This window comes from Myxococcus sp. CA056 (genome assembly GCF_013336715.1).
In the GTDB taxonomy this organism is placed as follows: domain Bacteria; phylum Myxococcota; class Myxococcia; order Myxococcales; family Myxococcaceae; genus Myxococcus; species Myxococcus llanfairpwllgwyngyllgogerychwyrndrobwllllantysiliogogogochensis.
This window is the reverse complement of record NZ_JABUMT010000002.1, coordinates 1,611,771-1,727,113: the sequence shown is the minus strand read 5'-3', so window position 1 is coordinate 1,727,113 and position 115,343 is coordinate 1,611,771. Positions and strand designations below refer to the sequence as shown.

The window sequence follows — 115,343 nt, the reverse complement described above, 5'->3', positions numbered from 1 at the left end:
TCTATGCCCTCACGGGGGTGTGGAGCGTGTTCTTCTTCGCCGCGATGGTGAAGCTGGGGGACCGGTTTCCCACGCGGGGACCTCGCGTGGCCGTGGCGTTGCTGGGCGGGTTCGTCGCGGTGAGCGCCCTGCTCGCGCATCAGCAGTCCGTGGAACTGTTCGCGGTGCCGCAGGAGCGGGAGCTGGCGCTGATGCGGCAGGGGGCCTCCGCCATCGTCCCCGCGCGCAAGCCGCGCGTCTTCGTCCTCACCGCGCGGCAGGGAGACTCCGCCGCGTCCCAGCGCTATCTGGACGAGTTCGGCTCCGTGTCCGTCGACACCGAGTGGGTGGCCAAGGAGCTGCTCGCCACCGCCGTCCGGGAGCGCTTCCCCCAGGAGAAGGACACGCGGAGCCTCTACCGCTTCGCCGCGGGTCCCGTCCTGCCCGAGTCCCGCGCGTACGACATCCTCGTCGACATGCGCCAGCTGAGGGCTTCGCCGCCCAGGCTCATCCAGCTCGCCCGCTGAGGCGTGTCCACCGCGAACCGGAAATGACACGTCCCCGTTGACGCGGGGGCGCAGGGGCGGCATGCACCGGGACCGTGCCCTCCTACGAAAAGATTTTCGAGAACAACCGCCGCTGGTCCGCCGACAAGACGAAGGACGACCCGCAGTACTTCGAGCGTCTGTCCGCGGAACACAACCCGGAGTACCTCTACATCGGCTGCTCCGACAGCCGGGTGCCCGCCAACGAAATCATGGGCGTGGAGCCCGGGGACGTCTTCGTCCACCGCAACGTCGCGAACCTGGTCAACAACGTCGACCTGAACGTGATGTCGGTCATCAACTACGCGGTCCGCCACCTGTCGGTGAAGCGCATCATCGTCTGCGGCCACTACGGCTGTCAGGGCGTGAAGGCGGCCATGCAGCCCAAGGATTTGGGCATCCTCAACCCGTGGCTGCGCAACGTGCGCGACGTCTACCGGCTCCACAAGGCGGAGCTGAACACGTTCACGGACCCCGAGGCCCGCTACGCGCGGCTCGTGGAGCTGAACGTCACCGAGCAGTGCATCAGCATCGTCAAGACGGCCGCCGTGCAGCGCAGCTACGTGGAGAAGGGCTTCCCCACCGTGCACGGCTGGGTGTTCGACATGCGCACCGGCCTGTTGAGGGACCTGGAGCTGGACTTCCCCAAGCTGCTGCGCGACGTGCAGGAGGTCTACAACCTCACCGACAAGGACTCGATTTTCTAGCTGGGACAAGACAGAGCGTTGCTTGTTATCAATGGATTGGAAGTCTTCCGGTTTTTACACACCCCCTGGAAGACGACACCTCCATGCTCTCCACACCCCCTCGTCGAGCGGTCTGCCTTGCGTTGTTCCTTCCCTTCCTCGGAGCCTGCGGCCCCGCCTCCCGGCCCGAGGAAGCCCCACCGCCTTCCACGACAACGGAGGCGGGCCTCCAGGTCAGCACGCTCGTCGCACCGGGCAGCGTGTGGAGATATCGCGACACGGGCGTGGACCCGGGCGCGGGCTGGACGGCGGTGGGCTACACGGACACGGCGTGGAAGCAGGGCTCCGCGCAGCTCGGCTACGGCGACGGTGATGAGGCGACGGTCGTCTCCTACGGACCCAGCACGTCGTCGCGCTACGTGACGACCTGGCTGCGCGGGACGTTCACCGTCGCGGACCCTTCCCGGGTGAGCAACATGGTGCTGCGGCTGCTGCGCGATGACGGCGCCATCGTCTACCTGAACGGGCAGGAGGTCCTTCGCAGCAACCTGCCCGCGGGCACGGTGACGGCGTCGACGCTGGCGAGCACCGTCATCGCCGACAGCGCCGAGCTGACCTGGCACAGCGCCTCCGTGTCCGCCGCGCTCCTCACCTCGGGCACCAACGTGCTCGCGGTGGAGGTGCACCAGTCCACGCTCAACTCGTCGGACCTGAGCTTTGACCTGGAGCTGACCGCGGACGTCGCCGCCGCGCCCGCCACGCCGTGCTGGCCATTGGACCTGCCGGCCCTGAGCACGCTGCGCGCATCACCGAAGAAGGTCTTCGCGCACTACTTCTCGCCCTACCCGCTCTCCCTCGACAACCGGGAGCCGTCGGTTGACTACTACGCGCGCCACTACCTGGTGCCCACCGGGGAGAACTCCAAGTTCGCGTACTGCGGCGGGCTGCTCAAGCAGCGGCCCCTGCCCCAGGCACCTCGCGCTGCGGGCGTGGACTACGAGCTGGCGAACTTCGAACTGGAGGTGCGTCGCGCCTCGGCGCTGGGCCTGGACGGCTTCACCTACGACATCCTCAACCACACCGGCACGCACTGGAACCGCCTGCTGAAGCTGCTGCAGGCCGCGAGCAACGTCGACAGCGGGTTCCGCATCGTCCTCATGCCGGACCTGACCTCCACCTACTCGGGCACCGACGCGGAGGCGCTCACGGCGTTCGTGAACTCCATCGCATCGGTGGCCTCGCACCCGGCGGTGTATCACCTGGACGATGGGCGGCTGCTGCTCGCGCCGTACTACGCCGACAAGCGCACGCCGCAGTGGTGGGCCTCCGTCGTCCAGGCCCTCCAGGCACGCGGAATCCCCTCGGCGCTGTGGCCCGTGTACGTCAACCCGTGGGTGGCGCAGACGAACGCACTCAAGGCGGTGGTGCCGTTGCATGGCACGTCCACCTGGGGCAGCCGGACGCTCTCCGGCGCCTCGGGGCAGTTGGCCAACCCCGGCACGGCGCACGGCATGGGGCTCCAGTGGATGGCACCGGTGGCCTTGCAGGACTCCCGCCCCAAGGACCTCGTCTACACGGAGGCGAACAACTCGCAGGCGCTCCGGGCCCTGTGGAGCGCGGCCATCCAGGGCGGCGCGGACTGGGTGCAGCTCATCACGTGGAATGACTATTCGGAGGCGACGGAGTTCTCCCCGTCCTCCGGCACGCAGTGGGCCGCCTTCGACCTGACGGCGTATTATACCGCGTGGTTCAAGACAGGCGTGCAGCCGCCCATCGTCCGGGATGGGTTGTATTATTTCCACCGGCGGCACTCGACGAGCGCGGCGCCGGACCTGACGAAGCAGAGCGCCGTCTACCGGCTGGTGAATGGCGCGCCCGCGGTGAACGAAATCGAGCTGCTCGCGTTCCTGACGGCGCCGGCGACGCTGGAAATCGAGCTGGCGGGCAGCGTTCAGCGCACGAACGTGGCGGCGGGAATCCAGTCGTTCCGAGTCCCGCTCCAGCAGGGGACGCCGAGCTTCCGGTTGGTGCGCAATGGCGCCACGGTGGCCTCCGTGACGAGCGCCTTCCCCATCAACAACACCATCGTCTACCAGGACATGCTGTACCGCGCGGGAGGAAGCCTCTCCTGTGACCGCTCGCCCTTCCTCCCCTGAGGTCACTCGCGGGTGACGTGAGTCACGGCGTCACCTGGGTCGGCCGTGGATGTTCGACGGCCGGCCCGGCCTGTTGCGCTCGCATGACAACCCACGAGAGTGGCCCGATGCGAAACAGACCGCACTGGAGAATCCCATGACGCGGAACACGCACAGGGTCCAGTCGGGAGTCGACCCGGCCACGTGTCAGTTGCAGCTCGACGGCTTCATGTTCTGAGCCGCGCTACTTCCCCGTGGCGCGGAGCTTCGCCAGTCGCGACTTGTCCAGCTTCGCGACGACGCCGACGCTTCGCCCCGCGAGGTTTGCGACGACGTACTGCACGCTGGTGCCCAGCACCTGCGCGCTCTCCGACAACGACAGCCCGTAGTCCTGCTCCAGCCACTGCGTCATGCCGCTGGTCGCCGAGCGCAGCGCATCATCCAGCGAGCCCGCCTGCCCGAGCACCATGAGATGCGTGGGAGACTCCACCCGGGGCATCGACGGCGCCTTGCCGTGCACGACATCCACCGTCAACTCCACCTCCATCGACGTCTCCAACGCGTACTGTGACGTCTCACCATCGCCCTGCGCGGCATGGGCATCACCCAGATAGAGCAGCGCCCCCGGCTGGAAGACAGGCAGGTAGACGGTGTTGCCCTCCACCACCTCGTTGAAGTCCATGTTCCCACCGAAGCGCCCCGTGTCTCCGGTGGAGAAGGCAGGCAGACCGAAGCCCGGCGCCACCGCCAGTCCTCCCAGCATGGGCCGCAGCGGCACCGTGTAGTCCTTCAGTCGCTCCGTCGGCGTCTCAGGGCTCGCGACGCCCTTCTCCCAGTCCAGCGTCCAGCGCACGGGCTTGCCCAACTCCGTCGCCTTCGCCGCCAGCGCGGGCGTCATCGCCCTTCCGACGATGCTGTCGAGACTGTCCGCGTGACGCCGATTCAAGCGCACGCGCTTCAGGTGGATGACCAGCGTGTCCCCAGGCCGCGCATCCCCGATGAAGAACGGCCCCGTCTGGGGATTTCCGAAGAGCGCCTTCGTGACGCCGTGCTCATCCACCCCACCAGAGTCGAGCGTGGTCGTCTTCAGCGTGTCACCCGCCCAGAGCGTCAGCACCGGCTCGCGGGTCGCGGAGAACTCGTTGGACCAGGTGGTGGGCTTGAACTCGTGGCGACGCGGAGGCCCCGAGGGACGCTCGGCGATGCGCCGGGCGGTGAAGGCATGCTTCACCCGCGCCTGGGCGTTGTTCGTGTCGGGCATGTCCGCGGTGCCCCGCATCGTGTCCCCGCTCACCTTGCCCGTGAAGATGTAGCGCGCCTTGTTTGAGTCCGTGACGGTGAAGCGGACCTCCTGGCCCGTCCGCTCACCCTCCAACGTGTCCCCGTCGAACTCGCCCCCCAGCCGCTTGCCCGTCCGCTCCAGCGACAGGGCCTGATAGAGCGGATTGCCCCACAGGTCCGTCGTGACGACCCACTGCTCCTTCACGGGGGCCTGCGCGAACACCAACCAGGGAACACAGCAGAGGAGCAACGTCACGGCGAGGCGGGTCATGTCGAAGGTCACCATGCCATCGGAGTGCACCCCGCGCATCGTCCAAGCGAGCCTGACGCCAGGCGTGAAGGTCCCGCATCCACGCCATTCGCGGGAATACCTCACGGCAGGCGAGCCAGGCGTCACTGGACAAGGCAGGTCGTCACGCTAGCGTCGCACCCACCCCGCGCCTCCACGCGGTGCGAGGTGACGAGACATGACGGCCCTGAGCCACACCTATCAGTACAGCGGCCCTTCGGAGCTCGTGGCCGAGGAGCGCGGACAGGCGCTGCGCCTCATGACCTCCGGCGGCGGCGCGCCCCGGCCGTACTTCTTCGAGGGGCGCCTGCTCCAACCCCGGCTGACGGCGCTGTCGCTGCGCGCCCTGTCCCGCGTGGTGGGGACGCGCTTCCATGTCCCTCCCGCCATGCTGCACCGCATCCTGCTCGAAGCCGACCCGGTGGTGACATGCGGACGCGGCATGCTGCGTTTCGAGGGGTTCTCCGGCTGCGCCAGCACCTATGCCCGCGTGGACCTCACGCCGGGGGCCTACGAAGGTGACGTCGCCTCGTTCGGCACCACCAACGTGGACTTCAACGCGCCGATGCGAGCCGCGCTGGCCACCGTGCGCGCGGAGGAGCCGCTCGCGCTGTCCGTGGGCCACGCGGAGGTGGCGCTCCAGCGCGGCGAAGCACGGGTGGTGGAGCGCAAGGTGCCGCTGCCGCTGCGCTGGCTCAAGGGCTTCGCCGAGGTGCAGGCGTACCTGTCCCGCCTCACGCCCTTCGCGGAGCTGCCCGCGACGGAGGCCCTGCGCTTCCTGCGCGGCCTTCCTCGAACACGCACCGACAAGCGCCCGCACTACCTGGTGCCCCAGGGACGCTCGGTGCGACTGAGCTCGACGGCGGCGACGGGCGCGATGCGCCTCACCGGCCTGGAGCGCTTGCGCGTGCTGGAGGACCTGGTCCCCTTCGCGAAGCGACTCATCCTGCACGCGGACCCTCGGGGTCAGGCCAGTGCCTTCGTGCTCGACATGGGCGTCCTGCGCTTCACGCTCGCGCTCTCCGGCGAGGTGTGGCGTGGCTTCTCCGGCGAGGGGCAGACGCTGTCGGCCCTGGCACAGCGCCCCGCCGTGGAGCAGGTGCTGTCCACGCTGCGCGCGGAGCTGCGCTGGGAGGCCGTGCTGGAGCCCCGCGCGCTGGCGAGCAAGCTGTCCGCGCCCGAGGACCTCGTGTGGCACGGTCTCCAGGTGCTCGGCGTCAGGGGACTGGTGGGCTTCGATTCGCAGACGGCCGCCTTCTTCCACCGGGAGCTGCCCTTCGACCTCGAGCAGGTGGAGGCTCTCGCACCCCGCCTCTCCGACGCACGCGCGCTGCTGGAGGCGGGTGCACTGGAACCGGACGCCTCCACCCCGAACGCCTGGTGGGTGCGCGGCGCGGACGTCACCTACCACGCCCTGCTGGACGCGGATGGAGAGCCGCTGCGCTGTGGCTGCCCCTGGTTCTCCCGCCACGCCCTGGAGCGAGGCCCCTGCAAACACCTTCTCGCGGCGCAGCTACACGCCCAGCGCGCCGAGGACCCCGACGCCTCATGACGACCTCGCCCCTCGATGCGCTGCTCGCCGCTCCCAGCCCCGCCGCCTGCGCCGCTCTGCTGGAGGGGCTGACTCCGGCGCAGCGAAGACAGCTCGGCCCCGAGGCACTCAAGCGGGACAAGGCGCTCCGGGACGAGCACTGGTCGGACTCCCGCGAGGAACAGGCGCTCCGGCGCGAACGCTCCCGGGTGCTGGCCATGTTGTGTTTCTTCACCGTCCCGCCTTCGGACTGGACGCCCCGCCTCCTCGGTGCCCTTCCCGAGGAGGCCGCCGACCTGGCCGCGAAGCTGCGACCGGACTGGCTGGAAGACGCGGCCGAGCGGCTCGTCGCGCTCGCCCCGTCCTACTTCTGGGTGGCGCGCATGCTCATGCGCAAGGGGGTGTCCCGTCGCCCCACCCATGACAACTACACCACGGGCATGCTCTTCCTGGACACGCGCTTCCATCCGAACCCCTTCGACACGGACCCGCGACTGCTGGAGCACGAGGCGTGGCGCCTGTTCGAGGTCGAGGGCAGCGGAGAGCTGAGCCTCGCGGCGAAGGACAAGTACACCTTCGAGGACAAGACCTGGGCCTCCGTCTTCCTGCGGCACATGCGTCAGGGCACGCTGGAGCGAGGGCGCCTGCTGGACGCCACGCTGGGAGCACTGGAGCGCGACTTCGCGGCGTTTCGCGCGGGCTGGTTCTCCCGCTTCCACGAGGCCCTGGAGCCAACCCCCGAGGAGCTGGCGCGACACAGGGACCGCTATCTGCGCCTCCTGGGCAGCTCCATCCCCGCGACGGTCAGCCTCGCGCTCGACGTCGTCACCGCGCTGGAGGCCCGCGAGCCCTTGCCCGTGGACTCCGCCCTGCCCGCGCTGGAGCCCGTGCTGCTGGCCCGGCACAAGGGGACCGCGCAGCAGGCGGTGAAGCTCCTCAAGGCACTCGGCGAGCGCGAGTCCGGCGCTTCCCGTGAGCGAATCACGGGGGCCCTGGCCTCCGGCCTCGCGCACGAGGCCGTGGACGTGCAGAAGGCCGTGCTGAAGGCGCTGGAGTCCCTGGCGAAGACGCCCGACGCGGCCCTTCGCACCGCCGTCGAGGAGCGGGTGGACGGAGTGGCCGCCTCGCTGAAGAAGCACGTCCAGGCATGGCTGGGTGAGAGCACGCGCCCCATGGCTTCGGAACCTCCCAGGACAGCGGACAAGAAGAAGCCCTCCGGGGAGCCTCGCGCGCCGGCCTCACCCACGGACGCGCGCTTCGCGGTGACGCCCATCGCGAGCCTCGACGAGCTGCTCTCCGCGCTCTCCACCTGCATCGAGGACGCGGGCAATCCGATGGAGGTCGAGCGCGTGCTGGATGGCGTGGCCCGACTGGGCCGACAGCGCCCCGACGACTTCGCGCGGCGGACCTCCGCCCTGGCGAAGCGCGCCAGGAAGCTGAGCGCGAAGACATATGGAGAATCCTTGGCGGTTCGCCTCGCGGGCCTCGCGCTCGCATGGCTCGCGTCCCCGGGCGAGGCCCACTCCACGCTGCGCGAGGTTCCCGAGCCGGCGCTCACGCCCGGACACGAGGTGTTCCTGCCACTGCTGAGCGAGCGCATCTCCGACCTCGCGAGGGCCCTGGACGCGGGACGTGAAGAGGGCCTGTTGTCCATGCCCACCCATGAGGGCGGGTGGCTTGCTCCGGAGACGCTGGTGGCGCGCCTGCTGGCGCGCGCACCCGAGGCGGAAGAGCCCCCGCTCTCGGACCTGTGTCTCGCCCTGTGTCGGCTCGCTCCCGTTCGAGACTCGAAGGCCCTGGAGTCGCTGAAGCAGTCGAGCCGCTCGCGAAGTGACGCATTCAAGCTCGTCGCCTGGGCCCTGGGGCTGGGCAAGAGCGCACCTGACACAGTGGACGTGAGTGTGTCGGTGGCGCGGAGGCATCGGGGTGAAACGCCGGAGTCGGAGCACACCTTCACCGTCAAGGCGCGACGCTCCGGCAAGTTCACCTTCCACGACCTGTTCATCTCGACGTCGCCCAAGCCCATCGCGCCAGGGAAGCTCAAACGCCAGGACATTCCGGGCCTGATGCTCATCAAGGAGAACGGCGGCGGCGGCAAGCCCTACCCGCGCTGGGCGGCGACGCTCTGGCCCTCGGGACTGGAGGCGTTCTTCGCCAGCCACGCGGAGGAGCTGGCCATGAACATCGACTGGAGCGAGGCCAACTGGAGCAACGTCGTCGCCTACGAGCAGTTGCTTCACCCCTGGCTGCGCCTGGGCCCCATGGCCCGGCTGGTGCTCGCCATGGGTCTGGCGACGAAGGAGCCTGGTGAGCATGGCGTGAGCGTGGACGCCGCCATCTCCGCGCTCGCCACGGGGAGACTCACCGCCGAGGAGCTCGGGGAGATGCTGCGCGAGTTGCGCCCCACGGGGCTCATCAACCTCAAGCGCCTGTCCATGACGCTGGCGCGGGTGGCCAGTGCCTCGGAGGAACATGCCGCGCAGGTGGCCCTCGCCATCCAGCGCGCCCTGAGGAAGACCTCGGAGGACACCGCCCCTCGCGACGAGGGCACGCTGGTGAAGCTGCTGCTGGAGTTGCTGGCCCAGTCGGAAGGCCGGCTCACGGACGCCGAGGCGTGGGACTACCTCCAGGGCACATCCCACCGGAAGACCTTCGAGCCGCTGGCGCCTACTGCTTCTTCAGCTGCTCCCCCACCGCCCCCAGCAGCGCGTCGAACGACTCCTCGAAGAGCCTCACGCCCTCCACGGACAGCCGCTCGGTGATGGACTTCATCGACACGCCGCTCGCCTCCAACTGACGCATCGTCTCCCTGGCGCCCGCGACATCTTCCACCAGGCTGGTGCGCACCTTGCCGTGGTCCCGGAAGGCGTCGATGGTCGCCGGGGGCATGGTGTTGACGGTGTCGGGGCCGATGAGCTCTTCCACATAGAGCACATCCCGCAGCTTCGGGTTCTTCGTGCTGGTGCTCGCCCACAGCACGCGCTGCGCGCGCGCGCCCTTCGCGGCGAGGGCCTTCCAACGCGCGCTGCTGAAGAGCTCCTGGTAGATGCGATAGGCGAGCCTCGCGTTGGCGATGGCCACCTTGCCGCTCAGGGCCTCCAGCGTCTTGCGCTGCTCGGCGGAGGCGCCCGACTTGAGCCGCTGCTCGATTTCCTTGTCGGCCGCCACGTCGATGCGGCTGACGAAGAACGAGGCCACGCTGGCCACCGTGCTCAAGTCTCCACCCGCCTTGGCGAACTTCTCCAGCCCGGACAGGTACGCCTCGGCGATCTGCCGGTAGCGCTGCTGACTGAAGAGGAGCGTCACGTTGATGTTGAGCCCTTCCGTGATGAGCTGCTGGAAGGCGGGCACCCCGGCCTCCGTGCCGGGGACCTTGATCATCACGTTCGGTCGCGCCAGCGTCTTCCAGAGCCGCCGGGCCTCCTCGAGCGTGGCCTGCGTCTGGTTCGCGAGCCGGGGAGAGACCTCCAGCGAGGCGAAGCCATCCTTCCCCTTCAGCGCGTCATAGACGGGCCGGAGGATGTCGGCGGCGCCCTGGACGTCGCGCACCGCGAGCTGCTCATAGACGTCATTGGCGGAGAGCCCCTTGGCGCGCGCCGCCACGAACAGGTCCGCGTAGTCCTCGCTGCCCGACACCGCCTTCTGGAAGATGGTGGGGTTGGAGGTGAGGCCCTTGAGCCCATCCTCGTCGATGAGCTTCTTGAGCGTGCCCTGGGTGATGTAGCTCCGCTGGAGGTTGTCCACCCAGACGGCCTGGCCGAACTCCGCGAGCTGACGCAGTGGATTCATTGGGACGTTCCTCCCCTGGTCCTCAATCTGCCCATGCCACGTTCGCCCGTGAGCGGGCCTGCGCCCAGGAGCCCCCCCGCCGGGCTGCTCTCCGAAGAGAGGACCCTCGGACCCTCCCTCCCCTTCATGGCCGCGCCGCTTCACCAGGGACTCCACCGTCAACACCCTACGGGGGTCCCCAGCCCGGAGAGAGACGATGGCAGACACACTGGCAGAGCTCGCGGCGCAGCTTCGAGTCGACAGCATCCGAGCGACGACGGCGGCGGGCTCGGGACACCCCAGCTCCTCCATGTCCGCGGCGGACATCGTCGCGGTGCTGTTCCAGAAGTACCTGCGCTTCGACTTCCAGCACCCGAAGGCCCCCGACAACGACCGCTTCGTGCTCTCCAAGGGCCACGCCTGCCCGGTCCTCTATGCGGCGTTCAAGGCGGTGGGCGCCATCGACGACGCGGAGTTGCTGTCGCTGCGCAAGCTCGGCAGCCGGCTGGAGGGGCATCCCAACCCGCATGTGCTGCCGCTCGTGGACGTGGCCACCGGCTCGCTCGGCCAGGGGCTCGCCGTGGGCGTGGGCATGGCGCTGATGGCGCGGCTGGACCAGCGGAGCTTCCGCACCTACGTGATGATGGGCGACAGCGAGACGGCGGAAGGCTCGGTCTGGGAGGCGTTCGACAAGGCCTCTCACTACCGGCTCGACAGCCTCTGCGCCCTCATCGACATGAACCGCCTGGGCCAGAGCGGGCCGACGGAGCTGGGCTGGAACGACGAGGCCTATGTCGCGCGAGCCCGCGCCTTCGGCTGGCATGCGCTGGCCGTGGACGGACATGACCTGGGCGCCATCGACCGCGCCCTCGCCGAGGCCCAGTCCACGAAGGGCAAGCCCACCTGCCTCATCTTCAAGACGGAGAAGGGCCACGGCTACTCGCTCATCGCGAACAAGGAAGGCTGGCACGGCAAGCCCCTGCCCGAGGACAAGGCGCGCGAGGCCATCCAGGAGCTCGGCGGTGAGCGTCACCTGCGCATCGAGGTGAAGAAGCCGGAAGCGACGCGCCCCGCCCCCCAGGAGTCGGCCGCGCCGTTGAAGCTGCCGGGCTACGCCACCGACGAGAAGGTCGCCACCCGCAAGGTCTACGGCGATGCCCTGAAGGCGCTCGGTGACGCGCACCCGGACCTCGTCGCGCTGGACGCGGAGGTGTCCAACTCCACGTACTCGGAGGAGCTGCGCAAGGCCCATCCCCAGCGCTACTTCGAGATGTACATCGCCGAGCAGAACATGGTGTCCAGCGGCGTGGGCATGGCGGTGCTGGGCAAGCGCGTCTTCATCAGCACCTTCGCGGCCTTCCTGTCGCGCGCGTATGACCAGATTCGCATGGCGGCCGTCTCCAACGCGACGCTGCACCTGTGCGGCAGTCACGCGGGCTGCTCCATCGGCGAGGATGGCCCCTCGCAAATGGGACTCGAGGACCTGGCGATGATGCGCGCCGTCGCGGGCAGCACCGTGCTGTACCCGAGCGACGCCAACCAGACGGCCGCGTTGATGGCCCACCTGGTGGACCTGCCCGGCATCAGCTACCTGCGGACCACCCGCGCGAAGACGCCCGTCCTGTACTCGGCCACCGAGAAGTTCCCCATCGGCGGGTGCAAGGTGCTCCGACGCTCGGACAAGGACGTGGCCACGATTGTCGCCGCGGGCATCACCCTGCACGAAGCGCTGGACGCGAATGCGCGGCTCCAGGAAGCCGGTGTCTCCGTGCGCGTCATCGACCTCTACTCCGTGAAGCCCGTGGACGTGAAGACGCTGCGGCAGGCCGCGCGGGAGACCCAGGGGCGGCTCATCGTCGTCGAGGACCACTGGGCCGAGGGAGGACTCGCGGACGCGGTGCTCGAGGCCTTCTCCGACGAGCCCCAGCCGCTGCCTGTCGTGAAGCGCCTGGCGGTGCGCACCCTGCCCGGCTCCGGCAAGCCCGAGGAATTGTTGAGCGCGGCCGGCATCGACGCGGAGCACATCGTCCAGGCCGTCATGGCCCTGAAGGACGCTCCGGGCCCCACCGACGCTCCCGAGGCGAAGGCGTCGCGTCCTCGTGGACGAAAGAACGCATAGCCGGGGGCTCCAACAGGGGCCGTCGGACGTGCGAGAGTCTCACCCTCGATGACCTACGACCTTCAGTCCCTCACCGAGCTTTCCACCCTTGAAAACCTCGTGAGCACCCAGGGCGTGGCGGCGCTGCTCGCCACCCTGGACGAGGTACTCGCGCGCACGCCGCCCGACGCGCTCGTGTTGAAGGAAGACGGCCCCGCCGTCGGCCCCAGGACGCTGCGAGTCCTCCGCAAGGCCGTCGAGTTCGACGCCACCTTCCTTCAAGCGCACCCCGAGGCCATCTTCCAGAGCCTCTACAACCGCCTGCGCTGGCACGACGCGCCCGACGCCGCCGCGCACTTCGCGCCCGAGAGCCAGGGCCCGTGGAGCCATCCCGACGCGCATCTGTTCGCGCTCGCGAACCACTGGCGGAAGCAACGGGACGCGGCGGGCGCGGCGCCCTGGGTGGAGTCCCTGCTGCCGCTGCGCGGCGCCCTGGAGAGCGCGGACTCGCTCTTCTGGCACGACGCCCAGGTGCTGTGCGCGGCCTACAGCCCGTCGGGGACAAAGCTCGCCACCGGCTCGTGGTCCGACGACGGCAACGTGCGCGTCTGGGACGTGGCCACCGGCGAGTGCCTCCAGGTGATGGCGGGCCACGAAGGCGAGGTGCGGGGCCTGGCCTGGAGCGCGGACGGAACGCGACTGGCATCAGGCTCCAGGGACCATGACGCCCGCATCTGGGATGTGGAGACCGGAGCACTCCTGAAGGAGTTTCCGGGTCAGGAGGGACAGGTGACCTCGGTCGCCTTCAGCCCGGATGGACGCCTGCTCGCCACCGGCAACCTGGGGTGGCGCGTGCACGTGTTCGACGTGGACTCCGGCCGCGCGGTGAAGACGCTGAAGGGACATGAGCAGTCCGTGCTGAGCCTGTCCTTCCACCCGTCGGGGCGCTGGCTCGCGAGCGGCGGCTCCGACTCCACGCTGAGAATCTGGGACACCGCGACGTGGACGCAGGTGGAGCGCATCGCCTCCGACGGATACGTCGACACGGTGGAGTTCAGTCCGGATGGCGAGTGGATTGCCTGGGCGGTGTTCGAGGGCATCGCCGTGGCGGACACCCGGACGTGGACCCGGCTGCCGGGCACGCGCGGCGAGGGGCGCTACTCCCAGGTCGCCTGGCTCGGAACGAGCCGGCTGGGTCTGCTGTCCTACAACCGGGTGGAGGTCGTGGACGTCCGCGAAGGCACGGCCTTGTGGTCCAGGCCCTACCCCTCCGATGGCCATCAGCGCGGCGCGGCCTTCTCTCCCAACGGCAAGCACTTCGCGTTGACGGCGGCCGATGGCGGCCTGCTCGTGAGCGACCTCTACGCTTCGCCGCCGCCCGTCCTCCTGGCGGAGCCGCATCGCATGAAACAGCTCTGGGGCCAGCCAGAGGGGGGGCTCGCCATCGCCCAGCGGTTCGACGCGTGGCTCGCCATCGACGCCCAGGGGTGCGTTCGCAACTGTCCTCCCGACCTCGACGAAACACCCATGCAGCCGTGGTGCTTCAGTCCCGATGGGACCCTGGCCGCCTATGGCATCCATCTCATGATGGAGACGCCCGCCCGGCGCGGGGTCCGGTTGCTCGACGCGAAGAGCCTGACTCCGGTGCGGACCCTGTTCGCCAGGCCACTGGACCCGAACGACACGAAGAAGCGCCTCAGCATGAAACAACCGCTGGCCTTCTCTCCGGACGGCCAGTGGGTGGCGGCGGCGCTCGAGTATGGGTGCGTGCGAATCTGGCGCGTCTCCGATGGAGCCCTGCTGCACACCCTGCGCGGCGCGAAGGGACCCGTCACCCTGGTGACCTTCACCCCGGACGGCGCCCACGTCGTGTGTGGCTATTCCGAGGACGCTCGCGTGTGGGTGTACGAGGTGACGAGCGGCAGGAACGTCCTGACCACCCGGACCCTGCTGGAGCCCGAGCCCGCGTACGCGGCGGCGACTCGCGCGCCTCGCATCGCCGTGGGACGCGCCTCCGGAGAGCTGGAGGTCTACGATTTGACGACGGGCTCACTGCGGCTCATCCAGGTCAGCAACGACGACATCGTGGCCGTGGGGCTCTCCGCGGATGGCTCGCTCGTGGCGGCCTGTGGGTTGGACAGGCGAGTGCGCCTCTTCGATGTCCAGACGGGCGCGCTCAAGTACGAGCTGCCGCATCCGTCCCTGCCCTTCTCCGTGTCCGTGGGAGAGGACCTGCTCGTCACCCAGTCCAATGACCAGGTGACGCGCCTCTTCGACCTGGCCACGGGCGCGCCTCGCGAGGAGTTGCCTGGCAGCGCCACTCCGGAAGACGTCACGCGTCGCCGGTTCTGGGAAGTCCTGGGCGAGGGGCCCGTCTCCTTCCATCGCCAGGAGGACCCCACGCCCCTGACGCACTTCCAGGATGGGCTGGAGGAGACCGTCATCCTGCGGGAGGGACTGGTCGTGGCCCGGGGTCGGAGCATCAAGGACTTCCTCTATGTGCTGAGGATTCACGCCCCCACCGGAGGGAATTGATTCCGGGCGGCGGACGGGAAATGCGCCAGTTCAGGCCAGGGGGGCTCCACGGAGTGAAGTCCTCATCCTCTACCCCTGGAGCACCCCATGGCCTCTTGGCTTGATCTCGCATTCCGCCGCCCCCCCGTTGCGACAACTCCCGTGGAGGTCCAGCCGCCTCCGCCGCCCCCTCCGTCGCCGCCCGAACCCCCTCCGGAAATCGGAATGCCCACGAAGGACGAGTTCGTGGCCAGCCCGAACCTGCCCACGGGACCGGACCTGACGGGAGCCCCCCAGTACGCGCCTGTTCTCCTTGCCTCCCGCCCCCCTTCCGCGCCGGAAGCCGCGCCGGGTCTTGGTGTCCCCTCACCCCCTCCCACGCCGGGACCCACGCCCGGTCTCCTTGGCCCCCACCCCCCTCCCACGCCGGAAGCCGCGCCGGGTCTGCCTTCCCCAACGCCTTCTCCCACGCCAGGACCCGCGCCGAGTGCTCCGCCCCCTCCCGCGCCCCCTCCCGCGCAGGAGCCTCGCTGGAAGCCGGACATGAAGCTGGCTGACGCCCACAACGCCCACTCCACCAACACCCGCGGCGACTTCAACAAAGCCGCCAAGGGGGACTACAACTGGATGGAGGGCGACGTCAGCATGGAAATCAATGACAAGGGTCGCATCGAAATGCGGCACGACCCCATCCATGAGAAGGGCGACAACCTCACCCTCACGGAATGGCTGAACAAGGGGAAGGAGCTGGGGGTCGGCCTCAAGCTGGACGTGAAGGATGCCGAGGCCTTCAACAATGGGTTCCTGAACGAAGTCCGCGCGTCGGGCGTTCCAGACCATCAGCTCATGTTCAACTACGGCTTCCAAAAGGCAGCCGACCATGGGGTTGAGACGCGGGCGATGTTCCCCGGAGCCACCATCGCCATCAACCCTCCCTCCCCCGACAAGGTCCCAGCGGGGTCCGACCCGATCTCCGAAATGGTGAAGATGGTCGAGACTGGCGGCGTCACACAGCCTGTCACCTTCGTCTTCGAGTACGGCAAGCACCCCACGAATCCAGACGACATCAAACGCTTGCAGGACCTGGGGCCCATCTCTGTCTGGAGAGGCGCGACGCTCACCGGCATGAGCACCGAGGATGCCACCAAACACCTGAAGGAAAAGCTGGGCTACACCGGCATGATCGACCTCAAGGAGACCGCCATGAACGACCCCGGGGGCGCCATCACGGATACCGTCGACAAGGGGTTGAACTACGCGGTGGATTTCGCCAAGGAGCCGGGCAAGTACCTGAAGAAGCTCTTCTGAGACGTGCGCGAGCCCCGCTTCATCCAGGGCCCACCCTCAACGCGGGGAGCACCCCACCCGCTGCCCACCGACGGCCAGGTCGTCGAGCCACCAGTCGGTGGGCACGGAGAGCCCCTGGTAGAGGAAGACGCCCGTCTCCAGCACCGTGAAGCTCCGGGCCTTCTCCCGCTTCGGAGGCGTGTCCGTGGGCGGGTCGGAGAAGACGAACTTCCGGGGCCAGGCCAGCTCCACGCCGTCGAGCCAGACACGCGGCTCGGCGGCCTCCGGGGCCTCCCCGTTCGCCGCGTCGAAGAGCCACTCCAGACACACCCACCGGTCCAGCACGAGCGGCGTGTCGGAGACCTGCACCCACTCCGGAAAGCCGGGCGGCTCCGGCGGATGCCAGAGGGCCATGTATTTCTCCTGGTACGTCGCCACCTCGTACCAGTCGAGCGCCTGGAACGCGCCGTCATCACTCCCGGGCCGGGGATAGCGCGCGTTGAAGAGTCCCGCGTGTGAGGCTGGACGCGCGGGCGTCGTGTAGACGAAGACGCGCCCCCAGAGCACGGGGCCGAAGTCCCCGGGCAGCTCGAAGCGCACCGTCTTCTTCGGTCCCCCCTGCTCGCCCTCCCGGCCTCCCACCAACTGGCTGGCATGCAGCGCATACCTGCCGCCATGGGCCCGGGTGTCATCCACGACGAGCCGCCCGCTGAACTCGTCACGGTGCGGTGTCCAACCCGCGGGCAGCCGCCCCTCCTCGAAGTCCCAGCACAGCGTCTCCCCCGCCGAGCACCTCGGGGACGACTGCCGGTGGGCACACGCGAGGCAAAGGACAACCAAGGCCAGTCCGACACTCCAAGGGGCGGCGATTCGGGCGCGCAAGCGGGAGTCCTCGTCAAAGGCTCCAATCTCGCACGCCCGAGCAGGGCTGTCCCGCCGACCTCCCTCAGACCCAGATTTGACTGTTGCCGATCTCCGCCTTCTGGAGCGCCTCGAAGGAGGGATAGGCCTTCGCCGCGTCATGGTTGTAGCTGTCGTAGCTGGACCAGACGCCGTTCTCCTGGCGCACGGTGAAGAAGTGGCCGCGGGTGGTGTCCGCAATCACACCCACGCCCCGCTTCTTGAGCGTGTCCGCGTCACTCTGGGCCAGGCCATACAACCCCAGGACGGAGGGGTCATTGCCATCCATCACCATCTCCTGGGCCTCCTTGTTCGGCAGGCCGAGCGCCGTCTCGTAGTGCTGCGTCGCCTTCTGGATGAACTCGTCCCGCGTCAGCCCGCCATTGGTGAAGTGGTACAGCGCATAGAAACCACAGAGCTTGGAGTCGGGAGGCGTCTTCGGCTGCTTCAGGAACTTGTAGGGCACGGTGCACCAGGGTGGTTGGAGAGCGTGAGACCGGAAGCCCCGGCCGCACATCCCCGAGACGACACGCCCCCGGGGCTTGTGACACGTCCGCCACGTGCGAGGTGTAGCGGGAAACTTCACAAAACCACCCCGTGAGTAACCCATCCCGCCACGCCGTGTCCCCGCAACCGCCTGAATGACTTGCAAGCCCGCAATGGCTTGCTTCCTGCTCACAAACCGCCCGCCACGTCGACGCCCCGCCAATCCCTCTCCGACATGACGTGGAAACCCCGTAGGAGAAAACCACTACATGTCAAAGTCAAACACGCTCCGCCCACGAGCCATGTCCTGGCTCGGCGCGGCAATGCTCTGTCTCTTCATGTCTTCCCAGGTCGCCTCGGCCGCCAGGGTTCCCGCCCCGGTTCCTCCGAAAGAGCCGCCCCAGGTCGACCCGTGCGAGTGCGGCCCCCTGGACGTGGTCTTCGCCATCGACGACACGGGCAGCATGGGCGGCTCGTTGACCGCCCTCCAGGCGAACTTCTCCAACCTGTTGACGCAAATCCAGACGTCGTCCAACGGCGACTACCGGCTGGGCCTGGTCACCTTCCAGGACGACGTCACCGTGCGCGTGGACCTGGGCGCGGGCAACGACACCCAGATGCAGGCGCAGATCGCCAGCCTGACCGCGAACGGCGGGTGGAACCTGCCGGAGGCGTCCGACGAGGCGCTCAACACCGTCATCCACAACATCGCCTTCCGCCCGAACCAGAACGGCGCCTTCACGGGCTACTGGCGCACGGGGGCCCGCCGGGTCGTCGTCCTCATCACCGACAACCTGCCCGGCGGCTTCAATGACTCGTACACGAGCAACGCCCTGGCCAGCCTCCAGGCGCAGGAGGCCTACAACGAGGGCATCCGGATTCACGCCGTCTACGTCCCCACGGGCGGCACGCCCGACCCGACGGTGGTGGGCATCATGCAGAACTACGCCACCGTCTCCCAGGGGGCCTACCGGCTGACGGCGCCCAGCGGCGCGGACGTGCCCCAGGCCGTGCAGGACTTCCTGAGCGACTGCCGCACCCCGTCCGACGTCTTCATCCGCGACACGCCGGCCGACAACGGCTGGGAGCCCAGCTCCGGCGCCATCTGGACGAGCCCCGACATCAAGGTGTGCAACAACGTCAACGGCTGCGCCAGCTCCACCAACCCCGTGTTCGGCACGCCCAACAACTACGTCTTCGTCACCCTGCGCAACTACGGCCCGCTGCGCCCCACCGGCCCCATTGGTGGCTCGCTGCACCTGTACTACCTGGCGTCGGGCGGCAACTCCTCCTGGGGCTCCACGAGCTGGAGGCGCATCCAGACCCAACACAACATCTTCCTGGACGCGGGCGAGACGCGTGACATCCGCATCCAGTGGGCCAACGTCCCCCTGCCCGGCCACTACTGCCTGCTGGCGCGGTGGGTGTCCGACGGCGACCCGATGAGCTACCCGGAAATCATCGGCTCCGACACCGTCACCAACACCCAGCTCAACAACAACATCGCCTGGCGCAACGTGGACGTGGTCCGGATGCTGCCCGGCGGCACGGGCACCACCACGTATGACGTGCGCCCCACGGTGGGCCATGCGACGACGCTCTTCATCCGTCCCGAGGCAGAGCCGTTCCCGGGCCGCGTGACGCTGACGCTGACGGACCGGCTGTTCGCGGCCTGGGAGGCCGCGGGCGGCGAGGCCGAGGGCCTGGAGGGTGTCGAAGGCACGACGCTGTTCTTCGGCGGCCACGGCGGCGCGCTGGGCCTCCACACCGATAAGGAGATGGATGAGCGCATCCACGTGAACTTCCTGTCGGACGGGCCCGAGGGCTTCTTCCCGATGAACATCTTCGAGAGGGATGACCGGAAGGACCCCATCGGTGGCGTGAGGTACGAGGTCAACGTCCTCTCGCCGGACGCCGAGCCGGTCGCCGTGGAGCTCGCGGTGCGCGGCGTCGACGGCAAGTACACGGAGCTGACGTGGCCGCACACCGTGCACCACAAGCACTACGTCGTCTACCGGAGCGAGAACCCCGAGGCGGGCGACATGGAGGCCATTGGTGAGGTCGCCGCCAGCGAGGACCTCTCCGAAACGACCGCGGTGCGCTTCGTCGACGCCTCCGACGCGACTCGCCACTTCTTCTACGCGGTGGAGAGCCACACCGACGGCAACAAGACGCTCAGTGGCTGGGTGACGCTGGGGGCGCCTCCCAACCGGTAACACGCGCGGCACCCCTCCTTCCCGGGCGAAACGTGCCCGGGAAGGAGGACGTCGTCGTCAGATGGTCGGCTGGGCGATCTTCACGTCGCTCTTGTCGAAGTGGTCGAACGCCTTCGTCATGCCCCACGCGCCCAGGCCAATCGCCAGTCCCACGGCGGCTCCCGCGGGCCCGCCCCAGGCTCCCGCCGCGGCGCCGGCCGCCAGGTAGCCACCCACCGCCGCGGTCGCCGTCGTCACGCCGCTGGCGACCGCCCAGCCATTGCCCTTCTGGATGCCGTCGTAGGCCTGCATGCCGCCACTCAGGACGCCCAGCCCCGCGGTGAGCTTCGCGAGCCCGTTCAGGCTCTTGGCTGCCTGCATGGGCGTCAGGCGCTGTCCCGCGGTGATGACGCCTCCGTCCAGCGTCAGGCCACTGCCCGCGCCACGAAGCGCGGTGGTGACGGCGCTGCCACCCGACACGACGCCGATGGTGCCCGTCACGAGCGCCACCCCGTCCTTCGCCGCGCCAAGGTAGTTGCCCTGGCTGAAGTCCCGCATGAACAGGGGCCCCGCCTTGGCCAGAATCTCAGCGCTGCCGGCCAGGCCGGCAATCCCGCTCGCTCCGCCCACCAGGCGTGCCTTGGGGTCCAGGCTGAGCGACGGCTGGCCATTGAGCGCGGGCGTGAGCGCCTCCTTCAGGCGGAGCATGCCCACGGAGTTGGCTGAGACCGCCGCCTTCACCTCCTTCAAGTCGTTGCGCTCCACCTTGTCCGGGTTCAACGCCCGGTTGGGAGACATCGCGAGCGCCAGCTCATTGAAGTCCCTGACCTGTTGCGACAGGCCATCCACCGCCGCCCCGCCCAGCGACGCCTGCCCCTTGGGCAGCGCCTTGAGCGCGTCGACCGAGTCGACCTTCTCGCCATTGACGGTCAGCGTCTGTCCTTCGGGGGTGATGGAGTGCTGGGCCGTCCCGTCGGCGTTGGTGATTTTGTTGGAGGCGCGGATGAGCTCCGGTCCCGTCTTCGTGTCGACGGACACCTGCTCCTGCTCCTGGGTGCTCTTGGGGCCGTCCTTGGGCTTCAGGCTGGACGTGGTGCGCTCGTGGATCTCCACCTCGCCCTGGGCGTTGCGCTTCTCCTCGCGCGAGTAGTCCTGCACCGCGCGCGCGCCCGTCTCGTCCGTCTGGTCCAGGTGCGACGCGACGACCTTGTTCCTGTCGTCGAACGTCCGCGTCAGCTCGCTGCGAGCCTCGACGGCGGGGCCGTCCTTGGGCTGCGTGGAGGTGGTGCTCGATTCGGTGGTCTGGAGCCGGCCCTTGTCGTCCCGCTTCTCGGTGAGCGCGTAGTCGCGCACCGTGCGCGTCCCGTCCGCCTCCGTCTGGTCCGAGTGCGCCGAGGCCAGCCGCCCCTTCCCGTCAAACGTGCGCTTCGTGTCGCCCTTCACGCTGACCGGGTCCCCGTCCGGGTTCTTCGGGTCAGGCACCCGGCCCTCGGTGGTCTCCGTGACGGTGTTGCCGTCCAGCTTCTTGCGGGTGGTGACGGAGAGGTCTTCCTTGCCCTCGATGAACGTCTGGGTGTTCAGCTCGCCGGGATTGCTCGTCTGGAGCGTCCAGCTCTTGGGCGAGCCGTTCTCCTTCTCCGCCCGGTACTCCACGTCCCCCGCGGCGTCGTAGAAGCCGCTGTCGTACGAGCTCTCGCTGGGCTTCTTCTCCGGCCGGTCCAAGACCTTGCTCTCGCTCGCGGTGACGCGGGCGTTGTCCTGGGAGTACGACGTGCCGAAGGTGTAGCTGGCCTTGGCGGGCTTGCCGTCGGGGTCCTTGGCCCCCTCGGGCGGGATGTGGACCGTCTTGGTGTCCACCTTGTCCAGGGGGCGGTCGTCGTCGAACTTGCCCTTGAGCTGGTCGTTCAGCCCCTTCTCATCATCCTGGGTGCCGAAGGTCCGGGTCGTCTGGGTGGTGCCGTTCTTCGCATCCTCCGTGACGGTCTTCTCGACCAGGCGCTTGTCCCCGTCGACCGACAGCTCGCGGGACTCGAAGGATGCCTTGGGGTCGGCGCTCCTGCGCTTCTCCACGTCACGCAAGCTGGAGACCTTCGACGCCGCGTCGACGTCCTTGTCCGTCCAGGCGGCGCGGGTGTTCGTCAGCGTGCCCATCTTGTGGTGGTCCTCCAGCGTCTCCGCCTCCACCGTGCCCTTCGCCCGGTCGAACTTCTGCGACGTGACGTACGTCATGTCGTCGCGGTCGCCAAACCGCGTCCGCTCGGTGACCTGCCCCTTGTCATCCTTCGTCACGAGCGTGGTGCCATACCCGTCCCGGCTCTCGATGGAGACTCCGGGCGGCAGCTTCTCCGGCTGCTGGGCCAGCTTCTCCAGCGCCTGGGTCCGAGCCTTCAGGTCCTTCTGGGTCTGCGACATCCCCTTCTGAAGACCGGCCTTCTCCTCGGCCACCGTCTGGAGGTCCACCTCCTTGCGCAGCGCCGTATCGAGGGGTGACTCCGCCGCCGCCTTCTTCAGCTCGGGGCTGGCCTGGGTGATGGCGTCGGCCTTGTCGAATTGGGCGGAGGCCCGAAGCTCGCGGGCCATCGTCGCGCCCAGCGCCAGGGTGTTGGCATCCTTGCCCTGGGACTTGAGGCCTTCGATGACGGTCGCCTGGTCCTTCTGCGCGTTGAGCTTGTCGACAATCGGCTTGCGGCCCTCGGGCCCCGCCAGCGCCGCGCTGTCGGCCAGGCTCTTCACCATGGCATTGCGGTCCTCTGCGGGCGTCTTCTTGTCACCCACCGCGTCCGCGGCCTTCTGCACCTGCGGCGCGGACTCGCTCACCAGGGCCTTGCGGTACGCGGGGTCCTGACCGAGCGCGAGCTGACGCTTGAGTTCCTCGGCGCCAGCGCGAGGGCTCTTGGAAGAGGCGTCCGCGACGCGTCTGGCATCGGAGGTCGCGGCTTCCTTCGAGGAGACGACGGACTTCGTCCCGAACAACTTCTCCTGGTCCTTGGCGGACAGGCTGCCCGCGTCGAAGACATCCTTCTGCCGGTCCGCGAGGGCGTACGGCTTGGGCAGCTTCTCCTTCTCCGCGGCGTCGTTCGCCTCCTTCTCCGCGGCAAGCGCCTTGTTGGCCGCGGCGAGGGCCTCGCGCTTGTCCTTGGCGGCGATTTCGTTCGCCGTCTTCGAGGCCTTGTCCGCCTTGTCGAGGTCCTTGGACGCCGTCTCAACCTTCTTCTGGGCCGTGTCCTTCGCGCCGGGAGAGAGCGCGACGGCGCGCTCCTTGTCCGCCTTGTCCAGCCGGGAGCCGGCGTCGCCGCGCGTCTTGCGCGCCTCCGTCGCCTTCTTCTCCGACGCGTGCGCCTTCTGCAGCGTGCGTTTGGCCTCCGTGCGCGCCTTCTCCGCCTTCTTCTTCGCCTGCGCGGCCGTGACCTTGGGAGCCTTCGGCTTCGGCTTGGGCTGCTCTACGGGCTTGCGGACCTTCGTGGGCAGCTCTCTTGGAATGGCCATGACAACCTCCTGGGGGATGGGGGAGGCGCGGGAGAACGGCGAGGAGCCCGGCACATTGCCAGCCCGCGCTTCAACATTGTCGGAATGTGAGACAGCGAGTTTCGCGACAGGATTTAATGCCTGTTTTCACCGAAAACCCTTGCGTCACATGAAACATGAAACACATACAGCGACCGTCACGCGCCGCGAGGGTCGGCGCATGGGTCGCGTGACAGGTCATTCAGGTCGCGGGTGTCGCCCGACAGCAGACGTTTCGGACAGGGTGCGGCTCGCACTCCGGCTTCATCAGGGAGACACACCTACCGCCCAGGTGGCGCACCGCATTCGACGCTTCGCGTTCGCGACCTGGAAATGAAGAAAGAATGCGCCACCGCGCCTGGGCGCGTGTCGCCCGGCGCGATGCCTTCAGTGCCACGACCTCAGGGGAGAGGCCCCCGCCCCGGGCACGGGGCTGGGGACCGAGCCTCAACCGACCGCGGGCTTCTCCAGCACGAGGCCGAAGTGGGTGTAACAGGTCGGGTGCAGCTCGAGGATGTTCTCGAAGTGGATGACGCGGGACGTGAGCCCCGCGGCGTGAGCGGGGTCCAGGACGCGCTCCTTCAGCGTGTCCACGCCATAGAAGCGCCCGTGCCGCTCTCCCCAGCCCGGGAAGAGGTGGATGACGGGCTCGGCCTCGCGGCGGATGTCATAACCCCACGCGGGGTCACACATCGTGAAGGCATACTCGCCCAGATACAGCGGGACGATGCAGACCCGGCCCCCGGGCCGCAGCACCCGCGCCGCCTCCCGGATGAAGCCCGTGTCCGCGTTCCCCTCGAAGTGCTCGAAGGAGCAGTGCAGCGTCATCGCATCCACGGAGGCATTGCCCAGCGGCAGCTCCGCGGCCGAGCCACCAATCTCATGACCGTTGATGCCGGGCGGAAACACCAGGTCCTGGACGAACACGTTGCGCGTCTTCGCCAGGGCGCGGATGACCTCCAGGTAGGGGCTGTTCAGCGTGGAGGCGATGTCGAGGTAGACGGCGTCCTCGCGCGACAGCAGCGGCGCCAGTTGCGTCCAGGAGTAGTGGTACTGCGAACGCTTCTCCCAGTAGGGCTGGAGCGAGCAGTAGTGCCGGAGCACGGGGCTGCCCGCCTGCAGCTCGTTCCAGAAGCGGTCCAGCCCTGCCACGTCGAAGCGGAACGTCTCGTAGGGGATGCCCGCCTGCCGCAGCGGCTCCGGGCTCTTGAGCTGGGGGCCCGGCCCATAGCGGCCGAAGCCGGTGAGGCTGAGCAGCTTCGAGAGGGGCTGGGAGGCCTGATGGGCGGCCCGGTGTCGGAGGCTCTTCTTCACGCGGGTCAGCAGGTTCAAGCGGGGCTCCACGGGGCCTGGGGAGCGCGCATTCTCGGAGCCCCCTCCAGGCGAGTCAACGCGCCCCACGCCCGCCTCCCCGCCCGCTCGACAGCTGACGGGGCGTGGAGGCGGATGGGGACGGACTCAATAGGGCCAGAAGCGCGCCACGAACGGGGTCTCCACGGACTGTCCCGGCGCGGTGTGCAGGCCCGCCACCCGGAAGAAGCCCTCCGCGTCGAGCCGCGCGACGAGAGGCCGCTCGCTTCCGGGCGGGTCCGAGTGGTGCGAGCGCAGCACCGTCAGCCCGTTCGCGGAGACATGGATGAGGCCCAGGCCCGGCGCGCCCGACTCGTCCCGGTACACCGTGGACAGCGCGATGTCGCCGCCCGGCAGCAGCCCCGTGCCCACGAGCACGTCCCTCGCCTGATTCTCCACCGTCACGAAGTAGCGGTAGCCCTGCGTGCCGAAGGAGGCGTCCACCGCGCCCGTGCCGCTGTCGATGCGCAGCAGCCCCGCGCCGGTGCCGGCCCCTTCCCCGCTGAACACGGCGCGAGTCCCCACCAGCACCTTGCCACCCTCCAGGAGGTGCAGCGTCCGGGGCGTGAGCCTGGGGGTGACATAGGCGGGAGGGCTGTAGCTGAAGGCGCGGTCCCGCTCACCGTTGACCTGATAGCGCCGCAGCGACAGGCCATGGTTGTGAGACGCCGTCGTGCCCGCCAGCAGGAGCGAGTCGTCCGCGAGCGCGATGACCCCCAGCCCCTCGTCGTCCCCGCCGACGTCCTCCCAGGCGAGTCCGTCCGCGCTGAACGAGGTGTCGAGCTGGCCCGTCGGCAGCAGTCGCACGAGGACCTGGTCCCGGTCCGTGTTCTGCACGGTCCCCGCGCCCACCACGCGGCCCCGGGAGTCCACGGTGAGGGCATGCAGCGTGGCGTTGCCCGCGGAGAGCTGGAAGGTCCTCACCCCCGTCGTCCCGAAGGTGGTGTCCAGCGCGCCCGTGTCGGTGAGCCGCACGAGCAGCAGGCTCTGGTAGTTGCGCGCCGTGCAGCTGTTGGTGTCCGCGATGGCGCCACCGGCGAGCACGACCCGCCCGTCCGAGAGCACGGTGACGGCGTCGACGTAGTCATCACCGTCACAGACGTCGATGACGCGTGTGCCCTGGGTGCCAAACGAGACATCGGGCGTTCCGTCCGGCAGCAGCCGCGCCACCAGCACGTCCCTCAGGCCCGCCGAGCCGGTGGAGCCCGCGAGAATCCACTTCCCGTCCGGCGTCACGGCCATGGCGTTGATGCTCACCGCGGACAGCCCCAGCGCGGGGAGCCCGAGCCCCTGTGAGCCAAACGAGACATCCAGCGCGGCCTGCCCCGGCTGGACCTCCAGCGTCACCGACACCTCGACACGCTCCCCCCGGCCCTCTCCCACCACCCGGATGGGGCAGCGCCCATAGGCCGCGGCCTCCTCCACGTGGAGCTCGAAACTGGCCAGGTTCTCCGCCCCCGGCACGGACAGCGTCAGCGCGTCCGCCAGGACGTGGGCGGGCAGCCCCTCCAGCGTGAGGGTGACGTCGCCGGTGAACGAGTCATCACGTCGCACCTGGACGCTGAAGCGCGTCGTGTTCCGCGGCGCGAAGCGCAGCGTCGGCTCGGAAGGCGGGAGCACGGTGAAGGCAGGCGCCGGCTCTCCACCGGCATCCGGAGCGGGCTCCTCGGTACCGGCGTCCGACGGTGGACCTCCCGCATCCGGGCGGGGCGTGCCCGCGTCTCCACCCGAGGAAGGGGGCGGCGGGCTTTCGTCCGATGAGCACCCCATGCCCGTGGCCCCCAGCGCCACCAGGGCGACCAGCAACGAGAGCCGGAGGCGGGAGGGTGCGCGCTGACACGGGACGGTGGTTCGTACGGACCCGGGGACCGAGACGGCGGAAGAGCGACATGCGGGGAGGTTCATGTCGGCGGCACACTAAAGAGCGGGGCTCCCCGTCGAAAGTGGCTTGTCGCATGAAACCACCCGGGGTGAAGACAGCCCGGGGTGGAGGGAGCCGGGAGACTCCCTCCACCCCGGTGTCCTCAACTGGAGTAAGACAAATCATTCTCTCCAGGTGAGGACTGATTGCTTTGGTAGCTGTTGGCACGCACCTGCCAGACCCCTCCCTGATTCGTGCCGAGCCACTGGGCAATCGTGGTGATGAGTGAAGCGTCGTGGACGTGCTTGTCCTGTTGCCAGCACACCCAGACTTCCTTCCCCGTGGTGGAGTTCTCGAACTTCTCTCGACAGTATTTCGGCATCGACTTCCTCCCGCGCGAATCGCATCCAGACCGCGCCTCCCATAACGGTCCGTAAGCAGGGCTCGTGACAGCCCTCGAGTGCTGGCGATTGACGTCCGCGGGACGTGTCACGCCACGCGTCCTCCGTTCGTTCTCAAGGCGCACCACCCACCGCGCTTTCGCGGTGCTCCCGAAGCGCCCCAGGAGGCGAAGCACGCCATGAGTCCTTCTACCCCGAGCGGCACGGACGCCACCCCCAAGCCCCCCGCGAGTCCGCCCCCCCCTCCCAAGGAAACACCGACCAAGCGCACCTCCTCGGAGCTGCGCGCGCCGAACCAGATTCGCAACCGCAAGGCCGTCGTCGCGGGCATCAACAACTACCGTCCCCAAATCAATCAACTGTCGAGCTGTATCAACGACGCCAACCTGATGGTGAGCCTGCTGGGGACGCAGTATGGGTTCGCGCCGAAGGACATCCAGGTCCGGCTGGACGAGGCCGCCACGCTGAGCAACCTGAAGGAGTCGCTGGCCTGGCTGTTCGACGGTGCCACGCAGGATGACGCGCTGGTCTTCTTCTTCTCCGGCCATGGCTACCGCGTGCAGATAGACGAGGTCTGGCGAGAGAGCCTGGTGCTCTACGACGACTTCTTCTTCGACCAGGACTTCTCCAAGCTGACCCAGCCGCTCCCCGAGGGCGTGCTGACCACCGTCCTGGACGCGTGCCACTCCGGAGGGATGGAGAAGGACCTCTTCATCGCGTCGGACTTCGCCCGGAAGCTCCATCAACTGGGAGCCACCCGCCGCGTCGAGCTGGCCAAGGTGAAGGCATACATCGACCCTCGCGACTTCGGCGCCACCACGGGAGAGAAGGCCTTCCTGCCCGCCACGCAGGCGCACCAGCGCTCCTGGCTGCACCGGAGCTCCGACGAGCGCGCCGGGGAGATTCCCTTCCGGGGCTTCGGCCGGCCCGTCCAGATTCTCCCGGGAGTGGCTGTCACCAAGGCGTATGACCCGCAGGTGGCGGCCGAGCCACCCCAGGCCAACTGCACGCTGCTGACGGCCTGCACCGCCGAGCAGACGGCGGCCGCGGGCACGCAGCTCACCAAGAACCTGTCTGTGTTCACCTTCACGCTGGGACAGGTGCTCGGTGGGACGCCGAATGTCTCCTACGCGCAGTGCCTCCAGCAGGCCGCGGCCCAGATTTCCAGCCTGGGCTTCCAGCAGACGCCTGAGTTGCTGGTGACGCCCGACACCAACTGGGTGCGCAACCGCTCCGTCTTCCTCAACACCGATTTCGGCGCAGCGCCGAAAACCGTGGTCCCGGTCAGCCTGCCGTTCGGGCTGGGCGCTCCCACGGCTCCCGCAGTCACCCAGTCGAACGAAGGAGTCAAAACCATGACGTATCCGCAGATGCCGAATCTCCCTGGCCTCTCGCAACTCGTTGGCCTGCCCATCGGCCTCACACATCCCCTGATGGCCACGGGTCCGCAGGGCGCGGACAAGGGCTGGACGGATGTGCTCCAGCACCTGGTCAGCACCGCGCCCGCGCTCATCGGGCCCCTGGTGAACACCATCGGCGGCGCGGTCTCCGCCGCCAGCAAGGGCTACCAGCCGGCCGGCGCGGACAAGGGTTGGACGGACGTGCTCTCGTCCCTCGCCTCCTCGGCGCCCGCGCTCCTCGGGCCCCTGGTGAACACCATCGGCGGCGCCGTCTCCGCCGCCAGCAAGGGCTACCAGCCCGCGGTGATGGGCACCGCCGCCGACAAGGGTTGGACGGACGTGCTCCAGCACCTGGTCAGCACCGCGCCCGCCCTCATCGGGCCCCTGGTGAACACCATCGGTGGCGCCGTCTCCGCCGCCAGCAAGGGCTACCAGCCCGCCGCCGACAAGGGCTGGTCGGACGTGTTCCAGCACCTGGTCAACACCGCGCCCGCCCTCATCGGGCCGCTGGTGAACACCATCGGTGGCGCCGTCTCCGCCGCCAGCAAGGGCTACCAGCCGGCCGGCGCGGACAAGGGCTGGACGGACGTGCTCTCATCCCTCGTCTCCTCCGCGCCCCACCTCATCGGGCCGCTGGTGAACACCATCGGTGGCGCCGTCTCCGCCGCCAGTAAGGGCTACCAGCCCGCGGTGATGGGCACCGCCGCCGACAAGGGTTGGACGGACGTGCTCCAGCACCTGGTCAGCACCGCGCCCGCGCTCATCGGGCCCCTGGTCAGCACCGTCACCGGTGCCGTCGCCGCCGCGCGCCAGTGAGCCTTCGTCGCGGCTGAAACCGGGCCGGCTCCCATCCCTCCTTCATGGATGGGAGCCGGCTCGGCGCGCATCAGCCGTCCGTCCGCTTGCGCCGCCCCGACAGCCAGCGATGGAAGCTGGCCTCGTCGCGAATCACCCCCGCCTGGGCCAGCGGCTGGACGAGCCGCTTGCGGGAGCGCTCCACGATTTTGCGCACGTTGGCGGGCGTCAGCCGGAGCGTCGCCGCGATGTCCGCATAGCCCTGCTGTTCGACGAAGGCCAGACGCGCACAGGCCCTCAACTGCGGCGGCAACGACTCCAGCAGCTCCAGCAACAGCGCTTGCAACTGCTGCTCCTCCTGCTCCCCACACGGCCGCGCCGCCTCCAGCTCCGCGCCATCCCCCAGCTCCTCGTCGAGCGACGTCCACCGCCACGACTGGCGGCGCCGCTCACGCTGGAGGTCGATGCAGACGTTGATGGCCACCCGACGCAGCAGCGCCCAGGGCCACTCCTCCTGGGAGGAGGAGCGCGACATCTGAAGCCAGACACGAACTCCCGTGCGGCTCATCGCCTCTCTGGCCGCGTCCAGGTCCCCCAGCGTCCGCTCGCAGATTCGCAGCAGGGCGCGTTGGTGCTGACTCCAGAGCGCCTCGAAGCGCGTGGACCCGGACGCGCTCGACTCCTCTTGCTCGGGGCGCATTCAGACCTTCCCGAGCGTCAGGTCCACCAGGTCCGTGAAGGGCGAGGGCGACTGCCCCACCGCCTCGACGAGCGCGTCCACCTTCCGCAGCTCGCGCTCGAGCGCCTTGTAGTGATTGCGATTCTTCAAGAGCCGCTTGCGGCCCAACAGGAGGAAGGCCTCCTCCCGCCCCACCTGCCGCACGGCGGTGCCGAGCACGAAGCCGCGAAACGCATCCGCCAGGTCCAGGTCCCACGGCACCGCGGCGCGCTGGGCCTCCATGACGAAACACGCGGACGCCACGCGCAGCGCCTCGATGAGCGAGCGCGACGTGGGCGACTCCTCGTAGCCCAGCGCCTGCATCACATGACTGTCCCTCAGCAGGACCTCGTGCTCGACCTGGGACATCACCGCCAGCGAGTACGCACGGCGGACGATGTTGTCGAGCTGCCGGAGATTGCCCGGCCAGCTGCGGCTCAGCAGTTGCGCCTGTGCATCCGGGGCCAACTGCGCCCCACCTTCGCGCTCGCGCTCCTGGTGTCGCCGACTCAACATGTACTGCGCCCACGGGATGATTTCGTCCCGGCGCGCATCCAGGGGCGGAATCTGGATGGGGAGGACATTGACGCGGTAGTAGAGGTCCTCGCGGAACCTCCCGGCCGTCACCGCCTCGTGGAGGTCCACGTTCGTCCCCACGATGAAGCGCACGTCGGCGCGGTGCAGCGTGCCCTCCCCCAGCACCCGGTACGTCCGCTCCTCCAGCACGTGCAGCAGCCCCGCCTGCGCGCGCAGGGACAGCTTGTCGATTTCGTCGATGAACAGCGTGCCGCCCTTCGCGAGCGCCAGGCAGCCCGGGCTGTTCTGCACCGCCCCCGTGAAGGCGCCCTTCCTCCAGCCGAACAGCGCCCCCATCTGCAGCTCCTCCGGCACCGTCATCAAATCCAGCACCTCGAAGGTCCCCTCCTTGCGCCCCGAGTGCTCGTGGCTCCAGCGCGCCAGCCTCGACTTTCCCGAGCCCGTGGGCCCGCTGATGAGGATGGTGTCCTCCTGCTGCGTGAAGACCCGCAGGACCTGAATCAGTCCGGACATGGATTCACCAATGACCGGAAGAAACGCGTCGGTTCGACTCGTCGGCATTCGTCCGCTCCAAACTCAAACATGGGTGGGGGAAGCGGGGCGCACCGGCCTGCAAAACCTCAACCAGTCAAAAATCTCGACAACCCTCTCCTTTCGCGCGCGTCTGGGATGAAAACGCGTGTGCCGGCGTCCCCGTGACAAGCAAATGCTTGTGGCAAGCAAGCAGCGCGGCGACTTTCGAGACGCGGGATGTGTCGCATCCCAGCGACAGGACTCGCGAGCGAGGCGGTGCCCGCGTCTGGCGTGCGTCATGCACAACGCGGCGGCGGCCCTGTCGAGCGTGTCTTCGCGTACTGGTTTTTCATCCGGGGCCGCTCACCACTCGCAGCGAGGCATGAACATGGCGGACTTCCGCACGGCGTACTCCAAGCTCATCCAGGATGTCTGGGCGAACCCTGGCAAGAAGGGCCAGATTGAGCAGGACCCGGACCTGTTGAAGGTCTACGGCTTCGACACCATCCCCAAGTCGGTGGCCTTCACCGAGGCGTACAGCGGAGCGACGACGACGGGCTACGACGAGCAGCTCAAGAGCTGGGACCGCAACAAGGACGGGAACATCACCCTGTTCATCCCGCCGCAGCCCACCGTGACGCCGGGCGGGACGGCGGGCGCCGCGGCCAAGGATGTCTCGGTCTGCTGCTGCTGCTGTCCCTGTTGCACCTGCACCTGAGCCCCGCGCATCGCTCCGGACCCGGCGGCCGCGCGCCACCGGGCTCCGGTGTCGCCCCTGTCGTTCCAGCGGTGCCCACGCTTCATGCCCCCGGGAGTCACGAATGCTGTCGAGACCTGTCTGGAAGAGCCACTGCCGCGTGGAGCGCGTCGACGAGTCGACGGTGCTGCTCCTGCACGAGAAGGACTACCTGCTCCTGCGAGGTCGCGCCTTCCCCCTGCTCGTGCCACTGCTGGACGGACACCACTCGCTGCCGGAGGTCTTCGAGGCGCTCTCCTCGCGACTGTCCCTGGTGGAGGTCTCCCACGCGCTGGAGATCGCCGCGGAGCAGGGCTGCATCCTCGAGGGAAGCACTGACGCGCCGGAGCAGGCGCCCTTCTGGCACGCGCTCGGCGTGGACATGGCCACCGTGGCCGAGCGCCTCCAGACGCCCGTGTCCATCGTCTCGCTCGGGGGCGAGTGGGAGGAGTCCCAGCGAGAGGCCTTGCGCGCCCAGGGCCTGCGCTCGGAGGGTGAGGCGGGCTTCCAGCTGGTGCTCTGCGACGACTACCTGCACCCCGCGCTCGATGCGCTCAACCGCCGGGCGCTCGCGGCGCGGAGGCCCTGGATGCTGGCCAGGCCCGTGGGCGGCACGCTGTGGCTGGGTCCCGTCTTCCGTCCCGCGTTGACGGCGTGCTGGGCCTGCCTCGCGCAGCGCCTGCGCTCCAACCGGCAGCTTGAGTCCTTCCTGGAGCGGGAGCAGGGCCACGTCCATCCCCTGGTGCTGCCGGCCGCGAGCCTGTCGGCCACCACCGGGACGGCCTTCCAGCTCGCGGCGCTGGAGGTGGCCAAGGCGCTGGTGCTCGGCCCCGAGCACCCGCTCAGCGAACAGCTGGTCACCCTGGACCTGACGACGCTGGAATTGGAGCGACACGCGCTCGTGCGCAGGCCCCAGTGTCCGGTGTGTTCGGACGCGGAGGCCACGTCGCGCGCGCCGCTGCCCGTCATCCCCAGGCCCTGTCCCAAGCGGTTCGACGGTGACGGGGGCCATCGCACCCAATCCCCCGAGCAGACCTTCGCGCGACTGGAGAAGCACATCAGCCCCATCACCGGCGTGGTGCGCAACCTGGAGCCGCTGAGCGCGGACGACGGCGCGGGGCTGGTCCACAGCTACGCGGCCGGACACAACTTCGCGCTGATGCAGCAGGACCTGCGCTTCGTCCTGCTCAACCTCCGGGGCCGCAGCGGAGGCAAGGGGACAACGGATGCCCAGGCGCGGGTGAGCGCGCTGTGCGAAGCCATCGAGCGCTACTCCGGCGTCTACCGGGGTGAGGAGTGGAGCCACGTGGCCAGCCTCCACGAGCTCCGGGACGAGGCCGTCCACCCCAACGCGCTGATGAACTTCAGCCCCGCGCAATACGCCCAGCGCGCGGAGTGGAACGCCAGCCACCCGTCCGGCTTCCACCATGTGCCGGAGGTCTTCGACCCCGACCGGCGCATCCATTGGACCCACGCGTGGTCCCTCACGCACGAGCGCTTCCGCCACGTCCCCAGCGCCTATTGCTCCTTCGGGCACCCGGACCTGCGCAAGTGGTTCTTCTGCTCCAGCGACTCCAACGGCTGCGCGGCGGGAAACACGCTGGAGGAGGCCATCCTCCAGGGCTTCCTGGAGCTGGTGGAGCGCGACTCGGTGGCGCTCTGGTGGTACTCGCGGACGCGGCGGCCCGCCGTGGACCTGGACAGCGTGGACCTGCCGTACGTCCACGCGCTGCGGGAGCACTACGGCCGACTCCAGCGAGAGCTGTGGGTATTGGACGTCACCGCGGACCTGGGCATTCCCACGCTCGCGGCGGTGTCACGGCGATGGGACTCGCCGGTGGAGGACATCGTCGTGGGCTTCGGCGCGCACCTGGACGCGCGCGTCGCGCTGCTGCGGGCGCTCACGGAGGTCAACCAGTTCCTCCCCGCCGTGCAGCACCGGGACGCGGACGGCAAGACGCTCTACTGGTTCCCCGAGCGGGAGGCCGTCCGGTGGTGGCAGACGGCGACGGCGGCGAACCAGCCCTATCTGCTCCCTGACCCGAACGCCGCCGCGCGCCCCCTGGGCCTGCTCCCCGACCTGTCCTCCGGCGACTTGCGCGTGGACGTGGAGCGCTGTGTCGCGCACGCGCGGCGCGCGGGCATGGAGACGCTGGTGCTGGACCAGACGCAGCCCGACGTGGGGCTGCCCGTCGTCAAGGTGATGGTCCCCGGCATGCGTCACTTCTGGAAGCGCTTCGGGCCGGGCCGGCTCTACGACGTGCCCGCGCGGCTGGGCTGGGTCCAGCGGCCGCTGCGCGAGGAGCAGCTCAACCCCACCGGCATCTTCTTCTGAGGAACGGACGCGATGCGGCTCCATGAATCCTTCGGGCTCACGCCCGGCATCAAGGTCCACACGCTGGAGGATGGGCGGCGCGTCGTCGCCAGTCCCCGCTTCGGTCTGGAGTTCGGCGGCCTGTCCGCCGGCGCCCGGGCCGCGCTCCAGCAATTGGAGACAGGCGGCACGGAACACGAGCTGCTCGACACCGCGGAGCCGCACGATGGCCCCACCGCGAGCCTCCTGCTGGACCACCTGCTCCAATCCCTCGCACGGAACGACTTCCTGTACCGGACGCTGCTGCTGGAGGACGCACCGCTGGCGACGCTGCTGCCGAGCACGGCCCCCGGCCACTCGGAGCCCCGGAGGCCCGAGGCGAAGTATGTCCTCTCACGGCTCGCGTGCGTGCGTCGCGAGGACCACCAGCTCGTGGTGGAAGTCCCCGCGTCCCACGCCCGCGTGCTGCTGCGGGACACACGGGCGGCGGCGCTCCTCCCGGAGCTGTCTAGCCCGCGCTCCCTGGCCGAGCTGACGGAGCGCGCCGCCACGCTGCCCATCAAGGCCGTGGACCTCCTCCTGGGGATGCTCCTGGACGCGAAGGCGGTGCACGTCCCCGAGGAGGAGGACGCCGCGCTGGCGCTGTGGGAGCCGGAGGACCTGCTGTTCCATGGGCACAGCCGACTGGGGCGACTGCCGAGCCCCTATGGCGCCACGTATCGCTTCGAGCACCGGATGGAGCCCCTGCCCGCGCTGAAGCCCCGGATGACGGAGGCGGTGGTGCCGCTGCCCCGGCCCGACCTCAAGCGGCTCTCGCAGGAGGACGCGCCCTTCACCCAGGTGCTGGAGCGACGCCGCTCGCTTCGCACGTATGGCGAGCCGCCCATCAGCCTCGAACAGCTTGGTGAGCTGCTGTACCGCGCGGCGCGCACGCGCCGGGTCCTCTCCACGGAACATGGCGAGCTGGGTGAGCGCCCCTACCCCGGTGGAGGCGCGCTGTATGAGCTGGAGCTGTACCTCGTCGTGGACCGCTGCGAGGGCCTGGAGTCCGGCCTGTATCAGTACCGCTCCGGGCAGCACGAGCTGTGCAAGCTGACGCCGCGAACGCAGCAGGTGGAGCAGCTGCTGGAAGGCGCCTGGCACACGCTCGCCCGGGAGGGACGGCCGCAGGTCTTGCTCGTCATCACGGCCCGCTTCCCGCGCGTCTTCTGGAAGTACCAGGCCATGGGCTACGCGCTCATCCTCAAGAACGTCGGGGTGCTGTTCCAGACGTTGTATCTGGCGGCGACCGCCATGGACCTGGCGCCGTGCGCGCTGGGCGGCGGCGACTCGGAGCTGTTCGCGCGCGCCAGTGGAATCCCCCCGCTGGCCGAGGGCGCGGTGGGTGAGTTCGCGCTCGGCACCCGAGCGAAGGAGGACGGCACATGAAGGTCCTGTTGCTCTATCCCAACGCGAAGAGGGAGCTCATCGGCTGGGGAGATTTGGGCGCCATCGCGGAGCCGCTCGCCCTGGAGTACCTGGCCGCGGGGGCCCGTCAGGATGGCCATGAGGTGCGGCTGCTCGATTTGCGCCTGCATCCCCATGACTTGACGCTGACGCTGTGGAGCTTCGAGCCCGACGTGGTGGGCGTCACGGGCTACTCCATGCACGTGCCCCGGATGCTGGAGCTGTGTCGGCAGGCCAAGGCGTTGCTGCCCCGGGTGCGCACGGTGGTGGGGGGACACCATGCGACGCTGATGCCCGAGGACTTCTTCGAGCCCCAGATTGACTGTGTCGTGAGTGGCGAGGGAGTCCGCCCGTTCCGGCGCATCCTCCAGGCGCTGGAGGCGGGAGACGGGCTCACGGGAATCCCAGGCGCGTGGGCACGCGCCCCGGACACGTTCCGCTTCGGAGGCGAGGCGCCCAAGCTGGACATCGACGCGCTGCCCTTTCCGGACCGGAGCCTCGTGCCGGCGGACCGGGCGCGCTACTTCATCGACTGGATGAAGCCCATCGCGCTGCTGCGGACCACGGTGGGCTGTCCCTTCCGGTGCAACTTCTGCTCGCTGTGGAAGATCATGGACGGCCGCTACTACAAGCGCGACGTCGAGCGCGTCGTCGAGGAGCTGGCCACCATCCCCGAGCGCTATGTCTTCCTCGTGGACGACGAGCCCTTCGTCAACCCGCGTCGCATGTGGGCGCTGGCCGAGCAGATTGAAGCCGCTCGACTGGAGAAGGAGTACTTCGCGTACTGCCGCATCGACTCCTTCCTGAGGGATTTGGACCTGATGCGGCGGTGGCGGGACATCGGCCTGCGGCGCGTCTTCTTCGGGCTGGAGGCGGTGCTCGACCACGAGCTGAAGGACTACAACAAGCGGCAGGCGCGCGAGCAGATACTCCAGGGGCTCCAGGCGGCGAAAGAGTTGGGCATCCACGTCTTCGCCAGCTTCATCGTCAAGCCGGAGTACACGCCTCGGGAGTTCGACCAGCTCGCGACATTCATCCGAGAGCAGGGCGTCGACTATCCGTCCTTCACCCTGCTCACGCCACTGCCGGGCACGCCCGCGTGCGAGTCGTTCGAGCACATCCTGGAGCGGCAGCCGAATGGCCGGCCCCACTGGGAGCACTTCGACTTGCAGCACGCGGTGACGCGGACGCGGATGCCTCGGGAGGATTTCATGCGGGAGTACCGCAAGCTCCAGGGGGTGTTCTCCGCGTCGTACCGCGCGGCGAAACATCCCCTCTTCCAGGACCGAGAGCCTGTGCTCAGGGTGATGCCATGAGCCTGGCGGACCTCAACCTGCCCCTGCCTCCGCTGGTGACGGATGCTCCTGACTTGGGAGCCCTGCGCGCCCAGCCGCTGCGCTTCCTCACGGAGAGCGCCAGCAGGTACGGGAGCCTCTTCCGCTATACGGCGGGAGGCTGGTCCACCGTGGTGGTGAACCATCCCCTCCACGCGCAGCACGTGCTCCAGAGTCACGCGCGCAACTACGTCAAGCAGGGCACGCCCGACTTGATGATGCTCCTGCCCATGCTGGGCCAGGGCCTGATGACGACCGAGGGTGAGCCCTGGGCCGAGCAGCGCCGCGTGGCCCGTCCCGCCTTCGAGCACAGTCGCATCGAGCCCTGGGTCCAGGTCATGGCGGAGTGCACCGAGGACATGTTGCGTCGCTGGGAGGACCCGGCGCGCACGGGCATCCCCTTCGACGTGGAGCGCGAGCTGGGGCACCTCACGCTGCGCATCGTCACCCGCTGTCTGTTCGGCTGTGATTTGGAGGACGCCACGACGGACTTCGCCGGGGCGGTGCAGCGGCTCAACAGCTTCATGTCCCGCTTCGACGCCGAGGACGCGGTGGGCCTGCGACAGTTCCGCGAGGCGAGCCAGCTCATCGACACGCTCGTCCAGCGAATCCTCTCGCGGCGGCGCGAGACGGGTGGAGGCACGGACCTGCTGGCCCTGCTCCTGGAAGGGCATCCTCCCGCGCTCGACGGACCCGCCGGTGAGCGCGTCCTGCGCGAGCAGATCTTCACCTTCCTGATGGCGGGCCACGAGACGACGGCCAAGGCGCTCACCTGGAGCCTGCACCTGCTCGGCCTGCATCCGGAGGCTCGGCTTCGCGTGCGCGAGGAGGCGCGGGCGCTGCTGGGCACGAAGCCACTGGTGGCGGAGCGGGTGCGGGCGCTCGACTTCGGAGGACGGGTGCTCCAGGAGGCGATGCGCCTGTATCCCCCGGTGTGGTTGATGTCGCGCATCTGCCGGGAGGACGACTGCGTGGGCGGCTATCACCTCCCCGCCGGCACCCTGGTCATCGTCAGCCCGTACCTGCTCCATCGCCACCCCGACTACTGGAGCGAGCCGGAGACCTTCGACCCGGAGCGCTTCCGGGACAGCCGCGCCTCGGCTCGACATCCCTATGCGTACCTGCCCTTCAGCGGAGGCCCGCGCGTCTGCATCGGTCGCAACTTCGCGATGATGGAGGCGCGACTCGTCCTGGCCATGGTCGTCCAGCGCTTCCAGCTTCAGCACGTGGAAGGACACCACGTGGAGCCGGAGGCGCTGGTGACACTGCGTCCCTCGGGCGGGCTGCCGATGCGTGCTCGCCGCTGGGATGCGGAATGAGTGGCTCATATCGTCCGGAGGAACACTCAGGAGGGCTCGGCGAGGAGCTCGCGAGGCTGAAGGCCCAGGTGGAGCTGAGCTGGCCGGAGGAGCGTCGGCTCCTTCGTGCCCTGGGGCTGACGGAGAGCATGTTCGTGGTGGAGCTGGGAGGCGGGCCTGGGTTCGTCGCGGAGAAGCTGCTGGAGCTGGTGCCCTCCGGCGCGTTGCATGTCGTGGAGCTGAACCCTGGGATGTGTGTGCTCGCGGAGGCCCGACTGGGCGCACGCGCGCGGGTGCACCGCTGCTCCGTCCTGGAGACAGGGCTGCCCGACGCGCGCTTCGACCTGGCGCTGGCGCGCTTCGTGTTTCAACACCTGGAGGAGCCCCTGCTCGCGGCGCGCGAGGCCCTCAGGTTGCTTCGTCCTGGAGGGCGACTGGTGGTCAGCGAGCTGGACGCGGGACTGTGGGGCGTGGCGGAGCCGTCCCTGCCGGAGCTGGAGTCCATCCACCGCAAGGCGGAGCGGCTTCAGCTCCAGCGCGGCGGCAATCGCTTCATCGGTCGCCAGCTCGTGCGCCTGCTCACAGCCGCGGGGTTCACGGACGTCCGTCTGGACGTCATCGCGTACCACAGCGACGCGCTGGGCCTGGAGGCGTTCCGACGCCAGTTGGACCCGGAGCGGCTACGACCGGCGATGGATGCCGGGCTCATCTCCCAGGAGGAGCTGGAACAGGTGCGCGCGGGATACCGCCGTTTCTACAGCACCCCATCCGCCTCCATCCTGATGCTGGGCTTCGTGGTCCACGGCCTCCGGGCGCTTCCCGTGGAAACCTTGTAACGACGCCGCTACTGGAGACCTAGGGGGGCTGAGACCCTCTTCAGGAGCAGGAACGTGACGGCCAAGGACATCTCCCAACTCCCCGCCTCGCCGCCCATCTCCCCCGGCTTCTTGTCGTGGGTGGCGGAGCTGGTGCATGAGCACCGGGAGCGTTTGCTCACCCATGCCCGCCGTCGGGGCCTGGATGCGGAGGATGCGCTCGACGCGGTCCAGGAGAGCTTCTTTTCGTTCTTCCGCCTCCCGGAGGCGCGGGAAATCGCGCGGGACTCCGACGACTCGGTGAAGCTGCTGACGGTCATCCTCCGCCACAACCTCATGAACCGCCGACGCAAACACTCCCGCCAGTCCAAGGCGCGACTGCTGCTCGAAGCGGGGGAGGCCGCACAGGACACCGTGACGAGCGAGGAGCTCATCTCCCGCACCGAGCAACTGGCCTGGATGCACGGGTGCATCTCCCGCATGGCCCAGCTTCAGCGTCGCGTGGTCATGCTCAGTCTGTTGGATGAACAGCCCAGCGGCGAGGTGGGAAAGCTGCTCGGTATCTCCGACGGCTATGTCCGAGTCCTCCTCCACCGCGCCCGCGAGCAACTGCGCCACTGCTCCTTCGAATACGACGACGCAAGGTGACTGCCGGGAGTGGGGCGATGCTCGCGGAGAGCACGTGACAGCTTCATCTGGGGCGCTTCGCCTCGGGGTCCGCGACACGGTGGCGGGAGTACCTGTCCCTGTACGAATAGCGATGCCTGGCTCGCTCCACTCCGTTGAAGTTGCCCGTGACGATGTCGACCAGGTTGTTCAACGACTGCGTGCCCGGGTCGTAGTACTGCGAATGATCGCGCAGCGGATTGAAGATCGAGTCGGGGTTGCCTGCCTCCGCGATGAACCGCTGCGCCCCGAACTTGTCCTCGGTCGGGTCCTGCCCCAGCGGGTCGCCAGGGATGTTGCTCCCATTGGCCCAGGTCACCCGGTCCGTGCTCGCGGAGCCTGACCAGACGTGTCCGTTGGACAGCTTCGGGTCGTAATCCTTCACGGTCTTCGCCGTGCCCGCGCCGGGGCTGCCAATGAGCACCAGGTCATCCGCCTGCAGGCCGTGCTTGTCGGCGGCGATAGATGCCGTCGTGCTGCCATAGCTATGGCCAATGACCGTCAGGTGCGGCGGGTTGTCACTCCGGCTGGCTTGGATACCCGCCACGTCCGAGGCCAGGAGCCTGGCTCCGTTATGGGCGGCATTATCGACCGCGACGTTCGACGGCGTAGGTGCGTCGTAGCCCATCCAGGCAATGGACGCGACGTCGTCCTTCTTGTCGGCCGCGGCTCTGCGCAGGCGGAGCGCGTCGGTGGTGAGGTTGTCGATATCGTCGCGCACGTCCGAACTCAGTCCCGGAACGCTCAAGGCCACGTGCCTGGCGGTGTCCAGGTTGCCGGCGACGATGGCCGCGCGCCCCTCGCCCTTGACGAAGGATGAGTCATAGACAAGCAACTGCGACGGCACCTTTTCGCTCGTCAACCGGTTGAGCTGTCCCTCGACCGCCCGGGCGTTCTTGAGCTGGTTCCGCTTCTGCTCGGAGAGGAAGTTCTCGACGGGCTGATTCGTCGCAAGTGTCCGGTCCAAGGGTCTCAAGGACGGAGACTTCAGGAAATCGGCCTTCGCCTTCTCACCCTCGGTGTTGAGCTGGGTGAGTTCATTCCTCAACTGCGTCCGATTCGCGGCGTCGCGCGCCACGGCGGGCAGTCCATCCAGGGAGCCAATCTTCTTCGGGTCGGAGGCGATGGCCTGATTCCTCTGGGCTGGCGAAAGGCCCTTCCACCATCCCGCGCGGGCCTTCGGGTCCGAGGGAGCCTCCGGGACGGGTGTGCCGGGCGCCTTCGAGGTCTCCCCCGTGAGCTTCTCCGCCCCTGTCTTCTTGGGCCCCTCGTACGCCGAGGTGAACTCCATCGGCTTCGTCTTGGGCCTGGCCTTCTCGGTCCTCGCCCCCTGGTCCGCCTGGGCCTTGCGGGCAACCTCCATGCGCTTGCGAGTGGACTCCGCCGTATTGCCGCCAACAGAAGGAACACCAGCCATGACGTCACCTCGTACAAAGTGGGATACCTACAACTACGCAGGCTGCGGAACCCGGTTACAGGGACGCGGGTACAGGTGCGGCGTTCAGGAGTCGTGGCCTCCTCTTCCTGGAGCGACGGCCTGTAACAGTCCGGCGCATGACGACCTAGGCCCGTCGAGACGGGCTCTTCGCCCGTTCACGGAGCGAAGCCATGGGTTCACAGGTCGCGGTCGTCACGGGTGCGTCGAGTGGAATTGGTCTGGGCCTCACCCGGGCCCTGCTGGAGCGAGGGTTCTCGGTGGTGGGGACGGCGAGGCAGACGTCGCGCGAGCCCTCGCTCGTGCCGACGGAGCAACTGGCGCTCGTGGACGGCGATGTCGGGGACAAGGCGACGGCGAGGAAGGTCTTCGAGGTCGCGGAGTCGCGCTTCGGGCAGGTGGACCTGCTCATCAACAACGCGGGCCTCTTCATCGCAAAACCCTTCACGGATTATGACGAGAGCGATTTCGCCCAGCTGGTGTCGACGAACATCGCGGGCTTCTTCCACATGAGCCAGCAGGCCCTCCGGTGGATGGTGCCCCGGAAGGCAGGGCACATCGTGAACATCGGCACGTCCCTGGTGGGGCAGCCCATCTCGGGCGTCTCCGGAGCGCTCGCCATCCTGACCAAGGGCGGACTCGAGACCGCCACCCGCGCGCTCTCCATCGAATACGCGGGCCAGGGCATCCGCGTGAACACCGTGGCCGCGGGCGCCATCGACACGCCCATGCACTCCCAGGACAAACATCCCTTTCTCAGGACCATGTCCCCCATGCACCGGGTCGGCACGGTGGCGGAGATGGTGGACGCGGTGCTCTACCTTCACGGCGCGACCTATGTCTCGGGCGAAGTCCTCCACGTGGACGGAGGCGCACACGCCGGCAAGTGGTGACATGACATTACATGCGAATTACACGAATAACAACTTTTGCGGATTTGAAACCCTGTGACTGATGCAAGATGTCCTCTTCCCCATCCCGAGGAGGACACCTTGCGACGGCTTCAATCCCTCATCAGCATGTTGGTGGCGAGTGCGCTCGTGAGCTGCGGAGCACCGGAGGGCGACGAGCGCGCCCTCCAGCCCGCGCAGCAGCGCGCCAGAATCGACGAGATCATCAACGTCACCCTGAACAAGCCGGCCACGGCCAGCTCCACGCAGGACCCGTTCCGTCCGGAGTATGCGGTGGATGGGGACATCAATACCGATACGTCGCGCTGGTGCCCTGGCATCTACAACCAGACGCGCCTGCTCGACATCGACCTGCAGGGGACGTTCGACCTGGTCCGGATGGAGCTCTACACCGGCTTCCGGGACACCCGCGTCATCCAGAGCTACGAGCTGTTCTACGACGACGGGACGGGCTGGAAGCCCATCCCCGGCGCCAGCCAGACGGCCAACACGAGCATCGCGGTCTCCACCACCTTCACGCAGCCGGTGACGGCGAACAAGGTGCGCTTCTCGTGCAGGGACCCGCTCGCGGACAACTGCCGGGTGAAGGAGCTGTGGGTCTTCGGCACGCCCCACTCGACGCAGGTGAACATCCCGCCCGTGGCCGACGCGGGCGCGGACAGGTCGCTGACGCTGCCCACCACCAGCGTGACGCTGGTCGGCGGAGCCACCGACGCGGACGGCACGGTGACGTCGCTGGCTTGGACGCAGGTGAGCGGCCCTTCGGCCACGCTGAGCGGAACCACCACCGCCTCCTTGAGCGTCGCGGGCCTGTCCGCCGGCGTCTTCGTCTTCCGGCTCACCGCCACGGACGACGACGGAGCCACGGCCTCCGACGAGGTGAGCGTGACGGTGACGGCGCCGCCAGCCGTGCTCACCGACGTGGCGTTCAAGAAACCCGCCACCGCGGGCTCCTTCAACACATCCTTCCCGCCGGCGAACGCGGTGGACGGAGACCTCGCCACCCGGTGGGAGTCCGGTTTCCACTTCCAGACGCACAACTACCTCGACGTGGACCTCCAGGGCGCCTACGAGGTGAGCAGCGCGGAGCTGCACCTGGGCACCTCGGCGACCGCGACCAACGCGATGCCCGCCTTCGAGTTGCAGGCTTGGAATGGCGGCTGCTGGAAGACCATTCCTGGCACCGCGGTGGACGGCAACCCGCTCAGCACCACGCAGAAGACGCTCACCTTCACCATGCCCGTCATCACCACGCAGGTCCGGGTGGTGTGCAAGGACAAGCCCCATTGCCGGCTGCGCGAGCTGAAGCTCATGGGCACACCGGCCGCCACTCCCACCGGCCCCACCACGTGCGCGGCCGGACAGCAGACGCTGGTCCGCAACGTCCGCTACGACTACGCCCTCTTCCTGCCCGAGCAGTACAACAATGACCGCACCACCCGCTGGCCGCTCATCATCGGGATGCACGGCATCGCTGGCAGCACCCTCACCGTCGACCGCACCGCGGTGCTGAGCAATCCGGAGGGCCTGGCCCGGCAATTCTCCTCCGCCAGCTTCCGCGCCGCGATGAAGGCCATCGTCATCTCGCCCAATCAGCGCCTCCCCTTCGACAACGCGGGCACCGGCTGGTTCGCCGCGCCCTCGCTGCTCGCGCTCATCGAGGACGCCAAGAAGGACTACCGCGTGGACTCGGACCGCGTCTACGTCACCGGCCTGAGCGGCGGCGGCAACATCAGCATCGAGCTGGGCATGAACCACACCAGCCAACTGGCGGCCATCGTCCCCATCTCCATCACCTCCACGCCCACCAATAACGCGAACATCTGCAACCTGAAGCCGCTGCCCATCTGGGCCTTCCACGGCGCCCTGGACACGCCATCCCGCGCCACGAGCGTCAAGACGTGGCTCGACACGAAATGCGGCCCGGGTGAGAGCAAGATGCGCGTCACCATCATCCCCAACGCAGGCCACAACGAGGCGACGTGGGACACCGCCTACGCCACCCTGGAGCTCTACGACTGGCTGTTGCAGCAGCGAATCAGCGACCGGTTGTAATCGCCTGTCGGTCCCACCTCCGGGCGTGGTGTGCTAGGCACCAGCACGAGCACCCTGTCGCCCGGGGTGGGGAGCGCGAATGCGAGCAGTCCGCTGGTTGGCGCTGGTGGCATGCATCCTGGGGGTGACGTGGGCCGAGCCTGCCCTGGCCGGCCGCCGCCCCTTCATCTGGACGTTCGACACCGACATCGTGCCCAAGGGCGACGTCGAGCTGGAGCAGTGGCTGTGGGCCCGCAGCCGCGCGCCCGCGTTCCCGGACCGTCCTTCCGTCTACTGGATTTGGTGGGGGCCCGTCATCGGCTTGAGCCAGCACCTGGAGCTCGCCATCCCCTTCCAGGTGCGCGCCAACCGGGACATCACGGAGCTGGACTCCTTCGAGGCCGACTTCCGCTACCGCCTCTTTCCCCGAGGCGATGACCGCGCGTTCCAACCGCTCATCCGCGCCGTCTGGCACCAGTCCATCCGCGAGGCGAGCCCGTCGCGCGTGGACGCCGACCTCGTCGGCTCCTACCAGTGGGACAGCGGGCTGCGCGTGGCGCTGGACCTGGGCGCACAGGTGGGCATCCCCGGGCTGCGCGGCGGCGACGCCCCGGTCCAAATCCTCGGGACGTACTCCGCGGGCGTCTCCTATCCCGTCATCCCGGACGAGCTGCGGCTGTCGTTCGAGTCCTTCGGTGAGTTCGGGCTGAAGGACGTGAAAGGCGACCCGCACCTCTTCGTCGGTCCGAGCGTGGCCTGGACGTTCGGGCGCATGTGGATTACCGCCGGCACCTTCGTCGGGTTGACGGGCATCACCGACGAAACCCCTCGCTTCATGCCGAGGCTCATCTGGGCGGTGGCGCTGTGAAGTCGCTCCTCCTGTCGCTCCTGCTGACCGCGTCCCTCGCGAGCGCCGAGCCGGGCGCGGTGCGAGGAGAGGTGCGCATCCTCGTCATCGGTCCGGACGGCAAGCCGACGCCCAAGGCGGACCGCTCCGGCGTGGTCGTCTACCTCACCGGCTACACCGAGGAGCCCCCCGCCGAGGTGGCGAAGATGAGCCAGCGGGACAAGACCTTCTTCCCCTCGGTGCTGCCCATCGTCGCGGGACAGAAGGTGGAGTTCTCCAACCGGGACGTGGTGCTGCACAACGTCTTCTCGCGCTCGGTGGCGCGCAGGTTCGACGCGGGCAAGAACCGGCCGGGCGAGGCCTACGTCGAGACCTTCAAGAAGACGGGCATCATCGACGTGTACTGCGACATCCACGAGCAGATGGTGGCGACGGTGGTGGTGGTGCCCAACCGCGCCTTCGCGGTGACGGACAAGGACGGGCGCTTCGAGCTGCGAGGCGTGCCTCCCGGACGCCATCCCCTCTTCGCCGTGCATCGGCGGGACGAGAAGAGCAACATCGCCCGCGTGGAGGTCGTCGTTGAGTCGGGAGGCACCGCCACCGCCACGCTCGAGCTGACCGAGACGCGCGCCGACGACACCCACCTGGACAAACACGGCAAGAAGTACGGCCCCCGGCCCGATTACTCCGGCAAGGGCCCCTAGACTCGCGGGGAGCGCCCGGGCGCGGCTATCCTTCGCGCGGTGACGCTGACCCGGAAGCTCGTTCTCGCCTTCATGGCGCTCGCAGGCGCGGCGCTCGTCGCGGCGCTCGTGCTCACCACGCTCGCGGTGGAGGCGGCGGCCAAGCAGAAGATCGCCAGCGACCTGGAGCGCACGCTGGTGGCCTTCCAGCAGCTCGCCCGCGCCAGTCAGGAGCGCATCCGCGACGTGGCCGAGGCGCGGACGATGGACCACTCCTTCAGGGGGATGTCCCTCTCGGTCAACTCCCTCGACGCCGAGGCCGGGCTCGGAGACGAGACGGCGGAGACCGACGGCATCCGCTATGCCCGCGAGGTCATCTCCTCCGCCGACACCGACGCGTTCGGGGGTGAACCTCCCTGGGCCTTCTTCAACGCCAGCGGGCGGCTCGTCTACACCCGCGCGGAGCCGGAACAACTGGGGGACCAGCCACTGGCGCTGCCGCTGCTCGACACCGCGCTGAGGCGCGGTCCCACGTCGGCGCTCTGGTCTCCCGCGCAGCTGCGCTCCCTGCCCTTCACGTTCATCCCCTTGGAGCAGGTGCGCGAGGGGGACCTGCTGCTCGTCCATGCGCAGCCCGCCTATGGGGCCTCGCGCGAACCGGTGGGGGTGGTGCTGTCGGGCCAGTGGGTGAAGGACGTGCTGCTGGAGGACCCGATGGCCCCCAGGGCACCGGGGCCGCAGATGGCGGACACCCGCGCCAGCTTCGCTGTCCGCGCGGAGGACGGAGCCACGGCGTCCCAGCTCCCGCTGGAGACGCGGTTGGACGGTCCGAAGCTGGAGGCCGGGCAGGCGCGTGATGTGTACCTCGGCGACACGCACTACCTGGTGCGCGAGGGGACGCTCCTCGGCGTGGACGGGGCCCGGATGGGACAGGTGTTCGTCCTCCGGGACTTCGACGCTGAAATCAAGCCCATCCTCCGACGCTTCCGACTGTGGTTGGTGCCCACGGCCGTGGGCATCGCGCTGTTCGCGCTGGCGGCCGCCTTCTTCCTCGCGCGCGGGCTGGCCTCGCCGCTGGTGCGGTTGGAGGAGGCAGCGGGGCGCGTGCGGCTGGGAGACCTCACCGTCGAGGTGCCCGTGCGCGGCACCGACGAGGTGGGCCGGGTGGCGCAGGCGTTCAACGAGATGGTCAGCGGCCTGCGACAGAGAGATCAGATCAAAGGCCTCTTCAAGCGCTACCTCGCGCCGCAGGTGGTGGACGAGCTGCTCAAGAATCCGGAGAAGGCCGCGCCGGGAGGCGAGCGGAAGCTGCTCACGGTGCTGTTCAGCGACCTGGTGGGCTTCACCTCGATGAGCGAGCAGCTCAGCCCGGAGGAGCTGGTCGCGCTGCTCAACACCTACTTCGAGCAGGCGACGGGCGTGCTGACCCAGCACGGGGCCACGCTCGACAAGTTCATCGGCGACGCCATCATGTGCTTCTGGAACGCGCCGCTCCCGCTGGAGGACCATGCGGCGCGAGCGTGCCTCACCGCGTTGGACCTGCTCGCGGTGGTGGACCGGCTGTCTCCGGTGTTCGAGGCGCGAGGGCTGCCCAGGCTCGACTGCCGCATCGGCATCAACACCGGCCACGCCGTGGCGGGCAACCTGGGCTCCAGCGCGGCCCAGGACTACACCGTCATCGGCGACACGGTGAACCTCGCCTCGCGCCTGGAGGGTGCCGCCAAGGTCTACGGCACCCGCACGCTCGTCGCCGAGGACACGCTGCTCGCCGCCCGCGGTGTGGTGCTGGCCCGCGAGTTGGATTTGCTGCGCGTCAAAGGCAAGCAGCAGCCCGTCCGCGTGTTCGAACTCGTGGGCGTAGCGGGCACCTCTCCCGCGCCGCACCTCGTCCGCTTCGCGGAGGGCCTCGCGCTCTACCGGGCCCGGCGCTTCACCGAGGCCCGCGCGGTGTTCCTCGCCTCGCCCGAGGACCCTCCCTCCCAGCGCTTCGCCGCGCGGTGCGACACCCTGCTCGTGACGCCGCCGCCCGAGGACTGGGACGGCGTCTTCACGCTCGACAGCAAGTAGCGCGCACCGGCGGCGCCCACTACGGCGCGTGGCAGGCGCGATAGGAGTCCGTCACCAGCGGGGAGTAGTTGCCCAGCGCGTCGCGCACCCGGAGGGTCGGCTGCTCGTCGAAGGTCGCGGGCTGCTCTTCGGAAGGAGGCGTGCAGCCATAGGGATACCAGCCCCCCGTGCCCGGCCCCGTCACCGAGTACTGCCGCCCCGTCTCGTACTCGATGATGTTCCGCCCGAAATAGAAGGTGTAGGGCGCCACGCCCCCTGTCACGTACCCCTCGCACGACGTGAAGACATTCGGCGGGTCACAGACGATGAAGGCCTGCAACGACATGGCATGCACCTGTCCATCCGGGGTGCTGGGGAGGTGGGGTGCCATCTCCGGTGGGGCCGGACTTTCGACGGGCGCGTCACCGCACGAGGCCAGCAACAACCCAAGGGCCACCACCAGGGAACGGCGGCACCCACTGACGAGGTTTCGCATCGAGATGGACTCCAGTCAGGCGCGGCGCGAAAGCGCGCTCGAACGCCCGCGGTCATCATGAAGCCCTCTTCTCACGCCACCAAACAACCGTTGCAATCACGCTGCTGAGTTCAGCGTCGACCAGAATCCCCTTGAGTTCCGGCGCCCCGTGACTCGGGCACTGGCAGGCGCGCCACACCGACACCTCCCTGGGGTCTGCCTCCCCTCCGACCTCGCGGTCTTGGATTCGACCGGGGCGGGTCGACGGAAGCGGACGGGCGCGTCGGTCATGGTGGGCCAGGCGAGGGCCTGACATACCGGCCCTCGCCAGCGCTCAAGCCGAGGCCGCTTCCGTCGACCGCGCCAGCTCCGCCAGGGTGGCCGAGACGCCCTTGAAGCGCAGCTCTCGTCGGAAGTGGACGCAGTCCTTCACGAACCCGGGATGTTCAGCCAGACCCCACCCCTGGAACAGCTCCAGGCCCAGGGGCGCCTTCAAGTCCGTGGCGTGCGCGCGCCTCACCTCGGCCCCCGTCAGGTGCGGCTCCAGGGGAAGGAAGACATGGCCGCGCTCGTCGACTCCCCGCAGGTACTCGCAGAACGCGGCGAGCAGGAACGCGATGCGCCGGGTGTCGCGGCCCTGGCGCAGCGCCTCGCGCGCCGTGGGCTGGACGAAGAGGGGGAGCTTGGAGGCACTGTCGCTGGCGATGCGCAGGAGTTGGTCGTTGATGGCGGGGTTGCTGAATCGCTCCAGCACCGTGTCGCCGTAGTCCCGCACGGAGAACCCTCGCGGCGGATGCAGCAACGGCTCCGCGTCCTCGCGCAGGAACGCTTGCAGCAAGGACACCAGCGCGGGGTCCTCCATGGCCTGGGCGACGAAGCGGTAGCCCATCAGGAGGCCGGGGAAGGCGAGCAGGCTGTGTGAGGCATTCAGCAGCCGCAGCTTGACCTGCTCATAGGGCCCGACGTCGTCGGTGAACTGGACCCCCACCCGCTCCAGTGGCGGCCGCCCGGCGCAGAACCTGTCCTCGATGACCCATTGGATGAACGACTCGGAGTACACCGGCAGCGCGTCATCCAGTCCGCTGGCCTCGTTGAGCCGGGCCGCCTCGTGCTCCGCCACGCCGGGGGTGATGCGGTCCACCATGGCGCTGGGAAACGTGACGTGCTCCTCCATCCAGTTCGCGAGCGACGGCACCCGGGCCCGGGCGAATGACAGGAAGGCGTCCCGGGCCACCTCGCCATTCTGACGGAGGTTGTCACAGCTCAGCACGGTGAAGGGCCCCAGGCCCCGCTCGCGCCGTCGACGCAGCGCCTCGGTGACGAGCCCGAAGGCGGTGGTCGGCACCTGGCTGTCCAAGTCCCTCGCGACGGCGGGCGTCTCCAGCAGGAACTGCCCTGCCTCGTCCAGGTTGTAGCCCCCTTCCGTGAGCGTGAGGGTGACGAGGCGAAGGTCCGGAGCCGCCAGCAGCTCCAGCACGCGCTCGGGGTCCTCGGGGGCATGGAGGTAGCCCACCAGCGAGCCCACCACGCGCACCGTGGGACGTCCCCGCGCGGGAAACTCTGTCAGGCTGTAGAGGCCCTGTTGCGTGTGGAGCGCGTCCGCCTTGTGTCGCTCCCGGGCTCCATCCAGGACGCCAATGCCGACGATGCCCCAGCGCTCCTGCCCGGGGAGGGCGAGGCAGCGGTCCAGGTAGAGCGCCTGGTGCGCGCGATGGAACTGGCCCACCCCCAGGTGGGCGATGCCCGGCGTCACCCGGGTGCGGTCATAGGTGGGGCGCTCCACGCCGGCCGGAAGGGACACCAGGGTGCTGTTGCTCAGACGAATCACGAGCCGACCTCCAGGGCGAACCGTCGCGCTTCCACGTCGGTCCAGGGCCGCGCGACCCATGCGTCGCTCGGAGCGCTTCCGCCCACGAAATGGACCGTGACCTCTTGGAGGAGATGCGTGTCCACGTTCCACCAATGAGGCAACGCCCGACCCTCGGCCCAGGGCTCGCGACCTCGGCCGCCGCGAAGCAGGCGTCGACGCGAATCCCCGAACCCGCCCCTTCAAGCGCGATGGCCCGAAACCCCACCCCGTGTCCTCTGGCTCCGTGGTCGACGAGCGCCCTCGGCCATGGTTAGTGGGGCCGCATGATTGTTCGTCCGCGAATGCACTGGCTTCGCATGCTGTTCGTCTGGCGCGGTTCCGTCGTCCCCCGCATCCTGCCTCGGCTGGGCTTCTTCCTGGCGCTCGCCTGCCTGGCGGTGGCCACCGGCCCCCATCCCTTCAACCTGCGGGAAGGCCCCCTCGGCCTGCTCGGCGTCGCGCTGGCCATCTTCCTCGGCTTCCGGAACAGCACCGCGTATGACCGCTTCTGGGAAGCCCGCAAGCTCTGGGGCTCGCTGATGATTGTCTCGCGCTCCTTCATGAGACAGGCACTCACCCATCCCTCCCCCGCGCTCTCCCTGGAGGAGCGTCGCGAGGTGACGGACCTGCTCCGCGCCCTGGCCGTCTCGCTGAACCACCAACTCCGCGGCACCTCGGTGCCACTCGATGCCCTGGACTCCGGCGTGCGCGAGCGCGTGGTGGCCGCGGAGCACCGCCCCGCGCGGGTGGTCCTCGGCCTGGCCGAGTGGGTCGCCCGCCTGCGCCACCAGGGCCGCCTGGGCGAGGTGCTCGTGACCTCGTTCGACGACAACCTGGACCGGCTCTCGGAGGTGCTCGGCGGATGTGAGCGCATCGCCGGCACGCCCATTCCCTATGTCTACAGCGTGATGCTGCATCGCACGGTGTACCTCTACATCCTGCTGCTGCCCTTCGCGCTGACCGGCAGCCTGGGCTGGTCCACGCCACTCGTCTCCGTCTTCGTCGCCTACACCTTCATCGCGCTCGACACGGTGACGGCGGAGCTGGAAGACCCCTTCGGCACCGAACCCAATGACTTGCCGCTGGACGCCATGACCCGCGCCATCGAGCGCTCGGTGATGGACCTCGCGGGAGAGCCGCTCCCTCCGCCCCTGCTCCCGGACAAGGATTTCGTGCTGACCTGAGCCCTGGCGCGTTTTTCACTGCGAGCCCCCGTAAGACCATATTACGCTCATCATACGTCACCCGGGAGCTACCCCATGCAGCTGAAGAGCGCGGTCCCCTTGAGCACCGAGGCCAGCAGCGAGCGCGGGACGAGCCCCGGGGGAGCGAGCGGCATCCGAGAGGCCCTGCTCAACGCCCCCATCCTCCCGACGCTGCTGAAGCTGGCGGTGCCCACCACGGTGGTGCTGGTGGCGCAGGCGTTCGTCGGGGTGGTGGAGACCTGGTACGTGAGCTTCCTCGGCACCGACGCGCTGGCCGGGGTGTCGCTGGTGTTCCCCATCTTCATGTTGATGACGATGATGTCCAACGGTGGCATCGGCAGCGGAGTGGCCTCCGCGGTCGCCCGCGCGACGGGGGCGAATCGCAAGGAGGACGCGGACGCGCTGGTGTGGCACGCGGTGGTGATGGGGCTGGGGCTGGGGCTGGCCTCCACCGTGCTCGCGTGGCTCTTCGGACCGGCGCTCTACCGGGCGCTGGGGGGCGCGGAGGGGGCGCTGGAGGCGGCGGTCCGGTACTCGAACTATCTCTTCGCGGGCGCCATCCCCTTCTGGGTCGTCAACCTGCTCGCGGCGGCGCTGCGCGGCGCGGGCAACGTCAAGCTGCCAGCGACGGTGACACTGGCCGGCGCGGGCATCCTGGTGGTCATCTCCCCCGTGCTCATCTTCGGAGCCGGGCCGCTGCCCGCGCTGGGCATCGCGGGCGCGGGGCTGGCCATGGTCCTGTTCTATCTGGGGGCCTCGCTCTGGCTCTTGCGGCACCTGGCTTCGGGCCGCACCTCGCTGCGCCTGGCGCCGGTGCGACTGGAGGCGCGGCTGATTCGAGACATCCTGCGCGTGGGCCTGCCGACGGCGCTGAGCGCGGTGCAGCCCAACCTGACGGTCATCATCGTCACGGGCGCGGTGGGATTGTTCGGCGTGGAGGCGCTGGCGGGCTACGGAATCGCCGCCCGGCTCGACTACCTGCTCGTGCCGCTGCTCTTCGGCCTGGGCACGGCGGTACTGACGATGGTCGGCACCAACGCGGGCGCGGGCAATTGGGAGCGCGCCCGGCGCACGGCCTGGGTGGGCGCGTGGCTGGGCTTCGGGGTGGCGGGGTCCATCGGGCTGCTCGCCGCCGTGGCGCCGAATGCGTGGCTGCACTTCTTCAGCAAGGACGCGGCGGTGCTGGCGCCGGGCGTGACGTACCTGCGCATCGTCGCGCCGTTCTACGGCCTGCTGGGGTTGGGCTTCGTGCTGGGGTTCGCGGCCCAGGGCGTGGCGCGCGTCTTCTGGCCCGTGCTCGCGGGCACCGCGCGCATGGTCATCGCGGCGGGCGTGGGCTGGGTCGCCGTCGTGTACTTCGGCGCGGGGCTGCCCATGCTGTTCGCGCTCGTCTCCGCGGCGCTCGTGGCGTTCGCCGGCGTGACGGTGGCGGCCACCCTCGCGGGAGCCATCTTCCGCGAAGGGCCGAAGTAGTCCCCATCCAAAAGCAACGCCGCGAAGCCCGCGGGGCCGGGCTTTACACCCATGCCCGGCCCCAGGCCCCGCGCGGTGCGGCCTATGCGCCCACGACCTGCTTCGCCAGCAGGCGCACGAGCGGCACGTCGGAGGTGACGAACGGACGCGCGAGTTCGCGGCCCAGGTCCTGGTGTGCCCGCAGCGCCAGCAGCGCCCAGGCCAGGAGCGCGTACCCGTCATAGCCCGTCCAGTACTTGGAGGAGCGCGCCTCCCACTGCGTCAGCACGCCCGTCACCAGCTCGCGCAGGTTCGCCAGCGCCTCCTCGCGCCGAGCGCCTTCGGTGAGCCCGGCCATCGCGACCTCCAGCATCAACTGACCCGACGCCGCCACCGTCAGGCCGCCCACGTCGCGGAAGAGCCCGGCGATGGTATTCGGGTGCTTCTGCTTGTTCACGTCGATGAAGAACCCCTTCGAGAAGCGGTTGCTCTCGAGCAACGCGAGGGCCTTCTCGCGCGACGCGGGGTCGGCGGTTCCAGCGAGCCGACCGAGCGCGAAGCACGTCGCGGGCGAGCTGGAGAGCTTCCACGGCTTCTCCTCGAAGCGCGCCAGCAGGGGCGCCAGCGCCCGGGTCTCCCCCACCGCGCCCAGCGCGTAACAGACGGCCTCCGAGAAGGAGATGGGCGCCTCCTTGCCCACGGCGTCCACCGTGCGCTCCAGATAGCGCAGGAGCGTGTCACCGACAGCCGGGTCCCCCAGCTCGCCGAGCGCGAAGACGAGCGCGCCGAGCATCCGGTTGCGCTCCGAATCCCCGTCCTTCAGCGGATACATGCGCAGCACCGCCAGCAGGTGCTTCGTGTTCGCCTTGTCTCCCAGGGCCTGGATGAGCTGGATGAACAGGTGGCGCTTGAGGTGGAAGCGGTCCTCGGCGAACGCCGCGTCACGGACGAGTTCGACGGCGCGAGGCTCGGCCCACGCCGCGAGCACCTCCAGCGCGATGAGGTCCTCGCCACCCTCCCCGTACCGGGCGATGGAGATGAGCAGCGGCGTGGCGCGACGGTCTCCTTCCGCGATGAGCTCCGCGATGACCCCCTCGTCGCGGTAGTTCTCCTCGTCCTTCCACGCAGACATCAGGGCGACGGTGGCCTGCATGGACGGGTCCGCCGCATAGGCCTCCTGGATGGCGGCGCCGAGCGCGGGGTCCTTCACGGCCTCCCAGGCGAGCGCGTCGAGCGAACCCTCTCGCGCGGCGCTCGCGACCTTCACCGCCGCCGCCGCGGCCTCCTTCTCCTTCGCCCGCGCACGCCCCTCCTCGTCCCACAGCGCCAGTCCCATCACCCGCTGTCGCAGGGCCTGGACGTCGGAGATGGCGCCCAGTTGCTTGCGGCCCGCGCGAAGCTCCTCCATCAGCGCGACCAGGTCCTTCACCAGGGGGGCATCGCTCAGCCGGCACAGCTCCAGAGCCTGAGTGAGCCGCGCCTCGTCGCCAGCGAAGAAGCTCGCCATGCAGAAGTAGAAGGCCGCGGGCGGATACGTCTTGAACCGCTCCGCGCTCGTGGCGAGTCGCTCCTCGGTGAGCGGCGGGTTCATCTCGACGTCGAAGGCTCCGCGCAGCTCCGCGTCGGACGCGCCCACTTCCGTCAGCAACGTCACCAGCCAGCCAGCCCTGAGGTCGTTTTTGTAGGCCGGCTCCTCCTTGGCCACGTAGGGCTTCACTCCCGCCAGGGTCTCCTCGAAGCCCAGCTCTCCGACACACGTGTCCAGCTTCTGACGGGCCTGCTTGAACGTCTCCGCGTCGACCTCACCCAGCGCATGAGCCCGCACGAGCGCGGCGCGGAAGACGAGAGCGTCGAGGTCCTCGGCCTGCGGCTCCTCGATTCCATCCGTCTCATGGTTGTAGAGATAGATTTGCGCGCGAGCGTTTCCACGCTGGGGCTCGCGGGCATACAGCCAGAGGTCACCCGAGGACGTGGCGCCAATCTCGACGAAGCCGCCCGTGAGTTCCTTCCAGAGCGGCCGGTAGCTCTGGGCCGCGACGATGCGCTGCTCCATCAGGTTGCCGGGCGTCGTCCGCGGAGCATCCGAGCCGAGCGTGAGCTCCTCGAGCGGCGGGGGCTCACACTCCGCCAGCGGCTGCAGCAACTGGGTCAAATCCTTGGGCAGGGGTTGCCCCCAGGACGCGAACGCGTCGCTGATGGGCCCCCCTCGCGACCACGGCTTCTTTCCGGCCGAATGCTTTTCAACGAACGACGGCCACTGCGTTCCCAGGAACTTGCCGACCTGGCTCCAGGAGGCCGCCACGGGGGACTCACTCGACGTGGACTTCTTCTTGCTCGCCATGCGCGGCACGCTACCAGCTTGCCCGATACCCCTGGCAGGCTGTTTCAGGCGGGGCGCGCCTCCCATTTTCCAGGGCTCCTGTCCTCTCGCGGCTCACGGGATGACACGCCCGGAACACGGCTGTGACGTGTCTCACGCAGGTGACAACCGGCCTGGCCCGGCGGAGGCCCTCTGGTAGCTTGCGTCGCGGCATGGCCTCCCATCGCGACTCGACCTCCCTGGCTCCATCGACGCTCTGGCTCCTCCTCGCCTGGCTCCCATGGCTCACGGGTGCGGCGCCCGCGCCAGCCGACCCGGCGCAGGCCCTGGTGGGCACGTGGGGAAGTGAGCGCGTCCTGGGTCCGGAGGTCCGGGGCGAGCTGACGCTGACGCGCGATGCGCACGCCTGGCGCGCACGCATCGCGGGCTTCGACGTGCCCGCGCGCCTGGAGGGAAACGCGGTCTCCTTCATCCTCCCCGGCGGCCAGGGCGAGCTGCGAGGGACGCTCTCGGACGACGGCCAGCGCATCAGCGGCCACTGGATTCAGCCGCGCGTGCGCACCAGCGGCATGAAGTTCGCCACCCCGGTGGAGCTGCGTGCCCTCCGGGCCAACATCTGGCGGGGCGACGTCGCCCCGCTCGAGGACCGCTTCTCCCTGTATCTGGTCATCCAGCAGCAGGCCGACGGCACGCTGAGCGCCTTCATCCGCAATCCGGAGCGAAACTTCGGCAACAGGCTGCTGTTTCGCGTCAGCGTCCAGGACGGCCTCGTCCAACTCGTCGCGACCCGGGGCACCACGCGCCTCGAAGGGCGCTTCGACGCCCAGGCCCGGCGGCTGTCCTTGTTCTACCCACCGCTGGACGCCACGTTCGACTTCACGCCCCGGGAGCGGGACCAGGCCGTGGGCCTCCATCCGCGCATCCCCGCGACGGGCGCGTACGTGTATGAAAAACCCATCGCGGAGGAGGATGGCTGGACGACGGCTTCTCTCGACGACGTCGGCATGGACGTCCAGCCCCTGCGCGAGCTCGTGCAGCGCATCCTGGACCAGCAGCCCGGCCCCGACGCGGCGCCCGCCATCCAGGGGCTGCTCGTGGCGCGCCATGGGAAGCTGGTGCTCGAGGAGTACTTCCAGGGCTTCGACAAGGAGCGGCCCCATGACCTGCGCTCCGCGTCCAAGACACATGCGCCCCTCTTGATTGGCATCGCCCTGGACCAGGGTGCGCCCTTCACTGTCGACACGCCGGTGGTCTCCCTGTTTCCCGAGTACCGGGGGAAGCTCGCCCACCTGGATGCGCGCAAGCGCAAGCTCACCGTCGAGCATTTGATGACCATGTCGACGGGCCTCGCGTGTGACGACGACGACGAGGCCTCTCCGGGCAACGAGGAGCGCCTCGATGACACGGTGCCCGACTGGTACAAGTACACGCTGGACCTGCCGATGACGCGGGCGCCGGGCGAGAAGGGCGTGTACTGCTCGGCGAACATCAACCTGCTGGGCGGCGTGCTGCGCAAGGCCACGCGGACGTGGATACCGGAGTTCTTCACCCGGAACGTCGCCGAGCCGCTCCAACTGCGCGGCTACCACCTGGACCTGATGCCTTCAGGGGAGCAGTACCTGGGGGGCGGCATCTTCATGCGGCCCCGCGACGCGCTGAAGCTCGGACAGCTCTACCTGTCGGGCGGCGTGTGGAACGGACGGCGCGTCGTGAGCCAGCGCTGGGTGGAGCGCTCCACTGCGCTCCACGCGACGATGGAGCCCGGCAGGACGTACGGCTATGCGTGGTGGCGCCACGAGCTGCGCGTGGGCGACCGGGTGTATTCGCAGTACGAAGCCAGCGGCAACGGCGGACAGCTGGTGATGGTCGTCCCCGAGCTGGACCTCGTGGTGATGTTCACCGCGGGCAACTACAACCACGTGGCCCTCTGGAGGAAGTTCCGCGAGGAGCTGCTCCCCCAGTTCATCCTCCGCGCGGCGCGGCCCACGTCGCCGAGCCGTAGTCCAGACGGAACGCGTCCGTGAGCCACTCCGCGAGCTGGGCCCGGTGGGCCGCGAGGTCCAGCTGAAGCGACTTCTCGCGCACCCGCTCGCGCACGCGCGTCATCACCTCCCCGCAGTCCCGCTCCTCCACCAGACGCCCGCCCTCGAACAGCAGCTCCTGGATGCGCTTGCGACTCCAGGCGGGGTGCAGTCCGTCCTGGACGGGCACCCCTCGGGTGAAGCCGTCCACCACCAGCAGACCCCCGGTGAAGGCCACGGGCGCGCGCAAGCGCGTGTAGATGACCCGCTCGTGCGTCTCGCTGACGTAGGCGGGAAGCTGGCCGAACAGCGGCGTGCCCCGGCCCTCCTGGACGGCCTGCTCCTCCTGCGCCGACAGGCCGATGCGCAGCTCCTCCAGTTGGAGCCGCTTTTCCGCGACGCGGTACAGACAGAGGAAGCCTCGCTGGCAGGCCGTCGACATGGCCGCGGGAGTCAGCCCCTGGGTCGATGGCTCGAACAGGCTGGAGCCACGGACCCCCGCGAGCTCGAAGGCGTGCTTGCGGTATTCGACGGTGTCGCGGAGCTGCGCGGTCATGGTGGCGTGCCTTCGCTGAAGAGATTCCCCCACAGCGTACCCCAGACCACCCCCTCACGAGGGGACCGAGTCCCTGTTGTCAGCGAGGTCGGTTGGGTGATTCGTTGCCTCCCCTGTCGCCCGCGCGATGGGGGGAATCATGAACCGTGGCATCCGAGGAAGCTCCGGCGCTTCGAGCTGGGGTCCGTGCGAGCAGCCGAGGGCTTCGCTCGACAGGGCACGGTGCTCGGGGGTCGCAACCACTCCCTAGCCCTGCGCTCGGATGGGACGGTGTGGGCCTGGGGCGACAACACCCAGGGGCAGCTCGGAGTCAGCGCGCCGGCCTTCTCACGGACACCGCCCCAGGTGCCGGGCCTCTTCGGCATCACCGCCATCGACGGTGGCGACGGGCACACACTCGCCTTGAAGACAGGAGGCACGGTGTGGAGCTTCGGCGCCAACGACACGGGACAGCTCGGCGATGGAAGCCTGGGGGTCCGGCGGACGTCACCCGTGCAGGTACAGGGGCTCTTCGGGATGGTGTCCATCTCCGCGGGCGCCCAGCACTCCCTCGCCGTGAAGTCGGACGGCGTCGTCTGGGGGTGGGGAGACAACTCCCAGGGCGCGCTCGGCAATGGCATGTCCTCGATTCGGCTCCGGCCCGTTCGCGTCTTCTAGGGTTTGGGGCTCCCCGCGATTCATTCCGGGCGAATGCTGAACCAGCGACAGCGGAACATTGCGTTCGTCCCGGGAACAACGGGTGGCATGTGAGGAATTGAGCCGGCGACGACACTGTGTCCCGGTAACATTTGCATTGGAGTGGGCGCACGGCGCACCGCGCGAGCAGGCGGGCGCCGGGTTCCCTCTCGACATCCCGTCGAGCCTCGCCAGGATGAGGAGACCGCCTCCGATGAGGTGGCCACACATCTGCTTGAGAAAGGATTCGACATGACCTCCCGCTCCATTCCCTTGTTCCTGCTGGGTGCCGCGCTGCTCGGTGGCTGTGGTGGTCCGGAGACGCCGTCCTCCATCGCGGAGGAGGAAGGCGCCCTGGTGCCAGCGGTCCGCACGGAGACAGGTGGCACCGCGGCCGGCGACGTCACGGCCAGCGCGGTCTGCGACGATGTGGCGACGTGGGACCCGGCCTGGGCGGGCTTCGAGGACCAGGTCCTCGCGCTCGTCAACCAGCGCCGGGCCGCGGGCGCGGTCTGTGGCGGGGTGACGCAAGCGCCCGCGCCCGCGCTGACGCACCACGCGAGCCTGCGGTGTGCGGCGCGCAGGCACTCCAAGGACATGGGCACCAACAACTTCATGAGCCACACCGGCTCCAATGGCTCCACGCCGTGGCAGCGCATCACCGCGACGGGCTACACCTACCGGCGCGCCGCGGAGAATGTCGCGGCCGGGTATTCCACGCCGGCGGCGGTGGTCAACGGGTGGATGGCCAGCAGCGGGCACTGCACGAACATCATGAACCCGCTGCTCGTGCACATTGGCATCGGCTACTTCAATGCCCCGAGCAGCACCTACCGGCACTACTGGACCCAGGACTTCGGCACGCCGTGACGCCGAGGGAGCTTCGCCGTGGGCATGGACGCGCCCACGGCGTCTGTCTTGCGCCTCCGGTGCGGGCCACGCGAGTAGCGTCACGCGCTACACCCCGGGCGGTTTCGTGGCGCAAAAGGCCACGAGCCCCTGTCCAAAATCAGACACAGCCCCCTCAAGACCTCCGCGCCAGCCCTGCTAAAACAGACATATCGCATCAACCGGCATGGGACCTGCTTGGACAGACATCCACGGACGACAACCCCTGTCGACCGTGTCTCCTGCTTCATAAGGAGTTTCCCCATGTCATATCGTTCCGTACGAGGTCTCCTGGACCTCGTCTCGCTCCCCCTGCGTTCCCTTCCGCTGTCCGTGCTCGCGCTCGGGGGCCTGTTGCTGGCTCCGTCGGCGCGAGCCGCCGCCGAACCTGGTGAAGGAGAGGAAGGCCCGGTCGCGACCATCACCAGCCTGAAGCTGGAGGAAGGAGCCCTGCGGGTGGGCATCCTCTGGTCGGACAAGCAGGCCCTTCCCGATGGCGCGAAGCTCGTCTCCTATGACGGCAAGGACAGCGCCAATGACAGCGTGGAGGTGAGCCCGCAGCCCGGCAAGGAATCGGAGGTCAAGCTGGAGAAGGCACTCCTGCGGCCCTGGGAGACCGGCTGGAACCAGCGGCTGGTCCTGGTGGACACCAAGGACCCGAAGGCCGAGCCCCTCGCCACCCTTCCCATCACCGTCAACCTGGACTGCACGGATGGGGACGACAAGTGCACGCTGACGGTGGCGCCCGGCGCGGCGTCCAACTCGGACGTGGTGCATTTGAGCGCGGAGCTGGATGAGGTCATCACCAAGCTCGAGGAGAGCAACCCCGACAAGGAGATTGACCTCATCGAGGCGGTGAAGGCCAACAACCCCCGGCTGCTCGGCGAGGCGCTCGCCTACACCCACGCGATGTCGAAGTACATGCTCAGCGGCCCCTGCACCTGCGTGTGGCAGGCCGTCTACACCCACAGCCCGGCCTTCCTGGGCTATGGCATCAACTTCACGAACGCCTCGGGCACCCTCGCGGGCTGGAACGGGCCGGGCGCCAAGCACTCCCTGGTCGCCATTGGAGGCAACGCGTCAGGCATCGCCACCAGCGTGACAGGCATCAGCCAGGTCAGGCTCAAGCTCAACTGCACGAAGTGGGTCTTCTATTACTACAAGGACATCATCCTCAACTGGCCCTGGGGCAAGGTGATTGTCATTCCCTTCCCCTTCCCTCGCCTCGTCCCCTGCATTTCCAGTTGCACGGCCCGCTTCGACCACCAGGGACGCGTCAGTGGCTCCACGTTCGTCACCTACACGAGCCCCGGCAGCTCCGCCACCGCGAAGGAGCAGGCCGTCTACCGCGTGGATGGCACCCCGTTGCTGACCCCGTCCGCCAGCCAGGGCGGCTCGTTCAATCAAATCAACGGCGCCACGGTCTTCTCCAACATCGGCAGCACGGGCCGGGTCGACTCGTATGGCTACGTGCAGGCGGCGGCGACCTTCCCCTACTTCGCGTCGGCATCCGTGGCCAACGGCCACTCCATCGCCATCCACGGGTACGCCCGGTGCCCGTACGGCCCCAATGGGCATGCCGCGGTCTGGACCTACGGCACGTCGCAGGGCATCCCGCAGACCAACAGCCTGCGCTCGTCCATCCAGAACTTCTTCCTGCAGTGGGGCATCCTGACCTTGCCGTAGGCAGGAGCCGAGGCTGATGGCGCCCCGGAGGCCGGCCCCTGTCGCGGGTGCCCGGCGTCCGGGGTTCGTCGTTTCAGCCTCGCGGCGTCAGCGCCCCGACGCCTGTGCATCCACGGCGGCCAGTTCCTCCTTGCCGAGCTTCACCTCCGCGCCCGCGAGGTTCTCCTCCAGGTGCTTCACGGACGAGGTGCCCGGAATGGGCAGCATCACCGGCGAGCGGGCCAGCAGCCAGGCGAGGGCAATCTGCGCGGGCGTGGCCTGGTGCTTGCGTGCCACCGCGTCGAGCGCGCCGCCGGGCTTCGCCAGTCCGCCCGTGGCCAGGGGGAACCAGGGAATGAAGCCCAGCTTCTCCCGCTCGCAGTAGTCGAGCACCTTTTCGTGGACGCGGTCCGTGAGGTTGTAGCGGTTCTGCACCGACACCACGTCCACCACCTTGCGCGCCCGCTGGATGTCCTCCACGGAGACCTCCGACAGGCCGATGTGGCGAATCTTCCCTTCCTTCTGGAGGTCCTTCAGCTCGCCGAGCGACTCCTCCACGGGGACCTTCGGGTCGATGCGGTGAAGTTGGTACAGGTCGATGCGCTCCAGCTTCAGCCGGCGCAAGGACAGCTCGAGTTCCTGGCGCAGGTATTTCGGCGCGGCCACGGGATGCCACTCATGGGGGCCCGTGCGCACGAGCCCCGCCTTGGTCGCCACGACGACGCCCTTGGCGTAGGGGTGCAGGGCCTCGGCGATGAGTTCCTCGCTGACGTAGGGGCCGTAGGAGTCGGCGGTGTCGATGAAGTCCACGCCCAGCTCGACGGCGCGGCGCAGGACGCGCACGGCCTCCGCCCTGTCTTTCGGAGGTCCCCAGATGCCGGGGCCGGTGAGCTGCATGGCGCCGTAGCCCAGACGGTGGATGGGCAGGTCTCCGCCCAACTTGAAGGTTCCGCTTTTCTCGACGGGTCGTGACGAGGCTCCGCTCATGGGACGCTTCCTCCTGGCCTGAAAGTAGGGTGTCTGGATGACGAGCCACCAGCTCGTCCGCACGGCCCGTCAGCGGGCGTGGAGGCGGGAGCGGCCAGTCGCCAGCCACCTCATCCCAGCATCGTCGGGTCGACGACGTCGAGGTCCTGGAGCACAAGGCCATGCGTGGGGAGTATCCAGAACACACCGCGACCTTCCGGAGACCATCCCAGCGCCCTGCCGAGCAGGATGGCGGCGCGAGCGTCCTGAGGCACGGCGGCCGCGCAATCGACCATGCCGCCGTGCTTGTTCACCAGCTTCACCGACAGCACCGGGCCCACCGGCCGCTCGTCGTCGGTCTGGTGCCACGCGCGCAGCGACACCACGCGCCTCCCACCGATGTGGGACCAGTCGCCCGCCCAGGCGAAGGTGACGTCATCGACCACGATTCGGCGGTGCTTCTTCTTCATGCACGGGGACTCTCGGATTCACCCAAGGGCCCTGTCAACGCGGGCCCCTGGGTGGCGCCGCTATCCAAGGACTCCGGGAACGCAACGGGCGCCGGTGTCGAACTCCCGCCCAGGTCCTGGTGGCGATAGCAGCAGGGTTAGTGGTGATGGGTGGCCCCGGCAGGTGGCCGCACCGCACGTGCCGTCAGGGCCCCGCCGGTGATGTCCACCGCGACAACTTCCGACTCCTCCAGCTCGCGTTCCAAACGCTCGACGACACGCTCGCTCACCACCACGACGGACGCACCGCTCCGCGCGAAATCGACGGTGGGCACTTCACTCAGGCGAAGTTGGCCAAAAGGGGGCAGCACAAAGCCCGTGCGCCCGCAGGTACTGCAGGGCTCATGGGCAGCGGCTCCCGAAATGCTTCCGCTAGGCCGCACCTCAAGCTCGACCAGGTCACGCATCCCAGGACGCGCCTTGAAGCGCGTCGCGACGGGGATGAACCCCGTAAGCCCCTTGAGCCGCGCCACCACTGCCGGCTCCATCAGGAGCATCCACGGCACGTGGATGACCACGGGGGGAAATTTCCCACGGGCCCTGCCAGTCAACGCGCCAAACCCCGTGCCTGGTTTAACGATGGCTCCCGGCGGAACCAGCGGTAACACGCGCTCTCGCAGGCGCACGAATTGGTCCCAGGGCACGCACCGCGGCTGCTCGAAGTCCCGACGCTGCGGCAGTTCGGAGAGGTCGACCGTCGGGTAGTCGTACCCTCCACCTCCCCAAGCAGTCTTGCAGGTAGGGCACTCCACTCCGGGAAGTACCCACTCCCGTCCCAGGTCGTAGGCACCGGTCCACCTCGACGGCTCGACGCCTCGCTGTGTCAGCGTGTAGTACCGCATTCAATCTCCCGCCGCAGCGGACAGCGCCAGTCGCTTCCAGTACGTCATGGGGACGCCGATGAGACCATAGCGCTCGACCATTCGTCCGCCCTGCTGGAAGTGGTCCTCACGTGTCGCGTCCAGCTGGTGTGCGCGTATCCAGTCGTACCAGTCTTTGTTCCACGGGGCACCCGCTGTTCCCGCATGAACCCGCCGGTGTTCCGCGACGTCGACGAGCAATGTGTACTGGTGGATGTCGATGCCGACGCCCCGGAAGTACGCCTCAAAGGCGCGCGGGAAGATGTGGTGTCGCTCCTTCTCGCGACGGCTCCAATCCGCGATGGCCTTCCGCGCCGCCTTGACGCTCGGCAGACTGTCGCGCCGGTACCACGGGATGATGAACACCGGCTGCCGCCCTGGAAGGGGAACAGCTCCGCCCCAGTACCTCTGGATGCGCGCTGTCGCGCCTCCTGCGGCCTGCGCGGGTGGGAATCTCAGTGCATACGGCGGCGAGGCGAGGTCCTCGCAGCGGTAGAGGCCACACTCCTCCTCGCCACAGGAAGGGGCGTAGCAGCCTTCGTCGTTGTCCCCGGCTGACTGCGCGCAGTCCTCCGCCGAGTCATCCACGCTTGTGTCGAGCAACTCACCGGCACGGCTGTACTCGGGTGCTCCGGCGCAGCCGGTGACCCATAGCAGGACGATCCACCACCTGTGTGTCGTCATTCCGGCCCCCCGGGCAATCATCATCGTGAAGATGCCGAGGTGCCGCGCTCGCGTGACACCGCGGTGCGAGCGTGTTGTCGGACATTCACCACTTCATCGTCGGGGTGACCCACTCAACCCGCAGGTGCGTTGGAGCGCGAGCACGTCCCCATCGAGCCTGGACGAGGGAAGAGCCCTCCCCTCCTCGACGGTGACGAACGGCCCATGGAGGACCTGGTGGACGCTTCCGATATTCTTCGGGCGGCCGGACGTTCCAGCCCCGCCTGCGGAATTTCGAAGGAAGAGAGCCCTCCGATGCGTCGAGCCCTGGCCGGTCTCGTGTTGCTCCTCGCGGGATGTGCGACGACCGCGCGTCCCACGCAGGCGCCAGCCGTGGCGGAGGCCGCGCCCCCCGTCGCACCCGAGCCCGAGCAGCCCCGCTACGAGCACATCTTCATGATACCCGTGGACAAGGCCCTGGCCGAGGCCACGAAGCTCATGACGGAGAAGGGCTGGGTCCTCAAGCCCCTCGAGGACCCGAGATATCTGCTGACCGAGTGGCGGACCGCGCAGCTCAGCGCGCAGTCCTGGGGATGGCAGAGCGACGGTGACTCCACGCGTTATCTGGTGGCCGGCGAGCTGATCTCCGAGCGCGAGTCCGTCATCCGCATCTTCCGCATGAAGCGCGTGGCCTTCAGCAACGACGTTGAAATCAAGCCCGAGGCGTCAGGGCAGCTGAACTCGCGGTTCATGCTGATGGAGCGGTTCGAGCAGAGCTTCGTGAGGAGAGGCGCACCCGTGGAGCTCGCCCAGCGGGAGCGAGACGTGGCGCCCTGGGTCGAACTGAACGGAGCCGTGCAGGGCACCCGGGATTTGGAGCTGGAGCAGACCCTCACCCTGCGATTGGAGTCGCGCCCCTCGCTGGAGACGCTCACCGGCTCGCTCCGCCTCGCACGCGATGACTCGTTCGCCAGGGACCCGTCCTTCTATCTCACGCGCTGGAAGGACGAGGTGCCGGAGCCCTGCGCGCGGGAAGTCGCCGGCTTCCAGTCGATGCTGCGGCCCGGGCTGACGGTGCTCATTGGCGAGCAGCTCGGCACCCGCGAGATTCCCGCCACCGTGGGCGACCTGGCGTGCGAGGCCGTCCAGACGGGGCTCGGCGTCACCGTGGCCCTCGCCATCCCGGAGAAGGAGCAGGAGCGCATCAATACCTATCTGGCGAGCCCGGGACGCCCCGCGGACCAGGATGCGCTGCTGCGCGGGAACTTCTGGCGCAAGCTGCAACAGGACGGCCGGGGAAGCCGCGCGGTGATGGACCTCATCGACCGGGTCCGGGCGCTGCGTGCCGCCGGGCGCTCCGTCTTCGTCGTGGCCATGGACACGGACATGAACCATGGGAAGGCACGCGACGCCTACATGGCCCGGAAGGTGCTGAACCCGCGCAGCGCGCGCCCCCAGGACGTGTTCCTGGTGCTCGCGGGCAATGCCCACACACGGCTGGGGGACGCGGACTGGAGCGACGACTTCGTCCCCATGTCGAAGCACCTGCTTCAGAACACCCGGGATTTGAAGGTGCTGGAGGTGGGCTACGCGCAGGGCCGACGGTGGGGATGTGACCTGGAGCTGAACGGGGAGATGGACTGCAACATCATGGGCATCACCCCGGGTCCCCAGGTCGCGATTCGCCCGGAGGCGCCCGCGGCAATCCGCATGCTCCCGGAGCTGGACGACGAGGGGTTCCACGGCTTCCTCGACGTGGGTGTGCTGACCGCCTCACTGCCCGCCATCGCCCTGCGCGGACACGAGCCACCCGAGCCCTCGGTGCCAGGAGAGGCCCCGGGCCCCGCGAACCTCGTGACTCCGACGGGGACCTCCGCGCCCGTGAACACCGTGCCCCCTCCACAAGACACCGTGCCCCCCGCGCGGCCTCCGACGCCGTAGGCCCCTGGGCGTCGCGGAGGTTGACCGGCGCCGAGGGCCTCGTCTACGTGAGCAGCCCGTGAGCCCCCCGCCCTCCATCGAGCGCTTCCCCGCGACCCGGTATCAGGGCAGCAAGCTCAAGGTCCTCGGGTGGCTCTGGGAGCAGCTCCAGTCCCTGGAGTTCGACTCCGTCGTCGACCTCTTCGGCGGCACGGGCTCGGTGTCCTATCTCTTCAAGGTGCAAGGCAAGCAGGTCCACTACAACGACTGCCTTCGCTCCAACCACCTCATCGGCAAGGCGCTCATCGAGAACCCCTCGACGCGCTTCGAGCGCGACGACGTGTCAGCACTGCTCGCCCGGCGGCAGCGGACCTATGGAGACTTCATCGCGCGGACCTTCGGTGGAATCTACTACCCGGACGACGAGAACCAGCTCCTCGACGTCCTGGCGCAGAACCTGGCCGAGCTGCCGGGTGATTACAAACAAGCCCTCGCGTACCACGCGGTGTTCCAGGCCTGCATCGCCAAGCGCCCCTACAACCTCTTCCACCGCGCCAATCTCTACATGCGAGAGGCGAGCGTCGAGCGCTCCTTCGGGAACAAGGCGACGTGGGACAGGCCCTTCGCGGACCACATCGCCAAGGCCGCCTCCGCCGCGAGTGACGCCATCTTCGACAACGGCCGGGCGAACGTCGCGACGTGTGGGGACGCGGTGCGGCTCGAAGCCCAAGCAGACCTGGCGTACCTCGACCCGCCATACATCTCGGCCAAGGGTGTTGGCGTCGACTACCTGGGCTTCTATCACTTCATGGAGGGATTGACGGAGTACAGCAATTGGCCGGAGCGGTTCGATGCCCGCTACAAACACAAACCCTACCGGCGGGTGGAGACGCCGTGGGCCAGCCCGGCGCGAATCGCGTCGGCCTTCGAGGCGGTGTTCGAGCGGTGGCGGGACAGCATCCTCGTCGTGTCCTATCGCTCGGATGGAGTCCCCTCGGTGGAGGAGTTGAAGCGGATGCTCCAGCGTCACAAGCGCAAGGTCACCGTGAGAGCGCGGGACTACCAGTACGCGCTCTCCACGAACCAGACGAGCCGCGAGGTGCTGCTCATCGCCGAGTAGGTGAGGGAATCACACCACGGCGGAGCGCGCGCGCTTGAGGGCCCGCGCCGCGGCGTCGAGGAACTCGTTGCTGGCCTCGGCGAGGTCCACGGCGCGGGCATCCACCCAGCCTTGCAAGGAGTTGTAGCCCATCACCGCGGGGATGGCGACGAGCAGCCCGAAGGCGGTGGTGACCAACGCCTCGGAGATGCCTGTCGAGATGGTGCCAATGCCGCCCGCCCCTGCCTCGCCCATCTGCTGGAACGCGGTGACGATGCCCATGGTGGTGCCGAGCAGGCCCACGAAGGGGGCGGTGGAGGCCACGGTGGCCAGATGGCCCAGGCCGCGCTTGAGACTCTGCACCTCGCGCTGAGCCTGACGCTCCAGGCTGCGCGCCACCGACTCCATCACCTCGTCACGACTGTCATCGGAGGAGATGCGGTACGCGGTCAGCCCCGCGCGGATGGTCCGGCCGAGGTAGCCCACGTCCGCGCCCAGCTTCGCGTGGGACGCGGTCTCGAAGTCCCCTTGAGAGAGCAACGTGGCCATCTCCGAGGCGAACCTGCGGGAGTGTCGACGGGACGCACGGAAGACCAGCGAGCGCTCGGCGAGGATGACCAATGACAGCACCGACATGATGCCCATCGCGATGACGATGCCCTGCGCGAAGAGGCCCATGTGGCCCCACAGCCCCGAGAGGGTGAATTGCATGGCGGATCCGGGACGCGCCTCCTCGCGCGTGGGGCCACGAAGGCCCCTGGGTGAGAGCACCCAACCGCCACGGTACGCAGCCACTCGCCCACGAGGGTGTGTTCGCCTCCATCAGACGGTCATCATTCAGTCATGGGCGACGCGTGGGCTCAGAAGTAGCTGGGCGACTCGATACCTCCGCCCTGAAGGACGGTGATGAGCGAGGAGGCGCTGAAGTCACCTTGGTAGCGCGCGCCGTTGATGAAGAAGCCCGGGGTGCCGCTGACTCCGCTGCGCACCCCGCCCATGAAGTCGCGACGGATGCGCTCCAGGTAGCGGTGCTCGGAGACTTCGCGGGTGAAGCGCTCCATGTCCAATCCCAGCTTCTGGGCATAGGCCAGCAGCGACTCTGGGTCGAGCGCCTGCTGGTTCTCGTAGAGCATGCCGTGCATCTCCCAGAATTTGCCCTGGGCATCGGCGGCCTCCGCGGCTTCGGCGGCCTGGAGCGCGTAGGGGTGCGCCTGGGTGAGGGGGAAGTGGCGGAAGACGTAGCGCAGCTGGTCGCCCATCGAGGCCAGCACCTTGTTCACTTCCTCGTAGGCCTGTCCGCAGAAGGGACACTGGAAGTCGCCGTACTCCACCAGGATGACGGGAGCGTCGACAGGTCCGAGGATGTGGTCATGGGAACCCACGGGAGTGCGCAGTCTGCTCATGGCCGTGCCTCCTGCTCGGTCTTCTCCTCGCGCTGATTCAGGGACGGACCTCCTTCATCTTCGGCGGCGCCCTGCCCTGCGAGGCGCTCCAGTGCGTCCAGCACGCCGTCGGCACCAGGGTTGACCGCCACGGGCGAGACGTAGCTCCAGAAAATCTTGCCCTCGGCGTCGATGACGAAGAGCGCGCGTTCGGAGATACCGTCCTCTTCCCGGTAGGCATGGTAGGCGCGCGAAATCTCCCCCTTCGGGTGGAAGTCGGAGGCCAGCACCATGTGGAGGTTGCGCGCGCGGGCGAAGGCCAGATGGCACCACACGCCGTCACACGAGATGGCGACCACCTTCGCGCCCAAGCGCTCGAACTCGGGCATCAGCTCGTTGAAGAGTGCCAGCTCATCGCTGCACACCGGGCTCCAGTCGGCTGGGTAGAACACCAGCACCAGCGGGGCCCCTCGGAACTCCTCGAGCGAGACCTTCTGGTCCGGAGTCACCGGAGCACGGATGGGCGGCGCGAGCGTGCCGAGAGGCAAGGGCGCGTTCGACTGTCTGGCGGAAAAGGCCATGAAATCCTCCTCGCGCAAAGCTGGGCCGTGGGGCCGCTGGCTGCACCGAGGGGCTCGGCACTCCACCGTCAGCGTGGCTGCTCTCGCGCCACTGCCACGCTGACCGTTCCAACGACTACCAGAGGAGGCTGCGCAACGTGGCGCCGTCCTCCACCCGCACCCACGGCTGGACCACCTGCGCCAGCGAGGGAAAGGGCCGTCCCGGGTCGGCGACGAAGAGCATGCCCGGGGAGGCGCCTACCAGCGTCTCCTGTCCGCGCCCGTCGCCATCGGAGAAGACCACCGTGAACTGGGCCGTGGCCCTTGTCGGGTCGTAATTATCGAGCTTCGCGGGCGTCGGCATGAACCAGGCCAGGGGCACCTCCACCTCCACGGCCTCCGGGGCGGTCCACCGAATCGTCGGCGGTGGCGTGTCCTTCTTCCTGGGAGGCTTGAACCAGGTGGCCACGGGCGCCCCCTGTTTGTTGCGCGCGACCCCGAGTTCCACCTGCTGGTCCCTCATGAACCTGGTGGTGCCCCACTCCATCCATCGCAGCTCGAGGTGGTCCGCGGCGAGGATGGCCTTGGGACTCGCATCCGCGGCGACCACTGTCTTGTCATCCCTCAGCCGGACACTGACCACCATCAGGTCGCCCCGACGACGCAGGCTCACCGTCAGGTCCGCATCCTCGGGCCCCTTCCAGTTCTCCGGGCCCCAGGTGACCTGTCCCGGAGAAGGAAGCACCGTGGACTCCAGGTCCGACACCACCCGAGCCGAACCCTCCCACTTGGACTCATTCCCTTCGGAGTCCGGGTCCTCGGGGTCCGGGGGTGTGTAGTGGAACGTGGCGGCGCTCTGGGCCAGCAAATCCATGCGCCTCAAGCTGAAGCGTGGATTCACGTTGCTCGCCACGAGCATCGGGCCCTTCCGGTCGAAGCGCAGCGTCACCGATGACGAGGTCCCCGCGCCGGCACGTTGCAGGAGCAGGGTCGGCAAGCCCGAGCCGGAGGCGGTCGAGGTGGGCGACGGACAGCCCAGAGGCTCGTCCACTCCCGCGCCTCCGCTCATCGCGAAGCGCTCACCACTGGCCAGTCCCACCAGCGTGACGGGAAGTCCGTCCCAGGCTTTCGGACGGTCGACTGACGCCATGGGAAAGCAGACCACCTCGTCCTCGCGACCATCACCGTCGAGGTCCACCTGGTACCGCTCAGTGATATTCGGCGCCTCCTCCTTTACGCGCGCGTCGAACCAGCTCGCGAAGGAGACAGGTGCAGGCGCCGGTTTCGCTGGGGCGGCAGGTACGGAATGCAGGGCGACGACCAAGGGCAGCCAGGGGGCGAAGGCCATGGCTGTCTACTGAACCCTGGATGCAACAGTCTCGCAAGGACAGCCTTCAGGGAGCGCCAGCTCCACGTCCCAGGGGAGCCATGTGTCACCCCCTTGTGGGCGGTGAGCAAGACGCGGAGTACGGCGGCGGGAAGCGGAGTGTCTCCCACCACGAGGGCACGCGGTGTAGGGTGCGCGAGTGCTGCTCAACGATGGCTATGTGTACCGCGAGAAGCTCGGGAGCCGACCGGGCAGCAGCGCGCTCGCCCACCTGACGGACAAGTATCGTCACTCCTCGGAGGAGGAGTGGCGGGCGCGCTTCGCGCGGGGCGAGGTGCGACTCGACGACGTCATCGCCGACGGCTCGGAGTCACTGAGGCCGGGGCAGCTACTCTGCTGGCACCGCCCACCCTGGGAAGAGGCGGACACTCCGCGGTCCTTCGAGCTCGTGTACGAGGACGCGGAGCTGGTCGTCGTGGTGAAGCCGAGCGGACTGCCGACCCTGCCCTCGGGAGGCTTCCTCAAGAACACCCTGCTCTCCTTCGTCCAGGCGCGATGGCCCGAGGCGGTTCCCATGCACCGGCTGGGACGCGCGACGTCGGGCCTCGTGCTCTTCACCCGCACCCGCGACGCCGCCGCGCGCCTGGCGAGCGATTGGCGCGAAGGCCGCGTACACAAGCGCTACCGCGCACTCGCCCAGGGAATCGCGACCCAGGAGACGTACGACATCCGCGCGCCCATCGGACTGGTGCCCCACCCGCTGCTGGGCGAGGTGCATGGAGCCACTGCACGGGGAAAGCCCTCACACAGCACGGCCCGCGTGCTGGAGCGGCGCACCGAGCACACCCTCTTCGAGGTGGACATCCACACGGGGCGCTCCGAGCAGATCCGCATCCACCTCGCCTTCATCGGCCACCCGCTCGTGGGGGACCCGCTCTTCGCCGTGGGGGGCCTGCCGTTGGCGGAGCACCCGGGCCTGCCCGGAGACGGCGGCTACCTGCTGCACGCGGAGTCGCTCACCTTCCAGCATCCACGCTCGGGCGAGCAGGTTCAGCTTCAGGCGCCGCTCCCGCTCGAACTCCACGCCCAAGGATCCTCGCGGTAACGCCGAGCAACTCCCCATCCAGCGGTCGAACCGCTCGTGCGCGCCGGCCACCGGTTGCCACGCAATGGGATGTTCGACCGTGAGGCACGGACAGGCCTCTGGCCCATCACCCAGGCGGGCCGCGTCCGCACGCAAGGGCCTGTTCGACCGTGAGGCACGGACAGGAGGTCATCGGCCGGGATGCCGCGGGCGGGCGGCCTGCGTCAGGTACCGGTCTTCTGGCTCAGGTCCAGGTCCGCGAACCGCCACAGCCCCATGTGGCGGCCCTTGTGAGCGTCCTCCACCAGGTGGATGGGATCCGGAAAATGGAACGGCGCCAGCCGCAGGTTCACCGGCCGCCACAGGCCAGTGACGATGTCCTCGTTGCGGCTCAAGCCCACATGGGTCGTCGCGAGCAGATGCTCGGTGCCGCTGCGCCGGAGGTTGGCCAGCGCCCGGAAGATGTTCCGATACGACAGGTGGATGAACAGGTCCCTCACCATGACCAGTCCCACCTTCGGCAGGTCATCCTGGATGAGGTCTCGGACGATGAACTGGCGGCGCTCGCTTCCATGTCGCTGCTGGTTGAGCGCGATGAGGTCCGGGACGATGTCCGCGCCGATGTACTGCTCCAGGTCCAGCTCCACGTGCTGCATCCAGTTGAAGTCGCCGCAGGGCACGTCCAGCATCGTCCTTGCCTGGGCCTTGCGGAGCACCTCCGGCAACTCGCGGCGGATGGACTCCGTCGCCTTCAGCGTGGAGCCCGGCCCCGAGCGCGACTCCGAATCCAGCCAGAAGTTGTGCTGGTAGATGCGCGAGAACCAGAGCTGCCGGTACTTCTGCTCCAGCGCCCCGAACTGGGGAACGTGCTCGTTGAGCCGCGTCCGCGCCGACGACACGGCCTCGTTGAGGTACGACTTCATCGTCGACCACACCACGGCACGCCGAGGGCTCTTGGGCGAGGAAGAGGAATCCATGGTGCGAGGGGCCTTTCGCTGACGCGGAGAGAGTGAAACATTGTATGCGAAGCTTCACTCTCCGTGCCACACCCCGCCATTCCCCTCCCGGCCTCCGCGCGCGGGGACTCAGCCCCGAGCCTGCCAGGTCAGCCACTCCCCCGGACGCGCCAGCTCCACGTTCACCTTCCTCTTACGCGCCGTGGCCAGGAGCAGCGCTTCCGCGCCCGGAACCTCCTGATAGTCCTCGGAGGACGTGACGCCGTAGTGAATGGGCACGAGGAGCTTTGCTCCCAGCACGACAGCCGCGGCGACCGCCTGCTCCGGGGTCAGGACGCCATGCACGTCGCTGACGGGCTTGCGCCAGCCGAAGCGCGCCCCGTTGATGGGCAGGAACGCCGCGTCGAAGGGGCCGAACTGACGTCCGATGTGCCACCAGGACCCGTGCCACAGCGTGTCACCGCAGTGGATGATGCGGCGGCCTCCGCCGGAGACGATCCACGACACCTGGGTGTCTCCGTAGCCGTCCTCGGCGGGAACGGCGGTGGCGGTGAAGTCATTGAGCAGGACCGGCTCGTAGAGCGGAGCGGGCCGCACGCGGAAGCCCGACGCGGCGGCGGTCACGGCCATGTCCGGGGGGCACACCAGCGTGCCGGTGTCGCCCAGCGCCTGACGGACGGCCATCCGGTCGAAGTGGTCGGGATGGCGATGCGTCACCAGCACGTAGCGCCCGCCGTCACCCGCGTCCATCGGGACGAGCGGATCCTTCAGCGCGGCCCCCCACACGGTGGAGTCGACCAATGGGTCCAGGAACAGCGTGTCCTGACCGAGCCGCAATCGCACTCCGGCCCAGGCCAGCCGCTGGGCGCGCAGCGTCGCGGTGTCGACAGGTTTCGTCGCGCGTCCCACGCCAGGGGATGACAGGACCGCGCCCGCGGAGAGCACGGCCGCCGCACGCAGGAAGTCCCGGCGGCCCGTCCGCGCGGGCCGAACCAGCAGGTCCCCGTTGTCGATGCTCATCGCGCCACCGAGGAGGCCACGAGATTGATGCCGAAGAGGCGCACGCCGGTCTCGGTGCGCGGCTGGTGATGGCTCGCGGGTGGGAAGAACAGGTAGGTGCCTGGGCCCAGGCGCTGCTCTCCCTCGATGAGCTCACCGCTCACCACGAAGACCTCCTCGCCGGTGTCGTGGACGTCCACGGAGGGCCACTGAGCTCCGGGAGCCATGTCCACGACCCAGACCCTCACGTCACGTGTGCTTGGCAGGTCCCTGCGCAGGCAGCCAGGGCCGACGATGACGGGCTCGATGTCGTCGATTCGCACGGACGACCAGGGGGATACGACAGGGCTCTGCGGGCTCGGGAAGCTGTCGGTGTGGGGCATCTGTCCGCCCTCCTTGCATGGGGACGCCAACGTTAAGGAGGCCGAGGCCATGAGCGCAGCGAAACGATTTCTCCATGATGCTGAATCGGGTTCATGTGAAACTGCCCGGCATGCTCGAGCTCCGTCACTTCAAGCTGATTGCCGCGGTCGCCGACACCGGGAGCCTGGCCGCGGCGAGCCGGCAGCTCCACCTCACGTCCTCGGCGCTGAGCCATCAGCTCCGCGATGCCGAGGAGCGCCTGGGCGTGCAGCTCTTCCAGCGCCGCCAGCGACGGCTGCTCCTGACCGGCTCGGGCGAGAAGCTGCTCGTCTCCGCGCGGCGCGTCTTGAGCGAGGTGGCCCAGGCCGAGGCCATCTGCCGCGCGCACCCGCAGGACGACCTGCTGCGGCTCAGCACGGGTTGCTACACGGTGTACGGCTGGCTGCCGCCCATCCTCGGGCGATGGCAGGCCGAGCACCCGCGCGTCGAGCTGCGCATCGTCCTGGAGGCCACGCGCCAGCCGCTGGGGGCGCTGCTGAATGGCGAGCTGGACCTCGCCTTGACGACGGACGTCCCTCGGCAGGCCCGCCTGGCGCAGACGGCGCTCTTCGAGGACGAGCTCATGCTGGTGGTCCCCGAGGGCCACGCGCTGGCGCGACGAGGGCACGTCACGGCGCGGGAACTGGTGTCGGAGAACCTGCTCACCTATGCCGCGCCTCGGGAGCAGCTCGACATCTTCACGCGCGTGTTCTGGCCCGAGGGCCTCGAGCCGCAGCGGGTCTCCCCCGTGCCCCTCACCGAGGCGCTGATTGAGCTGGTGCGTGGTGGCGTCGGCGTGACGGCGCTGCCCGAATGGATGCTGCCGGCCCAACGCAACGGGCTGCACACGGTCCGCCTCACCCCTCGCGGAATCCGCCGCCGATGGAGCGCCGTCACCCGCGCCTCCCGCCAGCGCTCCGCGCCGCTGACGTATTTCATCCAGCTCCTGAGCGAGCGCTTCTCCCTCCAGGGCAAGGCACGGCCACGGGCGGCGTCACGGAAGGGGATTCAGCCGAACATGGAAGGCCGCGCTCGATGAAATACCCAAGGATGGAAGGGTGCGGGACCTGCTCCCGACCGCTTCACCGCGGATAGGAGTCTCGAGCGCCTTGTTCGCGCGCCTGCTGCGCGTCCTTCCGCGCCTTCAGCTCGCGGTCGTACGCATCTCTCTGCTCTCGTTGCCGGAGAAGCACGGGCGGGTACTGCTCGAGGATGAGGGGCGCGAGCTGCTCCAGGGCGCCCTTGAGCGCGGGGAGCGCCACCCGGTCCTTGTCGACCAGGACCTCCCACGGCTCCGTCCTGGACTGACGGGCCATGTCGAAGGTGACGCCCTCCGTCCTCCGCTCGATGGGCACGTCGACACCGACGACCTCACTGGACTCGGCACACGAGAAGACCTTCACCGAATCCGAGGAGCCAAAGACCTGGCGACCGCCACGACGCGCGCCGTACTCAATCCTGCATGCGTCCAAGGGCTGCAGCTGTGACTGGATGGACGCCAGCTCCGCGAGGCCCCCGACATCTTCCGAGGTCCACGCGAAGTTCCGGCCGCCACGGAGAAGCATCATCGCGAGGCCCAGGACGACGAGCAGCCCCACTCCGGCGGCGATGAGGAGGGGGGACTTCGTGCGGCGGTTGTCCGGAGGCGGCATGGGCGGAGTGTGCATCAGGCCCGCACGCTAACGAAGCGCCATACCCAAGGCCACCGACGTCTGAGTGGCGTCGCTCTGGAAACGCGCGCTTGAAATCGTCTTCGCACGCCGGCTTCGCTACAAAGGAGCCCAGACATGAGCGGACCGAGCTGGCGACTGGTGATTCTGGCGTGGGTGCTCACCTCCTGTGCGGCTCGCCCCGCCCTCCGCCAGGCCGAGACCCTTCAACCCTCCCCGACCGAGCAGGACCTCCGCGCACGAGTGTATCTGTCGAAGGGGGACGCAGCCCTCGAGTCCCGGCAGTGGGGGCTCGCCGTGGGCTACTTCTCCGTGGCTCGGGCGACACAGGACTCCGCCGAGGCGCGATGGGGCTTGGGGTGGGCAACGGACCGGGCCTCGCGCCAGCTCTGGACGACGAAGACAGAGGGCTCCGTGCTCGCGGCGGCCTTCTCGCCGGACGGGAAGCTGCTGGCCTCGGCGGGCTTCGACGCCGTCATCCGTCTCTGGAACACGGCCAGCGGTGAGCCGGTGGCGGAGCTGAAGGGCCACGCGGCGGAGGTGCACGCCGTCGCGTTCTCTCCGGACGGCCGCCTGCTGGCCTCCGCCGGACGGCCGGGAGAGATTCGCCTCTGGGATGTTCGCAAGGGCCAGCAGGTGGCCGTCTTCCAGGGACACACCGATGTCGTGCGGGGACTGGCTTTCGCCCCCAGCGGGAACCAGCTCGCGTCATGCGGATTGGACAAGACCGTGCGCGTCTGGGACGTGGCGACAGGCACGGAGCAACTGCGTTTCGAGCACGACGCGTATGCCGTCGCCGTGGCCTTTTCGGGGGACGGCCGATGGCTGCTGTCGACGAGCATGGACAAGACCGCTCGCGTCTGGGACCTGGAGACCCGCGAGGCGATCCATCGCCTCTCCGGCCATGAGGAGATGGTGGTGTCGGCCGCCTTCTCCGCCGATGGAAGCCTCGCCATGTCGGCGGCCTCGGACCATTCCATCCGCTTCTGGAATCCCCGGTCCGGGCAGCTCGTCGACGTGTTGAGAATTCAGGCCGACATCTCGACGACAGCCATCGACCCTCTGTTCCGGCTCGTCGTCCAGGCAGGCTGGGATGGGCGCGTGCAGCTCTTCGATGCGCGCAGCGGCGAGCTGCTGGAGCGCCTGGATGCCCACCGCGCCGCCGTGGCGTGCATCGCCTTGTCACCGGATGGACGCACCTTCGCGTCCGGGGGAATGGATGGAGCGCTGCATGTCTGGGCCCGGCCCGCCTCACCCGCCGAGGTGATGCTTCGAGGTCACGAGGCCTGGGTGGAAGCACTGACCTTCACCCAGGAGCAGGAGCTCCTCACCGGGGCGGAGGACGGCGTGCGCCGCTGGAACCTCGCGGACAGGAGCGTCCCCGCATCACAAGCAGAGCGCACGGAGGCGGTGGTCTCACTCGCGTCGAGCCCGGACCGCCGGCTTCTCGCGGCGGGCACACTGACGGGACAGGTGCGCTTGCTCGAAGCCGCCACGGGCCGGCAGCTCCGTGAGCTGTCCACGGTGAAAGGCTCGGTGCGGGCGCTCGCCTTCAGTCCGGACGGGAAGGTCCTGGCCGTGGGTGATGAGCGGGACGTCTCCTTGTGGTCGGTGCCGGACGGCGTGCTGCTCGGGCGACTCGTCGGGCACACGGGGAAGCTCTGGGCCCTGGCCATCGACTCGACGGGGACGCGACTTGCCTCCGGAGGTGCGGACAAGGTCGTGCGTCTCTGGGACCTGGCGCGACGCCAGCCCCTGCGCCAGTGGGACGTCGGAGACCGCGTCCGCGCACTCGCCTTCACGCCGGGCGACAACCACCTGGTGACGGCGGGGATGAAGCAGCCCATCCGGCTCTGGAACGCCAGCGATGGCCTCCTGCTGAAGAGCATGGATGAGGGCGCCGTGGGCGTGCTGTCGCTGAGCGTGTCGCCCGATGGCAGGTTCCTGGCCTCCGGCGGCATGGACATGCGGGTGAAGGTCTGGAGCCTTCCCAGCGGGGACTTGCTGGGCAGCGTCCGGGGCCAACAGGGCTTTGTCTCGGCGGTGGCCTTCTCACCTGGGATGTCCGTGCTGGCCTCGGCGTCCTCCGACCGCACCCTCCGACTCCTCCACTTCGACACCCTGGCGCATCCTCCGACCGCGGGAGCACCCCTCTCGGAGACCCTGCTACGTCATGGGCTCATCTGGGACGAAGCGCGGCTCGTCATCCAGAACCGCTAAAGGCCCTCCGCTTCCGCCTCGGCACCCACGAGTCCGCGCGGATGAACTGCCCGAAGGGCAGAGAGTCGGCGGGGCCTGGCTCGTTGATGACAGCTCAACCGGCGACAGGTGGCCACGCGAGCATCGCGGCATCGATGATGGCGGTCAGCTTCTCGACGGAAGCACCATCGCGGGCCTGGATGGACAGTCCCTCCAGCACCGTGGTGTAGAACGCGGCGAGCTTCTCCACGGGAGCGGACGTGGGAAGCTCTCCGTTGGCGACTCCCCGCTGGAGCCGGCGCTTCAACGCGCGCTCACCGCTCAGGCGGTTCTCCGCGAGGAAGGTCCGCACCGCCTCGTTCTCCGGCGCACCCAACAGCGACGCCAGGACAATCATGCACCCGCGTGGCTTGTCGGCGGCCGTATAGGCCCGTGCATTGGCGCGCAGCATGTCCTCCACCGCCGCGCGCGCGGAGGTCGCTTCCTCCAGGCTGCGCGAGACATGGATGCCTTCGGTCCGGTCATAGAGTTCGACGGCTTCGCGGAAGAGCTCCTCCTTGCAGCCGAAGATGGAATAGAGGCTGGGCTTGTTGACGCCCATCGCCTCGACGAGGTCCTGGATGGACGTGCCTTCGTAGCCACGTGCCCAGAAGACACGCATGGCCTCGACGAGCGCCTCGTCGCGGTCGAACCCTCGGGGCCGCCCCATCACGGAGACGGGCTTCTGCTTCTTCGCCTTCTTCGTCGTCATCTGTCGCCTGCTGACGCGGGTCACGCGGTGAAGCCGCCATCCACCGCGATCGAAGCCCCCGTGATGAAGCGCCCACTCGGGCCCGCCAAATGTCCGACGGTGGCGGCGATGTCCTCGGGTCGAGCGAAGTGCTTGACCGCCATGAGCGCCAGCTCGGCCGAGACCTGGGGACCATCCGCCGGATTCATGTCCGTATCGGTCGACCCGGGGTCGACCACGTTCACGGTGATGCCTCGCTCGCCGACTTCCCGTGCCAGGCCCTTCGTGAGGCCCACGAGCGCGGACTTGCTCATCGCGTAGAGCGTGACGCCACCATAGGGAACGCGCTGAGCGAAGCACGAGCCGATGGAGATGATGCGGCCACCGTGGGTCATGTGGGCGAGCGCGGCTTGAGCGGCGACGAACACGCCTCGGACGTGGACCGCCAGGGTCCGGTCGATTTCCTCGAGGGAGACTCCTTCAAACGGTCCGGACGGGAAGATGCCGGCGTTGTTGACCAGGATGTCGAGGCGCCCCAGCTCCGACGCCGCGCGCTCCACGGCTTGCCGGACCGCGTGGGGGTCACCACTGTCCGCCTGGATGGCCACGCAGCGGCGGCCCTGCGCCGTGAGCTCATCCACCAGCGCGGCCGCCTTCTCCCCGGAGCTCGCATAGGTGAAGGCGACGTCCGCTCCGCCCCTCGCCAGATGCCGGACGATGGCGGCGCCGATTCCCCGCGTACCACCCGTCACCAATGCCGCCTTGCCACTGAACTCCGCCATGTCGGCCTCAACTTATGTACCGGTCGTTTAAAATATCTAGAGCCCGAGGTCTCCTTCGTCAACATTTTTTAACCGACCAGTTCATATGTGCGCATGGGCCGCCCCGCCCGCGCAGGAGGGTGACGTCACCCTCACGGACACCGGCCCCTTGCATGACGTGGACGGACTGCTTGGGCGGCCGGATGGACATGTGGCCTTGGCCTGGGAGGTATCCCGTTGATCGAGACGCGACATCTGACTTCAACGGCCTGCCGCCGTCAGAAGTTCTCCCCCACGGACGACGCCGTACTCCATCATTCCCGCATCGGAGCCAATCATCGTTTACGGAGAAATCGGCCATATGTAGGATGACCGATGGCTCTTGGTTCGCGGAGACTCGCATGACGGATTCGCGTTCGACTCGACGGGCTGAACTTCCCTTCACCGCGGCCTTTGGGGCGCAGCTCCAGTCCCGCGTGCTCCAGCGCTCAAACCTGGTCGCCGGCGAGTTCCGGTCCGACGCCCCCAACGAACTCATCACGGGCACGGTGCCGCGCGACGAAGCATACGTGCTCACACTGCATCTGCGAGAACGACCGCGAGGCGCCATGCGCGCGGAGAACCGCTGGATACAGCCTCAGAACTTCCACGCGGGGCATGCCGGCATCGTCGACCTGCGTTCGACACTGACCTCGGAGTATGTCGGGCCGTTTCACTACGTGAGCATCTATCTGAAGCGACAGGCACTCGGGGCGTATGCCGCGGACGCGGGTGCACAGACGCTCGATGATTTGCGTCACCAGCCGGGCGTCGGCTTCTCGGATCCCGTCGTACAACACCTGCTGCTCGCACTACGCCCTGCGTTGGCTGCTCCGGAGGAGGTCAGCACGCTCTACGCCGACCACGTGGCGCTCGCGCTCGTCACGCATCTGGCGAGCGGTTACGGCGCATTCCACGCAGCGCGCACGAACCTGCGAGGCGGCCTGAGTCCGGCGCACGCACGACGCGTCAAAGAACTCATTGATTCGCGCCTGGACGGTTCGGTTTCACTCGCTGAGCTCGCCCGTACGTGCGGGCTTTCCGAGCGGCATTTCTCCCGCGCCTTTCGCGAGACCACCGGCCAGCCGCCGCACCGCTGGCTCGTCGGGCGGCGACTGGAGAAGGCTCGACGATTGATTGAGGCTGCCACCCAGTCACTGAGCGAAATCGCCGTGGCCTGTGGATTTGCCAATCAGAGTCACTTCACGCGCACGTTCACGCGAGTGGTCGGAATGAGCCCGGGCGCCTGGCGACGCCAGCGCCTGCGCTGAGGCATCATCTCCCTGGCCTCAGGCGGCGCGCAGCCGCGGCGTTCATGTCCGCGACCGACTTCGGCTGCGAGACGTAGACGGCGTGGCTGCCGGCAACCTGGCTACTGGGCCTTGGCCGCGAGTGACCTGGCCGCATCGGAGATGATCGCGGCAACCTGCTTCGGTCGCGAGACATAGACCGCATGACTGGCGGCGACTTCTCTGACCGTCGCGCCGGCGCGCTTGGACATGTTGCGCTGGGCCGCCGGCGGGATCATCCGGTCATCCGACGCAACCAGGTACCAACTCGGCTTCGTCTTCCACGCGGGCTGCGAGATCTTCCCTCCCAGCGCCTCCACCCCCCAGGGCACCTGGGAATCGGCCATGAACGCAGCCGTGTCCGCATCGACGTCAGCCGCGAAGGACGCGCGGAACTTGGCGCGGTCGAGGAACAGGAAGCCGTCCTGCGGCGGCAGGATGGGCGGGACCGGCGCGTCGGGCGGGGGGTTGGCGATGAGCGACGAGACCGACTCACCCGCATCGGGTGCGAACGCGGAGATGTACACGAGCCCGACCACCTTCGGGTCGTTCCCTGCCTCGGTGACCACGACGCCGCCATAGGAGTGACCGACGAGCAGCACGGGGCCCGTCTGCGCGGCGATGGCGCGCTTCGTGACCGCGACGTCGTCGGCCAGGGACAGCGTGGGGTTCTGCACGACGGTGACGTTGTAGCCCTCCTTCTTCAGGAGCTTGTGGACGGACGCCCAGCCCGCGCCGTCGACGAATCCGCCATGAATCAAGATGATGCTGACTGCCATTGCAGCCGTAGGGGAAGCCATGGGTTCTCCTTGTCCGCTTGTGCGGATGGGGTTTGCGCTGCGGGGCACGACTTGCGTTGCGCACCGTGCGCCCCCAATAGGGGCGGGCATCCCATTGCACAAGCACCCGAGCCTTCCCCCCACGCGCTTCGTGACCGGATTCGCCAAGGCGCGGCAAGAACGTGAAAGGGGAGAGAGGCGGAATCACCCAGGGTACACACGCCCCCTCCCCTGCCCCCTTGACAGGATTCTCGAAGTCGTTATTTTGAAATCCATCAAACAATCAAAAAGGTAGCGATGCGGACGCAGGAAGTCTTCAAGGCGATTTCGGACCCGACCCGGCGCAAGGTGCTCAAGCTCCTGCAGGGCGGCTCGAAGAGCGCGGGGGAGCTCGCGGAGGCGTTCGACATCACGAAGGGGTCGTTGTCGCATCACTTCAACGTCCTCAAGGCCGCCGACCTGGTGCGCTGCGAGCGACGCGGACAACAAATCGTCTACTCCCTCAACACGACTGTGTTCGAGGACGTAGCGGCCCTGCTTCTCGACCTCTTCAAGGTCGACAAGCCGAATGGAGAAGAGCGATGAGAATCAGCCGCACGAACGTGCTGAGCCTGGGACTCGTCATCGCGTCGTTCGTGATGGCGGCGGTGCTCTACAGCCGACTCCCGGAAGCGATACCCACCCACTGGAATGCGCGAGGAGCCGTGGATGGCCACACGCCGAAACCGTGGGGGCCCTTCGTCCTGCCGTTGATGATGGCCGGCATCTATCTGTTGCTGGTGGTGCTCCCCCGGATTTCGCCCAAGGGCTACCGCATGGAGCGGTTTCAGGGTGTCTTCGAATTCGTCCTGGCGACGACGCTCGCGTTCCTGTTCCTGATGAATGCCTTGCTCCTGCTCGCGGGCATCGGGACCGCCGTACCCATGGAGCGAGTGGTTCCCGCGGCGACGGGTCTGCTCTTCGTGCTCCTGGGCAACGTCATGGGGAAGCTCACCAAGAACTTCTTCGTTGGCATCCGAACCCCCTGGACGCTGGCGAGCGACGAAGTCTGGCTTCGCACGCACCGCCTGGGCGGAAGACTCTTTGTCCTCGCGGGCATCGTCATCTTCGTCTCGGGGCTGCTGGGCGCCGGGCCGAACCCCGTGCTCGTGGCCGTTTCCATCGCCTGCATCATCCCTGTCATCTACTCGTACGTCCTCTATCGCCGCATCGAGGGGGGCAAAGGCAGGTCGACGAACAACGAAGGCCCACGACGTTTCGTGTGACGAGGAGAGCCACATGCTTCGCGCTGCCTGTCGCCCATCAGACGCCGCCCCTCATCGGGCGAAGATGCTTGGAGTCATCACCCTGGTCGCCGCGGCCTGTGCGAGTTCGCCGGAGCCTCGTGTGTCGGAGCCCGCCCCCGCGAAGGTCGTCGTGCAGCCCACGTCCGCCACGCCCGCCGTCAACGGCGCCGCGTTCCGGACCGAGGAAGTCTCCGTGGGACGAGCGCCGTTCCTGCTGAAGGGCACGTTGACGGTGCCGACCGGGAGCGGCCCATTCCCTGGCGTCGTCCTGGTCCACGGCTCCGGTCCCCATGACAGGGATGAGAGCATTGGCCCCAACAAGCCCTTCAAGGATATCGCCGAGGGGCTTTCGTCTCGCGGCATCGCCGTCCTGCGCTACGACAAGCGAACCTTTCAGTACGGCCCGCAGCTCACGAACTTCTCCATCGACGATGAGGTCGTCGTGGATGCAGTCGCGGCCGTGGGCGTCCTCAAGGCACGTCCGGAGATTCATCCCGAGCGGGTCTTCGTGGTGGGGCACAGCCTGGGCGCCCTCCTCGCTCCGGAAATCGCGGTCCTCGCGGCGCCCGTCGCGGGCGCGGTCCTGTTGGCACCTCCCGGACGTCCACCCTGGGACCTGGTGCTCGCACAACTGCGGTATCTCGAAGTGCCGGCCGAGAAGCTCGCCGAGTTCGAGCAGACCGTGGGCCTGCTGAAGGCAGGAAAGCTCGGCACCGGGACACTGCTGGGAGCGCCCGCCGCGTATTGGCAGGACTGGGCGTCACGCGACGGCGTCGCCATGGCCCGGAAGCTCCAGCGCCCCATCCTCATCATGCGAGGCGCACGGGACTACCAGGTCACCGACGAGGACCTGACGTCCTGGAGAAGTGGTCTCGAAAGCGTTGCCCAGGTCGAGGTGGTGACTGTTCCGGAGAACAATCACCTGTTCATCAAAGGCACCGGCAAACCCGGGCCCGCCGAATACGCGGTCCCAGGTCATGTGGACGAGCAGGTCGTCGAGAAGCTCGCGTCCTTTCTCCTCTCCAAGCCGTAGCGCCGGCTCCGTTCGACGTGCGCCCTCGGGAGCATGGTAGACAGAGGGGCATGGATGCGACGCACGCTCCGTGCCCCCTACATCCCGAGCGCCCCGCGGAGGGGACCTGCAGCCGCTGTGGCACCTTCCTGTGTGAAAGGTGCCGCAAGTGGCAGGTGGGACGGATGCTCTGCTCGCGCTGTCACACGGTGGCGTTGGGGGAGAAACCCTCTCAGCGCGCGACGCTGGCGCTCATCTTCGCCACCGTGGGCTTCATCGGCTTCGTGCCGGGACTCGTGGGGCTCGTGCTGGGCTACCAGGAGCTGGCGGCCATCCGGCGCGGCACCTCACCGGGCTCGGGCGAGGGCTGGGCCCTGCTCGCTCGCAACGTGGGCTGGTTCCACCTGACGGTGCTGCTCATCATCGGCCTGGGATGGATGGCGCGGAGCTGAGCTTTGCATCGCCCCGCTCCCGACGGCTAGCGTCGGCCTCTCGACCCGGTCCGGGTCAGAGATGAGGGCTTCACATGGGTGCGAAGAAGCTGGCGCTGGAGGAGGGCGGGCCGCAGCGACTGGAGCTGTCGTGGGGACTGGCCTGGAAGAAGTTCACGGTCATCCTCGATGGCAAGGTCGTGGGGACCACGGACGGCGGGTCGTCCGCGCTCAAGAAGGGCGTGAACTTCACGCTCCCGGACGGAAGCACCCTGAGCGTTCAAATCCAATCCGGGGTGTTCAACGTGGAGCTGGCGGTGCTGCGCAACGGGCTGCCCCTGCCCGGGTCCTCCACGGACCCCGAGCAGCGGATAAAGTCCGCCGCGTACATGCTCTACTTCCTGGCGGGCTTGAACACCCTGCTCGGCGTGGTCGCCATGGTGACGGAGAATGAGGAGCTGACAGCCCTGGGGATGGGCGTGGGCTCCCTCCTCTTCGGCGCGGTGACCGCGGTGTTCGGCTTCTTCACCTATCGCGGCACCCGCGCGGGCCCCATCCTCGCCATCCTCCTGTATCTCAGCGACACGGTCCTGACGGTGATGGACACCATCAACCAGGGCGGCAAACCCCAGGTCTTCGGCCTCATCATCCGCGCCTATATCGTCATCACGCTCGTCAAGGCGGTGCAGGCCGCGGGCGAGCTGAAGCGCCGTGGCGAGGCGGGCGTGTCGCTCCAGCCCTGACGCCCGAATCCCAGACGCCGACGCGCCTGGCGCGCGGTCGGCGTCAACGGACCACTTGCTCCCGCTGCATCAGGGGCGCGACCTGGCGCTGGATGGCCTGCAGTTGATGGAGCTTGTCCCTCAGCGAGTCGCGCAGCTCGCGCATGTCGGTGTGGATGACCTCGTCATGCAGGTCCTCGATGCTTTCAGCCAGACAGGCGTAGAGGAGATGAATCTGCTGCTGGGAGAGCTCCAGGACCATGGGACACCTCTCTGACAGCGGGACAGCGGTGGCACTCATCCCTCACACCCGAGGGAGCGGGTGCGAGCGCGTCAGGCTCGCGAGGGTCGCTGCTGCTGCCCCCCATGCCTGGTGCGCAGGCGGTCGCGAAACACCCCGAAAGGTAGCACGCGCGCACGCACCGCCCCGGTGCCCCGCATGGCGGAGTCCGCGAGGTGTTCGCTGTCTGACATTGGAGGAGCGAGCCGCTTGCGGGCTCACGCGTCCAGGAGGTGCGCAGGGCCAAGGGCCCGCGTCTTCCTCCCGTCGGAGCTTCCGAGGACCCACGCGGCCCCTGGAGGAGGCCGCGAGGTCCGTGCCACTGACCGCCGTGCGGCGGCGCCTCGGAACCGAGGCGCCGCGCCACATCACGCGGACTACCGGAGCGCGATGAGGGAGGCCACGAGCAGCGAGACGACGCTCATGACCTTGATGAGGATGGCAACGCCAGGACCCGAGGTGTCCTTGAACGGGTCGCCCACCATGTCGCCGACGACGGCGGCCTTGTGGACGTGCGAGCCCTTCGCGTGGCCCGGCAGCTTGCCCTTCTCGATGTACTTCTTGGCGTTGTCCCACGCGCCACCCGCGTTGGCCATGTAGAGGGCCATGGTGGCGCCGACGACGAGCGCACCGGCCAGGAGGCCCGCCAGGGCGCTGGGCCCCAGCACGTAGCCCACCAGCGGCGGGGCGACGACGGCGACGAGGCCCGGGAAGATCATCTCGCGCAGCGCGCTCTTGGTCGCGATGTCGACGATCTTCTTGGGGTCGGGGTCCGCCTTGAGCTCCATCAGGCCCGGAATCTCGCGGAACTGACGGCCAATCTCCTCGACGATGGCACCCGCCGCGCGACCGACGGCGAGCATCGTGGAGGCGCCCACCATGAACGGCAGGATGGAGCCGAGCAGCATGCCCACGATGACCTTCGGGTTGGTCAGCAACAGGCTCATCTCCGGCAGACCCGCCGCGACGCGCGTGTGGTTGACCTCCATGTTGAACGCCGAGAAGAGCGCGATGACGGTGAGCGTCGCCGAGCCGATGGCGAAGCCCTTGCCGATGGCCGCCGTGGTGTTGCCCACCGCGTCCAGCTCGTCGGTGATGGCGCGGACCTCGGGGCCCAGGCCGGACATCTCGGAGATGCCACCCGCGTTGTCGGAGATGGGGCCGTAGGCGTCCACCGTCATCACGACGGCGGTGCCACCCAGCATGCCCACCGCGGACAGCGCGATGCCGTACAGGCCGAGCGCCTGGTCGGCGATGTAGGCCACCAGCGCGATGGTGGCCATGGAGATGCCCACGCTCTCCATGCCGACGGCGAGGCCGCGGATGAGGTTGGTGCCGGCGCCGGTGATGGACGCCTCCGCGATGCGCTGCACGGGCGTGGAGGACGTGTAGTAGTCCGTGACGAGGCCGATGATGGCGCCGCCGAAGGCGCCCGCGGCCAGGGCCACCGTGATGTTCTGGGAGAGTCCGAACACGTTCATCATCACGAACGACAGGCCCACCAGGATGACAGGGGGCAGGATGAGGGCGCTGCGCAGCACCTGCGCGGGGTTCATCTTCTTGAGGGCGCGCGCGATGAAGATGCTCAGCAGGCTGACGATGAGGCCCACCGCGGACAGCACCAGCGGGAGCACCACGCCGGCCACCTTCGCGCCTCCCGTGGCCGAGGAGTCGACGACGAGGCGGGAGAGCTCCGTGGCGTTGGCCGTCAGGGCAATCGCCATGGCCGCGACGATGGCGGCCACCATGGACTCGTAGATGTCCGCGCCCATGCCGGCCACGTCGCCCACGTTGTCGCCCACGTTGTCGGCGATGACGCCGGGGTTGCGCGGGTCGTCCTCGGGGATGTTCTCGATGACCTTGCCGGCGATGTCGGAGCCGACGTCCGCGGCCTTGGTGTAGATGCCGCCGCCCACGCGCGCGAAGAGCGCGATGGAGCTGGCCCCCACGGCGAACGAGTGGAGGATGGGCGACAGCTGCGCGTGGCCCCTGAAGAAGTAGTAGACGCCGCCCATGCCAATCAGGCCCAGGCCGGCGACGGCGAGCCCCATCACCGCGCCGCCATCCAGGGCGACCAGGAGCGCGTTCGGCTTCGAGCCGGTGCGAGCGGCCTGCGCGGTGCGCACGTTCGCGAACGTCGCGGCCTTCATGCCGATGTAGCCCGCGAGCAGCGACAGGAACGCGCCCACCACGAAGCTCACGCTCGCGAGACCGCCGAGGGCCCAGCCGATGAACACCGCGATGACCGCGCAGTACACCGCGAGCACCTTGTACTCACGGACGAGGAACGCCATCGCGCCTTCGCGGATGTAGCCCGCGATGCGATTCATCGTCGCGTCGCCGTCGGGGAGTGCCTTGACCCGGAAGTAGAAGAACGCAGAGAAGAGCAGCCCCACGGCGCCGATGACACCCGGTGCGATTGCCCAGAAATTCGACTCGAGACTCGACAACTCCATCCAATCCTCCAGAGCAGTCCCCGGGGCTGATATCCCCCCTCTGGGGCGCTCGCGTGCCGCGCACGTTGCGAGCAGGCCCTATACGGGATTTCCACCGAACCTGGGAGCCTTCTGGGAGCGATCAGGGAGGCGGCCTGTCGAGGGAGGGCGCTGGTGCAGGGAGGCGAAGAAGGGCTCATGACGCCCGCTCTCACGCCTCCACGGGGAAGGGGCTTCACTCCGAGTCATTCTCGGCGAGCGCCTGGCCGGGGAGCGGGGAGCATCCGCTCCCAGTGTCACATCCCGGGAGGGAGCCAGGCCGCACGCACCCAGAGCGAAATCATGGTCTGTGTTTCACCCGTGGGGTGAATCCCGACTTCTTCGTCCGCGCCCGTTTCCCCGGGCGGAAGCGGTGCTCCGAGCCTGTATCAGGGCTCGCGGAGACGACGCCCGCCCGCCCTGGGAAGGGCGGATCGGCTGTCCATCTTCTTGGTGGATGTAGACATGTTTATCTCGAAATCTCTTATTCCAGAGAAGACGTGAACGCCACGCATGCGCCCCGGCCCTGGCGCATGCGTGGCGGCACCGACGAAGACGGGAGGCGCCGCTCAGCGACTCGAGGACGCGGGCTTGTTGGGGGGCTCCGCGCGCAGAATCTGGAGCGCGCGCTCCAGCAGCTCGTCACGACCCGCCTGGAGTCCCGCCACCGTCGGCCGAAGCTTCACGTCGGGCTCCAGGCCCTTGCGCTGCAGTTGCCGGCCGTCCCCGTGGAGCACTTGCTGGCCGGTGAAATAGAAGGAGATGTCTCCGGGCAGTATCGCCTCGGTGACGTCGCCATTGGTGCCCGCGGTGGCGCTGCCCACGAAGACGGTATCCGCCGCGGCCTCCAGCATCAGCCCGGTGTGCTCGGCCTGGCTGATGGTGCGCGAGTCGATCAACGTCACCGTGCGGCCCCGATACTTGGGGAGGTCCGTCTCCCGCAGCCAGTCGACGTACTTCACCCAACCGACGTTCTGGCCTCCCGAGTAGGGGCGCATGTACCAGGCGAAGGGACGTGAGCCCTTCACGTCGAAGTAGGGCCCGAGCGCCCACATCGTGCCGCGGGGATAGGCACGCAGGTCGAACACAATGCCGCGCGTGTCCTTGAGCTTCTCGAACATCGCGGGCACCTCCTGGACCTCCAGCTTCCCCAGGTCCACGAAGCCGAGGTTTCCTTCCAGCATCCGGTAGGACTCAGCCTTCGAGGGAGGCAGCTTCGCCCGAGGCGTGCGGATGAGCTTCGCCTGCTTGGGCCCCTGGGGGCCTCGCACGCCCAGGGCGGCGGTGGAGCCCGCCTCGCCCCCGAGCGCGATCAGCAGGGTCAGGTCCCTGTGGTAGCTGGCCACGGAGGCCGCCACGTAGGGGGCGACCCGGCGTGCCCGTGCGTCGATGGGCTCCCCGTCGACCGTCTCGATGATGTCGCCTATCGCGAGCCCCGACGCGGAGGCCGCATCGCGCACCTCCACCACCACCGCCTTGCCGTCGAGGTCCGTCACCCAGACCGGCGGGATGGTGCCGTAGAACCGCTGGAGCTCCGGGTGGCCTCGCACCATCGCATGGGCGTCCTGGAGCCAGGTGGTCGCCTCGGCCAACGCGAGCACGTACGCCTTCGCGTCCTTCGCCGCCTCCAGCTTCTCGAGCAGCCCTGGCAGGCGGCTCTCCCAGGGCCGGTCCATCAGCTCCGGGTAGGCGAAGAAGAAGCGCACCACCGTCCACAGCTTGGCCCCGGCCAGCAGCCGCATCTCACGCGAGGGATAGAGCGCGTCCTTGTAGGTCGGCTCCGGGCGCCAGGGGAGCGCGGGCCGAGGGAGCGCGGCCGAGGCCTTCGGCTTGGGAGGAGGGCGGGAGGCCAGCAGGAGCGCCTGGCGCATCCCTTCATCCGGGCCCTCCAGACGAACACGCGCGGGGCGACTCACATCCGCCTCCAGGGGCAGCACCGGCTCGTCCACGCTCAGCAGGACGTTGTAGCCCTCTCCCAGCGGCAAGGTGTCCTGGTTGTTCATGGCGCCGTCATCGAGTGGGCCTTCGGCGACCAGGAGCGCCTTGCCGCGAGCGCGCAGGGCCAGGACGGGCTGGTCGATGGCGGAGTCCGTGTCGACCAGGAAGACGAGCAGCGCGGGCTTCTTGCCCGGAGTGCCCGTGACGACATCGTCCATGGGCACCCTGAACTCACTGCGGTAGAAGCCCTCCATGCCACCCTGTGGCCGCAGGCCACTGTGGCGAAGGTCGCGCAGACCGGGAACCCGCAGCTCGCCGTCGACGAGGTGGGGCAACAACGACGCCACCATCCAGGCGAGGCCGTAGCGTTTGAGACCGCGCATGCGCAAGTCCAACACTACCGCGCGAGCCTTCGCCGCGTCCGCATCCAGCGTCGTCCTCAACTCCTGCAACGACGCGGGGCCCTGCTCTCCCAGGAGGTTGCGCAGGTCGAGCACGAGGACGTCCTTCTCCCAGCTCTTGAGCGCGCGCAGCGTGGGGGGCTGGCCCGCGTCAGGGCGCTTCTCGGACTCCACTCGCGTGGCCCCGTCTCCCAGGGTCGCGAGCATGCCCTGGACCGCGGCGGCATAGGCCGCCGAGTCCCCCGCCGCCTCCACCTTGGGCAGCGCGGAGAGGAACGCGGCATCCCACTCGGCGGGCATGGAGAAGGCCCTGGGGTGGCGGAACCGGACGTCGCCCCACAGCTTCACCAATCGCACCCGACGTTCGGCCCGGAGCGTCTCCGGCGACACCGTGACGTTAGCCTGCGCCAGGGCATTCCCCGTGACGAACAGGGCTCCCAGGCTCAACACCGACATCCATCGCAGCCAAGCGCGCTTCATCGTGCCAACCCCCATGTCGCATGGAGCCTGCGAGAGTAGCCCAGTTTCAAGAAGCCTTCGAAGGGATGGCGGCGGCACTTCGACTCCGCAATGGAGTTGGCGGGGAGCCCTGGCCCAACACATCACAAACATCATCGCCATTGAGGTCGTGCGACGCTGACACGGTCAGGGTTAGGCTGGGCGAATGCGCACCGCTCTCCTCGCCCTCCTCCTGTCTTCCATGGCCGCCACCGCGTGTTCCGCCGCGGGGCGCTCCACCCCTCCCACTCCGGAGGACTTCTTCCGCCGCCCGGACCGGGTGCAGATCTTCCTCGCGGACAATGACCAGACATGGGACATGGGGCCCGCACGCGACGACACCACTCCTCGCAGCGGCTTCTTCCTCCTCCCCAAGGAGGGTCCCGAGCTGAGTTCGAAGCAACGCCGGACACTGGCGGACCTCTGGGTCTCCGCCAAGGACCCCGCGTCCTATCCTCCGAGGAAGTGTGGGTTCAACCCGGACATCGCCTTCCGCTTCTGGATTGGCAAGACGTGGGTGGACGCGGTGGTCTGCTTCACGTGTCGGGAGATCGCCTTCCATGACGCGAGCGGCAAACCCATCCCCGCCGCCACGGCAGGCTTCCTCGACGGCTTCCCGGTGATGCAGGAACTCGCGAAGCAGGCGTTTCCCGAGGGAGGCTTCAACCCGGGGTTCTGAACGGCGGCAGTGGACGTGGAGCCCCTTTCGACTGGAGACAGCCATGGGCGCATTGGATGGGAAGCTCGCAATCATCACGGGTGGCAGCACAGGCATTGGACTGGCCATCGCCGAGCGATATGCCATTGAAGGGGCCGAGGTCGTCATCGCGGGACGGAACAAGGGGCGCATGGACGAAGCCCTCGCGCGAATCGGGCATGGCGCCCGGGGCGTGGTGACGGACGTCGGTGACGAAGCGCAGGTGCAGCGGCTCATCGACTCCGTGCCACGCGTGGACCTGCTGGTGACGTGCGCGGGCGGCGCGGTGTTCGGTCCCGTGGAGACGGTGCCGATGAGCGCCTGGCGGGCCCTCTTCAATGACCGCTTCTTCGGCCAGCTCTCCGCATGTCGCTACGCCGTCCCGAAGATGGCCGAAGGCAGCGCCATCGTGTTGTGCTCGGGCATCGCGGGCCACGCGGCGCTCGCCAACTACGCGGGCGGCGCGGGCCTGTGCGGCGCCATCAACGCCATGGGCCGCTCGCTCGCCATCGAGCTCGCGCCCAGGGGCATCCGGGTAAACGTCCTGTCTCCAGGCCTCACGCGCGACACCGCCATCGACTGGGGCGTGCCCGCCTCGCAGGTGGGCGCGTTCCTGGACACGCTCGCGAGCAACGTCCCGATGAAGCGGCCCGGTGTCCCTCGGGACATGGCCGACGCGGCCTGGTTCCTGGCGACGTGCGCCTACGCCACCGGCATGGTGCTCGACGTGGACGGAGGCTGGACGGCGGTGTGAGCGCCTCGTCGACTTGGGGCGATGTCGCGCGACCCCGCGTGAGCAGCCTCGTTCTTCCTGTCGAGGACCGGGGCGCGGCCGCCGCGCCCTGGCAATCCACTCCATGCCAGGCCCCTTCATCGACCTCCACGCCCTGAACCACTCCTCCGACGAGGCCCTCGAGTCGCTGCTGAAGCAGGCTGACTTCAGCCACTTCGAGGCCCACAGGGACCTGCCTTCCCTGCGGGCGCGGCTGCGGCGACTCCAGCGCCGAAGGGGCGTCACGGACCTCCACCGATGGGTCTCCGAGCGCGTCCTGGATATGGGCGCGCGGCTCGTGGAGACGCCGCACTCCTCGGGCGACCAGAGTTCCTTCGCGTTGAGCCCTTCCGGAAGGCATCTGGCCGTCGCCAGCCTCCGCGTCGACGCCTGGTTCGGCTTCTTCGGGGGCGACGTGCGCATCTGGGAGTTGGCGACGGGCCGAGTCGTCGCCAGCCACGGGTTCGACAAGGGCGTGGCGAGTCGCAGGGTGTCCTCCTGCATCCAGTGGTCTCCGTCGGGCCTGTGGCTCGGCGTCGTCTTTAATGACGTCGTCATCGGCGCGCTGCGTCCCTTCTCCGAGGGCCCTCCGTCCTTCAAGGTCGACGTCACCCGGCGCTGGGGCTCGCCGGATCCCCGCTACGTCAAGCGCCCCGAGGACGTGAAGAACGTCGGACACGTGCCCGCCTGGTGCTGGTCGCCCGACGAGACGCGCCTGTTCGTCTCCACTCCAGGCCCCGACGGAGGACTCGGCTGTATCGTCCCGTTCCGGGAAGGCGCTTCGCTCAACGAGGACTGCGCGGACGTGCGCTGGTGCCCGCCACCGCCAGTCCCGCCTCGCGACCGCCCGAACCCGGACACGTGGGTTCGCTGGAGCCGCGATGGCTCCCGCGTTCATGGCTACCGTTTTACGCCGGGGGGTGATTGGGACGAGGAGACCTTCGATTACGTCGGCACGGGCGGCGCATCGTCCACCGACGTGGCGAGCGGCACGAGCCAGTTCCAGCTCGGAGGCGTGAAACCACCCATCGCGTTCTCACCCGACGGTGCACGCCTGGTCCATGACGACCAACGGCTCGAGCTCATCGATGGGCACACCGGCAAGCACCTCGCCACGCTCGTCGAACGCATCCCCGGCAAGCAGCCTCATGTCGGCATCAGCGAGGTCGTCTGGTCCTCCGATGGACGACGCCTGGCGGTGCTCATGGATGACTATGTGCATCCCACCGTCTGCATCTTCGAGGACGAAGCCTTCCTGTGTCGGCTGAAGCTCTCCGCGCTCGCTCACCCCAGTGACCAGACCGACACCCACCGTTGGGCCTGGTCCCCCGATGGCACCGTGGCCGCATGCCTGACCACTGACGGTGGCGTCGAGCTATGGGCCATCGGGCGGAAGCCCCGCCGCCTGCGCCGGCTCACCGCCGTCAAGGGCCTCCAGGGACTGCTCTGGGGAGGCGACGACACGCTCGTGGGCATCGGTCCCTCCGCGCTCGCGTTCTGGAGCGCATCCAACGGAGAGCTGAGGACGCAGGCCTCGTTCGACCTCGAAGCGGGCCGTCTGCCCCCACCCCCGTCCTGGTGTCCCTGGCCAGAGAAGCCAGGGCAGTTCCTCCCGACGGAGCGAGGCTGGGCCTTCACCCACGTGCGGTCGGACGGCACCGTGTCCTGCCATCCTGGACTGCTCGAGAAGCTTGAACGCCGGCTGATGTTCGCCGTCGCCGGGCAATATGCCTGGCCCTGGAGCTGGGCCCTGGGGACGCGGCACACGCGACTGGAGGACGGCGCCAGGGGACATGCGGTGAAGCACCCGACTCCTCCGCCCGGCGAGCTCCCCACCAATCACTACCAGGCCCAGCCCGTCTTCACGCGGGGCCCCGACCTTTGCCGCGACAACCTCACCCCCTATATCGGTCAGGTGATGTTGGTGCGGTTCGGTTACCACGGCCTCGTCACGGACCTCGCGACCCTGTTGGAGGTCACCGGGAAAGGGGTCCGCCTCCGCATCCAGGGCCGCATCGGGCCGGGCCCCGAGGAAGTCCTTCCCTACTCCTCGATTGGTTGGATGGGGCCCGCCGTCCAGCTCGAAGCGCCCGAGTCCCTCGCGGGCGCGCCGGAAGACTCCCGCTAGCGCGAGCCCCGGGTGCGCCACGGACCGACGTGGAAAGAGGCGACGGCGGAGCCGAGGTTTCACTCAACCGTGTGGAGTGACGACCCGTGCCCCGACAGGCCCCGCGAGGAGCGCGATGCCCACGCCGGGCACGAAGGTGGCCACCGGCTCGCTCTTTCCCTTCACCGCCACCGGGGCCGCGGGGGACCAGGTGAAGGTCTCTCCCGCGTTGGCGCGCGTGGTCGCGGACACGAGCAGCGGCGTTCCCACCTGCTTGGTGAGTCCTTCGATGCGGCTGGCCAGGTTCACCGCGTCGCCAATCACCGTGTACTCACGCCGCTGGGTGCTGCCCACGTCCCCCACGACGACGCGGCCGGTGTGGATGCCAATGCCGATGCGCAGCGGCTCCTCGCCCCGCGCCACGCGCTCCTCGTTGAGCGCTGTCAGCGCGTCGAGCATCTCCAGCCCGCACGCCACCGCCGCGCGCGCATGCTCCGGGTGGTCCAGAGGCGCGCCGAAGTACGCGAGGATGCCGTCGCCGATGAACTTGTCGAGCGTCCCGCCATGGCGGAACACCACCTCCACCATGCGCGACAGGTACTCGTTGAGCAGCGCCACCACCCGGGGGCTGTCCATCTGCTCGGACATGGAGGTGAAGTCTCGGATGTCGGAGAACAGCAGCGTCACCTCGCGATGCTGGCCATTCGCCAGTCCCGTGCCCCGCTCCGCGATGTGGCGAGCCACCTCGGGGGAGAAGTAGCGCCCCAGCCGCTCGAGCCGGGCCTGCTCGCGGGAGATGCCGTGCAGCAGGCGTTGAATGCGGTGCGTGGCGTAGCCGAGCGTCAGGGCCGTGACGCCGAGGATGACAACGAGCACGGGGGCGAGGTTCCACGCGCCAGGCTCGCCCAGCTTCATCAGGGTGACCGTGAAGCCCATGCTCATCACCGCGCAGAGCGCGACGGTGCCCACGTCCAGCGACAGCACCGACAGCGCGAGGAGCACGCAGTACACCCCGCAGGACATGGGCCCCACGAGGTCGGCGGGCACTCCTGCCTGGAGGGTGACGTACTGCTGGAGGAAGACCATGGGCGCGTCCACCAGCGCCACGGCCATGCCCGCGAACCTGCACCAGCGGGCGACCCCTCCCGCCACCGCCCAGAGCGCACCCGCGAGCACCAGATATCCGCCCAGCGCCACCGGGGACGCGGGCCACGCAAGGCCCACGCTCAGGCAGAGCCAGGCGAGCACACCGACGAAGCGCAGCGCCCCCAGGCGCCGCGCCACGCGAATCTGCTCGTTGACGAGGTTGCGCTCGAAGGCGATGGACAGGTCCGGCTCAGCCGGTTCGGGAAGAGGAGTCACGAGCGTCGGAACCATGTATCGCGCACGCTACCAGAGGCCCTGGCTCACGGGGCGACGGGTGATACTCCCGGTACGGCTCACGACACACAACGACACATCGCTCCCCGTGCTCGATTTCAACGCGAGGCGCGGGACAGCGGCATGGGATGTGTCGCCGACATGTATCACGCCTGCATGACAACTCATTGCGGGTCCGGTGTCTGGCGCGCTTCCGACAAACATCACCGTCGACACCGTCGCGCATCATCGAGTCGGGCGATGGTGCGATGCGCCTATCAACGACGTCTCGACATCACCGCCAGGGTGATCAGCATCGCCACCAATCCCACGCCGATGCCCGCGATGCCACCCAGGGCGGTACAGAGGGAGTTGAGCCCGCCATGGTCGCCGGTCGACAGGCTGTCGAGGTACATGCCGAACGCCAATGGAATCGCGAAGCCGAAAAACCCCATGAGGAGCGTCATCCCCGCGACGTAGAAGGCGCGCATGAGTGGAGACGCATGGGTGCCGTTGCCCATGGGCAGGAGCATCAGCAAGGAACGCGCCGCACGTCTCTCGCGGGGGGCATGGCCACCGTTGCGCAGACGCGGGCACGCGCCTGTGCAGCCTGCTGCGCACGGGCGAGAGGCCACCCCGTTCCTTCAACCCTGAGTGGGGCGAGGCCACCCTGATGAGGATGGGAGCCATTTCGGAGGCAGACGGTCCCGGTGTAACGTCGTGGTCAGCATGGACGTCCGAGTCACCTTCACCGAAGAGCCTGCCGCGTGACTCGCGAGGCTTCCGCAAGCACCTCGCGGCGTTCGAGTCGCTGGCTCGTGGTAGGGGCCGTCCTGCTCGGTGGCCCCCTGGCCCATGCGGAGCCACCCGCCGAGGGCGCCCCCGCATCGAGTCCCGCGTTCTCCTCGGACTCCCTCGTGGGCGTGGTGGTGGCCAGCTACACGCTGGACCTGACCTCGCAACAAGAGGGCCGGCTGCAGTTGCTCAAGGCGCGACTGGGCGAACGCGTCACCTCCGGGCAGGTCGTCGCGCAACTGGAACTGGAGCCCCTCCAACTGGAGACCGCCGCGCGGCAGGCCCAGCTCCAGGCCACCCAGGCCGAGGTGAGCCGCACCGAGCTGCTGTTGCTGCAGGCACAGCAGCGGCTGAAGCGAGAGCAGAGCATCCGCCAGTTCACCGCCGCCGAAGCCGTGGAGACCGCGGAGACCGAAGTGGCCCTGGCGAAGGTGAACGTGGAGCTGGCGCAGGCGCGCGGCGCGGAAGCCAAGGCCCTGCTCGACTCCGCGAGCCGCAATCTGGAGACGGCCCGGATTCGCGCGCCCTTCGCGGGTCGCATCACCGAGCTGTATCAAGTGCCTGGGGGCCTCGTGGGCCGCGCGACACCCATCCTCCGGCTTGTCAGCGAGGAGCTGAAGTTGCGCTTCGCCGTCCCGGAACACATCGCGCCCACGGTGCGCGCGGGCACACTCATCCAGGTGCGCCTGCCGGCCCTGGGGGTGACGCTGAAAGCGCAGGTAGAAAGCCTCGCGCCCGAGGTGGACCCGTCCTCGCGGCACCAGAAGGCCGAGGCCCGGCTGCTTATCGACGGCGCGATGCGCGAGCAGCTCGCCACGGGCCTGCTGGCCGAGGTGGAGCTGGCCCTTCCACCGGTCTCCAAGCGCGCGCCCTGAGGGCGTCCGTCAGCCCACGAGCTTCTGCTGCGCGGCGCGGTCCTGCTGCGCGACCAGCTCATGGTAGTGCCCGCGCTGGGCCATCAGCTCGTCATGCGTCCCCTGCTCCACCAGCCGGCCCTGCTCCATGACGAGGATGAGGTCCGCTTCCCGGATGGTGCTCAACCGGTGGGCAATGACGACGCGCGTGCAGTTCAGCTCCGCGATGGCGTCCTGGACCGCCCGCTCCGTCTTCGTGTCCAGCGCGTTGGTGGCCTCGTCCAGGAGGAGGATGGCCGGGCCATGCACCAGGGAACGCGCCAGCGCGAGCCGCTGTCGCTGCCCACCGGAGAGCGATTGCCCCATGTCACTGAGGACCGTCTCGTACTTCATGGGCATGGCCATGACCTCGTCGTGAATCTGCGCGCGACGGGCCGCCTCGAGCACCTTCTCCAGGGGCAACGTGGGGTCGGAGTAGGCGATGTTCTTCCGGATGTCTCCCTGGAAGAGCGCGGGGTTCTGGAGCACCGCGCCCATCTGCCGCCGCACGGCCCGCAGGTCCAACTCCCGCAGGGAGATGCCGTCGTAACGGATGTCACCTTGCGTCGGCAGGTACAGCCCGAGCAACAGGTTGGCCAGCGTGGACTTGCCCGCGCCCGAGCGGCCCACGATTGCCACGAATTGTCCGGGCCGGATGTCCACGCTGACGTCCTGGAGCACCGGCGTGGAGCGACTGCCGTACTGGAAGGACACGTGAGACACCTGGATGCCGCCCCGCAGCGTGTGCGCGCGGCGAGGCGTGTCGTCGGTCTGCTCGGGGCGGGCCTGGAGGATGTCATCCACCCGGTCCAGGTAGCTGCCCACCAACTGCAACTGGAACGCGGTGGCCACCAGGCTGGAGATGGGCGTCAGGAAGTTCCCCGCCAGGGCATTGATGGCCAGCATCTCTCCCAGCGAGAGCTGCCGCTGGTCCAGCACCAGCCACGTGCCCACGGCCAGTGTCGCCAGCGGTGAGGCCATGCGCAGCGTGGACGTGAGCGAGTCGGTCAGCGCGGACAGCCGCCCCCGGTCCAACGAGACGTTGAGCACGTCGACGTAGAGGTTGGACCAGTGCTGCACGGCCCGGTCCTCCAGGCCCATGGCCTTGAGCGTCTGCATCCCGTTGAACAGCTCCACCTCGTAGTTCTGCGAGCTGGCGTTCACCTCGAGGCTGCGCGACATCAGCTCGCGCTGGCGCTTTCGCGCGAAGAGGAAGACGAGCACCTGCAACAGCGCCAGTCCCAGCACGAGCAGGGCGAGCTGCCAGCTGCCGAAGAACAGCAGCACCAGGTAGACGACGACGAGCGAGCCATCCAGCACCGCGGACAGCGCCCCCGACGTGAGCAGCTCACGCACCGTGGCGTTGCTGTTCAGCCGGCTCATCAGGTCGCCAGTCGAGCGCAGTTGCAGGAAGGAGAACGGCAGCCGCACCAGGTGGTCCAGGAAGCCCACCGTCATCCGTGCATCCAGATACGTGCGCAGGTGCAACAAGAGGTGCGCGCGCACGAGCGAGGAGACGAACTGGAAGACGACCAGCAGCCCCATGCCCCCGGCGAGGATGGCCAGGAGCGTGGTGTCTCCGCTGGGGACCACCCGGTCCACCACCGCGCCGGTGAGCGAGGGCAGCGCGAGCGCGAACAACTGCAAGAGCACCGACATCACCACCACCCGCCGGAGCGTGGTGCCGCGCTCGGTGAGCAGCCGCAGGTAGCGGCGAGGGCCGGGCGCCGTGCCCCCCGTCTCGAAGGTCTCCGACGGCTCGAAGAGCAGCGCGATGCCCGTGAAAGACTTGCGGAACTGCTCCATCGGAACGACGCGGCGGCCGAAGCCGGGGTCCACCAACTCCACGCCCTTGGAGGTCAGCCGCTCGAAGACGACAAAGTGGCGGAACTCCCAGTGGAGGATGGTGGCGGGCTCCAGCAGATGCAGCTCGTCGATGTCCACCCGCGCGGCCCGGCCCACCAGCCCGAAGCGCTGGCCGGCTTCGAGCAGGGCCAGCGCGCTGACGCCTCGCAGCGACAGGCCCGTGGCGGTGTGGACTTCGTCCAGGTCGATGCGTCGACCCCAGTAGCCCAGCACCATGGCCAGACTCGCGGCGCCGCAATCCGTGGCCGTCAGCTGCGCCACGAAGGGGACACGCTTGCGCCGCAGGTGCTCGCCAATGCGACCCAGCGCGGGGAAGCGGTCGAAGAGAGAGCCTGCCTTGTCGTCTTCTTCAGCCACGCGGTCTTCCGAGGAGCTCGAGCACGGGCAGCAGCGTCAGCCAGCCGTTGCGCGCACGCACGCGCACCCAGGCCACGCCGGGCATGCCGGTGTAGTACGAGTAGCTGCGTCCATCGACGTCGAACGTCGCACCCGGCAGCCGGCCCTCCACCGCCACATGCGGGCCTTGCAGCGACAGCGCGTCTCCCAGGCCAGGCCCCAGGTAGCGCCGCACCTCGGCGGGCCCCACCAGCTCGTCGCTGACGGACGTCACCTGGAAGTACTGGTACACGTACGGAAAGCCAGACACCTCCATGCGAATCTGCTGACCGGGCTCCAGCATCGGCCGGTACTGCCCCGGCACGAGCGCGAGCGCGAAGGCCTCCGAGCCGTCCTGGAGGATGGAGGCCACCGCCTGCCCCGCGCTCAGGTACTGGTTCTCCCGCACGCGGACATCGTAGATGCGGCCGCTGACGGAGGCCCGGAGCACGCGCTCCGACAGCCGCGCCTCGCTCGAGTCCACCTGGCTGCGCAGTGAGGAGAGGGCCTGGCGCGAGCTGGCGTCGAGCGGGTTCATCAGGCCCGCGGCCAGCTGCGAGCGGAACTCCTGCGTCATGCGGCTTCGCTCGGCCTCTTCCAGGGGCGAGTGCAGCTCCACCAGCGGCTGGCCCACCTGGACGTACTGCCCGCGCTTCACCAGCACCTTGCTGACCCGCCCCGCGGACGTGACAGTCAAATCCTCCAGGCCCCGGACCTGGATGAGCACGGGCCCCGTCGCGTAGTCGTTGATCTCCACGACGGAGAGGCCCACGCCGAGGATGAGCGCCAGCACCAGGATGAGCCAGTACGTGACGCGCGCCCAGAACGGGTCGACCCGGAGCAGGGTTCCCCGAACCTCGGGGCGTGCGTAGTGGTCGAGCGCTTCCTGTCGGAAGAGGGACGACTGATGCGGTTGCTCACTCATGGATGCAGCCTCGGGCCGACGGCTCGGGACGATAGCGAATGCGCCGGAGCCGACCAACAGGGACGACTGCTTGTTGGCTCACCATCCCGGCCGTGCGCGAGCAGCCTCATGCGCTCCCCTTGAGCGGCCTCGCCAGCCGCGAGCGATAGAGCCGGGCCAGGAAGTCGTAGAGGATGAGTTCCTGGGCTCGCTGGTCGCTCGCCAGCAGTCTGTTGACGTGCATGTGCAGGAAGCTCTCGGCCAGTCCCGCCACGGGAAGCGTGAGCTGGCCTTCGCGCTCGGCCGCGTGGAGCTGCTCCGCGAGGGGCCGCAGCAGGGCTCCGCGCCGCGCCAGGATGTCGAGCCCCGCCTTCCACGGGCCCTCGTCCTCCGGAGCCGCGTCGAGCATCCGCTCCAGCTCCCGACGCTCCTGTCGGAAGCGCTGGCTGAGCTGGTCCTCGAAGCGCGCGTTGACGCGGAACTCCGCGCCGAACCCCTTGCGGCAGCGACTCGCCACGGCCAGCTTCTGCTCCAGCGACAGGCCAAGCCCTTCCAGCAGCGTGTCCATGCCCAGCAGCGCCAGTCGCCAGCGCAGATTGGCCCCCTCGTCTCCAGGGTGGGTTTCCAGCAGGGACAACACGGCCTCGCTGTCCGCCGCGAAGAGTTGCTCGGACAGCGAGATTCCCGTGGGGCCACCGTAGCGCTCCACCTCGCGCTCGTATGTGTCGAGCTGGAGCTTCCAGCCCTCGCCCGAGGCCAGCGCGTTCGCACACGCCGACTGCAACACGGGCAGCGCCTCCGCATAGAGCCGCTGCGGGGCGCCATGCAGCCGCAGGCGCAGGTGCCAGTCCGGGTCGCCGTAGCGCAGGAAGAACCAGTGGGAGACAGCGCCCGTCTCGGTGAGCTTCCGGAGGACCGGCGCGAGCGTGAGCGTGAGCAACCGGTCCGCGGTGGCCGTGCCGGTGTAGAGCTTCGCGTAGAGCCATTCGGAGCCGGGCGGAAAGGTGCGTGGCACGGACGCGGTGGCGACAGCGGGCGCGTGGGGCGTTCGAGCCAGGGGCTCGCGTCGACGGAACGGGAGCACCACCTCGTGCATGTAGCGTCCGTCCGGTCCGGTGACACAGAGCCCGTCGGGCGTGGGGAACAACTCCTCCAGCGTCACGCCCGAGGGACGATTGCGCGCGAGCTGGACGAACGTGTCCACGCTCAGAACGTTGTCCAGGTCGATGGGGAGCTGGTTGTCGCCATCCTGGAGACAGACCCAGCGCGGCAGTCGGGCCTGCTTCCGGAAGCGCTGGAGTGCCTGGTAGCGCGCGGTGCCCTGCGCCGTGCCCCAGGCCTTGAGTACGTCGGCATTCACCCGCCAGCGCGCCAGCGCCAGCACCACGCGGCCATACGTGACACGAGGGAGGAACGGAGCCTGCGCCAGCGGCCCCCAGGAGAACGCGAGGCTCTGGACGCCCTGCTGCTGGAGCTGCCCCAGGAAGCGATACGCCCCGAGCCCCAGGGAGAAGTAGTTGTGGGCATGGGTCATCCGGGGAATGACTTCCCGCCCCAGCTTGCGGGAGCGGAGCACCAGTCGGCCCTGCTCGACGGAGAGCCACAGGTCCGACAGCTCGAGCCGATGCTCCGGGGGCACACCGGACTGTCCCAGGAAGACGAGGTCATGCTCGCGTAGCGCGGGGCGGCAGATGACATTGCCCATGCGGCCCTGCGGCAGATGCACCACTTCCGCGAAGACGGCCTCGGGCCTCAGTGCCTCCTCGGCACGCAGGTACTCACGCGTCGCCGTCTCCAGCGCCGGGTCCGCGTGGCAGAACCGCCCGACCATCACCGCGCCCGAGGGACCGGAGAGACTCTCCAGGACGAGCTGGTAGTCCCCGTTGTCCACCTGCTCGGTGCTGGCGCCCACCACTGTCGCCACGATGGAGAAGGCCTCCGGCAGCGGCGGCACGTCCCTGGACTCCAGGGCGCGGAGGTCGTCCTCCGTGAGGACCAGTTCCTGGGTCTGCTCACGCCAACAGGACTCCAACCGGGTCAACAGGTGGCGCCAGCGCGCACCGCCAGGAAAGCGCCCGTCACCATCCTGGAGCGGGAAGGCGAAGCCCTGGAGCAGCGGGCCGGTGCCACTGCTCGTGCCACCGTCCGCCGCGAAGCCGATGCCAGTCTCCTCATCGAGCGCTTCCAGCAGCGGCACGGCGCGCGTCTCGTACCGCGCCACGAAGCGTTGCAGGAAGCTCGTTAGGGGCGTGGCCACGCCGCTGTTCACGGAGATGCGGTGGAGCGCCTCGATGGCACCCTGGCATGCCTCCACCACGCGGGGAGACAGCGTGGCCTCCTCGGCGGGACGGAGCATGTCCACCTGGAAGAGGCGCGGCAGCTCCGCGGGCACGGGCAGTCCTTCGAGCATGCGGGCCACGTCGCGGTAGGACTCGACGGGAACACCGGGACGCGCGGCATCGATGCGGCTCAGTGCCTCGTGCGCGGCGGCCAGCTTCGTGCGCGTGGGCGTCAGCGCGGACAAGCCCTCGGATGCCTCCAGCAGCGCGGGGATGGGCTCCGGCCCGGTGAGCGGCGGAGCCCAGGTGGGGACGAGGACCTGGGACTCGATGAGCTCCACGATGAAGGCGCGGGCATCTTCCAGTCCGACGTCGGCGTCATCCCGGGTGAGCGCTTCCGCGAGCACTTCCAGGGACGCGCCGCCACGGGCTCGCGCCAGCGTGGAGTCCAGGTACGACGAGGGCTCCACCGCCACCAGATGGTAGGTGCGCTCGCGTCCGGTGTGCCGCATCTCCATGTAACGCAGCCGCCCCGCGGCCAGGTACAGGCTGGAGTTGGGGACGTACGAGAGCTGGTCTCGGACTCCAGGCTCCTGCCGCACCTTCTCCACGAGCGCGCAGACGTAGTCCATGTCCAGGCGGGTGTGGCGACGCAGGTCCTCGCGCGGCGAGAGGCGCAGCCGTGTCGCTGTTCCCGGCCGCCCCATGGAGAGCCCCGCGAACAAACCAAAGGGCGTGCTGCGCCCGGCCATTCGCGCGAAGTACCGCACGAGAGTCCGCTCGACCTTCTTGCCCTGCTCGGAGTCGGCGTTCTCCCGCCAGTAGTGCAGGCTCTCCACCAGCGCGGGAGAGGCGATGAAGAGCGACTCCTGGATGAGCGGGTCATCCACCCACTGGCGCAGCCGTGCGCGCAGTCGCGATGTGTCTCGCTGGAGCGCCGCTTCGAGCGCGTCTGGCGCGGCCTCCGGCCCCTCCAGTCCCTCGCTCCACGACGTGAGCGCGTCAAAGGGCAGCAACGGGGTGCGCAGGACGAAGAAGTCCGCGGCGACGAAGGGGGGCGCGCGACCAGAGCGCGTACGCCCCGCTGGGTTCTCACGCGCGTCAGGCGAGGGGGAAGATGGGGTAGGCATGTGAACGGCGGCTGTCGTGTCGGAGAAGAACCCTCGGATTCCCTTATACAGCAACGATGCAGTTATTTCTTGAGGCTGTTGTTTTGCGTGACTTAGGCTTGGATGTCCCGTGCGACCCGTGGGGCGTGCGGTGTGCGACCACTCATCCGGACCAGGAGCGCCCAGCCATGAGCACCCGACCCTCGAAGAAGCCCACCCTCAAGAAGGAGACGCTGCGCACGCTCGAATCGGCGGAGCTGCCGCGGCTGGATGGCGCGGTGGGCGGCGCGACGCCCGCCCTCGAAATCATCGACATCGACAACAGCCCCTCGAAGACGGTGCAGCCCACCGTGGGGACGCGCACCCGCACGCTGTGAGTCATTGAATCCGACGCCAACGCCGCTTCGTCACCGGGGTTGTCGTTGGAGACAGCAGATACATTCGCGCAAGCCATTGAACGGCGAGCCGCGAAGGTATTCCGGCGGGCAGCTCTCGGGCTGCCCGCTGTGATGACAGTGCAAGGACTGACCTGTCATCCCGCACAACCACGCCCCGGGGAGATTGGCATCCAGGGCCATCTCAACATCCTTGAGCGCGGCAGCTTGAGTGGAACTACCTCTGAATGTGGAGGTGGGGACCGCCCCAGACCGCCTGTCCCCTCGGGCGTGTCCGTTCGTCGCGCACGGTGTAGCCCTGCGCCCGGGCATCGGCCATGAAGGCTTCGAGGCGCGCCGCCGGGACGCCGCGGGTGCGCACGTCGATGGCCCGCCCCTGGTAGTGCATCGAACCGGGGTTGTGCCTTCCTCCCGTAGTCGAGGTGACGGTGAGGCCGTGCCGTTCCGCGAGCCGAGCCATCCCCTCGAACGCCCGTCCAGTCGTCGGCTGGGTGGTCGTGGCGCGGGTCGTCTTCGGCGAGAAGCTTGAAAGGCCGTTGAGGGCCTCGAAGGTTCGCCGCCCCACCACACCGTCCACCTTGAGCCCCATCGAGCGCTGGAAGTCGCGAACGGCCTTCTCCGTGGCGCGGCCGAGCTTCCCGTCTGTCTTTCCGGGATTGAATCCCGCGGAGCGCAACCGGTCCTGCAAGGCCCCCACGGTTTCGTTCGACGCGCCCTTGCGGAGCGACCCACTCGTATAGCCGAGCACGCTCGACCGGTCCGCCGCTCGGGCCGAAGCCATCGAGCCTGACCGTGAGAAGCTGCTCTCGGCGGAGTATCCCTTCACGCTCGCCCGGTCCGCCGCTCGAGCCGAAGCCATCGAACCCGACTTCGAGTTCGGGGAACGACTCTCGGCGGAATATCCGCTCACGCTCGCCCGGTCCGCCGCGCGAGCCGAAGCCATCGAACCTGACTTCGAGTTCGAGGCGCGGCTGTTGCCGGAATACCCACTCACGCTCGCCCGGTCCGCCGCGCGCCCGGCGGCCATGCTTCCCGAGCTGCTCCGAGATGAACCCGTTCCACTCACGGACATGAAGTACCCCAATGCGGGAGGAGGTCAGCGGGGAGGCATGCCACCTGCTGTCTCTCTATTCTCCGACTCCCGATGACGAAGTTGCCGCCGAATCGGACTTGCCTCGTTGCGCCTGGAAGTGGCGTCTGTCCACTGCCTCGGCGACCAAAGCCATCCCAAAACATCTGACTTCTCGTGAACGCGAGCCCACGAAAAAGCCCCGGGCCCCATGCCGTGAGCATGGAACACCGGGGCGGTGACACGGGAGCCTCGAGGGGGCTCCCAGCGAGGACTACTGACCGCCGCGCAGCAGCTGCGACTGCGCGAAGGCGGCGAGCTGCTGGGCGTTGAACTTGCCCTGCGCGATGTCGCCCACGGCGGTGGCGGCATTGCGGACCGTCTCCACGGTGTCCGCCAGCTTGCCCACGTTCTGCGCCTGGCCGAGCATGCTGCTCACGCCCGCCAGCGGGCCACCGGCCACCATGGACAGCCCGTTGTCGATGAACTTGTCGGCGAACGGCTTCGCCAGCTGGCCAATGCCGAACGGCAGGGAGTCCAGCGCCTTGCCGACGATGTCCTTGAGAGGACCGGTGATGGCGCTGAGGCCCTTCTCGAGCAGGCCGGAAATCTTCCCGAGCGCCTCGGAGACCTTGCCGACAGCGTCGCTGAGCCCCTTGGCCAACCCGCCCAGGCTACTGGCCAGTCCGCCCAGGCCCCCCAATGCCTTGCCGAGCCCACCCAGTGCGTTGCTGATGCTGTTCGCGGCCTTGCTCGCCGCGTCGGCGGCCTTGCTCGCCGCGTTGCTCGCGGAGTTGCTCGCGCTGTTCGCACCGCTGCTACCACCCGCGCCACTGGAGCCGCCGACGGACATGGGATTTCCTCGTGAAATGTAGGTTTGCCTGATTATCGGGGACTACCCGGCGGAGTTGCGTCCGGCCCCTCAAAGGCGATCAGGCCCCCGGGGCAGGTTCTTGAGGAGGGCCTGGCTGGTGGCCTCGTCGACCTCGACCCGCGTCTGGTTCTCGTCGCCCCGCAGGGAGGGCTTGTTCTGGGAGGCGGCCTGGGTCGCCTCGAAGCCCGTGGAGTAGGAGGCCGGTGGGCCCAGGCCCAGCTCCCCTCGGGCGGCGCTCTTGAAGAACTCCCCCACCTCCTGGATGGAGGGTGGATCATACCCGGCGGCCCGCAGCGCCTCGTCCGGGACGACCTGCAGCACCGGCTCCTTCTCCGGGTGCTGGGCATAGTCGAGCACCAGCTCCACGTAGGCGGCCAGCTCCATGCCCACCGATTTGGCGATGCGCTGGGTGTCTGGGTCCGCGAGCAGCTCGGCGCGGACATTCTCCACGGGACGCGTGAGGCGGGGCTTCTGCTCGGACATGTCGGACCGGCTCCCTGAGCGGTGAAGTGCGGCCCTGGAGGTTAACCGGACCTGGAAGCAGGCTCCAATCTCTCGACAATTCCAGGGCTTACGCACCCTGGCCCCGGCCCCCGGCGCAATGCGTCTCATGAAAAGAAGCCCCGGCGTCTGCCCTGTCTCCAAGACGACAAAGAATGGCGTCTGCCATCCGCCGCCGTGCCAGGAGTGTCCGCAGGCCAACACTCCTCACACCCTCCGGGGCACACCCTCAGTGAAGTGTAAAATATAAGGAACTCGGGGATTTCTGGCGCCCTCCCGGGCCTCCGTCATCCCCCGTTCCAGACAGTCATTCACTGCCGAGGGAGCCATTCCATGCACCATGTCTTGAAGTCCGCTGTCTGCCTTACCGCCCTGCTGGCGGCGCCCGCGTGGGCGTTCAAGCCAGAAGCGCCTTCCGCGCCGGGTTCGCTGGCGAGCCAGGCCTTCTTCAAGCCCGAGCTCACCATCCCCAGCGGACAGGTGCCGCTCGAGGAGGCGCTGCCGAAGCTGAGCCGCTCGGGCGCCAGCGCGTGGGATGACTTCTTCGCCCGCAACGGCCGAGGCTTCCAGGTCTACGTCGATGCCCAGACGGGCACGGCCGCGAACCTCATGGGCTCGGTCCCCCTCATCCCCGGCACCGGTGCGGGCAACAAGCTCACGCTGGACTCCGTCCGCAACCAATTGGGTCGCGCCGTCGCGCGGGTGGACGCGGCCGTCGTCGGGGACCTGGTCCTCCAGTTCATCGAGGCCAACCAGGCCGCGATTGGCGTGGACGTGCTCCAGTTGGGAGAGCCCCGCGTCGAGCAGGTCGCCGAGCACCTGTGGCAGGTCTCCATCCCCCAGCAGCTCAAGGGCATCCCGGTCCGCTACGGACGCATGGCGGCCACCATCAGCCACGGCAACCTGGTGCTGCTGGGCACCGAGTCCTGGGCCAACGTGGACATCTCTCCCCTGCCCCTGCTGGCCGCGGACCAGGCCATGGTCGCGGGCTACGAGCGCTTCGGCCTCTACGAGAGCCCCTCCACGCTCTGGAAGGCCCCCACGCTGGAAATCGTCCCCGTGGCCCGCCAGGGCGCGGGCTTCGGCGCGGCCTACGGACACCAGCTGGTGTGGAGCTACGGCTTCCAGCAGCCCGGTGAGCACGAGCGCTGGAAGGTCACGGTGGATGCCACCCGCGGCGAGGTGCTGTCGCTCGAGGACGACAACCACTACTTCGACCAGACCATCAAGGGCGGCGCCTATCTGTTGACCAACACGGACACCTGCACCGCGACGGCGACGTGCGGGGTGAGCTTCGCCAACACGCCCATGCCGTGGGCCGACACCGGCTTCCCGGGGCCGGACGACTACACGGACAGCGCGGGCGTCTTCAACTACACGACGGGCACCACCACCACGACCCTCAACGGCAAGTACATCCGCATCCAGGACAACTGCGGCCCCGTCACCGCCTCCGCCCCGGGCACCATCGACCTGGGCGGCGTCACCGGGCAGCACGACTGCACCACGCCGGGCTTCTCCGCTGGCAACACCTCCGCGTCGCGCAGCTCCTTCTACGAGCTGAACCGGATTGCCCAGATTGCCCGAGGCTGGCTGCCCACCAACGTGTGGCTCAACGGCCAGCTCACCTCCAACATGAACATCGTCAGCACCTGCAACGCGTTCTGGACGGGGTCCACGGTCAACTTCTTCCGCAGCGGCGGCGGGTGCCGGAACACGGGCGAAATCGCCGCCGTGTTCGACCACGAGTGGGGCCATGGCATGGACGACAACGACGTCGCCGGCACGCTGAGCAACTCCAGCGAGGCCTACGCGGACATCGCGGCCATCTACCGCCTGCCGACCTCGTGCGTGGGCCACGGCTTCTTCCAGACCGTCGACCAGGGCTGTGGCATGACGCCGGACGGCACGGGCTACAACGTGAACGAGGCGCAGACAGGAGCGCCCTGGTGCGCCAGCCGCTGCTCGGGCGTGCGTGACGCGGACTGGGCGGCCCAGGTGCCCAACACGCCCGCCACGCCGCAGAACTTCGTCTGTGGTCGGTGCGGCGGCGGTGGTGGACCCTGCGGCAGGCAGGTCCACTGCGCGGCCTCTCCCGTCCGTCAGGCGGCGTGGGACCTCGTCGCCCGCGACTTGCGCGCGGCCCCCTTCAGCTACGACGCGAACACGGCCAACACGATGGGCAACAAGCTGTTCTACCAGGGCAGCGGCAACATCGGCATCTGGCACGCCTGTGACTGTACGCTCGGCACGTCGAGCGGCTGTGGCGCCACCAACGGCTACATGCAGTGGCTGGCGGCGGACGACGACAACGGCAGCCTCATCGACGGCACTCCGCACATGACGGCCATCTACGCCGCCTTCGCTCGCCACAACATCGCCTGCTCCGCGCCGGCCCGCATCAACGCGGGTTGCGTGGGCGGCCCCACGGCGGCGCCCGCGCTCACCGTGACGCCGGGCGTTGGCCAGGCGAACCTGTCCTGGAGCGCGGTGGCCGGAGCCACCGAGTACTGGGTGATGAAGTCGGACGGCTTCGCCGCGTGCAACTACGGCAAGGCGAAGGTCGCCACCGTCACTGGCACCACGTACACGGACACGGAGGTGATGGCGGGACGCTCGCACTGCTACTCCATCGTCCCGGCCAGCAGCAACGCCTGCTACGCGCCCGCGAGCACCTGCACCTGTACGACGCCGACCTGATTCAATCGGTGAGTCCCGGCGCGGCCCACTCGGGGCCGCGCCGGGGTTTCAGGCCCGGCCTACGGGTTGTAGACGAACGTCACCGTGGAGTTGCACGGCTGGGTGTTGTTCACGATGTCCGTCAGGGTGATGTCGCCGAAGGGGGTGACGGTCGACTTGGGGAAGCCCGTGCCGCCCCAGGGCGCGCCCGAGTTGAACTGGGTGAAGCCGCCCGTCGGCGTGTAGATGGGATAGGTGGACGGGTCCGTCGGGTTGGGGTTGGAGAAGATGGTCATGTTGGCGGCGCAGTCCGCGGGCGCACCGAGCGGGAACTCGACGCCGACTTCCTGGTCCACGTTCGGACGGTTGTTGTAGAGGACGACGAACGGGATGGCCGGCGTCACCGTGTCCGTGAAGGGGACGAAGGTGTTGCCCGCGTTCTGCATCGCGAGGTTGAGCTTGATGTCGTAGCAGTACGCGGGGAAGCCCACGAACTCGACGATGGTGCAGGCGGGGTTGGTGAACTCCAGGTCGATGTTCCAGGTGCCGAGGCCGCCGTTGGAGGGGACGACCGAGCTGGGCGTGGACGCCGGCCCGCCGATGAGCGTGAAGGTGCTGCCAGCGCTGTTCGGGCGGAAGTTGGCGCGCTGCTCCACCCAGCGGTTGATGGTCGCGTCGAAGCGCCACCCAGCCGCGCGGCAGGTGCCGTTGAGCACACAGGGAGGCATGCGGCCTCCGGCGGCCTGCGGAACGCGGAGGGTGACCTCGGCGGTCCGGTCCTTGCCGAGGTTCACCGGCTGGCCGTCGAGCGTCGTCGCGCCGATGAAGAAGGCGCCCACGGACTCGAGCGCGACCTGCCTGCCGCCCTGGTTCACCGCCGTGAAGTCACCTGGCATGCCGCGCGGGTTGTAGGTGGCGGCGGAGACGAGCACCGTGCCCGTCACCGGCTGGCCCGCGGCGTTGAACAGGGAGCCCGCGGGGATGACCACGGACAGGTCACCGGCCTCGATGGTGATGGCCTGCGTCGCGCTGAACTGCCGGATGGGCGCGCGCGGCAGGACGTGGGTGTTGTTGAGCAGGCCCGCGCTCAAGTAGTCGGTCATCGGCGCGAAGCCCGACTTGCTCACGCTGATGATGTAGCCCGTCGTGCTGTTGACGGACACGAAGTACTTGCCGGCCGTGTCGGTGGTCCGGTTGATGCCATTGATGACCACCGTGGCGCCGGCAATCGGCTGACCGCTGGGGTCGAGCACGGTGCCGGTGAAGGTCGCCAGGCCCTGCGACACCGTCCCCTCGAGGACCTCCTCGGGAGCCGTCTCCGTGGGACCTACCGCGGGACCGTCGAGGCACCCGAACGAAAGCACCGCGGGAGCCAGGACTGAGAGACACCACTTCTTCATCGTCGTCATGACAGGTTCTCCTCGGCTGCGTTTGCTGCGGCCAGAGCCAGGACTGGCGCCGACCGGCACGGCGAGGACACGGTAGTGAAACCGTGAAGAACCACACACTGCGGGTATGCCCAAAAGGACAAGCAAGTGTCGGGCGGCTGACAATTCATCGTGGATTGCCCGTACAACCGAGACTTGATGGCGCAGGGCGGCAATGCGGAAGAGCAGGTCATCGCCCCATGCGAACCGTCATCCGCGACCTCGCGTGACGCCACCTAAAAACGGAAACGGGCCGGAGAGCGGGCACCTTCGCCGGGCGCACCATCGTTTTCGAGGGCGCCGTCGGCATCCGCGTACCCGGCGATGACTACGGGTACATCATCGATTCGTCGCGCGGCCTGCTCATCCTGAACGAGCTCTAGCCAGACATCCGGGGAGGCGCGGCCAGGAATGGACCCGTGCAGGCGGAGAGCGAAGGCGGGCAGCAAGCCGCCCCTCGCTCACGGCTCATCCTCGACAGGGCGCTCGGGGGTCAGCTTCCACAGCTGCCCCGAGTCATTGCAGCTTGTCTTGGCGAGGATGGGGATGTTGTTGGCCCTGCTGTCATTGACGATGTCGAGCGACAGCGCGTCGCCCTGCGCCTGGGTCGTCAGCCTGTAGATGCCGTTGGGCTCCGGAGTCAGCTTCCATCGCTGCTCCGGAACAGCCGCCGATTTGACGAGGAGGGGGCGATTGCCGGCGGTGTTGGCCAGGGACAGGCTGGTCCCACGCCACTGGGTCGTCAGTCGGTAGAAGCCGTTGGCCTCCGGAGTCAGTTTCCACAGCTGCCCCGTGTATCTGGCCGTCGTGGCGAGGATGGGGGTGTTGTTGGCCTTGCCGTCCCCGATGATGTCCAGCGACATGCCATCGCCCTGCCACAGGGTCGTCAACCGGTAGTAGCAGCGGGCATCGACGGGGGCGGACACCGGCGGAGGAGTGGAGGTCGTGGGCGGGGTGGGTGCCGTGGTCGTGGGCAGTTGCCACACCTGCTGGAGCAGCGCGAGCATGCCCGGGTCGTGCCTGGCCAAGTCTTCCCGTGTGAAGGGATAGAAGTCGTTGCGTCCGAAGAGCGCCTCCGAGGTCTCCGCGAAGTACTCCCAATCGTCGTTCATGGCATAGGCACGCTCGAACGTGATGGGTACCTCGGGCCCACGCCAGCGCTCCACGCAGTCGTAGCTCTTGTTTTCCCTCGCGCGCGCAAAGGCCGCCTCGATGCCGGCGTGCTCGCCGAGCACATGGTCGTGATAGGCATGGCTGAGCTCGTGGAGCACGAATATGGGCATCCGCCGGGTTTCCTTCTCGAAGATGAGGACGTTCGTGAACTCGATGCTCTTCAGCATCGTCAGGCTGCGACCACTCCGGCGCAGCAAGACATCGCCCGCATGGTACCGAGCCGCCTCCGGCTCGTTGGGATAGGGCGGCGACAGCCACAGCGTCACCTTGCGGAGCTGAGCCACGGGGCCCGCGGGGACAATCCGGATGACCTCCTTGAGCTGCGCCGCCAGGAGCACCAGCGCCTTTTCCGTCAGGGGCTTGTTCGCCCCTGCCATCAGGCGGTCATCGATGCGAACCGTCCAGCCCTCGACGGTCTGGGTTTGATAGGTGGGGAAGGGGCTGGCCGCGGAGGCGACGCAAGCGAATGCCAGGGCTGCCGGGAGGAGCCATTTTGGAGAGGGCATGCCTCATCCTACTCTCCGTGTGGCTGGCGGCGCCTACCCTCCACGCTGGCGACTCCAGGAGCGGCTGCTCGACGAACGAAGAGACTCCGTCGCACCGAGGACGGAGTCAGGGGCGTGGAGCGCTCGGGCGGCACAGGACCAGCCCCACGTCATCCGGGAGCGCGCCGCTCGCGAGTCGAGGCAGCGCGGCCAGCGCGAGCACCGCGGCGTTCGCGTCGGAGAGGCTCACCTGCGCCTGGATGCGCCGGAGGTCGGCGTACTTGAACAAGCCGTCCGACGCGCCGAGGAGGACGCCACCTCGCCACGCGAGTTCGAAGGTGACGGGCCGCGCCTGCCCGCTGCCGAGCAGGGGCTTGCGGTGTTGATGCTCCGTCAGCGCGGTCGATTCGCCGCCCTGGAACAGCCACAGCTCCGAGTCCCCCACGCTGGCCCCCACCACGCGCCGTGGGGTGACACAGGCGACCACGGCGGTGGTTTCCCCTCCCTGTCCCGAGGCCATCCGCTCCGCGTCGCACCGCCCCAGCACCTCGCGCCAGGTCTCCGCGCGCTTCACGTCGGCCCCGGCCTCCACGGCGTCCTGGACGCCACGCAGCACGGCCTCCGCGGCCTCGGCGCCACGTCGTGAGTTCCCCGCCCCATCCGCCACCACGAGCACCGTCGCGTCCCCTCGTGTCAGGACACTCACACGGTCCGCACCCGTCTTGCCCGCCGGTTCCACATGCCACGCCGTTTCGAAATCGCTCATGTGTCGCGTTCCTGGACGAGCTTCTCATGCCATCAACCGCGCAGTGGCGGGTACTTCGCGACACGTTTGCCTTCCAGAATCCACGTCGGGTGGTCAACTCAGCCGGGTCAACCGAGCCGGCACCTTCCCTGACGCAGGGGCGGTAGTCGAGGTGCACGCGTGTTCGAGGGTACGCTCGCGCGAATGAATGCACCCGGTTCCGAACAGGAAATCATACAGCTCTTGAAGAGCTCCGAGCCGGCGCAGGTACGGCAGGCGCTCGGCCTGCTTCCCGAGTTCCCCGTGCTGTCGCCGCTGCTTGAGCTGTTCGACTCCATCTGGCGGATGACCTACGCCAATGCCGAAGAGCCGGAGGTGACGAGGGTTGCGCGGAGTGGCTTGGAGTACCGAATCGCGCTGATGAATGAGCAGGAGGACCTGGTGCCCTCGCCCCTGGCGGCGATTGAGGCCGTGGAGCAGCTCGACCTGGGTGGATTCCCGAAGGCCTCTCTTTCTCCAGAACTGGCGCGCTACACCCATCTTCGGAGGCTCGACCTCTGGGAGAACGGCCTGGAGGAGTTGCCTGACGAGGTCTTTTCGCTGCGGAGCCTGGAAGTGCTTTATGTCTCGGACCCACTCCGCAGACTCTCACCGAAAATCGGCAACCTCACGAACCTCCGACAGTTGAGACTGGCTGGCAACGCCCTGGAAGCCTTGCCCGAAACCCTCACCCAGTTGAAACGACTGGAGTTGCTCGAACTGGACAGCAACTGCCTGGGACGGTCGCCCGATTTTCTGCTGGAGCTGCCATCCCTGCGGGAGGTGCGCCTGAGCTGGGACGAATCGGAACCATTCAACGAACGGATTCTGAAGGAGTGGGACAAACGAGGCGTGCGGTACCTGTTCTGATTCAGCGGGGAGACAGACCCTGTTGTCAGCCCACATGGGCAGGTTTCGAACTTCAATGAATTGACGCGGAGTCCCCGGGGCATGGTGGAATGAAGCCATGCCCTCCGTCAAAAACAGCCACTCCCGCAGTGCATCCCGATGCGAGGCGGCGAGGTGGCTCTTCGCGGTGGGACTGCTGGTCGTCCTCGCTGCCTGTAGTGACGCTGGCCCGCCGGTGTCTCCGCCGTCCGAGGAGAAGGAGATCCCCCTCCCTCCGCCCCCCTCGGTGGATCCCGTCCCGGAGGCCGTCGCCTATCCGGAGTCCCTGCTCTGCCCGGAGCCCCCTGGCACCGATGCCCGGTGCGGCACGCCCTACGTCCCAGCGAACGCGCTCACCGAGGAGGAGCTGGCGGCGCGCTATTCGGCGGGGCTCAACGCCTGGCGCTACGAGGGCACGCGAGGCGCGTGTGCTGGCTGCCACAGCCCGGACGCCATCGAGCTGGCGCGCGTGGGCTACACGGACGCGGACCTCCGCCGCCGAGCGGTGACACACGTCGACGAGGCCCGGGCCAGCGCCATCATCGAGCTGGTCCGGGTGGTGCGGCAGCGACACGGGATGACGCGCCTGCTCCATCCGGCGCGCTTCCGGCCGCTCCAGCCCGCCTATGAGCCCTTCGCCGCCCGGACGCCGGGCCTCCCCGTTCACGACTCGGCCGCGCAGAGCGAGCGCGACGAGGCCTTCATGGACCACCTCGTGGGTGACCGGCAGCTGCTGTGGGCTACCGGGCGCATCGACTCGCTGGCCAAGGCACGGCAGGCCTATGACGAGCTGCACGCCATCGACCTGCGCCACCTGCGGCTGGGGCTGCCCTTCGACCATCTCGCCGAGGATGGCTTCCATGGAAACGAGCACCGCTCCGTCTTCGAGTGGTTCCCCGACCTCGCCTCGAGCCCTCGCGCCGCCGTGCGTGAGGAGTGGTATCAGCGGGTGGACGCCTACCTGAGCCAGCCCACGGACCAGAACCTCTGGGGCTACTACGACGCCGCGAAGGACCTGACGGAGTGCAATCCGGACCTCGGCGGCGCGCGGCTGGAGGACTACCCACGCGCCTGCGAGTGGATGCGGCTGAAGTACCGCTCCCTCCAGGTGTTCCAGCACATGCTGCGGCACGGCACCCACCGCCACCCGGACTTCCTGGTGGATGTGGACTCGAGCGGCGGGACGCCCCGAATCCCCGACCACCTGGAGAAGGTCATCGCCCGCAATCCCATCTGGGAGACCGGAGACCACCTGCGCATCCAGCCGCTGGCCCGCCCCGCGCAGACGGCCTGCAACGCCACCAACCATCCCTGCACGTTGCTGCCGCCCATCATCGACCAGACCATCCACGACACGCCGTCCTACACCGAGGCTCGAATCAAGCAGAGCCAGGTCTTCCAGCAGACGTGGTTCGTGATGTCCTTCCTCAGGGACCCCGCGCTGCTCTACGAGGGAGACAGCTTCGCCACCTTCATCGGTGACTACCTGGAGTCGGTGCTGCTGCCCTTCTATGACGTCCACCACGCCTTCGTCTTCGCGAAGATGGCCGTGGAGAAGTCGTCCGCCCAGGGGTGGATGGAGGCGGAGGGCTTCCGGGCCGGGACGGGGAAGCTGGCCAGCGTGCGCACCTTCAGCTTCAAGCAATTGCGCGACAACTTCAGCCCGCCGCCCTCGGGCAATCGCAGACGTCCGGTCCATGACCGGATGTTCGCCAACTTCGCCCGGATGTTCATCTATCTCGTGGAGGAGGACCTGACGCGGACGGGTGAGGTTTTCGACCGCACCGAGGTGCTCTACGCCGTCCGCTTCATGCGGACCTGGATTCTCAGGCTGGAGGGCGCGGAGGACGCGGACATCAACGCGCGGGTGAGGTCCATCGAGGCGCTGGCCGCGGCGGCCCGGGAGCTGCGCACCGAGGCCAATCGCCGGGAGAATCCCGGCACGGGCCTGCAACCCAACAACCGCTGGGGTGAGTTCACCGCGCCCTATGGCGGGTGAGGCCACGCCTTCACGTGAAACGGCGCGCGTCTGAATTCAGGATGGGACGCGCGGGGTGTCGAGGTTGCAAGCGATGGCGGGTGGTATCTCTGGCTCCATCCGCGATTGCTTCAATAGCCTGATAGAGTAGGCACTGCATCTGCAGCACATTCACTCACTCCCCGACATCCATCCCATGCCATCCTCGAAGAACCGAACCTCCGCCAACCCGTTCCTCCTCCTCCTCGCCATCT

The 115,343-nt window shown here is 68.5% G+C and carries 91 protein-coding genes (1 of these 91 only partly in view); 47 read left to right on the top strand and 44 right to left on the bottom strand.

Annotated elements, in window-relative coordinates; all coding sequences use genetic code 11:
- The 3 genes from HUA76_RS14480 to HUA76_RS14470 form a co-directional block, all read left to right on the top strand.
- Positions 1 to 506: the final stretch of a hypothetical protein gene (locus HUA76_RS14480; protein WP_371823472.1), read on the top strand. It extends 1,099 nt beyond the left edge of the window; 506 of the gene's 1,605 nt are visible here — the last part of the coding sequence; its start codon lies off the left edge, out of view; the stop codon is at positions 504 to 506.
- Positions 507 to 580: 74 nt separating this feature from the next.
- The gene (locus tag HUA76_RS14475; protein WP_141642538.1) at positions 581 to 1,231 is read left to right on the top strand and encodes a carbonic anhydrase; all 651 of its coding nucleotides are present in this window, start codon (positions 581 to 583) and stop codon (positions 1,229 to 1,231) included.
- An 83-nt stretch (positions 1,232 to 1,314) separates the two neighbouring features.
- Positions 1,315 to 3,366 (top strand): glycoside hydrolase family 71 protein, encoded by a 2,052-nt coding sequence (locus tag HUA76_RS14470; protein ID WP_174461163.1) that lies wholly within the window; start codon positions 1,315 to 1,317, stop codon positions 3,364 to 3,366.
- 223 nt (positions 3,367 to 3,589) lie between these two features.
- Here HUA76_RS14470 and HUA76_RS14465 read toward each other — a convergent pair whose 3' ends face one another.
- Positions 3,590 to 4,912: an acetamidase/formamidase family protein gene (locus HUA76_RS14465; RefSeq protein ID WP_254614167.1), complete on the bottom strand. Its 1,323-nt coding sequence runs from the start codon at positions 4,910 to 4,912 to the stop codon at positions 3,590 to 3,592.
- A 181-nt stretch (positions 4,913 to 5,093) separates the two neighbouring features.
- Here HUA76_RS14465 and HUA76_RS14460 point away from each other — a divergent pair, with 181 nt between their 5' ends.
- Positions 5,094 to 6,467 carry an SWIM zinc finger family protein gene (locus HUA76_RS14460; protein ID WP_174461161.1) on the top strand — a complete coding sequence of 458 codons (1,374 nt, stop codon included), beginning with the start codon at positions 5,094 to 5,096 and terminating at the stop codon, positions 6,465 to 6,467.
- Positions 6,464 to 9,208, top strand: a complete 2,745-nt coding sequence (locus tag HUA76_RS14455) for a DUF6493 family protein (protein WP_174461160.1) — start codon at positions 6,464 to 6,466, stop codon at positions 9,206 to 9,208. The genes HUA76_RS14460 and HUA76_RS14455 overlap by 4 nt, the downstream gene beginning before the upstream one ends.
- Here the strand turns inward: HUA76_RS14455 and tal are convergent.
- Positions 9,114 to 10,235 carry a transaldolase gene (gene tal / locus HUA76_RS14450; protein WP_174461159.1) on the bottom strand — a complete coding sequence of 374 codons (1,122 nt, stop codon included), beginning with the start codon at positions 10,233 to 10,235 and terminating at the stop codon, positions 9,114 to 9,116. The genes HUA76_RS14455 and tal overlap by 95 nt on opposite strands.
- 196 nt (positions 10,236 to 10,431) lie before the next feature.
- Here tal and HUA76_RS14445 point away from each other — a divergent pair, with 196 nt between their 5' ends.
- The 3 genes from HUA76_RS14445 (at position 10,432) to HUA76_RS14435 (ending at position 16,134) form a co-directional block, all read left to right on the top strand.
- Positions 10,432 to 12,333 (top strand): transketolase, encoded by a 1,902-nt coding sequence (locus HUA76_RS14445; protein ID WP_174461158.1) that lies wholly within the window; start codon positions 10,432 to 10,434, stop codon positions 12,331 to 12,333.
- 48 nt (positions 12,334 to 12,381) lie between these two features.
- Positions 12,382 to 14,847 carry a WD40 repeat domain-containing protein gene (locus HUA76_RS14440; RefSeq protein WP_174461157.1) on the top strand — a complete coding sequence of 822 codons (2,466 nt, stop codon included), beginning with the start codon at positions 12,382 to 12,384 and terminating at the stop codon, positions 14,845 to 14,847.
- A 522-nt stretch (positions 14,848 to 15,369) separates the two neighbouring features.
- Positions 15,370 to 16,134 carry an FAM151A/B family protein gene (locus tag HUA76_RS14435; protein WP_174457785.1) on the top strand — a complete coding sequence of 255 codons (765 nt, stop codon included), beginning with the start codon at positions 15,370 to 15,372 and terminating at the stop codon, positions 16,132 to 16,134.
- 36 nt (positions 16,135 to 16,170) lie between these two features.
- Here the strand turns inward: HUA76_RS14435 and HUA76_RS14430 are convergent, their stop codons facing one another.
- Both HUA76_RS14430 and HUA76_RS14425 read right to left on the bottom strand, forming a co-directional pair.
- On the bottom strand, positions 16,171 to 16,953 hold the full coding sequence (locus HUA76_RS14430) for a hypothetical protein (protein WP_254614166.1): 783 nt from the start codon (positions 16,951 to 16,953) through the stop codon (positions 16,171 to 16,173).
- Between the two features lie 106 nt (positions 16,954 to 17,059).
- Entirely contained in the window at positions 17,060 to 17,479 is a 420-nt protein-coding gene (locus HUA76_RS14425) for a hypothetical protein (protein WP_174457787.1), read from the bottom strand.
- Positions 17,480 to 17,837: 358 nt separating this feature from the next.
- Between HUA76_RS14425 and HUA76_RS14420 the strand changes: the two genes are divergently transcribed.
- The gene (locus tag HUA76_RS14420; protein ID WP_174461156.1) at positions 17,838 to 19,715 is read left to right on the top strand and encodes a vWA domain-containing protein; all 1,878 of its coding nucleotides are present in this window, start codon (positions 17,838 to 17,840) and stop codon (positions 19,713 to 19,715) included.
- 57 nt (positions 19,716 to 19,772) lie between these two features.
- Here the strand turns inward: HUA76_RS14420 and HUA76_RS14415 are convergent, their stop codons facing one another.
- From HUA76_RS14415 to HUA76_RS14400, 4 genes are all read right to left on the bottom strand, one after another.
- A complete protein-coding gene (locus HUA76_RS14415; RefSeq protein WP_174461155.1) occupies positions 19,773 to 23,180 on the bottom strand; it encodes a hypothetical protein in 3,408 nt (1,135 codons plus the stop codon).
- Positions 23,181 to 23,645: 465 nt separating this feature from the next.
- Positions 23,646 to 24,530, bottom strand: coding sequence for a class I SAM-dependent methyltransferase (locus tag HUA76_RS14410; RefSeq protein WP_174461154.1), 885 nt, complete (start codon positions 24,528 to 24,530; stop codon positions 23,646 to 23,648).
- Between the two features lie 126 nt (positions 24,531 to 24,656).
- Complete coding sequence (locus HUA76_RS14405; protein WP_254614165.1) at positions 24,657 to 26,354, bottom strand: delta-60 repeat domain-containing protein; 1,698 nt, start codon at positions 26,352 to 26,354, stop codon at positions 24,657 to 24,659.
- Between the two features lie 218 nt (positions 26,355 to 26,572).
- Complete coding sequence (locus HUA76_RS14400) at positions 26,573 to 26,791, bottom strand: hypothetical protein (RefSeq protein ID WP_174457792.1); 219 nt, start codon at positions 26,789 to 26,791, stop codon at positions 26,573 to 26,575.
- Positions 26,792 to 26,989: 198 nt separating this feature from the next.
- On the opposite strand from HUA76_RS14400, the gene HUA76_RS14395 reads away from it, so the two are divergent.
- Positions 26,990 to 29,026, top strand: coding sequence for a caspase family protein (locus tag HUA76_RS14395; RefSeq protein ID WP_174461152.1), 2,037 nt, complete (start codon positions 26,990 to 26,992; stop codon positions 29,024 to 29,026).
- A 70-nt stretch (positions 29,027 to 29,096) separates the two neighbouring features.
- Here the strand turns inward: HUA76_RS14395 and HUA76_RS14390 are convergent, their stop codons facing one another.
- Positions 29,097 to 29,705 carry an RNA polymerase sigma factor gene (locus tag HUA76_RS14390; protein WP_141640845.1) on the bottom strand — a complete coding sequence of 203 codons (609 nt, stop codon included), beginning with the start codon at positions 29,703 to 29,705 and terminating at the stop codon, positions 29,097 to 29,099.
- Positions 29,706 to 30,773, bottom strand: a complete 1,068-nt coding sequence (locus tag HUA76_RS14385; RefSeq protein WP_305794235.1) for a sigma-54 dependent transcriptional regulator — start codon at positions 30,771 to 30,773, stop codon at positions 29,706 to 29,708. It abuts the gene before it with no gap.
- A 382-nt stretch (positions 30,774 to 31,155) separates the two neighbouring features.
- Here HUA76_RS14385 and HUA76_RS14380 point away from each other — a divergent pair, with 382 nt between their 5' ends.
- From HUA76_RS14380 to HUA76_RS14350, 7 genes are all read left to right on the top strand, one after another.
- A complete protein-coding gene (locus tag HUA76_RS14380; RefSeq protein ID WP_217439562.1) occupies positions 31,156 to 31,491 on the top strand; it encodes a hypothetical protein in 336 nt (111 codons plus the stop codon).
- A 103-nt stretch (positions 31,492 to 31,594) separates the two neighbouring features.
- Complete coding sequence (locus HUA76_RS14375) at positions 31,595 to 33,844, top strand: TOMM precursor leader peptide-binding protein (RefSeq protein WP_174461149.1); 2,250 nt, start codon at positions 31,595 to 31,597, stop codon at positions 33,842 to 33,844.
- A gap of 12 nt (positions 33,845 to 33,856) precedes the next feature.
- Complete coding sequence (locus HUA76_RS14370; RefSeq protein ID WP_174461148.1) at positions 33,857 to 35,251, top strand: SagB family peptide dehydrogenase; 1,395 nt, start codon at positions 33,857 to 33,859, stop codon at positions 35,249 to 35,251.
- Positions 35,248 to 36,585 carry a B12-binding domain-containing radical SAM protein gene (locus tag HUA76_RS14365; RefSeq protein ID WP_174457799.1) on the top strand — a complete coding sequence of 446 codons (1,338 nt, stop codon included), beginning with the start codon at positions 35,248 to 35,250 and terminating at the stop codon, positions 36,583 to 36,585. Before HUA76_RS14370 ends, HUA76_RS14365 begins: the two co-directional genes overlap by 4 nt.
- Positions 36,582 to 37,922: a cytochrome P450 gene (locus tag HUA76_RS14360; protein ID WP_174461147.1), complete on the top strand. Its 1,341-nt coding sequence runs from the start codon at positions 36,582 to 36,584 to the stop codon at positions 37,920 to 37,922. Before HUA76_RS14365 ends, HUA76_RS14360 begins: the two co-directional genes overlap by 4 nt.
- Complete coding sequence (locus HUA76_RS14355) at positions 37,919 to 38,737, top strand: class I SAM-dependent methyltransferase (protein ID WP_174461146.1); 819 nt, start codon at positions 37,919 to 37,921, stop codon at positions 38,735 to 38,737. The genes HUA76_RS14360 and HUA76_RS14355 overlap by 4 nt, the downstream gene beginning before the upstream one ends.
- A 54-nt stretch (positions 38,738 to 38,791) precedes the next feature.
- Positions 38,792 to 39,364: a sigma-70 family RNA polymerase sigma factor gene (locus HUA76_RS14350; protein WP_174461145.1), complete on the top strand. Its 573-nt coding sequence runs from the start codon at positions 38,792 to 38,794 to the stop codon at positions 39,362 to 39,364.
- 43 nt (positions 39,365 to 39,407) lie between these two features.
- On the opposite strand, the gene HUA76_RS14345 is transcribed toward HUA76_RS14350, so the two are convergent.
- Entirely contained in the window at positions 39,408 to 40,799 is a 1,392-nt protein-coding gene (locus HUA76_RS14345) for an alpha/beta hydrolase (RefSeq protein WP_174461144.1), read from the bottom strand.
- A gap of 191 nt (positions 40,800 to 40,990) precedes the next feature.
- On the opposite strand from HUA76_RS14345, the gene HUA76_RS14340 reads away from it, so the two are divergent.
- The 5 genes from HUA76_RS14340 (at position 40,991) to HUA76_RS14320 (ending at position 47,359) form a co-directional block, all read left to right on the top strand.
- A complete protein-coding gene (locus tag HUA76_RS14340; protein WP_141640836.1) occupies positions 40,991 to 41,710 on the top strand; it encodes an SDR family NAD(P)-dependent oxidoreductase in 720 nt (239 codons plus the stop codon).
- Positions 41,711 to 41,809: 99 nt separating this feature from the next.
- On the top strand, positions 41,810 to 43,783 hold the full coding sequence (locus tag HUA76_RS14335; RefSeq protein ID WP_174461143.1) for a discoidin domain-containing protein: 1,974 nt from the start codon (positions 41,810 to 41,812) through the stop codon (positions 43,781 to 43,783).
- 79 nt (positions 43,784 to 43,862) lie between these two features.
- Positions 43,863 to 44,630 (top strand): hypothetical protein, encoded by a 768-nt coding sequence (locus HUA76_RS14330; protein ID WP_141640834.1) that lies wholly within the window; start codon positions 43,863 to 43,865, stop codon positions 44,628 to 44,630.
- Entirely contained in the window at positions 44,627 to 45,313 is a 687-nt protein-coding gene (locus tag HUA76_RS14325; protein WP_246136958.1) for a carboxypeptidase regulatory-like domain-containing protein, read from the top strand. The genes HUA76_RS14330 and HUA76_RS14325 overlap by 4 nt, the downstream gene beginning before the upstream one ends.
- Positions 45,314 to 45,352: 39 nt before the next feature.
- Positions 45,353 to 47,359 (top strand): adenylate/guanylate cyclase domain-containing protein, encoded by a 2,007-nt coding sequence (locus HUA76_RS14320; RefSeq protein ID WP_174461142.1) that lies wholly within the window; start codon positions 45,353 to 45,355, stop codon positions 47,357 to 47,359.
- A gap of 19 nt (positions 47,360 to 47,378) precedes the next feature.
- On the opposite strand, the gene HUA76_RS14315 is transcribed toward HUA76_RS14320, so the two are convergent.
- On the bottom strand, positions 47,379 to 47,834 hold the full coding sequence (locus HUA76_RS14315; RefSeq protein WP_141640832.1) for a hypothetical protein: 456 nt from the start codon (positions 47,832 to 47,834) through the stop codon (positions 47,379 to 47,381).
- 313 nt (positions 47,835 to 48,147) lie between these two features.
- Entirely contained in the window at positions 48,148 to 49,641 is a 1,494-nt protein-coding gene (locus tag HUA76_RS14310) for a mannitol dehydrogenase family protein (RefSeq protein ID WP_174461141.1), read from the bottom strand.
- Positions 49,642 to 49,946: 305 nt separating this feature from the next.
- On the opposite strand from HUA76_RS14310, the gene HUA76_RS14305 reads away from it, so the two are divergent.
- Together HUA76_RS14305 and HUA76_RS14300 are read left to right on the top strand one after the other, a co-directional pair.
- Positions 49,947 to 50,846, top strand: a complete 900-nt coding sequence (locus HUA76_RS14305) for a bestrophin family protein (protein WP_141640830.1) — start codon at positions 49,947 to 49,949, stop codon at positions 50,844 to 50,846.
- 75 nt (positions 50,847 to 50,921) lie between these two features.
- Positions 50,922 to 52,340, top strand: coding sequence for an MATE family efflux transporter (locus HUA76_RS14300; RefSeq protein ID WP_174461140.1), 1,419 nt, complete (start codon positions 50,922 to 50,924; stop codon positions 52,338 to 52,340).
- Between the two features lie 82 nt (positions 52,341 to 52,422).
- On the opposite strand, the gene HUA76_RS14295 is transcribed toward HUA76_RS14300, so the two are convergent.
- A complete protein-coding gene (locus HUA76_RS14295; RefSeq protein WP_174461139.1) occupies positions 52,423 to 54,660 on the bottom strand; it encodes a HEAT repeat domain-containing protein in 2,238 nt (745 codons plus the stop codon).
- 191 nt (positions 54,661 to 54,851) lie between these two features.
- On the opposite strand from HUA76_RS14295, the gene HUA76_RS14290 reads away from it, so the two are divergent.
- Entirely contained in the window at positions 54,852 to 56,663 is a 1,812-nt protein-coding gene (locus tag HUA76_RS14290) for a serine hydrolase (protein ID WP_174461138.1), read from the top strand.
- Here HUA76_RS14290 and HUA76_RS14285 read toward each other — a convergent pair.
- Positions 56,602 to 57,216: a hypothetical protein gene (locus tag HUA76_RS14285; RefSeq protein WP_174461137.1), complete on the bottom strand. Its 615-nt coding sequence runs from the start codon at positions 57,214 to 57,216 to the stop codon at positions 56,602 to 56,604. The genes HUA76_RS14290 and HUA76_RS14285 overlap by 62 nt on opposite strands.
- A gap of 186 nt (positions 57,217 to 57,402) precedes the next feature.
- Here HUA76_RS14285 and HUA76_RS46435 point away from each other — a divergent pair, with 186 nt between their 5' ends.
- The 3 genes from HUA76_RS46435 to HUA76_RS14270 all read left to right on the top strand — a co-directional run bounded on the left by HUA76_RS46435 (position 57,403) and on the right by HUA76_RS14270 (position 60,465).
- The gene (locus tag HUA76_RS46435) at positions 57,403 to 57,873 is read left to right on the top strand and encodes a hypothetical protein (RefSeq protein ID WP_174461136.1); all 471 of its coding nucleotides are present in this window, start codon (positions 57,403 to 57,405) and stop codon (positions 57,871 to 57,873) included.
- 270 nt (positions 57,874 to 58,143) lie between these two features.
- Positions 58,144 to 58,761, top strand: a complete 618-nt coding sequence (locus HUA76_RS14275; protein ID WP_141640824.1) for a CAP domain-containing protein — start codon at positions 58,144 to 58,146, stop codon at positions 58,759 to 58,761.
- Positions 58,762 to 59,043: 282 nt separating this feature from the next.
- Positions 59,044 to 60,465, top strand: a complete 1,422-nt coding sequence (locus HUA76_RS14270) for a hypothetical protein (protein ID WP_174461135.1) — start codon at positions 59,044 to 59,046, stop codon at positions 60,463 to 60,465.
- 87 nt (positions 60,466 to 60,552) lie between these two features.
- Here the strand turns inward: HUA76_RS14270 and HUA76_RS14265 are convergent, their stop codons facing one another.
- The 4 genes from HUA76_RS14265 to HUA76_RS14250 form a co-directional block, all read right to left on the bottom strand.
- On the bottom strand, positions 60,553 to 61,431 hold the full coding sequence (locus HUA76_RS14265; RefSeq protein WP_174461134.1) for an aldo/keto reductase: 879 nt from the start codon (positions 61,429 to 61,431) through the stop codon (positions 60,553 to 60,555).
- A gap of 110 nt (positions 61,432 to 61,541) precedes the next feature.
- Complete coding sequence (locus HUA76_RS14260) at positions 61,542 to 61,880, bottom strand: hypothetical protein (protein WP_174457813.1); 339 nt, start codon at positions 61,878 to 61,880, stop codon at positions 61,542 to 61,544.
- Positions 61,881 to 62,017: 137 nt separating this feature from the next.
- Positions 62,018 to 62,761, bottom strand: a complete 744-nt coding sequence (locus HUA76_RS14255) for a double-CXXCG motif protein (protein WP_174457814.1) — start codon at positions 62,759 to 62,761, stop codon at positions 62,018 to 62,020.
- Positions 62,762 to 63,463, bottom strand: coding sequence for a TIGR02269 family lipoprotein (locus HUA76_RS14250; RefSeq protein ID WP_174457815.1), 702 nt, complete (start codon positions 63,461 to 63,463; stop codon positions 62,762 to 62,764). It lies immediately after the preceding gene.
- A gap of 294 nt (positions 63,464 to 63,757) precedes the next feature.
- Here HUA76_RS14250 and HUA76_RS14245 point away from each other — a divergent pair, with 294 nt between their 5' ends.
- Together HUA76_RS14245 and HUA76_RS14240 are read left to right on the top strand one after the other, a co-directional pair.
- Entirely contained in the window at positions 63,758 to 65,383 is a 1,626-nt protein-coding gene (locus tag HUA76_RS14245; RefSeq protein ID WP_174457816.1) for a hypothetical protein, read from the top strand.
- 58 nt (positions 65,384 to 65,441) lie between these two features.
- Positions 65,442 to 66,482, top strand: a complete 1,041-nt coding sequence (locus tag HUA76_RS14240) for a DNA adenine methylase (RefSeq protein WP_174457817.1) — start codon at positions 65,442 to 65,444, stop codon at positions 66,480 to 66,482.
- 9 nt (positions 66,483 to 66,491) lie between these two features.
- On the opposite strand, the gene HUA76_RS14235 is transcribed toward HUA76_RS14240, so the two are convergent.
- The 4 genes from HUA76_RS14235 to HUA76_RS14220 form a co-directional block, all read right to left on the bottom strand.
- Positions 66,492 to 67,172: a MotA/TolQ/ExbB proton channel family protein gene (locus tag HUA76_RS14235; RefSeq protein WP_174461133.1), complete on the bottom strand. Its 681-nt coding sequence runs from the start codon at positions 67,170 to 67,172 to the stop codon at positions 66,492 to 66,494.
- A 149-nt stretch (positions 67,173 to 67,321) separates the two neighbouring features.
- A complete protein-coding gene (locus HUA76_RS14230; RefSeq protein WP_174457819.1) occupies positions 67,322 to 67,864 on the bottom strand; it encodes a DsbA family protein in 543 nt (180 codons plus the stop codon).
- Entirely contained in the window at positions 67,861 to 68,424 is a 564-nt protein-coding gene (locus tag HUA76_RS14225) for a redoxin domain-containing protein (protein ID WP_174461132.1), read from the bottom strand. The genes HUA76_RS14230 and HUA76_RS14225 overlap by 4 nt, the downstream gene beginning before the upstream one ends.
- A 115-nt stretch (positions 68,425 to 68,539) precedes the next feature.
- Positions 68,540 to 69,553 (bottom strand): hypothetical protein, encoded by a 1,014-nt coding sequence (locus HUA76_RS14220; protein WP_254614163.1) that lies wholly within the window; start codon positions 69,551 to 69,553, stop codon positions 68,540 to 68,542.
- Between the two features lie 376 nt (positions 69,554 to 69,929).
- Here HUA76_RS14220 and HUA76_RS14215 point away from each other — a divergent pair, with 376 nt between their 5' ends.
- The gene (locus HUA76_RS14215) at positions 69,930 to 70,835 is read left to right on the top strand and encodes an RluA family pseudouridine synthase (protein ID WP_141640813.1); all 906 of its coding nucleotides are present in this window, start codon (positions 69,930 to 69,932) and stop codon (positions 70,833 to 70,835) included.
- 203 nt (positions 70,836 to 71,038) lie between these two features.
- Here the strand turns inward: HUA76_RS14215 and HUA76_RS14210 are convergent, their stop codons facing one another.
- The 3 genes from HUA76_RS14210 to HUA76_RS14200 all read right to left on the bottom strand — a co-directional run bounded on the left by HUA76_RS14210 (position 71,039) and on the right by HUA76_RS14200 (position 73,152).
- Positions 71,039 to 71,791 (bottom strand): class I SAM-dependent methyltransferase, encoded by a 753-nt coding sequence (locus HUA76_RS14210; RefSeq protein WP_174461130.1) that lies wholly within the window; start codon positions 71,789 to 71,791, stop codon positions 71,039 to 71,041.
- Between the two features lie 108 nt (positions 71,792 to 71,899).
- Entirely contained in the window at positions 71,900 to 72,790 is an 891-nt protein-coding gene (locus HUA76_RS14205) for an MBL fold metallo-hydrolase (protein WP_174461129.1), read from the bottom strand.
- Positions 72,787 to 73,152, bottom strand: a complete 366-nt coding sequence (locus HUA76_RS14200; RefSeq protein WP_246136956.1) for a cupin domain-containing protein — start codon at positions 73,150 to 73,152, stop codon at positions 72,787 to 72,789. The genes HUA76_RS14205 and HUA76_RS14200 overlap by 4 nt, the downstream gene beginning before the upstream one ends.
- A 110-nt stretch (positions 73,153 to 73,262) precedes the next feature.
- On the opposite strand from HUA76_RS14200, the gene HUA76_RS14195 reads away from it, so the two are divergent.
- A complete protein-coding gene (locus tag HUA76_RS14195; RefSeq protein ID WP_254614162.1) occupies positions 73,263 to 74,210 on the top strand; it encodes a LysR substrate-binding domain-containing protein in 948 nt (315 codons plus the stop codon).
- Between the two features lie 43 nt (positions 74,211 to 74,253).
- Here HUA76_RS14195 and HUA76_RS14190 read toward each other — a convergent pair whose 3' ends face one another.
- Positions 74,254 to 74,838, bottom strand: coding sequence for a hypothetical protein (locus HUA76_RS14190; RefSeq protein ID WP_174457826.1), 585 nt, complete (start codon positions 74,836 to 74,838; stop codon positions 74,254 to 74,256).
- A 120-nt stretch (positions 74,839 to 74,958) separates the two neighbouring features.
- On the opposite strand from HUA76_RS14190, the gene HUA76_RS14185 reads away from it, so the two are divergent.
- Entirely contained in the window at positions 74,959 to 77,061 is a 2,103-nt protein-coding gene (locus HUA76_RS14185) for a WD40 repeat domain-containing protein (RefSeq protein ID WP_174461127.1), read from the top strand.
- A gap of 94 nt (positions 77,062 to 77,155) precedes the next feature.
- On the opposite strand, the gene HUA76_RS14180 is transcribed toward HUA76_RS14185, so the two are convergent.
- On the bottom strand, positions 77,156 to 77,791 hold the full coding sequence (locus HUA76_RS14180; RefSeq protein WP_174461126.1) for a TetR/AcrR family transcriptional regulator: 636 nt from the start codon (positions 77,789 to 77,791) through the stop codon (positions 77,156 to 77,158).
- Between the two features lie 20 nt (positions 77,792 to 77,811).
- Positions 77,812 to 78,552 (bottom strand): 3-oxoacyl-ACP reductase family protein, encoded by a 741-nt coding sequence (locus tag HUA76_RS14175; RefSeq protein WP_174461125.1) that lies wholly within the window; start codon positions 78,550 to 78,552, stop codon positions 77,812 to 77,814.
- Between the two features lie 380 nt (positions 78,553 to 78,932).
- Between HUA76_RS14175 and HUA76_RS14170 the strand changes: the two genes are divergently transcribed.
- Positions 78,933 to 79,841 carry an AraC family transcriptional regulator gene (locus HUA76_RS14170; protein WP_174457830.1) on the top strand — a complete coding sequence of 303 codons (909 nt, stop codon included), beginning with the start codon at positions 78,933 to 78,935 and terminating at the stop codon, positions 79,839 to 79,841.
- A gap of 101 nt (positions 79,842 to 79,942) precedes the next feature.
- Here the strand turns inward: HUA76_RS14170 and HUA76_RS14165 are convergent, their stop codons facing one another.
- Complete coding sequence (locus HUA76_RS14165) at positions 79,943 to 80,659, bottom strand: alpha/beta hydrolase (RefSeq protein WP_174461124.1); 717 nt, start codon at positions 80,657 to 80,659, stop codon at positions 79,943 to 79,945.
- 276 nt (positions 80,660 to 80,935) lie between these two features.
- Here HUA76_RS14165 and HUA76_RS14160 point away from each other — a divergent pair, with 276 nt between their 5' ends.
- From HUA76_RS14160 to HUA76_RS14140, 5 genes are all read left to right on the top strand, one after another.
- Positions 80,936 to 81,223 (top strand): autorepressor SdpR family transcription factor, encoded by a 288-nt coding sequence (locus tag HUA76_RS14160; protein ID WP_141640803.1) that lies wholly within the window; start codon positions 80,936 to 80,938, stop codon positions 81,221 to 81,223.
- Positions 81,220 to 81,903, top strand: coding sequence for an SdpI family protein (locus HUA76_RS14155; RefSeq protein WP_174461123.1), 684 nt, complete (start codon positions 81,220 to 81,222; stop codon positions 81,901 to 81,903). The genes HUA76_RS14160 and HUA76_RS14155 overlap by 4 nt, the downstream gene beginning before the upstream one ends.
- Positions 81,904 to 81,916: 13 nt before the next feature.
- Positions 81,917 to 82,957 (top strand): S9 family peptidase, encoded by a 1,041-nt coding sequence (locus HUA76_RS14150; protein WP_254614161.1) that lies wholly within the window; start codon positions 81,917 to 81,919, stop codon positions 82,955 to 82,957.
- A 164-nt stretch (positions 82,958 to 83,121) separates the two neighbouring features.
- The gene (locus tag HUA76_RS14145) at positions 83,122 to 83,388 is read left to right on the top strand and encodes a hypothetical protein (RefSeq protein WP_246136953.1); all 267 of its coding nucleotides are present in this window, start codon (positions 83,122 to 83,124) and stop codon (positions 83,386 to 83,388) included.
- Between the two features lie 74 nt (positions 83,389 to 83,462).
- Positions 83,463 to 84,110, top strand: coding sequence for a hypothetical protein (locus HUA76_RS14140; protein WP_174461121.1), 648 nt, complete (start codon positions 83,463 to 83,465; stop codon positions 84,108 to 84,110).
- Between the two features lie 43 nt (positions 84,111 to 84,153).
- Here the strand turns inward: HUA76_RS14140 and HUA76_RS14135 are convergent, their stop codons facing one another.
- The 3 genes from HUA76_RS14135 to HUA76_RS14125 form a co-directional block, all read right to left on the bottom strand.
- On the bottom strand, positions 84,154 to 84,351 hold the full coding sequence (locus HUA76_RS14135) for a hypothetical protein (RefSeq protein ID WP_141640799.1): 198 nt from the start codon (positions 84,349 to 84,351) through the stop codon (positions 84,154 to 84,156).
- A gap of 395 nt (positions 84,352 to 84,746) precedes the next feature.
- Positions 84,747 to 86,825: a sodium-translocating pyrophosphatase gene (locus HUA76_RS14130; RefSeq protein WP_174461120.1), complete on the bottom strand. Its 2,079-nt coding sequence runs from the start codon at positions 86,823 to 86,825 to the stop codon at positions 84,747 to 84,749.
- Between the two features lie 587 nt (positions 86,826 to 87,412).
- The gene (locus HUA76_RS14125; protein WP_174461119.1) at positions 87,413 to 89,662 is read right to left on the bottom strand and encodes a S41 family peptidase; all 2,250 of its coding nucleotides are present in this window, start codon (positions 89,660 to 89,662) and stop codon (positions 87,413 to 87,415) included.
- Between the two features lie 184 nt (positions 89,663 to 89,846).
- Here HUA76_RS14125 and HUA76_RS14120 point away from each other — a divergent pair, with 184 nt between their 5' ends.
- The 3 genes from HUA76_RS14120 (at position 89,847) to HUA76_RS14110 (ending at position 93,277) form a co-directional block, all read left to right on the top strand.
- Positions 89,847 to 90,359, top strand: a complete 513-nt coding sequence (locus tag HUA76_RS14120; RefSeq protein WP_174461118.1) for a hypothetical protein — start codon at positions 89,847 to 89,849, stop codon at positions 90,357 to 90,359.
- Positions 90,360 to 90,402: 43 nt separating this feature from the next.
- Complete coding sequence (locus HUA76_RS14115; protein ID WP_174461117.1) at positions 90,403 to 91,131, top strand: SDR family NAD(P)-dependent oxidoreductase; 729 nt, start codon at positions 90,403 to 90,405, stop codon at positions 91,129 to 91,131.
- A gap of 103 nt (positions 91,132 to 91,234) precedes the next feature.
- Positions 91,235 to 93,277, top strand: a complete 2,043-nt coding sequence (locus HUA76_RS14110; RefSeq protein WP_174461116.1) for a WD40 repeat domain-containing protein — start codon at positions 91,235 to 91,237, stop codon at positions 93,275 to 93,277.
- Positions 93,278 to 93,340: 63 nt separating this feature from the next.
- On the opposite strand, the gene HUA76_RS14105 is transcribed toward HUA76_RS14110, so the two are convergent.
- Complete coding sequence (locus HUA76_RS14105; RefSeq protein WP_254614160.1) at positions 93,341 to 94,633, bottom strand: adenylate/guanylate cyclase domain-containing protein; 1,293 nt, start codon at positions 94,631 to 94,633, stop codon at positions 93,341 to 93,343.
- 260 nt (positions 94,634 to 94,893) lie between these two features.
- Positions 94,894 to 95,106, bottom strand: coding sequence for a hypothetical protein (locus HUA76_RS14100; protein ID WP_174461115.1), 213 nt, complete (start codon positions 95,104 to 95,106; stop codon positions 94,894 to 94,896).
- Between the two features lie 327 nt (positions 95,107 to 95,433).
- Between HUA76_RS14100 and HUA76_RS14095 the strand changes: the two genes are divergently transcribed.
- Positions 95,434 to 96,285, top strand: a complete 852-nt coding sequence (locus tag HUA76_RS14095; RefSeq protein ID WP_174461114.1) for an efflux RND transporter periplasmic adaptor subunit — start codon at positions 95,434 to 95,436, stop codon at positions 96,283 to 96,285.
- Between the two features lie 9 nt (positions 96,286 to 96,294).
- Here the strand turns inward: HUA76_RS14095 and HUA76_RS14090 are convergent, their stop codons facing one another.
- From HUA76_RS14090 to HUA76_RS14080, 3 genes are all read right to left on the bottom strand, one after another.
- On the bottom strand, positions 96,295 to 98,526 hold the full coding sequence (locus HUA76_RS14090; protein ID WP_174457840.1) for a peptidase domain-containing ABC transporter: 2,232 nt from the start codon (positions 98,524 to 98,526) through the stop codon (positions 96,295 to 96,297).
- Entirely contained in the window at positions 98,519 to 99,469 is a 951-nt protein-coding gene (locus HUA76_RS14085; RefSeq protein WP_174457841.1) for an efflux RND transporter periplasmic adaptor subunit, read from the bottom strand. The genes HUA76_RS14090 and HUA76_RS14085 overlap by 8 nt, the downstream gene beginning before the upstream one ends.
- A gap of 106 nt (positions 99,470 to 99,575) precedes the next feature.
- A complete protein-coding gene (locus HUA76_RS14080) occupies positions 99,576 to 102,857 on the bottom strand; it encodes a lantibiotic dehydratase (protein ID WP_254614159.1) in 3,282 nt (1,093 codons plus the stop codon).
- A 167-nt stretch (positions 102,858 to 103,024) separates the two neighbouring features.
- Here HUA76_RS14080 and HUA76_RS14075 point away from each other — a divergent pair, with 167 nt between their 5' ends.
- Positions 103,025 to 103,213, top strand: a complete 189-nt coding sequence (locus HUA76_RS14075) for a hypothetical protein (protein ID WP_174457842.1) — start codon at positions 103,025 to 103,027, stop codon at positions 103,211 to 103,213.
- Between the two features lie 235 nt (positions 103,214 to 103,448).
- Here HUA76_RS14075 and HUA76_RS14070 read toward each other — a convergent pair whose 3' ends face one another.
- The 3 genes from HUA76_RS14070 to HUA76_RS14060 all read right to left on the bottom strand — a co-directional run bounded on the left by HUA76_RS14070 (position 103,449) and on the right by HUA76_RS14060 (position 105,657).
- Positions 103,449 to 104,012, bottom strand: a complete 564-nt coding sequence (locus tag HUA76_RS14070; protein WP_174457843.1) for a peptidoglycan-binding protein — start codon at positions 104,010 to 104,012, stop codon at positions 103,449 to 103,451.
- A 562-nt stretch (positions 104,013 to 104,574) separates the two neighbouring features.
- Positions 104,575 to 105,153 (bottom strand): hypothetical protein, encoded by a 579-nt coding sequence (locus tag HUA76_RS14065; RefSeq protein WP_174457982.1) that lies wholly within the window; start codon positions 105,151 to 105,153, stop codon positions 104,575 to 104,577.
- A gap of 69 nt (positions 105,154 to 105,222) precedes the next feature.
- Complete coding sequence (locus HUA76_RS14060; RefSeq protein WP_141640780.1) at positions 105,223 to 105,657, bottom strand: hypothetical protein; 435 nt, start codon at positions 105,655 to 105,657, stop codon at positions 105,223 to 105,225.
- A 351-nt stretch (positions 105,658 to 106,008) separates the two neighbouring features.
- Here HUA76_RS14060 and HUA76_RS14055 point away from each other — a divergent pair, with 351 nt between their 5' ends.
- Complete coding sequence (locus HUA76_RS14055; protein ID WP_174457981.1) at positions 106,009 to 108,375, top strand: hypothetical protein; 2,367 nt, start codon at positions 106,009 to 106,011, stop codon at positions 108,373 to 108,375.
- A gap of 59 nt (positions 108,376 to 108,434) precedes the next feature.
- Here the strand turns inward: HUA76_RS14055 and HUA76_RS14050 are convergent, their stop codons facing one another.
- From HUA76_RS14050 to HUA76_RS14040, 3 genes are all read right to left on the bottom strand, one after another.
- Positions 108,435 to 109,763 (bottom strand): carboxypeptidase-like regulatory domain-containing protein, encoded by a 1,329-nt coding sequence (locus HUA76_RS14050; protein WP_174457980.1) that lies wholly within the window; start codon positions 109,761 to 109,763, stop codon positions 108,435 to 108,437.
- Between the two features lie 479 nt (positions 109,764 to 110,242).
- The gene (locus HUA76_RS14045; protein WP_174457979.1) at positions 110,243 to 111,460 is read right to left on the bottom strand and encodes an RICIN domain-containing protein; all 1,218 of its coding nucleotides are present in this window, start codon (positions 111,458 to 111,460) and stop codon (positions 110,243 to 110,245) included.
- Between the two features lie 106 nt (positions 111,461 to 111,566).
- The gene (locus tag HUA76_RS14040; protein ID WP_174457978.1) at positions 111,567 to 112,205 is read right to left on the bottom strand and encodes a PP2C family serine/threonine-protein phosphatase; all 639 of its coding nucleotides are present in this window, start codon (positions 112,203 to 112,205) and stop codon (positions 111,567 to 111,569) included.
- 159 nt (positions 112,206 to 112,364) lie between these two features.
- On the opposite strand from HUA76_RS14040, the gene HUA76_RS14035 reads away from it, so the two are divergent.
- Entirely contained in the window at positions 112,365 to 113,093 is a 729-nt protein-coding gene (locus HUA76_RS14035; protein ID WP_174461113.1) for a leucine-rich repeat domain-containing protein, read from the top strand.
- Positions 113,094 to 113,190: 97 nt separating this feature from the next.
- Positions 113,191 to 115,110: a hypothetical protein gene (locus HUA76_RS14030; protein WP_174461112.1), complete on the top strand. Its 1,920-nt coding sequence runs from the start codon at positions 113,191 to 113,193 to the stop codon at positions 115,108 to 115,110.
- Positions 115,111 to 115,343 lie beyond the last annotated feature (233 nt).

Excerpts from the sequence above, each read along its gene's own strand:
- HUA76_RS14145 (WP_246136953.1), top strand. The coding sequence starts at position 83,122 with ATGCTCTGCTCGCGCTGTCACACGGTGGCGTTGGGGGAGAAACCCTCT.
- HUA76_RS14105 (WP_254614160.1), bottom strand. The coding sequence starts at position 94,633 with ATGGTTCCGACGCTCGTGACTCCTCTTCCCGAACCGGCTGAGCCGGAC.
- HUA76_RS14100 (WP_174461115.1), bottom strand. The coding sequence starts at position 95,106 with ATGCGCGCCTTCTACGTCGCGGGGATGACGCTCCTCATGGGGTTTTTC.
- HUA76_RS14390 (WP_141640845.1), bottom strand. The coding sequence starts at position 29,705 with ATGCGCCCCGAGCAAGAGGAGTCGAGCGCGTCCGGGTCCACGCGCTTC.
- tal (WP_174461159.1), bottom strand. The coding sequence starts at position 10,235 with ATGAATCCACTGCGTCAGCTCGCGGAGTTCGGCCAGGCCGTCTGGGTG.
- HUA76_RS14230 (WP_174457819.1), bottom strand. The coding sequence starts at position 67,864 with ATGAGCAGACTGCGCACTCCCGTGGGTTCCCATGACCACATCCTCGGA.
- HUA76_RS14070 (WP_174457843.1), bottom strand. The coding sequence starts at position 104,012 with ATGGCTTCGGCCCGAGCGGCGGACCGGTCGAGCGTGCTCGGCTATACG.
- HUA76_RS14220 (WP_254614163.1), bottom strand. The coding sequence starts at position 69,553 with ATGGCGTCAGTCGACCGTCCGAAAGCCTGGGACGGACTTCCCGTCACG.
- HUA76_RS14415 (WP_174461155.1), bottom strand. The coding sequence starts at position 23,180 with ATGGCCATTCCAAGAGAGCTGCCCACGAAGGTCCGCAAGCCCGTAGAG.
- HUA76_RS14160 (WP_141640803.1), top strand. The coding sequence starts at position 80,936 with ATGCGGACGCAGGAAGTCTTCAAGGCGATTTCGGACCCGACCCGGCGC.
- HUA76_RS14250 (WP_174457815.1), bottom strand. The coding sequence starts at position 63,463 with ATGACGACACACAGGTGGTGGATCGTCCTGCTATGGGTCACCGGCTGC.
- HUA76_RS14200 (WP_246136956.1), bottom strand. The coding sequence starts at position 73,152 with ATGCCCCACACCGACAGCTTCCCGAGCCCGCAGAGCCCTGTCGTATCC.
- HUA76_RS14260 (WP_174457813.1), bottom strand. The coding sequence starts at position 61,880 with ATGAAGAAGAAGCACCGCCGAATCGTGGTCGATGACGTCACCTTCGCC.
- HUA76_RS14285 (WP_174461137.1), bottom strand. The coding sequence starts at position 57,216 with ATGACCGCGCAGCTCCGCGACACCGTCGAATACCGCAAGCACGCCTTC.
- HUA76_RS14420 (WP_174461156.1), top strand. The coding sequence starts at position 17,838 with ATGTCTTCCCAGGTCGCCTCGGCCGCCAGGGTTCCCGCCCCGGTTCCT.
- HUA76_RS14385 (WP_305794235.1), bottom strand. The coding sequence starts at position 30,773 with ATGTCCGGACTGATTCAGGTCCTGCGGGTCTTCACGCAGCAGGAGGAC.
- HUA76_RS14295 (WP_174461139.1), bottom strand. The coding sequence starts at position 54,660 with ATGGCGAGCAAGAAGAAGTCCACGTCGAGTGAGTCCCCCGTGGCGGCC.
- HUA76_RS14365 (WP_174457799.1), top strand. The coding sequence starts at position 35,248 with ATGAAGGTCCTGTTGCTCTATCCCAACGCGAAGAGGGAGCTCATCGGC.
- HUA76_RS14125 (WP_174461119.1), bottom strand. The coding sequence starts at position 89,662 with ATGAAGCGCGCTTGGCTGCGATGGATGTCGGTGTTGAGCCTGGGAGCC.
- HUA76_RS14455 (WP_174461160.1), top strand. The coding sequence starts at position 6,464 with ATGACGACCTCGCCCCTCGATGCGCTGCTCGCCGCTCCCAGCCCCGCC.
- HUA76_RS14045 (WP_174457979.1), bottom strand. The coding sequence starts at position 111,460 with ATGCCCTCTCCAAAATGGCTCCTCCCGGCAGCCCTGGCATTCGCTTGC.
- HUA76_RS14225 (WP_174461132.1), bottom strand. The coding sequence starts at position 68,424 with ATGGCCTTTTCCGCCAGACAGTCGAACGCGCCCTTGCCTCTCGGCACG.
- HUA76_RS14330 (WP_141640834.1), top strand. The coding sequence starts at position 43,863 with ATGCGAGCAGTCCGCTGGTTGGCGCTGGTGGCATGCATCCTGGGGGTG.
- HUA76_RS14165 (WP_174461124.1), bottom strand. The coding sequence starts at position 80,659 with ATGGCTTCCCCTACGGCTGCAATGGCAGTCAGCATCATCTTGATTCAT.
- HUA76_RS14375 (WP_174461149.1), top strand. The coding sequence starts at position 31,595 with ATGCTGTCGAGACCTGTCTGGAAGAGCCACTGCCGCGTGGAGCGCGTC.
- HUA76_RS14465 (WP_254614167.1), bottom strand. The coding sequence starts at position 4,912 with ATGGTGACCTTCGACATGACCCGCCTCGCCGTGACGTTGCTCCTCTGC.
- HUA76_RS14085 (WP_174457841.1), bottom strand. The coding sequence starts at position 99,469 with ATGAGTGAGCAACCGCATCAGTCGTCCCTCTTCCGACAGGAAGCGCTC.
- HUA76_RS14315 (WP_141640832.1), bottom strand. The coding sequence starts at position 47,834 with ATGCGAAACCTCGTCAGTGGGTGCCGCCGTTCCCTGGTGGTGGCCCTT.
- HUA76_RS14235 (WP_174461133.1), bottom strand. The coding sequence starts at position 67,172 with ATGCAATTCACCCTCTCGGGGCTGTGGGGCCACATGGGCCTCTTCGCG.
- HUA76_RS14195 (WP_254614162.1), top strand. The coding sequence starts at position 73,263 with ATGCTCGAGCTCCGTCACTTCAAGCTGATTGCCGCGGTCGCCGACACC.
- HUA76_RS14130 (WP_174461120.1), bottom strand. The coding sequence starts at position 86,825 with ATGGAGTTGTCGAGTCTCGAGTCGAATTTCTGGGCAATCGCACCGGGT.
- HUA76_RS14380 (WP_217439562.1), top strand. The coding sequence starts at position 31,156 with ATGAACATGGCGGACTTCCGCACGGCGTACTCCAAGCTCATCCAGGAT.
- HUA76_RS14115 (WP_174461117.1), top strand. The coding sequence starts at position 90,403 with ATGGGCGCATTGGATGGGAAGCTCGCAATCATCACGGGTGGCAGCACA.
- HUA76_RS14255 (WP_174457814.1), bottom strand. The coding sequence starts at position 62,761 with ATGCGGTACTACACGCTGACACAGCGAGGCGTCGAGCCGTCGAGGTGG.
- HUA76_RS14150 (WP_254614161.1), top strand. The coding sequence starts at position 81,917 with ATGCTTCGCGCTGCCTGTCGCCCATCAGACGCCGCCCCTCATCGGGCG.
- HUA76_RS14065 (WP_174457982.1), bottom strand. The coding sequence starts at position 105,153 with ATGTCCGTCGGCGGCTCCAGTGGCGCGGGTGGTAGCAGCGGTGCGAAC.
- HUA76_RS14460 (WP_174461161.1), top strand. The coding sequence starts at position 5,094 with ATGACGGCCCTGAGCCACACCTATCAGTACAGCGGCCCTTCGGAGCTC.
- HUA76_RS14180 (WP_174461126.1), bottom strand. The coding sequence starts at position 77,791 with ATGACGACGAAGAAGGCGAAGAAGCAGAAGCCCGTCTCCGTGATGGGG.
- HUA76_RS14305 (WP_141640830.1), top strand. The coding sequence starts at position 49,947 with ATGATTGTTCGTCCGCGAATGCACTGGCTTCGCATGCTGTTCGTCTGG.
- HUA76_RS14400 (WP_174457792.1), bottom strand. The coding sequence starts at position 26,791 with ATGCCGAAATACTGTCGAGAGAAGTTCGAGAACTCCACCACGGGGAAG.
- HUA76_RS14245 (WP_174457816.1), top strand. The coding sequence starts at position 63,758 with ATGCGTCGAGCCCTGGCCGGTCTCGTGTTGCTCCTCGCGGGATGTGCG.
- HUA76_RS14360 (WP_174461147.1), top strand. The coding sequence starts at position 36,582 with ATGAGCCTGGCGGACCTCAACCTGCCCCTGCCTCCGCTGGTGACGGAT.
- HUA76_RS14185 (WP_174461127.1), top strand. The coding sequence starts at position 74,959 with ATGAGCGGACCGAGCTGGCGACTGGTGATTCTGGCGTGGGTGCTCACC.
- HUA76_RS14190 (WP_174457826.1), bottom strand. The coding sequence starts at position 74,838 with ATGCACACTCCGCCCATGCCGCCTCCGGACAACCGCCGCACGAAGTCC.
- HUA76_RS14345 (WP_174461144.1), bottom strand. The coding sequence starts at position 40,799 with ATGGCTGGTGTTCCTTCTGTTGGCGGCAATACGGCGGAGTCCACTCGC.
- HUA76_RS14270 (WP_174461135.1), top strand. The coding sequence starts at position 59,044 with ATGTCATATCGTTCCGTACGAGGTCTCCTGGACCTCGTCTCGCTCCCC.
- HUA76_RS14040 (WP_174457978.1), bottom strand. The coding sequence starts at position 112,205 with ATGAGCGATTTCGAAACGGCGTGGCATGTGGAACCGGCGGGCAAGACG.
- HUA76_RS14135 (WP_141640799.1), bottom strand. The coding sequence starts at position 84,351 with ATGGTCCTGGAGCTCTCCCAGCAGCAGATTCATCTCCTCTACGCCTGT.
- HUA76_RS14120 (WP_174461118.1), top strand. The coding sequence starts at position 89,847 with ATGCGCACCGCTCTCCTCGCCCTCCTCCTGTCTTCCATGGCCGCCACC.
- HUA76_RS14445 (WP_174461158.1), top strand. The coding sequence starts at position 10,432 with ATGGCAGACACACTGGCAGAGCTCGCGGCGCAGCTTCGAGTCGACAGC.
- HUA76_RS14470 (WP_174461163.1), top strand. The coding sequence starts at position 1,315 with ATGCTCTCCACACCCCCTCGTCGAGCGGTCTGCCTTGCGTTGTTCCTT.
- HUA76_RS14300 (WP_174461140.1), top strand. The coding sequence starts at position 50,922 with ATGCAGCTGAAGAGCGCGGTCCCCTTGAGCACCGAGGCCAGCAGCGAG.
- HUA76_RS14155 (WP_174461123.1), top strand. The coding sequence starts at position 81,220 with ATGAGAATCAGCCGCACGAACGTGCTGAGCCTGGGACTCGTCATCGCG.
- HUA76_RS14140 (WP_174461121.1), top strand. The coding sequence starts at position 83,463 with ATGGGTGCGAAGAAGCTGGCGCTGGAGGAGGGCGGGCCGCAGCGACTG.
- HUA76_RS14290 (WP_174461138.1), top strand. The coding sequence starts at position 54,852 with ATGGCCTCCCATCGCGACTCGACCTCCCTGGCTCCATCGACGCTCTGG.
- HUA76_RS14275 (WP_141640824.1), top strand. The coding sequence starts at position 58,144 with ATGACCTCCCGCTCCATTCCCTTGTTCCTGCTGGGTGCCGCGCTGCTC.
- HUA76_RS14075 (WP_174457842.1), top strand. The coding sequence starts at position 103,025 with ATGAGCACCCGACCCTCGAAGAAGCCCACCCTCAAGAAGGAGACGCTG.
- HUA76_RS14210 (WP_174461130.1), bottom strand. The coding sequence starts at position 71,791 with ATGGATTCCTCTTCCTCGCCCAAGAGCCCTCGGCGTGCCGTGGTGTGG.
- HUA76_RS14440 (WP_174461157.1), top strand. The coding sequence starts at position 12,382 with ATGACCTACGACCTTCAGTCCCTCACCGAGCTTTCCACCCTTGAAAAC.
- HUA76_RS14110 (WP_174461116.1), top strand. The coding sequence starts at position 91,235 with ATGCCAGGCCCCTTCATCGACCTCCACGCCCTGAACCACTCCTCCGAC.
- HUA76_RS14175 (WP_174461125.1), bottom strand. The coding sequence starts at position 78,552 with ATGGCGGAGTTCAGTGGCAAGGCGGCATTGGTGACGGGTGGTACGCGG.
- HUA76_RS14170 (WP_174457830.1), top strand. The coding sequence starts at position 78,933 with ATGACGGATTCGCGTTCGACTCGACGGGCTGAACTTCCCTTCACCGCG.
- HUA76_RS14055 (WP_174457981.1), top strand. The coding sequence starts at position 106,009 with ATGCACCATGTCTTGAAGTCCGCTGTCTGCCTTACCGCCCTGCTGGCG.
- HUA76_RS14050 (WP_174457980.1), bottom strand. The coding sequence starts at position 109,763 with ATGACGACGATGAAGAAGTGGTGTCTCTCAGTCCTGGCTCCCGCGGTG.
- HUA76_RS14435 (WP_174457785.1), top strand. The coding sequence starts at position 15,370 with ATGAAGCTGGCTGACGCCCACAACGCCCACTCCACCAACACCCGCGGC.
- HUA76_RS14355 (WP_174461146.1), top strand. The coding sequence starts at position 37,919 with ATGAGTGGCTCATATCGTCCGGAGGAACACTCAGGAGGGCTCGGCGAG.
- HUA76_RS14080 (WP_254614159.1), bottom strand. The coding sequence starts at position 102,857 with ATGCCTACCCCATCTTCCCCCTCGCCTGACGCGCGTGAGAACCCAGCG.
- HUA76_RS14265 (WP_174461134.1), bottom strand. The coding sequence starts at position 61,431 with ATGAGCGGAGCCTCGTCACGACCCGTCGAGAAAAGCGGAACCTTCAAG.
- HUA76_RS14340 (WP_141640836.1), top strand. The coding sequence starts at position 40,991 with ATGGGTTCACAGGTCGCGGTCGTCACGGGTGCGTCGAGTGGAATTGGT.
- HUA76_RS14030 (WP_174461112.1), top strand. The coding sequence starts at position 113,191 with ATGCCCTCCGTCAAAAACAGCCACTCCCGCAGTGCATCCCGATGCGAG.
- HUA76_RS14370 (WP_174461148.1), top strand. The coding sequence starts at position 33,857 with ATGCGGCTCCATGAATCCTTCGGGCTCACGCCCGGCATCAAGGTCCAC.
- HUA76_RS14205 (WP_174461129.1), bottom strand. The coding sequence starts at position 72,790 with ATGAGCATCGACAACGGGGACCTGCTGGTTCGGCCCGCGCGGACGGGC.
- HUA76_RS14395 (WP_174461152.1), top strand. The coding sequence starts at position 26,990 with ATGAGTCCTTCTACCCCGAGCGGCACGGACGCCACCCCCAAGCCCCCC.
- HUA76_RS14060 (WP_141640780.1), bottom strand. The coding sequence starts at position 105,657 with ATGTCCGAGCAGAAGCCCCGCCTCACGCGTCCCGTGGAGAATGTCCGC.